The sequence below is a fragment of the Microbacterium sp. lyk4-40-TSB-66 genome (assembly GCF_030209475.1).
Taxonomy (GTDB): domain Bacteria; phylum Actinomycetota; class Actinomycetes; order Actinomycetales; family Microbacteriaceae; genus Microbacterium.
Genome location: NZ_JARVRW010000002.1, coordinates 509,141 through 621,682, shown reverse-complemented (window position 1 = coordinate 621,682; position 112,542 = coordinate 509,141). Strand labels below are relative to the sequence as shown.

Here is a 112,542-nt window from a genome sequence, read left to right as displayed (position 1 = left end):
AAACTCCCGACGAGGGATCGGCGTCGCTGGGCTCCAGTGTCGCGATCGGTGAGATCGACCAGGCACGGTCGCTGCTGGTCGGCGGGCGTCCGCTGGCCGAGACCTTCGAGGGCTTCGTCCCCGAGATGAACGCGGGCGAGGTGCGGACGCTGCTGGCGAAGTTCGGGCTGAAGGCCGACCACGTCACCCGCCCCGTCGATGAGCTGTCGCCCGGGGAGCGCACGCGCGCGGGCCTCGCGCTGCTGCAGGCCCGCGGTGTGAACGTCCTCGTGCTCGACGAGCCGACCAACCACCTCGACCTGCCCGCGATCGAGCAGCTCGAGCAGGCGCTGGAGTCGTACACGGGCACGCTGCTGCTGGTCACGCACGATCGGCGGATGCTCGCCGCGGTGCAGACCGACCGCCGCTGGCGCGTCGAGGCAGGGGTCGTCACCGAGCTCTGAACGTCGCGGTGGACGACCACGCATGAACACGATTCGTGCGTGGAAACACGACGCCGGCGTGTTTATGCGCACCGATCGCGTTCATGCGTAGCGATCGCGTCCACGCGGGCGGCGGGGTTCAGCGGCCCTGGCGCTTCTTGTAGGGCTTCGGCTCGCCCTTCACGATCGGGGCGCGCCCCTTGCCCTTGTTGGCCTTCGCCTTTCCTCCGCCGGGGGCCTTCTGTCGCGGCGCGGCGGGAGGCGCATCGGCGATGCGGAGGTGGGCTTCTTCGAGCAGCAGGCGGCCGGCCGGGGTGAGCTGCGTCGGCGGGGTGCGCGAGATGAGCGGCTGCCCCACCTGCTCCTCGAGCTTGTCGACGGTCGTGTACAGCGAGGCGAGCGGGATGCGCAGCTTCTCGGCCGCGCGCGGGAAGTGCAGCTCCTCGGCGAGGGCGGCGAACCGGACGAGGTGCTCGAGCTTCATGGCATCCATTCTCCCGTGTTCGACGCACGGAGCGGACCGGGTCCGCTGAGCGGGCCACGACGGACGGGACCCAGCGCATGCTGCGGGTCGTCCGGAGCGGATGCTCTCGCGCGGACGCAGGAGCGGGACGCGTGCCACCGTCCCGCCGCACCTGCGCGCGGCGGGACGGACGACGCCACTCAGGCCGCGGCGGAGGCGAGGAACCGATCGGCGGTGCGCAGCGACAGCGCCATGATGGTCAGCGCCGGGTTCGCGGCGATCGCCGAGGGGAACACCGAGTTGTCGCAGATCCACAGGTTCGGGATCTCGTGCGAGCGCCCGTCCGCATCCACCACACCGTCCGACGGGTCGGTCGACATGCGGCACGTGCCGATCGTGTGGGCCGTGCGGGCCAGCACCATCGTCTCGCGGGCACCCGCCGCCTCCATCACCCGCAGCATGAACGCCGTCGCGTGGGCGTCCATCGCCTTCTCATTCGACCCCGCCGAGAACGTCACCCGCGCGCGGGGGATGCCGAACTCGTCGGTCTCGTCGACGAGGGTGAGCCGGTTGTCGTCGGACGGCAGGCACTCGCCGTTGATGCCAATGCCCGCCATGAACCGCGACTGGTCGAGCCGCTGCATCAGATCGGGGCCCCACAGACCTCCGCCGCGCACGAGCGTCGTCGAGAAGGTCAGCGGCATGACGCCGAGGCTCTGCACGAGATAACCGCCGGCGAAATCGGCGTCGGCCGGGCGCATCATGTCTTCGCTGATGAGCGACGACGGATAGCCGCGATGTCCGCGCACCGGCTCGTCGAAGCGGCCCCACACCTGCGTCGCACCGTGCGCGAGGAAGTTGCGCCCCACCTGGCCGTTGTCGTTCGCGAGACCCGTGTGCAGCAGCAGCCGAGGTGTCTCGACCCCGCCGCCGGCGAGCACGAGCGACCGGCACCGCTGGCGCACGTCGACACCGGCCTGGCGGTACACGACCGCGGCGACGTGCCCGCGGGCGTCGAGCTCGATCGCGTGCACCATCGCCTCGGCGCGGATCTCGGCGCCGGCCGCGACCGCCGCGGGAAGGTAGGTGTTCGCCGTGGAGGCCTTGGCATCCACCCGGCACCCCTGGTGGCACTCGCCGCAGTTCACGCACGCGCCGCGCTCGCCGTGGTGGTCCTGCAGGCGGGCACGGGTGAGGACGGCGGCGGGGGCGTCGGCCCAGCGGATGCCGAGGGCGTCGCAGCCCTTCGCGACGAGGTTCGCCGGGGCGTTGCGCTTCGCCGGGGCGTAGGCGTATGTGCGGGTCGGATCCCACGGGTAGGGGGTCGGACCCGAGACGCCGATGTCGCCCTCGACGCGCTCGACGTACGACAGCAGCTCGTCGGGGTCGACGGGCCAATCGCGCCCCTCGCCGGTTTCAGTGCGGAGGGTCAGGTCGCGCCGGTCGGGGCGCGGGGTGAAGGCGCCCCAGTGCAGCATGGATCCGCCGACGCCGCGGCCGCTGTTGTTCGGCCCGAACGCGGTGGGGTCGTCGCCCCCGCTCAGACGCTCGGACATCCAGTTGATCTCGACGGCCTCGGTCTCATCGGGCGTGAGGTCGTCGAGGGCGAAGTGCCGGCCGGCTTCGATCGCGACGACGCTCAGGCCCTTCTTCGCCAGCTCGGACGTGAGGGGAGCGCCTCCCGCGCCCGTCCCGATCACGACGACGTCGACAGTCTCGTCGGTGCCGAATGTGCGCATCTGGTCGAGGTTCACGCCGCGTCTCCCGTCGCTACGGTGCCGCCGACGTCGGCGGGCTCCCAGTCTTCGCGGCGTCCGAGTCGGAGCTCCACGTATCCGCGCATGGGGCTGCCCCCGGTCGCGAAGCCGTCGTACCCGACGCGCGCCATGCTCGCGGGGTGCGCCAACCACTGGCGCACCAGGTCGTTGCGGACGTCTTCGAGCCACAGCTCGACCCGTGCCGCGTCGAGGGGACCGGCGGCATCCGTCGATCCCTCGATCGCGGCGCGGAGCACCTCCTCGCGCGCCGACGGGTCGGTCGGCCAGACGCCGGAGAGGGTGTCGAGTCCGGCGCGATAGGCCTCGGGGTCGGGCGGCAGGTCGGCGTTGCGCCACCCGTCGCCCTCGCCGCGCGCGAGCTGCGCGTCGACGCGAGCGGCCAGGTCGATGGGGGGACCGTCCTGCGGCACGACGAGGTCGGCGATCTCACGGAGCAGCGTGAGCTGCGCGACATCGAGGACCACGGGCGCGTAGCCGCGGTCGTCGGGCACCGCGCGCAGATTCAGGATGCCGCGCACGCGGGCATCGACGCGGTCACCCGCGATGAGCGCCGCCCACTCCGCGGGGACGACGGGGCCCGGCAGTACCTCGTCGCCGACGAAGTGGGCGATGGCCTCCGCGGCCTCGGACGTTCGCTCGAGCGGGATGAGGTGACCGGTGCGGTCGAGGGTGACGAAACGGGCGCGCGGATAGACGGATGCCAGGAGGCCCGGCTGAGCGGCCGCGCCGAGGTCGTCGTCGTCGGTGCCGGCCAGCACGAGGACGGGGAGGTCGAGGGTGCCGACCTCGGCCGAGGCATCGACGCGGCTGCCGGTCTCGAGCCAGGCCCGCCACGCGGAGGGGGCGGTGCGCTGCAGATCCTCGCGGGCGAGGTCGTGAGCTGCGGCGTCGAGCGGCTCGGCGGTGTTCTGGTCGAGGAACGTGTCGGCATCCTGATCGGAAAGGACTCCGTCGGACACCCACGAGAGCATGCGCTCGCGGCGCTCCTCGTCCATCGGCTCGGGACGCGGGGGCGACGGCGCCATCAGCACCATGCCCGCGAGTCCGACCAGCGGCGCGTCTCCGCGGAGGACGCGCGAGGCCACGAGGGCGGCGATCTTGCCGCCCATGCTGTGCCCGCCGAGGGCCCAGCGACCGCGGGCGTGCCGGGCGAGGTGCGTGATCACGTGGTCGACCGTGGCGGCGATCGAGGAGTCGGAGGCCTCGGCGAGCGAACCGAAGCCGGGCAGATCGATGCCTTCGACGCGCACGCGGCCGTCGAGACGCTCGGCGAGGCGGTCGAAGGATCGGGCGCTCGCGCCGAGCGCGTGGAGCAGGTAAAGAGTGGGGGGTGCCTCGTCGAGGATTCCAGCAGTTTCTTCGGGCATGCCCTCACCGTTTCGCACGGTCGGGCTCCACAGGGGTCGCTTGCGGATCGAGGTGATTTGCGCAAGAGCGGGCGTCGGTGGGTCATCGGTGCGGCCGGAAGGTGTGCAGAACTCCGGAGAGAGGGAGCTGCGGGTGGTCTGATCGTCCGCGGCGAGTAGGTTGCCATCGGAAAATCCGGAGTTCGGAACGCGACGGACGCCGGACGATGCGTGACGAGCGCCCCGGGCCGCACGGGGCGGACCGGGGCGCTGCGGACGGGTGCTACGGCGTGACCATGCCGCCGTTGACGTTCAGCGTCTCGCCCGAGACGTAGCTGGACTCCGCCGAGGCGAGGAACACGAACGCCGGGGCGATCTCGGCGGGCTGCCCCGCCCGCTGGTAGGTGCTCTCGTCGTCGAAGTGCTCCATCTGGTCGTCGGACACGCCCTGACTCACCTGCAGCGCCGACCAGGTGGGTCCGGGGGCGACCACGTTGACACGGATGCCGCGCGGGGCGAGCTGCTGCGCGAGCCCCTTCGACAGGTTGTTGATGGCGGCCTTGGTGGCGGCGTAGTCGAGCCGGTCGGGGGCGGGGACGTACGCCTCGAGCGAGGCCGTGTTGATGATGGTGCCGCCCTCGGGAAGGTGCGCGAGCGCTGCCTTCGTGATCCAGAACGGGGCGAAGACGTTGGTGCGGAAGGTCGCCTCGAACTGCTCGTCGTCCAGGTCTTCGACCTTGTCGACCATGACCTGCTTCCCGGCGTTGTTCACGACGATGTCGAGGCCGCCGAGCGCCTCCGCAGCGCGGTCGACGAGTTCCCGGCACGCCGCCGCCTCGGTGATGTCGAGCGCGATCGAGACGCCCGTGCGCCCGGCATCCCGGATCTGCGCGAGCACGTGATCGGCGTCTCGCTGCTCGTCGGGAAGATGCACGATCGCCACGTCGGCGCCCTCGCGCGCGAAAGCGATGGCCACGGCGCCACCGATGCCCGAGTCTCCGCCGGTGATGAGGGCTTTCCGCCCGACCAGGCGGCCGAGGCCGCGGTAGGTCTTCTCGCCGAGGTCGGGGACGGGCGTCATGTCGGCCTGCACGCCGGGCTCGGGCTGGTGCTGCAGGGGCGGCTCGACGCGCGCGTAGCGGGTGACGGGGTTGTCGAAAGTGAACTGGTCGCGATCGGAGGTCATGCCCCGACGCTAGGCATCCGGATGCCGTCGCGCCGGGGCCTTGACGGGGCCGACCGCTGCGACGGGCGGACTCGCGCGGGCGGTGAGCACCTCGTCGATCACGTCGGACACCCGTTGCGCGGAGGCGCGCCACGAGAACCGCGCGGCGTTGGCCAGACCCGCCGTGACGAGGTACGCGCGCAGGGTCGGATCGTCGACGACGCGCGACATCGCGTCGGCCAGATCGGCCTCGTCGTAGGGGTCGACGTACACCGCCGACGAGGCCAGCACCTCGGGCAGCGAGGCCGCGCGCGCGGCGATCACCGGACACCCGCACTGCTGCGCTTCGAGCGGCGGGATGCCGAACCCCTCGTAGAGCGAGGGGAAGACGAAGGCGATCGCGCCGCGATACAGCGCCGTCAGCTCGTCGTCGTCGACGCGACCGAGGAAACGCACCCGGTCGTGGGAGCCGTCGTAGCGCTGCCGCGAGAAGCTGTTCGTCTGGCTGCCGACCACGCGCAACTCGATGTCGGGGTGCGTCGCGGCGAAGCGTTCGAACGCCCCCAGCATTCGCGCGAAGTTCTTGTGCGCGTTGGGCGAGGACACCGCGAGCAGATAGGGGCGACCGGTGGCGCCCTCGCCCGGACTCGCGCCCGGGTGGAAGCGGGCGTCGGCGCCGTTGTGGACCACCGTGAACCGTGCCGGGTCGACACCGAAGTGGTCGGAGATCTCGCCGCGGGAGAACTCGCTCACCGTCAGCAGACCCTCGCTGCGGGCGATCAGGCGCGGCACGACGATGCCGTACACGGCGCGGAAGCGACGGCCGAAGCTTTCGGGATGCCGGATGTAGGTGATGTCGTGGTGCGTGGAGATCTGCGGCCGGTACCACGTCGGCCCCGTGCTCGCGAGGTCGACCAGGAGCTCGCGGCGCCGTCGGGCGAAGAGCGGCAGATCGATCTGTTCCCACGCGTGACCCCGGGAGCGGCCGACAGTGACGATGCGGGTGGGGTCGAGACCGGCCGTGTCGACCTCGCCCGGTGGGACGGCGAGCGTCACGTCGTCGCGGAGCGAGAGGAGCTCGCGCGTGATTTCGGTGGCGAAGCGCTGGATGCCGGTGGTGTGCTGCGTGAGGAAACGGGCGTTGACGAGGGTCATCGTGAGGACCGCTCCCGCGGGGCGAGGGCTGCGGCGTAGAGGGCGAGCGAATCGACGCCGACCCGATCATCGGTGAGCGTGCGTCGTGCCCATTCGAGCGCGGCCGCGGACATGCGCTCGCGGAGTCCGGCGTCGTCGAGGAGGAGGGCGGTCGCGGCGATGAGTCCCTCGTCGGTGCTGCGGACGAACCCGGTGACCCCGTCATCCACCGTGTCGCGGTTACCGACGACGTCGGAGACCACGGCGGGCAGGCCCTGGGCCTGGGCCTGGATCAGCGACAGCGACATGCCCTCCCACAGTGACGGGAACAGCAGGACGTCGAGGCCGTCGATGTGCGCGGCGAGCTCCTGCGGGGAGACCCAGCCGGTCACGCGCACCGGAGCGTCGGCGAACCATCTCGTCTCGTCGTCGGGTGCGCCCGCGCCGATCCAGACGAAGTCGGCGCGATCGTCGAGCGCCCGCGCGGCGGCGGCGAAACGCCAGGGGGCCTTCTGGTGGGTGACCCGGCCCACCATGCCCACCACCGGTCGCCGCATGCGGTCGGGGCGTCGCGGACGCCGCGAGACGGTGTCGCCGGCGACACCGGTCTGCAGCAGGTGCGCGCGCGGGGGAGCCAGGGCCGACTGCGCCAGGTCGAATTCCGACGGCGACGTCAAGATGAGCGTCGAGTGGCGGGTGAGGCGCCTCTCGATGAGACGGAGTGCGGCGCGGACGACGGAGGGCAGGTCGAGACGAAGGAACGCGAAACCGTGCGGCGAGTAGAAGACCGTGGCGGGGTCTCGGCGTCCGCGGAGCGCGTGACGGACGATCGCCCCCGCGAAGCTCGAGTGCGCGTGCACCACGTCGACGTCATCCACGTCGCGCATCGCGTGGCGGAGTGCGCGGAGGTCGCCGAGACGCGAGCCCGTGAACAGCCGGGTCAGCTCGACATCCGGGTGGAACCGCGCGCGCAGCGCCTCGTCGGACGGGGTCTCGGGGCGCGGGAGGAACAGCACGCGCACCTCGGCGCCGGCCTCGGCCTGGCGGCGCGAGATGCTGTCGACGACGCTGAGGACGCCGCTCCCCATCGCTTCGGTCACGTGCAGCACGCGCATCATGCGGTCGTCATCTCCATCCAGGTGCGGGCGATGCCCTCGGTCAGGGACAGGTCGTCGTCGGCGCCGAACTCGTCGACGAAGCGGGTGACGTCGAGCACGACGTGGTCGACGAAGGTCGCGGGCTTGGGCGCCGTGCGCACCGGGAAGTCGCGTCCGACGACGTCTCGCACGGTCGCGAGCACCTCCGCGACGGTCGTGCCCTGACCGCTGCCGAGGTTGTACACGCGATGCCGGGGCTCGGCCTCCACCATGCGCAGGATGCGCCGGATCAGATCGTCGACGTGGATGTAGTCGCGGATCATCGACCCGTCGCCCAGCTGCACGATCGGCTCCGCGCGAAGGATGCGATTGAGGGTGATCGGAATCACGCCCTGCCGTTTCGACGGGTTCGCGTTCGCCCCGTACGGGTTCGAGATGCGCAGCGACACGGCGGCGAGCCCGGCTGTCGCGGCGTAGTAGTCGATGTACCGCTCGACCGCGAGCTTGCCGATGCCGTAGGGCGAGACGGGGGCGGCGGGGGCGTCTTCGACGAACGTCGCGCCCGGCTGCGGACCGTAGATCGCCCCGCCGCTCGAGGCATAGAACAGGCGATGGATGCCGGCGCGCGCGCACAGCGCGAGCAGCTCGACGCTCTGCTGGACGTTCGTGCGCAGGTCGATGGTGGGGTCCGCATCGACGGTGGCCGGCGTGGTGGTGGACAGGAAGTGGAAGACGTACTCCTGGCCGGAGACGACGGCGGCGAGGTCGGCGACGCTGAGGAAGTCGCCGGCGACGACGGTGAGGTCGGTGGACGAGAAGGCGCGCGTGCCGCGGCTGAAGCGATCGAACGCGGTCACCTCGTGGCCGGCGGCGACGAGGGCGTCGGTGAGGCGGGACCCGAGGAAGCCGTTGGCCCCGATGACCAGGCAGCGCGCCATCAGAGGAGACGGCGAGGAGGGGCGGTCGGGGGCATCGGATCCTCTCGGTGGAGGCGACATCGCGCCGGTGGCGTCGCGGATCGCCGGTCGGAGGCGCGCGCCGGGTGCCCGCTCGAGACTCCGAGTGCACGACGATGCCGGTCGACGCGGTCGCGGGCGCGCGGGGGCGGGCGCCAACCTCGGGGGTGAAGGACACCGCCGCTCGAACGCGAACGCACCCCCGCGGGTGGCGTCGCTCGCAGGCTCCCCGTCGCCGGCCGTCGGCTCGCCGCGTGCGTTCACCATCGGCTTCGCCCGCGCGAGCGGAGCGGTCACCCGGGAGGGGCGTCGAGGCGCACGGGATTCAGCGCCGCCGCCTCACCCAGTCCCGGATGCCGCGCCGGAGGCGGATCCACCGCGCTCGCCGCGGGGTGGTGGCGGCGTGGCCCGCGTGACGGGCGGAGGCCAGGGCGACGTCGTCGGGCGGCCACACGAATCGCAGGACCAGTCGAACCCGTACCGGCCAGGACACCGCGCGCATCGCCATCCAATACGCACGGACGTGGTCGGGCTGCTGCCGCCACTCCCAATCGCGCGGGGTACCCGCGGCATCCGCGTCGAGGCTGCCGGGTTCGGCGAGGGGCTCGAGCTCCTCGCGCAGGACCGGGACGGCGCCGAGTTCGCGCGCCCGCGCGACGCTGCCGTCGGCACGGGAGAGGAAACCCCGGGCGGAGGCCGAGGCGCCGGGGGTGCGCGGGCCCGCACCGATCACGGGGCGCACCGCGTGCAGGGCCGCCAGCACGGCGTGCGTGGCGGGAGCGGGGACGAGGACGTCCACGGCGGCGAAGCGCACGGAGACGGCGTCGCGCAGCACGAGCGCGAAGGCCCGCTCGTCGTCGAGCACCAGCCCCGGGAAGCGTCGGTGCACGTCGATCTCGCACCCCCACCGTCGTGGCGTGAGCGTCGCCGTGTGATGGATCGATGTACCGCGCCAGGGGTCGGGCGCCGGATCCCAGCCCCACGGGACGAGTGCGTCGGCGAGCTCGCCGACGCGAGCGGGATCGCACCAGAGGTCGACGTCGCCCGAGTGCTCGCGTTCACGGAGTCCCTGGAGGCGGAGCGCCGGACCCTTGGTGAACACGCACGCGATGCCCCGGTGCGCCGCGACGCGGGCGACGAGGGCGTAGACGAGTTCGTGCAGCGGCGACGAGAGCGTCGGCGGTCGTAGGTCCGTGACCTGCGCGGGGTGCGACGCCGCCATCGCGACGAGGCCGAGGTCGCTCAGATGCGCCAGGACGGCGTTCTCGTCGGATGTGAACGACGCCGGTGCCGCGGGAGCCGAGGTGATGAGTCGTCGCCAGAGCGCGGAGCCCTCGCCTACGAGACACAGGGCTTCACCCGGCCGCGTCGGCAGCACCAGCACCTCGGCTCCGTCCGCGAAGTCGGCGGAGCCGCTGACGTCGAGCGCGCCGTAGGCGATCGGGATCCACCCGTGACCGGGCGGAACGGGACTGCGCATGAAGGACCTCGGGGGGACGGCGGGTGACCTCTCAGTCTTGCCGTCTCGCGGGTTCGGCCGGAGCGAAGGGGCCCGAACGCCCCCTTCAAATCACCCGCGGAGGGGCGGATCTCACCCGCCCGGGACGATCAGCGGATGCCGCCCCGGTCGACCAGACGCGTGGGGACGAGGTGCGTGTGCGAACCCGTCGCCGGCGTCGCGGCACGGGCGAGCAGGGTCTCCGCCGCGCGGGCGCCGAGATCGGCGACGTCGTAGTCGACGATGCGGATGCGTCGGGGCAGCAGACGCGACAGCTCGAAATCGTCGAAGCCCGCGACGGCGACATCGGCGCCGCGCGGCAGGATGGCCTCGAGGGCACCGATCGTGACGCGGTTGTTCGCGCAGAAGACGGCCGTGGGAGCATCGTCGCCGTCGAGCAGTCGTTGCATGGCGTCACGGGCCATGGCCGGGGTATGGAGGCCGTCGATGACCAGCGCCGGATCGGGGGTCCGCCCTGCGGCGACGAACGCCTCTTCGACGCCCGCCCACCGTTGCGACATCGTGAAGATGCTGCGGCGGTCGAGCAGGACGGCGATGCGGCGGTGCCCGGCGGCGAGCATCTCGGCCACGGCGGCCCTCGCGCCTCCGCGGTTGTCGAGCAGGATCGCGTCGGCCGGGATGCCGCTGCCGGGGCGGTCGAGGAAGACCACGGGGGTGCCCAGCTCGACCTCGCGCGCCAGATAGGCGTGGTCGTCGGCGGTCGGGACGACGATGAGGCCCCCTACCTGGCGCTGGCACAGGTCGAGGGCGAGGGAGCGCTCGATGTCGGCATCCTCTTCGCTGGACGCCATGACGAGGTGCATGCGCTCGCGGGCGGCGATCGTGGAGACGGCGGCGGCGACGGCCATGTAGAAGGTGTTCGACAGATCGGCGGCGATGAAGCCGATCGTGTCGCGGCTGCCGGAGCGGAGGCTCGCGGCGAGGGCGTTGCGGTGGTAACCCAGGCGCTGCACGGCGGCGGCGACTCGCTCGGCCATGCCTGGATCGACGTTCGGTTCGCCGTTGATGACGCGCGAGACCGTTTTGAGGCTCACGCCGGCGTCGGCGGCGACGTCGATCATCGTGGGCCGGCCGGTCTTGCGCATGAGTCTCCTCGGATGCCGTCGGGTGCGGCATCTCCGAGCATAGGGAGGGGGTCGGGTGCCGGAGGAATCCGGGAGGGGTGACGGGTGCGCCGAGGAGATCGGCGCACCCGTCGTGGCGCTCAGAGCTCGGGGGCGACGAACGTCCCGTTCTCGTGCGACGCGATGGCGGCGGCGAAGAGGCGGTGCGTCAGCGCGGCCTCCTCGGGACGGACGCAGCCGAAACCGTCGCCGAGCTCGCCCACGTACTCGGCCAGGAAGGCCGCCCACATCTGCAGGATGGCATCCGAGAATCCCGACTCGAAATTGGGGCCCGTCACCGTCGGCCACACCGACTGGCTGCCGGCGTCGACCCTCTGCCAGCTCTGCTCGCGGCCGACCCCGGGGACGTCGATGAAGGCGAAGACCTGCACCTCTTTGGGATTCTTGGTGCTGAAGCGCACGCCGCCCGACATGCCGATGGCCTCGAACTCCCACGTGTTCTTCTGCCCGGGTGCGATGCGCTTGGTCTCGGTCGTGAGCGGGAAGGGCGCGCCGTCGTGGCGGGCCCACGAGTGGATGACGGCGTTGTCCCACGTGTCGCACGGCTGCGGGGTGCCGTCGGGACCGGGGCGCTCGGTGACGACGTCCTGCAGGATGCCGACCACCTTCTCGGGCGTCCATCCCAGGCGCAGCGGCACGTGCCACGTGTGCATGCCGAGGTCGTTGAGCACGCCCGCGTCGCCGCAGAACTGCTTTTGCCGCTTCCAATTGAGCGGCTTGTTCACGTCGATGTCGCTGGCGTGGAGGAACGTGCATTTCGCCTCGACGATGCGGCCGAGCGCGCCAGACTTCACGTAGTCGACGGCCCATTGCGCACCCGGGAAGAACGGCATCTCGCTCGACACGCGAACGAACGACCCCGCCGTCTCGTCGATGGCGGCGACGACCGCGTCGGCGGCCGCGCGGTCGATGCCGAACGGCTTCTCGGCCAGCAGCGCCTTGCCGGCACGGATGGTGTCGACGTACAGCCGCTCGTGCAGGTCGTGGCGCACCGCGATGTAGACGACGTCGACGCGCGGGTCGGCGAGGAGCTCGTGGTGGTCGGTGGTGGTCAGCTGCACGGTGTCGATGCGCTCGAAGAACTCGAGGGCCGCCGGGTTGATGTCGCACACGGCGACGAGCTCGGGCTCGGCCGGGTGGTCGATGAGCGCCGGCCAGCGGCGCAGGGCCGCGGCGATCTCGCGGCCCATGAGGCCGCCGCCGATGATGCCGATTCCGACCTTCTCGCCGGTCATGAGCGGTCTCCTTCCGCCGGGGCGCTGCCGAGGATGGACGCGGATGCCAGGGGGCCGGACGCGCTCACGCGGCACCGCCGATCAGGGCGAGGGCGTCGTCGACCGAGGCGTCGTCGTGGACGACGGCCATCAGGGCGGCGGTGATGCCGGCCGGGTCGTGGTGCTGGATGACGTTGCGGCCGTAGACGATGCCGCGCGCGCCCTGCTCGAGGACGGCCCGGGTGCGCTCGAGGAGCGTGCGGTCGTCGACCCGTCCCCCGCCGCGGACCAGCAGCGGGGTGTCGCCGGCGGCCTGGATGACCCGGTGGTAGTCGGTGATGTCGTCGGTGGGGTCGGCTTTGATGAGGTCGGCGCCGAGTTCGCGCGCCTGGCGCACGAGGGTGACGATCTTTGCGGTGTCGCCGTCGACGCCGTAGCCGCCGGTACCGGGCTTGGTCTGCATGACCAGCGGCTCGATCATGAGGGGCATCCCGTAGCGCTCGGCGTCGGTGCGCAGCGCCAGGATCGAGCGGATGCACTGCTCGCGCACCTGCGGCTCACCGGGCAGGTCGAGCAGGTTCACGCACACGGCGACCGCGTCGAGGCGGACGGCGACCTCGATGGCATCCGGAACGTGGATGCTGTGCAGCGGCGACTCGAGAGGGTCGCCGTAGACGTTGGCGATGTCGGTGCGGAGCACGAGTCCGGGCTTCTGCTTGCCGGGGACCGACTGCAGCAGAGGTGCCTGACCGAGGGTGAGCTGGACGGCGTCGGGCCCGGCGTCGACGAGCGTCGCCACGGTCTTCGCCATGTCTTCGATGCCGGTGAGGAAGTTGTGCTCGTGGAACGCGCCGTGGTCGACGGCGACGTCGAGCGCGCGGCCGGACTTCGCGTTGAAGAGGCGGTGGAGGCGGGGTTTCGACATGGGGTGTGGGTCTCCGAGACGTCGGTGTCGAGGCGCTGCTCTGCGCTCGACGGTCAGTATGCGGGTAGCGAGACAACGTTGTCAATCACTGCTAGCGTGAGCCGCGCAACGGCGAGGAAGGCGGGGCTCATGGGCGAGCTGTACGGATCGGCGATCGACGAGGTGCGGCGGCGCACGGGTTCGCTCGCGCAGGTGGCGAGCGTGGAGGCGTCGGTGCGCACCGACGGACCGGATGCCGGCACCCGGCGTCTGCGGCTGATCGCGGGCGAGCTCGAGGTCGAGATGCTCCCCGACCGCGGGCTCGACATCGGGCAGGTGCGCCACCGCGGGGTGCCGCTGGCCTGGGTGTCGCCGACGGGGTGGCCGCGACCCGGTGCCGGGGGGTTCGGGGCGTCCTTCGGCGGCGGACTCGTCACCACGTGCGGGCTCCTGTCGTTCGGTCCGCCGTCGGTCGACGCCGAGGGGGAGCACCCGCAGCACGGGCGGTACAGCGGGCTCGCGGCATCCGTCACCCGTGCGGAGGTCGTGGGCGACGCCGTGGTGGTGGAGGCGATGATCGTGGAGGCGACCGTGCTCGGCGCCAACCTCGAAGTGCGGCGGCGCGTGCGCCTGCCGTTCGGGGCGGGGCGGATCGAGCTGCGCGACGAGATCGTGAACCGCGGGTCGCGCGCGGTGGAGCCCATGGTGCTCTACCACGTGAACCTCGGCTGGCCGGTGGTCGATGCCGGCTCCGTGCTGCGCTCGCCGGCGGAACGGGTGCGGGCCCGTGACGCGGAGGCGGAGGCGGGGCGGGCGTCGTGGGCGGAGTTCCCGGAGCCGGTCGCCCACTACCCCGAGCAGGTGTTCGTGCACGAGCTGCCCGCGCACCGCCGTGTCGCGGCCGAGGTCGTCTCGCGGTCGGGGCTCGGCATCCGGATCTCTTTCGACACCGCAGTGCTGCCGGGGATGTTCCAGTGGCGGGTGGCGCAGGAGGGCGCGGTCGTGCTCGGCGTCGAGCCGGCGACGGCGGCGACGATCCTCGGGCGCGCCGACGCTCGGGCGGCGGGTCTGCTGCGCGAGCTCGAGCCGGGAGCGGCGTGGGAGCTCGGCCTCGACATCGATGTCATCCGAGATGGATCCGTGACTTGACAACGTTGTCCGACGGGCTCATGCTGACTCCAGCGAAGCCCGCCCGAGGGTTTCCGGTCCGCAAGACAACGATGTCGGAGCAGCGATGACGCACGAGCGAGAGACGGCCGACGAGGCCACGGGGCTTCGGCCGCGCGCCCGGCTCATCGACGTCGCGACGGCCGCGGGCGTGAGCCCCAAGACCGTGTCGCGCGTCATCAATGACGAGACGGGGGTGCTGCCGCCCACCCGGGAGCGGGTCCTGCGCGCCGTGCGCGAGCTCGGGTTCGTGCCCGACCGCAGTGCTCGCGAGCTCAAGCGGCGCGACGCCGACACGATCGGCATCCTGATCGACGCCATCAGCGACCCGTTCTTCGCCGCCTTCGTCAGCGTCGTCGAGGAGCTCGCGGTCGCGGAGGGCCTCAGCGTCATCTTCGCCAGCACCGGCTACGATGCCGCCCGCGAGAGCGCGCAGCTCGAGCGCCTCACCGGGCACCGCCTGGCCGGGCTCATCGTGGCACCCGTCGCGGTCGCGGCCTCGACCCTCGCCGCCCTCCGCACCCGCTTCCCCGTGGCCTGCATCGACCGGGTGCGATCCGGCATCGACGCGGTCGTCATCGACGACTTCGGGGCGGCCGTCGAGGCCACCGCCGCACTCATCGCGCACGGACACCGACGCGTCGCCTTCATGGGCGAGGACGTGCCCTACCCCACGGTCAGCGACCGGCTCGCCGGATACCGCTCGGCCCTCGCGGCGGCAGGACTGCCCTTCGACCCCTCGCTCGTCGTCACCCACGAGCGCTTCGGGCGCGGGGAAGCCGCCGAGGCCTCCCGGTTGCTCGAGCGTGACGACGCCCCCACCGCCCTGCTGTGCGCGACGAGCCTCGCCGCCATCGGCACCGTCCGCGCCATCCGCGCGCGGGGACTGCGGATGCCGGCACTCATCTCCTTCGGCGACTTCACCCTCGCCGAGGTGCTCGATCCCGGCATCACGTTCGTCGACCACGACCCGCGGCTGCTCGCCACGGCCGCGTTCCGACTGCTGCGGCAGCGCGCCGAGCGGCCCGACGACGGACCCGCCCGCATCGTCGTGCCGACCCGCCTCGTGCCGCGCGGATCAGGCGAGGTCGCGGCGCCGGGTGCGGCCGCCGTCGCGGTGTCCGCGATGGGCCCTTCGACAGGCTCAGGGAGCATCACGGGGTCTGCCGACGCGACGATCGGCGGCGCGCTTCCCGCCCTCGTCGAGCCCGCCGCAGCCCTGGTCGCGACCGCGCTCACCCTCGTCCACCCCGAGCCGGGCGGCGATGCCGTCGTTCCGGCCGCTGCCCCCATCGGAGCCCCGTGATGAAGCCCGTCCTGCTGCCCCCCAACCCCGTGCAGCACTTCTACCTCGGCGGCGACCGCATCGCGGCCCTCCGCGGCATCGTGCCCGAGACCGACCGCCAGCCCGAGGAGTGGCTCGGCTCGACCGTGTCGCGCTTCGGGTCCGACGAGATCGGTCTGGCCGTCACCGATGAAGGGGCCTTCCTGCGCGACCTCGTCACGGCCGACCGTGCCGCCTGGGTGGGGCTCCGGGGTGGGCGGGATGCCGCCGATCTCGGCATCCTGGTCAAGCTCCTCGACGCGCGTCAGCGCCTCCCCGTCCACGTGCACCCCGACCGCGGCTTCGCCCGCGCGCACCTCGACTGCCCGTACGGCAAGACCGAGGCCTGGTACGTGCTCGAGACCGAGGAAGACTGCGCGGTGTACGTGGGCTGGAACCAGGCCGTCGATCGCGACGAACTCGATCGCCGTCGCGACGCGCAGGACAGTGACTGGATGCTCGCGCACATGAACCGCGTCGTGGTGCGCCCGGGGATGGGCGTGCTCGTTCCCGCCGGAACCGTGCACGCGATCGACGGCGGCATCTTCGTCGCCGAGGTGCAGGAACCCACCGACTTCTCGATCCTGTTGGAGTGGTCGGTCACGACGTCCACCCGCGAGGAATCGCACCTCGACCTCGGCTTCGAGGCCGTGATGCCCGCCGTCTCGACCGAGAAGCTGGATGCCGACGCGCTCGACGCCCTCGTGAGCTCGGCCGGTACGACGCCCGCCGGCCCCGCCTTCCGTTCGCTCCTGCCCGACGCCGCGGACCCGTACTTCCGCCTCTTCGACGCCGCCGGCGACACGGTCCCGCGCGACGCCGGTTTCGCCGTCGTCCTGGTGCGCGAGGGCGCGGGTGCCCTGGTCTCGGACGCGGGAACCGTCGACGTCGAGCGCGGACAGGTCTACGCCGTGCCGCACGCCTTCGGCGCCTGGCGCCTGACCGGTGGCGCCGAGATCCTCGTCGGCGCCCCCGGCGCCGGCTGGCCCGGAACCCTGAACGGCGGTGACGTGCAGTGACCGACTACGTCGTCGGAATCGACATGGGCTCGACCAGCACCAAGCTGCTGGTTGCCACTCCCGAGGGGCGCCAGGTGCTGGTGGTCAGCCGGCGCTCGCCCTGGACCAACCTCGACCACGGCCGGGCGGAGATGACGGCCCACGAGGCGATCGCCGTCGTGCGCGACCTCGCCGCCGAAGCCGACGTACGTCTCGACGCGGACTACCGCATCGTCGCGCTCGCCGTCTCGGGTATGGCGGAGGCGGGGGTGCTCCTGGATGCCGAGGGCCGGGCGCTCGCGCCGCTGATGGCGTGGTTCGACCCTCGCGGGGCCGCGCAGATCATGGCGACGCCCGCGGAGTTCCGCGCCGAGTTCCTCGGTCGCACCGGGCTGCCGGTGGGGCCCCTGGCATCCATCGCCAAACTGCTCCACCTGCGCGACAGCGGGATCCCGCTGGCGGGCACCACCTTCCTCAACGTGCCGGAGTACGTGGTGCATGCGCTCGGCGGGCCGCGCGTGGCGGAGTACTCGCTCGCCTCCCGCACCGGCCTGCTCGACCAGGACGACAGCACCCCGTGGGGTGCCGCCCTCGACGTGCTCGGCGTCGACGAGAGCATCCTCGGAGCGCGGGTGAGCGCGGGCGAGGCCGTGGGCGTGCTGAGCGATGAGGCGATGCCCGCGGGCTTCCGCGGCGCGGCACTGACCGTCGCGGGTCACGACCACCTCGTCTCGGCCGTCGCCGTGGGCGCGACCCACACCGGCCAGCTGTACGACTCGATGGGAACGGCCGAGGCGTTGGTCCGCGTGCTCGATGACACCCTGCCGTTCGCGGCACGCGAGCGCCTCGCCCTCGCGGGGATCAACTGCGTCCGCCACGTCATCCCGGGCAAGTACGTGCTGCTGGCGGGCACGAAGTCGGGGCTGCTCATGCGGCGCGTCCTGCAGCTCCTCGGCATCACGGATGCCACGGGCCGGGCGCAGATCGACGACGCGGCCATGGCGCTGCCCGTCGACGGTGCCCTCGCCGACGGCGGCCTCGAGGTCTCGGGCGCGCGCAACGACGACGGCGTGCTGAAGATCGTCGCGCAGAGCGACGGGCTGAGCCCCGCCGAGCTGTTCGCGGCGAGCCTGCGCCACGGCAACGACATGCTCGCCGAATGCATGGCGGTGATGGACCGCGAGGTCGCGCCGCCCACCTCGACGGTGCTCACCGGCGGGTGGTCGACGATGGCATCCGTCGTCCGCTCCCGTTCCGCGCTGCTGCCCGACGTGACGGTCTCGACCCACGACGAGGGCACGGCGTACGGCGCGGCGCTCTTCGCCGCGTTCGCGGTGTCGGCCGACTCGTTCGAGGTCGTCGCGGAGTCGTTCCTCACTTCCTCTCTCGTCGCCGACGAGGGATCCCTCCTCTCCCACGAAAGGAGCTGACGATGTCGTCAGTCACCACCGCCGTCCCGGTGCTGCAGGCGCGGGGCTTGTCCCGTCAGTTCGGCCATGTCCGCGCCCTCAACAACGTCGACTTCGAGGTCTACCCCGGCGAAGTCACCGCCCTCATCGGCGACAACGGCGCCGGCAAATCGACCCTCGTCAAAGCCCTCTCCGGCAACCTCGCCGTCGACGAAGGAGAGATCCTCTTCGACGGCAAACCGATCGAGATGACCAACCCCCAGGTCGCCTCCGCCCTCGGCATCGAAACCGTCTACCAAGACCTCGCCCTCGCCCCCCACCTCGACCCCGTGCAGAACATGTACCTCGGCCGAGAAATCCGCCGCCCCGGCCTCGCCGGCGCCCTCGGGTTCATGAAGACCAAAGACATGGCCGTCGCCTCCCGCGCCGCCTTCGACGAACTCGGCGCCACCGTCCGCTCCCTCACCTCCCCCGTGGGAGAGATGTCCGGCGGACAACGCCAAGCCATCGCCATCGCCCGCGCCGTGCACTGGGCCGGACGCCTGGTCTTCCTCGACGAACCCACCGCCGCCCTCGGCGTCCGCCAGACCAAGAACGTCCTGGAAACCATCCGCCGCGTCCGCGACAAAGGCATCGCCGTCGTCCTCATCTCCCACTCCATGCCCCACGTCATGGACGTCTGCGACCGCATCCAAGTCCTGCGCCTCGGCACCCGCGTCGCCAACATCAACGCCAAAGACACCTCCATGGAAGAACTCGTCGGACTCATGACCGGCGCCGTCACGAAGGACGACCGGAAATGAGCGTCAAGACCCCTCCCACCGAGACCGTCGCGATCGGGACGTTCGACGATTCGAAGCCCAACTTCTTCGTGGGGCTGCTGAAGGCGCAGGCGTTCCAGATCCTGCTCATCCTCATCGTCATCGTGCTGGTCTTCAGCGTGCTGGCGCCCGACTCGTTCGCCCAGTGGTCGAACTTCCGCCTCATCATCCAGAACGCCTCGATCCTCGCGGTGCTGGGCGTGGGCATGACCTACATCATCATCACCTCGGGCATCGACCTCTCGATCGGCTCGGTGCTGGTGTTCTCCGGCGTCGTCTCGGCCCTCGTCATGCGGGCGATGGGCGGCGAAGGCTGGGGCGTCGCGACCGTCGGCATCCTCGTGTCCATCCTCAGCGGCGTGTGCTGGGGCCTGTTCAACGGCTTCCTCATCGCGAAGGCCAAGATCCCACCGCTCATCGTCACCCTGGGTTCGCTCGGTATGGCCCTCGGCCTCGCGCAGATCCTCACCGGCGGCGTCGACATCCGCGACGTCCCGACCGTGCTCACCGTCTCGATCGGCTACGGCAACGTGTTCGGGTCGCTCCCGATCATCAGCGTGATCGCGCTCGTGATCGTCGTCATCGGCGCGATCGTGCTGCACTTCACGAAGTTCGGCCTCTACACCTACGCCGTCGGATCGAGCGAGCTCGCCGCCCGCCGCGTCGGCGTCAAGGTCGACCGCCACCTCATCTCCGTCTACACGCTGTCGGGAGCTCTCGCGGGACTCGCCGGCATCCTCGCGCTGTCGCAGTTCTCGACCACCGCGATCGCCGGGCAATCGCAGACGAACCTCAACGTGATCGCGGCCGTCGTGATCGGCGGCACGTCGCTCTTCGGCGGTGTCGGCACCATCTTCGGCACCGTCGTCGGCCTCTTCATCCCGGCCGTGCTGCAGAACGGCTTCGTCATCACGGGCGTGCAGCCCTTCTGGCAGCAGGTCGCCGTCGGCGCGGTGCTCATCACCGCCGTCTACGTCGATCAGGTGCGCCGCACCGCCGCCACGCGCGGCAACACCCAGAGCCTCTGGCGCACCTTCGTCAGAGGTGGCCGCCGCGGCTGAGTCCGTAGCGTCCGTAACCACCAAGAGAGAACAGGCAATCACAATGCAGTGGAACAAGAAGGTTCTCGCGTTCGCCACCCTCGGCGCCGCAGCCACCCTCGTCCTCGCCGGATGCTCCGGCGGCTCCTCGTCGGGTTCCGCCTCGGGCGGATCCGACGGCGGTTACAAGATCGCGTTCGTCCAGGGCGTCGCGGGAGATGAGTTCTACATCTCCATGCAGTGCGGCATCCAGGACGAAGCCGCCAAAGAAGGCGCCACCGTCACCACCCAGGGCCCGGAGAAGTTCGACCCCACCCTCCAGAAGCCCATCGTCGACGCCGTCGTCGCCTCACAGCCCGATGCTCTGCTGATCGCGCCGACCGACGTGTCGGCGATGCAGGCGCCGATCGCGGCGGCCGAGGCTGCGGGCATCAAGGTCGTCCTCGTCGACACGACGCTCGAAGACCCGTCCGGCGCGGTCTCGCAGATCTCCAGCGACAACGAGGGCGGCGGGGCTGCCGCGTTCACGGCGATTCAGGATGCGAACTCCGACGGCGGCAAGGTGCTCGTGGTGTCGGTCGACCCCGGCATCTCCACCACCGACGCCCGCGCGAAGGGCTTCGAGGACGCCGTCGCCAAGGACAGCAAGTTCGAGTCGGTCGGCGTGCAGTACTCGCACAACGAGCCCGCCACGGCCGCGGAGATCGTGACCGCGGCGCTGCAGAAGGACCCCGACATCGTCGGCATCTTCGCCGCCAACCTGTTCGCCGCCGAGGGCTCCGCCACCGGTGTCCAGCAGGCCGGCAAGCAGGGCGCCGTCACCATCGTCGGTTTCGACGCGGGTCCCGCCCAGGTCAAGGCCCTCGAGGCCGGCACCGTCCAGGCCCTCGTCGCGCAGGAGCCCGCCACCATCGGCTCCGACGGCGTCCAGCAGGCCATCGCGGCCCTGAAGGGTGAGGCCACCGAGGCCAAGATCCAGACGGGCTTCACCATCCTGACGAAGGACAACATCGCCACCGACGGCGCCGACGCCGTCTACAAGTCCAGCTGCTGACCCACCCGGATGCCGGGCCCCTCGCACACGCGAGGGTGCCGGCATCCGCCCCCTCCCTCCCTCCCGCAGGGTTCGGGGCGGTTCTCGCCGCTCGGGGCGGAAGCGCCACGCCCCGAGCGGCGGATCGCGCCCCGAATCCCGACGGCACGCCAGACCCCGACACCGCACGGGGATGGGATGCCGCACCCCCGCCGGAGGCTCCGGCATCCACGCCTTCTTCCCCGTTCGGGGCGGAGTCGGCCGATCGGGGCGGAAACGCCACGCCCCGAGCGGCGGATAGCGCCCCGAACCCCGCCCCACCCCGGACAAGAGAGAGACACCGCCGTGCCGCTGGCCGACATGCCCGAACTGCTCGCCGCGCACCGCGCGGTCGGGGCCTTCAACTTCATCACCCTCGAGGTCGCCGAAGCGATCGTCGCCGGCGCGGAGGCCGCCGACAGCGGGGTCATCCTCCAGCTGTCGCAGAACGCCATCGCGTTCCACGGGGGCCTGGCACCCGCCGGCACCGCCGCACTGCGCCTCGCCGAGGGTGCCCGGGTGCCCGTCGTCGTGCACCTGGACCACGCGACCGAGGACGGGCTCGTCGACGAGGCGCTGGACGTCGGCATCCGTTCCGTCATGTTCGACGCGGCGCACCTCGACGACGCCGAGAACCTCCAGCGCACCGCGGCCGTCGCCGCCCGCGTGCACGCCGCAGGCGGCTGGATCGAGGCCGAGCTCGGCGAGATCGGCGGCAAGGGCGCCCACTCACCCGGCGTGCGCACCGACGTCGCCGAGGCCGCGCGTTTCGTCGACGCCACGGGTGTCGACGCCCTGGCCGTCGCGGTCGGCAGCGAGCACGCGATGCGCGAGCGCAGCGCCCGGCTCGACGAGCACCTCATCGCCGAGCTCGCCGCCGCCCTGCCGGTGCCGCTGGTGCTGCACGGCTCGAGCGGCGTCGCCGACGCGGGCATCGACGGGGCCGTCCGCGCGGGCATGCGCAAGGTCAACATCGGCACGCACCTCAACGCCGTGCTGACGGCGGCGGTGCGCGACGAGCTCGCTCGGGACCCGGATGCCATCGACCCCCGCCGCTGGCTCGCCCCGGGGCGCGCCGCCGTCGCGGGCGAAGTGCACCGCCTGCTCGACGTCATCACCGGACGCGGCGCATGACCGGCATCGTCACCTTCACCGCGGCCGGGGCGATCGACGCCACCTACCGCATCGGGACGCTGCGCCGCGGGTCGTTCACCCGCGCCGAGAGCTACACGCGCGAGGTGAGCGGCAAGGGTGTCAACGTCTCGGCGGCCCTCGCCGCGGGCGGCGCCGACACCGCCGCGGTGGTCGTGCTCGGCGCCGACGACGTGCGGTTCGCCCGATGCGGTCTGACCGCACCCCTGCTGCGCATCGTCGAGGTGCCCGGAGCGACCCGCGTCAACACCTCGATCATCGACGCCGACGGCGCCACCACCAAGGTCAACGCGCCCACCCCGCCCCTGTCGCCGGAGGCCTGGGATGCCGCGGTGTCGACGCTGCGCGCCGAGCTCGCCGCCCGCACCGACCCGTGGCTCGTCGTCTCGGGCAGCCTGCCCGAACTCGCCGGCACCGGGACGCTCGTCGACCTGACCGCCGTGCGGGCTGTGGCGCGAGAGCACGGAGCGCGCATCGCCGTCGACACGAGCGGTGGAGCCCTCGAAGCCGTGCTCGCCGACCCCGTCGGCATCGATCTGCTCACCCCCAACGCCGAGGAGCTGTCGTCGGCGGTGGGGCGACCTCTCGCCACCCTCGGCGACGTCGTCACGGCCGCGCGCGAGATCGTCGGCCGGGGAGTGGCGACCGTCCTCGCGAGCCTGGGCGCCGACGGCCTGATCGCCGTCACCGCCGACCGTGCGGTCTTCGCGCGCGCCGACGCCCCGTACGTCGCGAACACCGCCGGGGCGGGGGATGCCGCCCTCGCGGGGTTCCTCCTCGGGCTCACACGGACGCCCGCCGCGGCAGCCGGTGGTGCCGACCCGCTCGCCGTCGCCACCGCGTCGGCCGCCGAGTGGGGGGCCCACGCCGTCGCGCACGCGTCGACGATCGTCGCGGGGCCGCCGGTCGGCATCCGGGCGGTGGTCGAGACCTCTCCCGACCTCTCACGCGCGCTGACCGACGAGGGCGAGGCGTGAGCGCGCTCGTGCTCGGACCCCACCGCGGGCGCATCGCCGCCGCCCGGACATCCGCCCCGGGCGCCGACCGCCCTCGCCGCCCGCACACCTCGAAGGACGACGCATGACCCTCGCAGCGCCCGAGATCGCCCCCGAGATCACCGCGGCCGTCGCCGATGTCGCGCGTATCCGCACCCGCGCGATCGACCGCGTGGCGTATGCCAACGACGCCTCCCACTACCTGCTGACCCCGGATGCCGTGGTCGTCGCCGCCGACGCGGCCGAGGTCGGCGCGATCCTGCGCGGGGCCACGGCATCCGCCACCCCGGTGACCTTCCGTTCGGGCGGAACGAGCCTGTCGGGGCAGTCGTCGGGGGCGGGGCTCCTCGTCGACGTGCGGCAGGGGTTCGGGCGCATCGACGTGCTCGACGGTGGACGCCGCGTTCGCTCGCAGCCCGGGGCCACGGTGCGTCAGGTCAACGCGCGCCTGCGGCGGCACGGGCACCGTCTCGGACCCGACCCCGCGAGCGAGGCCGCGTGCACGATCGGCGGCGTCGTGGCGAACAACTCCAGCGGCATGGCCTGCGGCACGATCGAGAACTCGTACCGCACCCTCGAAGGCCTCGTGCTCGTGCTGGCATCCGGGACCGTCGTCGACACGGCCGCGCCCGACGCCGACGCGGCACTCCGGGCGCGCGAACCCGCCCTCGTCGACGGGCTGATGCGCCTGCGGGAGCGCGTGGTCGGCGATGCCGCGAGCGTCGCGCTGATCGAGCGGCAGTTCGCGATGAAGAACACCATGGGGTACGCCCTCAACGCGTTCCTCGACTTCGACACCCCGGCGGCTCTGCTCGCCCACCTCGCGGTGGGGTCGGAGGGGACGCTCGCGTTCGTCGCCGAGGCGACGTTCCGCACGGTTCCGATCCGCCCGGCCATCGCGACCACGCTCGCGGTGTTCCCCACGCTCGATGCGGCCACCCGCTCGTTGCCCGCCCTGGTGGCGACGGGCGCGGCGACGCTGGAACTGATGGATGCCACCTCCCTCCGCGTCGGTCAGCGTCTGGCCGGCACCCCCGCCGCCATCCACGGTTTCGAGGCGACGACGCAGGCGGCGCTCCTCGTGGAATACCACGCCGATGACGCCTCCCGTCTGAGGGAGCTCGCCGCGGCCGGGGCCCGCGTGCTCGGTGCCGAGGACCTGCGGACACCGGCCGTGTTCTCGAGCGATCCCGCGCAACGCGCCGCCGCCTGGACCTTCCGCAAGGGTCTCTACGCCTCGGTGGCCGGAGCCCGCCCCTCGGGCACGACGGCGCTGCTCGAGGACGTGGTCGTGCCCGTCGCGCGTCTCGCCGACACGTGCGCGGGCCTGCAGGAGCTGTTCGCGCGGTTCGGCTACGACGACAGCGTGATCTTCGGTCACGCCAAAGACGGCAACATCCACTTCATGCTCACCGACCGCTTCGAGGGGGCGCGAGCGCTGGGGCGCTTCGAGGGCTTCACCGATGCGATGGTCGACCTGGTGCTGGCCGCGGGCGGCAACCTCAAGGCCGAGCACGGCACGGGTCGGGCGATGGCGCCGTACGTGCGACGGCAGTACGGCGACGAGCTGTACGAGGTGATGGTGGAGCTCAAGCGTCTGCTCGACCCGAGCGGCATCCTGAATCCGGGGGTGATCATCGACGACGACCCCGGGGCGCACATGCGTCACGTGAAGGCGCCGGTGTCGATCGAACCCGAAGCCGACCGGTGTGTGGAGTGCGGCTACTGCGAGCCGGTGTGCCCGAGTCGTTCGTTGACGCTGACCCCGCGGCAGCGGATCGTCGTGCGGCGGGCCTCACGGGCGGCGCGGGAACGCGGCGACGGAGCCCTGGTCGCCGAGCTCGAGAAGGACTACGACTACGACGGCGTGCAGACGTGCGCGGTCGACGGCATGTGCCAGACGGCGTGCCCCGTGCTCATCAACACCGGGACGCTGATGAAGCGCTTCCGGCGGGAGGACGCCAACCCCGTGCTCGCCGCGGGATGGTCGGCGGCGGCGACCGGGTGGGGCGCCGTGACGCGGGCCGGATCCGCCGCCCTGAGCGTCGCCGCGGCTCTGCCTACGCCGGCCGTGCGCACGGTGACGGATGCCGCTCGCGCGGTGCTCGGCGCCGACACCGTGCCGCGGTACTCGGCGGAGCTGCCCGCGGGTGGCGCGTCGCGGCGGTCGCTGGGGTCTCGGGTGGGGGCCGCGGGCGTCGAGCCGGTCGCCGTCTTCTTGCCGGCCTGCGTGGGCAGCATGTTCGGGCCCGCGGACGGCATCGGTGCGACCGCGGCGTTCGTGCGGCTGCTCGAGCGGGCCGGGGTCTCGGCGGTGGTGCCCGACGGCATCGACGCGCTGTGCTGCGGCACGCCCTGGTCGTCGAAGGGGTATGCGAAGGGACACGCCACGATGTCGACGCGTGTGCGGGCGGCGGTGCGCGCCGCCGGTCGCGACGGCGCGCTGCCGATCGTCTGCGATGCGTCGAGCTGCACCGAGGGGTTCGCCGCGACGCTGCGTGACGAGGGCGTGGAGGTCGTGGATGCCGTGGCGTTCGCGGCATCCACTCTCCTTCCTCGTCTCACACCGACGCCGGTGGCCGACCTGCTGGCGCTTCACCCCACGTGTTCGTCGACGCAGCTGGGCATCGACCCGGCGCTGCGGACTCTCGGTGAGGCGGTCGCGAGCGAGGTGCGCGTCCCCGACGCGTGGGGGTGCTGCGCCTACGCCGGCGACCGCGGCATGCTGCACCCCGAGCTCACGGAGGCGGCGACCGCACCCGAGGCCGCGGAGGTCGCCGACTGGGGTGCCGACGCCTTCGCGTCGTGCAACCGCACGTGCGAGCTGGGCATGTCGAAGGCGACGGGGGAGTCGTACGTGCACGTGTTGGAGCTGTTGGAGAAGGCGACGCGCTAGCGGTGGGCCCGGCGGTCCCGCCCGGCCGGGCGGGTGCCGCGAGGGATATGGCCGGGGCCGGCCGCGGGAGGACACTTACGCCGTAAGCTTATCCCGCGATACCCGAGCACCTCGCCGACTCGCCTCCGCGGCGCTCCCGCGCTCAGCTCGAGGAATGGGTGAGGGACTTCGTTCGTCAGGGGCATCGTGTCGTGGGCACGGTGCGTGTGATCGATCAGGAAGATGTCGACGGCCGCGACACCGGCCTGGTCGTGGTGAGACTGCGTCATGGACACGGCGCGGTCTACATAGAACCTCGCGGGTACGACGACCCGCTCTGGCAGGCCTCGCTCACCGGCAGCGATGTCGATGAGACGTTCACACCACATGCTCTGGCGGGGCTCGCCGCCGAGCTCGTCGTCGCGGGCAACCTCTGCGCCTTCCTGCAGTGGAGATCGCTCGAATGGGACCGCGAGAGCGGTCGCCGCTGACCTCCTCACCGTCAGCCCAGCTCTCCGTACTGAGAGGGGTACCCGTGCGTTCACACAAAGCGGTCGCGGTGATCGTGGTCGACGGCGACGGTGGCCTGTTCGTGAGCACCACCTTGTAGGTGATGCTGTGGCCCGGTGCGACTCGGGCTTCGGTCAGGTGAGCACGGTGGTACGCGGGCTCATCCCAGGAGACGGGGGCGCTGGTCACGAGGCCGTTGATGGTGACCTTCGTGGTGGCGGTGCAAAACCGATCGGTTTTGCACCAACGGCGGGCGGACACGTTGAGCCCTCGCCGGTCGAATGAGACCGTGGAGGCATGGTGGGCCCTGACGAAGAATCGAAAACCACGAACCGGGTCGGTGGAATGGACCCCGATTTCGATCTGGAAGAGCATCGCGGTGAGTCGTTGTTCATTGGTCGAGACCTCGAGGATGCTCGCTTCGTCGGCTACGTCGGTGGCGCGGCCCCTTTGAAGGAGACGCGGATTGATCCGTAGGAGACCGATCAGCTACGCGCCGCTGCGGCATGGTGCACAACCCACGGGTTGCGCGCCGGCGCCTCGGTCGTAGCCACGCTCTAAGGCGCGGGGTGCTCTAGGCGCGCGCGGGCTTCGCGCTCAATGAACAGAGGAACGAAATCCTTGACTTTGGCGCGCGCGAAATGATCACGAGCGTCACCGACGGCGGCCCGGATGGTCTCAATGTGGTGATGGGGGTAGCGCTCTTCGAGGCGTTCCGTGATCTCCGCGATGGCCGCGTCAACGTCACCGGGCTCTGTCGTCATGACCCGATGCTAAGCACGAAACGTCGTTGGCGCAGACTCACCGGCGGACCCTGACCAATCGCGCCCAGATGGGTGTCGGCGCCCTCGACACCGACGAGGCGCACACTGGGTAGGTGAGCGTTACGGACCCGGCAGACGAGTACGAGGCGCTTCTTCACGTCCTTATGCGGGTGTCCTATCAATTCCCGTCTGTAGCTGAGGACACGCTTGTCGACCTCATCGCAGGAGAGGTCAGCCGATTCGGCCAGGTGCAGCTACGTGACTTCGTGCCGGTCCTCGTCGAGGGCAACATCGTCAGGATGTTACGGGCATCAATCCCCGGTGAACGCAACGCGGGTCAGACGAGGACGCTCAGAGCAGCTCGTGAAGAGACCGACGACGGGCCGATACTGCGAAGCCGATCGGTTTGCGCCTTCGAGTAGCTTCGTGGTCATGACACCTCCCCCCTCAGCCTCGGGCTCGCCCGTTGAGCGTGACGGGTCACGTGGTGACGGCTCGACGGGCGGCGCCAGAACCGACCGACGAATCGAGATGCAATCCCTGAGGTGGGTTGCCGTTTCGGTCGGAGGTTTTGTCCTGTTCGTTTCTTGGTTCTGGCTGGGCCTGACGGTCGAAGGCGCCCGACAGGATCGCGGTCAGGCAGGGCAGGACTACGCCGACTCATACGTGAGAGAGCTCGGGGTCATGCCGGTTGTCACGGCACATATCGTCGTGCTCCTGACCGTCGTGTCACTGGGTGCCTGGTCGCGCAAGCACGGCGGAGCTGGCATCACTTCTGCGGTCTTGACCTGCGCCGCCGCATCCGTGGCAGGTCTCCTGCTCTCCATCCCGCTCTTCGCGCCGGTCCCCGCATTGCCCTAGGTGGGCTTGGGTCAGTCGGGTGAAACCCCGGTGTCGTGTCGGACGATGCCGCACGGACCGTCAGGTACCCGTACCGTCCACGCGGTCAAGCCGGAACCACCCGCAACGCCCCCGATGCCACGACCTCCACGCGCACGGCATCCAATCCATCCACCACGAGGTCGGCCGTGAGCTCGTCCTCGGCGGTGGTGCCGGTCAGCGCGATCACGGCGCACCCCGCCGCTCGCGCCGCGGCGATGCCGGCGGGGGCGTCCTCGACGACGAGGCAACGCGAAGGGTCGACACCCAGACGGGTGGCGGCCAGCAGGAACGGCTCGGGGTGGGGCTTGCCCTGCACGACGTCGTCCACGGTGACGAACACGGCGGGGCGGTCGTAGCCGGCGGCGGCGAGACGGGCGGTCGCGATCGGCACCGAGCCCGACGTCACGATGGCCCGGCGTTCAGCGGGCACCGAGGCGAAGAACGCGTCGGCACCGCGGATGGGGAGAAGGCCCACGGCATCCGTCACCTCGAGGTCGGTGACGTGCGCGATCGCCTCGGCGTGCCGCTCGGCGGGCAGCAGGTGCCCCACGAGCGTGCGCGCGGGCTGGCCGTGGTTGGCGTGCAGAGCTTCCATCGACACCTCGAAGTGCTCGGCGAACCGGCGCCAGGAGCGGACGACGGATGCCGTGGAGTCGACCAGCGTGCCGTCGAGGTCGAAGAGCACGGCGTCGAATTCGCGCGCGAAGATCTCGGCGCCCCTGTCGATCGATCGGCGGACCCCGAGCGCCGGGAGCACCCGGGCCAGTTGCTGCGCGGTCGAGAGCTCTGCGTCCACGGCGGTCACCGTGATCACGGGGGCGACCGGGGCGGTGTCGGGGCGGTGCGCGTCTCGCGATGCCCCGCGTGAAGAGCGGCGGGATGCCAGCACGGCGGGGTCTCCGTCGACGTGCACGACGTGCGGCTCGACGGGGGAGAGGGCCTCGCGCAGGGCGTCCCATTCGGCCCCGCCCGCGAGCTCGGCGGTGAAGGGCGCGACGACCACGACGCGGCCCGCGGTCGACAGGGCGTCGGCGGCGGTGGCACGCAGGGCCGCGTAACGACCGGCGCGGATCGCTGCGGCATACGGCGAGGTGAGCCAGTGGTCGCCGAGCACACCGTCGGGGAGGGCGTCGAGGAGCGGCGTGGTCACGCTGTCGAGGTCGACCAGGGGGGCTCCGAGGCTCGTGGCGATCGCGCGCCCGAGCGTGCTCTTGCCGCTGCCGGCGGTTCCGGCGACGACGACGGCGAGGGATTCGGGCATTTGACACGGCGTCGGCATACCCCCACCATAGACGTAGCAAGTCACCGGTGTCATGCTTGGAATTCCGGGACTGAGAGAAGTTCCGGAAAGGACGGCCGCGCATGCAAGACACCGGTGACATGATCCTGGCCGATGCGCGCACCGCACCCGCCGCGTCCTCACGCCTGCACGGCGGGATCGACCTCGGCAGCACCGCGATCAAGATGCTCGTCATCGACGACGCCGAGCGCGAGATCGCCGGTGCCCAGGTGCCCACGCCGTGGCGCGTCGGCGAAGGCGGCACCACCGACATCGACGCTGGCGACCTGCTCGCGTCGGTCCGCAGACTCATCGATCTGGTGGATGCCGAACTGGCACCGCTCACGCCGGCACCGCTGACCTCGCTCGCCGTCGCGGGCATGGGGGAGACCGGCATCCTGATCGACGCCGAGGGCGCGGCCGCCGGCCCCGGCTTCGCGTGGTTCGACCCGCGGGGCCTCGACCAGATCGCCGCCTTCCCCGCAGAGGTGCGCGAGGAGTTCGCCGGTCGTACCGGCCTCCCCCTCGGCGCCCAGGTGAGCGTCGCGAAGCTCGCCTGGCTGCGCGACCAGGGGACCGACCTCGCCGGACTCCGCTGGCTCGACCTCCCCGAGTTCGTCGTCGCGGCCCTCGGGGGAGACGTCGCCCTCGAGTTGTCCCTCGCCTCGCGCACCGGGCTCATCGATCAGGACTCCGGCGCCGCCTGGCCCGCCATGCTCGACGCGCTCGGCGTCGACGACGCCCTTCTCCCGCCGCTGCGCGGGGGCGGACTGCCCTGGGGCGTGGCATCCGGGACCTTCGGACCCCGTGTGGCGGCTGCGGCCCTCACCGTCGCCGGGCACGACCACCTCGTCGCCGCGCAGGCCAACGGAACATTGGATGCCGGGAGCTACCACGTCTCGCTCGGCACCGCCGAGGTGCTGCTGCGCGTGCTCGACGCGCCCCTCGGCTTCGCCGCCCGCCAGCGCCTCGCCGACGCGCTCATCAACGAGGTGCGCCACGTCGTGCCCGGCCAGCACGTGCTCGTCGCCGGCGTCAAGACCGGGCTGCTCTTGCGCCGGGCGCTTCACGCCGCCGGGATCAGCGACCGCGCCGGCCGTGATGCGCTGGATGCCGCGGTGATGGCCCTGCCCTACGAGGGCGAGCTGCCGGCCGGTGCCATCGAGGTCAGCGGCGCCCGCAACGACGACGGGGTGCTGCGCCTGACGCTGCACACCGAAGCCTCGCCGGCCGAGATCTTCGGCGCGGTGCTGCGGCACAGCAACGACGAGATCTCCGCCCTCATCGCCGCGATGGACCGCGAGGTCGCACCCGCGACCCGTTCCACCCTCACCGGCGGATGGGCGGGGATGGCCAGCGTCCGCCGCGCCCGCGCCGAGGTGCTGCCCGATGCGTCCCTGTCCACCCGCGAGCAGGACGTCGCGTTCGGAGCCGCCGACATGGCGCGGCGGCTCGTCTCGGCATCCGTCCCCTCCTGATCCCCAGCCCCCGCTCGCACCCGCCGAGCGCACACACCCCAGACCCCGCTCGCACCCGCCGAGCGCACACACCCCAGAGAAGAGAGATCATGAACGAACTCACCACGCTCGAGCGCCGCGCGCTCCAGTCGATCAGCACCCCCGACGGGCACATGCTCATCGTCGCCGCCGACCAGCGCAACGGCATGAAGGCCGCCATCAAGGACGCCCCCAACGGCTCCGACGCCATCTCGCGCGAGGAGCTCGCCGAGGTGAAGGCCGACCTCGTGCGTCACCTCGCCAACCACGCGCCCGCGATCCTGCTCGACCCGGAGGTCGCCCTGCCGCAGATCGTCGACGACGGCGTGCTCGACCGCGAGACGGGCCTCGTCGTGGGGCTCGACGCCTCGGGCTTCGAGACCGTCGACGGCCTGAAGTACACGCGCTTCGTGCCGGGCGTCACCCCGCGCACCGTGCGCGACATGGGCGGCAGCGTCGCCAAGATGCTCTACTACACGCGCCCCGACAAGCAGGACGCCGACTCCCGCGTCGCGCAGGAGATCCGCGACCTCGTGCAGGCGTGTGAGACCGAGGGGCTGCTGCTCATCGTCGAACTGCTCACCTACCAGCTCGAAGACGAGAGCGACGAGGACTACAAGGCGAAGTTCGCCGACCTCGTCGTCGACGGTGCCGCGCTCGCGGTGGCGTGCGGCTCGAAGATCCTCAAGCTGCAGTACCCCGGCTCCGCCGAGGCGAGCGCCCGCGTCACCGAGGTCGCCCAGGGCGTGCCGTGGGCCGTGCTGTCGGCCGGCGTCGACCATGAGACCTTCATCGAGCAGGTGCGCACCGCCGTCGCGAACGGCGCCTCGGGCGCGATGGCCGGCCGGTCGCTGTGGAAGGACAGCCTCTCGATCGATGCTGGACGCCGCGAAGAGCTGCTCTCCGGTCGCGCGCTGCCGCGCCTGCGCGAGCTCGCCGACGCCGTCGACGGTCGCTGACATGCGCCCGACCGCCCGGCACCGGGAACGTCCATGACCGCGCCCGACTCCCGTCGGTCGAGGATCCCGCGCGTGCAGGCGGGGGTTGGATGCCACGGTGCCGGGCGGACGGGCACGTCGATCCGCGGGCGGCACGCGGCGGCGGCCGTCGGTCGCAGGCGGATAGGGTTGCACGTCGAAGCCGCCACTCGCCCACGTTCCGGAGGTGCCTCGTGACCACGATGCGCGACGTCGCCCAGCGCGCCGGTGTGAGCACCAAGACCGTCTCGCGGGTCTTCAACGAAGACCCCCACGTGCTGCCCGACACCCGGGCGCTCGTCGAGGCCGCGATGCGCGAGCTCAACTACGTGCCCAACGCCCTGGCCACCACCTTCCGCGCGGGACGCGCCTCGGTCATCGGTGTGGCCGTCCCCGACGTCGTCGACCCCTTCTTCGCCGCCATCGCACGCGCCGTCGAAGACACCGCCCGCCGGCATGGGCTCTCCACCCTCGTCACCAGCCTCGGCGAAGACCCGGCGGATGAGCGCCCCGCCCTCGAATCGCTGCTGGGGCGTCAACTCACCGGACTCGTCATCGCCCCCGTCGGCACCGACCACTCGTGGCTCGAGAGATGGCGCGGGCATACCCCGATCGTCTTCGTCGACCGCGCCCCCGCGGGTCTGACCACCGACACCTTCACCGAGAACGACGAGGCCGGAGCCCACCTCGCCACCGCCCACCTGCTGTCGCACGGGCACCGTCGCATCGCCTACGTCGGCGACCGGGTCCACCTCTCCACCGAGACCAAGCGCGTCGAAGGATGGCGAAGGGCTCAGCGCGAGGCCGGAGTCGAGATCGACGAGCGCCTGGTGGTCCCCCAGGTGTCCGACCGTGAGTCGGCGGCATCCGCTCTCGGACGACTCCGCGCGCTCGACGAGCCGCCCACCGCGATCTTCTCCGCCAACGCCCGCTCGTCGATGGCGCTCGCCCACGTGTTGCGCGGAAACCCCCTGCCATTCGTCGGCTTCGGTGATTTCCCCATGGCCGACACCCTCAGCCCCGCCGTCACGGTGATCGACCAGGACCCCCGCCGCATCGGCGCGCTCGCCGCCGAGCGGGTCTTCGCGCGTCTCGAGCCCGACGCGGGTCTGGGCCTCGACGAGGTCACGGTGATCGACGTGTCGCTGGTCGAGCGGGAGTCCTGCCGCGTCTGACGCTGCCGCGGCCGCCCGCCCCGGACGACGCACATCGCCCCGTCCGAGGCAAGAGCCCGCCGGCGGTCAGCTGCGATGGGTACAACGGAGGGGACCAGCCGCCACCGCTCCCGAGAAGAGGGCTCCGATGACGACCTTCCCGCATGCTCCGTGCCGTACCGACGCCCGGACGGGGGTGACGGCATGAGGCTCACCGACACGAGCGATCTGTGGTGGAAGACCGCGGTCTTCTACAACCTCGACGTCAAGACGTACCTGGATGCCGACGGCGACGGCGTGGGCGACCTGCGCGGTCTCGCGCAGCGCCTCGACCACCTCGCCGAGCTCGGCGTGACCTGCCTGTGGCTCGCCCCGTTCTACCCCTCGCCGCAGCGAGACAACGGCTACGACATCGAGGACTACTACGGCGTCGACCCCCGCTACGGTTCGCTGGGCGACATGGTGGAGGTGCTGCGCACCGCGCACGACCGCGGCATGCGCGTGATCGTCGACCTCGTCGTCAACCACACCTCCGACCGGCATCCGTGGTTCCAGGAGGCCCGCACGAGCCCTGACAGCCGGTACCGCCACTTCTATCAGTGGCGCGACGACGTTCCGGCCGACGCCCCCGAGAGCATGTTCCCCGACGTCGAAGACGGTGTCTGGTTCTTCGACGAGACGGCGGGTCAGTACTACAAGCATTCGTTCTACCGGCACCAGCCCGACCTCGCCACCGACCACCCCGAGGTGCGCGAAGAGATCGCCAAGGCCATCGGCTTCTGGCTGGAGCTCGGCATCGACGGGTTCCGAGTGGATGCCGTGCCGTTCGTCATCGACGGCGACGACGGCCCCGAGCACGAGTTCCTGCGGGAGCTGCGGGGTTACGTCTCGCGCCGCCGCGGCCACGCGATGATGCTCGGCGAGGTCAACCTGCCGTACGACGAGCAGATGCGCTTCTTCGGCGATGCCGACGGCGACGAGTTGACCATGCAATTCGACTTCGTCGCCAACCAGCGTCTGTACCTGGCCCTCGCGAGACAGGATGCCGCACCCCTGCGCGAGGCGATCGCGTCGCGGCCCGCGATCGCCCGCGGCAACCAGTGGGGCAATTTCGTGCGCAATCACGACGAGCTGACCCTGGACCAGCTCAGCCCGGCCGAACGTGACGAGGTCTTCGCCGCGTTCGCCCCCGAGGAGGGTCAGCGCATCCACGGGCGAGGCATCACGCGACGCCTGCCGTCGATGCTCGAGGGCGATCCGCGCCGCATCCGCATGGTCTACAGCCTCATGTTCTCGTTGCCCGGGGCGCCCGTGCTGTACTACGGCGAAGAGATCGGCATGGGTGAGAACCCCGCCATCGAGGGCAGCCGGGCGGCGGTGCGCACCCCCATGCAGTGGACCGGAGCCGACGACGCCGGCTTCTCGCCCGCCGAGGAACTCATCGCCGACATCGTGCCCGGCGGCTTCGGCCCGCAGCACGTCAACGTGGCCCAGCAGCGCCGCGATCCCGACTCGATGCTGCGGTTCGTCCAGACCCTCGTCCGGCACTACCGCGCCTCACCCGAGATCGGGTGGGGGGAGCTCGGCATCCTGGATCAGCCGCACGCGTGCGTGCTGGCGCACTCGGTGACGAGCGAGCTCGGCATGTTCGTGGCGGCGCACAACTTCGCTCCCGACGGTCGCACGTTCCGCCTCGAGATCGAGGGAGCGGATGCCGAAGGGTGGAGCGTCGTGAATCTCCTCGACGACTCCGGTGCCGAGACGCTCGACCGCGGCGGTTTCGATGTGTCGCTCGACGGGTACGGGCACCGGTGGTGGCGGGTCATCCGGCCGGGAGAGCGACGGATCGCCTGAGCCTCGGCCGCGGGCGCGGCGGGTGGGCGAGCGAGCGCGACGCCCCCCGATGACGCCGCGCCCGCCGCGGAGATGGGCCGGTCCGCTATGCGTCCGGCCCGCGCGAGCGGCGGGTCCCCCCGACCCTCTCGCTCGCGGTCTCGCTCCATACAAGCACAGCAATCCGTAAATAGCACCCGTCCATTGCCTGTAATTACAATCATCCGGCGGGTGCGTTTCCTCTACGATCGACACGTGGGTCGCGGCGCTGTCGGACCACCCTCCCGGTACTCCCGTCGAGTGGTGGCGAATGTGGACCGCCTGCGGAGAGCCAACGGGCTCACCGTCGGCGAGCTGCTCAGTCGCGCCGGAATGACGAAGAGCTACTACCAGTCGCGCGCCGGATTCTCGCTGCCGTACAACACGAACGACATCGAAGCCCTCGCCGCCGCCCTCGGTGTCACGCCCGAGGAGGTCGCGAGCCCCGAGACGATGACGCGCATAGAGATGCGCGTGCCCGCGGATCCGCTCGTCGCCCGCGTCCGACGTCTGATCGACAGCCAGGCGTCCACCGAAGACGAGCTGTTGCGCCATCTCGAAGAGATCGATCCGCTGCTGGCCGACAACGCTCGCACGTTGCTCGCCGCCGCCTCCCACACCGTGGTGCTCGACGAAGAGGTGCTGCGCCTCATCACGCACTGGGCGGACGTCCCCACCGAGTACTTGACCGACCACACCGACGAGACCGTGGCCGACCGCACCGAGGCGGAGCTCGAGCTGCGCGAGGCCATGCGGGCCGCGGGTGCCAGCAGCATCCAGTTCCGGGCCCTCGGGCAGATGTCTCCCGATGCCCTGCGGGCCATCGCCCAGTCGTTGCGCAGCGGGCCGTCAACGCGATGAGTGACCGCCGGGGGGAGGCCATGATGCAGCGCGTGCGCGCGCGCTCGGATCGCGCGGTCGAGCGTGCCGGCATCACGGGTGGCATGGGCTTCGACGACATCGTCCGCGCGGTCGAGGGTGCCGTGGACATCCGTCTTCGCGTGGTCGAAGAGACCGACACCCGGGAGTGGGGCACGCTCACCGGTTTCCTCACCGTCTTCGCCGATCGGCGCGAGGGCAGTATCCATGTCCGGGCCTCGGACCCGCCGCTGTACCGCCAGTTCGCCGCGTCCCACGAGCTCGGTCATCTGCTCGACGACGAGCACTGCAACGGCGCGCTGCACGAGCGGTCCTCGGTGTCGCCCTACGACGACCCCACCCTGACGACCCCCGAGTTCGAAGCCGAACTGGTCGCCGAGCACGTCGCGCACGTCATCGCCCGCGTGCTCTACGCCACCCCGCGCATCGCCGAGTCGTCGTGGTGACCGTCGTCCTCATCGACGCAGCGCTCGCCGGGCTCCTGGCGGTCGTCGTCGGTCGGGCACGCGCGGCCTGGCGGTTCCCGCGGGCACGCATCGGCTGGCTGGGGGCACTGGTCGGCGTGATCGCGCTGCTCACGCAGGGCACGATCATCCCGCTCCCCGTGCTCGACGCGCTGCTCGGCGGGACGAACGTGCTGAAGCTCGTGCAGAACATCCTCACGATGGTGTCGCTGTGGCTCGGCATCCAGGCGGGTACCGCCCCCGTCACCGCGCGGGTGCACACGCTGCGGTGGAGCTTCCCCGCGTCCCTCGGCATCCTTTTCGCGATCGTCTTCTTCGTCGCGATGCCCGAGCGCGGGTCGTCGTCGTTCCATTTCATCGAGGATGCGGCGGTCACCTCGACGGGCGCCTGGCTCTACGGCGTCGTGCACATGGCGGGGATCGCGTTGGTGGGGGCACTCCTCTTCCGGTCGGCGCAGGCGTCGCTCCCCGGTGTGCGGCCGTTCTTCCGCGCGGGCGCCGTCGGTATCGTCCTCGGCTGCCTCACGGAGATCGTCGATCTCACGATGACCCGGTTCTTCGAGCCGAACGGCGTGGTGAGCGCCCTCTTCGACCCCCTGTTCTACCTCGGTGTCGTCGCCTTCGTCGTGGGGATGTTGCGGGCGTCGCGCGCGGCGACGTGCATCCGTCGCCGGGGCGAGACGCTGCTGCGACGCCTCGGCGACCTGGCGCGCCAGCGCGGCGTGCAGCGGCTGGCCGCCGTGTCGTCCGACGCACCCGTCGACAGCAGGCTCCACGCGCTGCGGGTCGCCGTCGAAGACGCCGCGATCGCCACGTCATCGCCGTTGACCGCCGATCAGCGCGCCCTGCTCGACGACGTCGACGCCCACCTCACCCGACAGTCCACGGGAGTTCGCGCATGATCCGATCCATCGCCGTCGGCACCGCGGTCGTCGCGGGCACGGTGCTCGCCGCCCACACAGCCCTCGCCGGGTACGTCGCCCGCCGGCTCGTCGCGCCGCGCGCGCCGAAGGTCTTCGCGCCGGTCACGGTCGAGGGCGACACGGTGTCGGTGCCCGCGACCGTCGACAGTCGCGAACCGGGCACCTACGGGTTGCGTCTCGACGACGGTTCGCACGTGATGGTGGGCGACATCGTGCGGGTCGATCGCGACCGGGTCGTCCGCACGATCCTCACCCGGCCGGCGGGGCTCGGCGACGGCGAGGTCGTGGCGGCGTGGACGTCGCAGAACATCGGCGCCCCCGAAGACGTCGGTCCCACCCGCCACGTGTCCATTCCGCTTCGCCGCGGCGGCATCGCCGAGGCGTGGGAGATCGGCGATCGCGAGGCGGCCGACGGGCGGTGGACGATCCACGTGCACGGTCTGCGGTCCAGCCGTAACGGCGCCCTGCGTTCGGCGCCGGCGACCACGGATGCCGGATGGATGTCGCTCGTCGTGTCGTACGCGGGCGACGAGGAGTGCGCGCCCGCCGACGCCCTTCCCTCGAGCCTCGGCACGCGCGAGTGGCGCGACGTCGACGACGCGATCACCTACGCCATCTCGCGCGGTGCCCGTGAGATCGTGCTGGTGGCGTGGTCGATGGGCGGGACGATCGCGATGCTCGCGCTCGAGGAGTCCCCGCACCGCGGCACGGTCACCGCACTCGTGCTGGTCGCCCCGGCGCTGGACTGGACGCGGGTCGTCGAGAACGCCGTGGCGGGGGCCCATCTCCCGCGCACGATCGCCGCAGCGGCGATGCGCGTGCTCGGCAGCCCGCTCGGTGCCCGCGCGCTCGGCCTCATCGAGACGGTCGACGCCCGCGCGCTCACCTGGGTGGGTGGGCATCGGCCCGGCCCGCGCATCCCGACGCTGATCCTGCACAGCCGAGTCGACCCCGTGGTGCCGTTCTCGGGATCGGTGGCCTACGTCGAACGGCATCCGGATGCCGAGCTCGTCGCCTTCGACGCGAGCGGTCACTGCAACGAGGCCAATCAGGAGCCCGAGCGCTTCCATGACGCCATCGCGGGTTTCCTGCGTGGGCTGTCGCCCCGGCCCGACGGGCGCGGTCGCCGAGCCGTCGCCTCGGGCTGACCGGATTCACCGGGTGCGGTCGCTCCCACCGGGGGCGGGTGCTCCAGACGGCCGCGAGCGAGGTCGATCGAGCCCGCGCGGAGAGCGGCTCGACCACCCCCGATCCGTCAGGCGCCGACGACCTCGGTGATCGCGCCGCGCGCCCCGCGCTCGGAGAGCGACGCGCGCGCGGCGAGGAACGCTTCGCGCAGGCGCGCATTGCGTCCGAGGTCGCCGAACACGGGCGAATAGTCGAGCAGTGACGCGGGGTCCGCGGCCACGATGGCGCGCAGCTCGTCGAGACGGCTGTCGACCGCGGGTGTCGGCTCGCCCGACTCGGTGCGTCCCTCGAGGAAGACGCTCCACCCCGCGAGGACGAGGGCGGCGTGGTCGATGCGGCCGCCGGCGGCGAGCTGCTCCCGCACGACCGGCAGGAGGAACTTCGGCAGCCGGTCGGAGCCGTCGACGACCTGTCGTGCGAGCGTGTCGCGGATGGCTTCGCTGCCGAACCGCTCGATGAGCTGGTCGCAGTAGGCGTCGAGGTCGATGCCCGGCACCGGACGCAGGGTGGGGATGGCCTCGTGGTGCATGTATCCCTGCAGGAACGACACGAACAGCGGATCCGTGCACACCTCGTGCACGTACTCGGCGCCCGAGAGGATACCGAGGTAGCTCATCGCCTGGTGGGAGGCGTTGAGCAGACGGAGTTTCATCAGCTCGTACGGCTCGACGTCGGAGACGAGTTGCACGCCGACCTCGTCGAACGGGGGCCGACCCGCGGGGAAGGCGTCTTCGAGCACCCATTGCTCGAACGATTCGGAGCGCACGGGCCAGCGGTCCCGGATGCCGAACTCCTCGGCGATCGCGGCACGCGTCTCGTCGGTGGTGACCGGGGTGATGCGGTCGACCATGGAGTTCGGGAACGACACGTTCTCGGCGATCCAGGCGGCGAGTTCCGTGTCGCGGCGCTCGGCGAACCCGAGGAGTGCGGCGCGGGCGACGTGACCGTTGCCCTGGATGTTGTCGCACGACATGACGGTGAAGGCGGGGATGCCGGCATCCCGGCGCCGACGGAGGGCCTCGCTCAGCAGACCCATGACGCTGCGCGGGGGAGCCGAGCCGTCGAGGTCGGCGAGGGTCAGCTCGTCGCGGGGTGCGTAGGTGCCCGTCGCGTCGTCGATGCCGTAGCCGCCCTCGGTGATGGTGAGCGAGACGATGGCCGTGTCGGGATCGGCGAGTTTGCGGACGACGGCGTCGGGGTCGTCGGGGGCGAAGAGGTACTGCACGATCGAGCCGACCACGCGGGCTGTCGACGAGCCGTCGGGAGCGGTGGTCACGAGCGTGTAGAGGTCGTCCTGCGCGGCGAGGGCGTCGCGCATCGGGGCGTCGAACGAGAGCACGCCGACGCCGCACAGGCCCCACTCGGTGTGTCCGGCTTCGAGCAGGCGGTCGAGGTACATCGCCTCGTGCGCGCGGTGGAACCCCCCGACACCGAAGTGCACGATCCGCGCCCGCACGGCGGAACGGTCGTAGGTCGGTACGGAGACGTTCGCCGCGAGCGAGGGGAGGGCGTCGGCGGTGAGATCGGTCATGCGGGGCTCCGTGGTTTCGCGGGTCGGGTCGTGTTCTCGGGTGTTCGGGGCGGTTTCAGCCGTTCGGGGCGTGGGTATTCCGCCCCGAGTGGCGGTTTCCGCCCCGAGTGCTTGGGGTCCGGTGTGCCGGATGCCGGGACCTCACGCGATCGCGAGGTCCCGGCATCCGGGATCGGATGTCAGCAGCTGGACTTGTAGACGGCGTCGGCGCCGTCGGTGGTGATGTTGTCCTTCGTGAGGATGGTGAAGCCGGTCTGGATCTTGGCTTCGGTGGCTTCGCCCTTCAGGGCCGCGATGGCCTGCTTGACGCCGTCTTCGCCGATGGTGGCGGGTTCCTGGGCGACGAGGGCCTGGACGGTGCCGGCCTCGAGGGCCTTGACCTGGGCGGGACCGGCGTCGAAGCCGACGATGGTGACGGCGCCCTGCTTGCCGGCCTGCTGGACACCGGTGGCGGAGCCTTCGGCGGCGAACAGGTTGGCGGCGAAGATGCCGACGATGTCGGGGTCCTTCTGCAGCGCGGCGGTGACGATCTCCGCGGCCGTCGACGGCTCGTTGTGGGAGTACTGCACGCCGACGGACTCGAACTTGCTGTCCTTGGCGACGGCGTCCTCGAAGCCCTGGGCGCGGGCGTCGGTGGTGGACACGCCGGGGTCGGTGGACACGACGAGGACCTTGCCGCCGTTCGGGTTCGCCTTCTGGATGGCCTCGAAGGCTGCGGCGCCGCCGCCTTCGTTGTCGGAGGAGATCTGCGAGACCGCGCCCGAGGGGTCTTCCAGGGTGGTGTCGACGAGGACGACCTTGATTCCGGCGGCTTCGGCCGCGGCGATCGGGGCCTGCATGGCGGAGACGTCGGTGGGGGCGATGAGGAGCGCGTCGGGCTGCGAGGCGACGACGGCGTCGACGATGGGCTTCTGGAGGGTGGGGTCGAACTTCTCGGGGCCCTGGGTGGTGACGGTGGCGCCCTCCTTCTCGGCCTCGGCCTGGATGCCGCACTGCATGGAGATGTAGAACTCATCTCCCGCGACGCCCTGGACGAACGCGATCTTGTAGCCGCCGTCGGATCCGCCCGACGCGCCGCCGGAGGCCGCGCCGCCGGAGCAGCCCGCGAGGGTCAGGGTCGCCGCCATGCCGAAGACCGTCAGTGCGGTCGCCTTCTTGTTCCACTTCATTGTGATCACCGTTCTTGTGTGTCGGGTTCTGGGTAAGGGGTGGAGGAATGGATGCCGCCGCGGCTCAGCCGCGCCGACCTCCGCTGAGGAATTTGCGCCAGAGGCCCTGGCTGCTGCCGCGGGTCGCCGCGGTGCGACGCACCTGGTCGACGTAGACGGCGGTGATGAGGACGGCACCCACGGCGACCTGCTGCCAGAAGGGCTGCACGCCGGTGATGACGAAGCCGTTCTGCAGCACCGCGGGGATGAACAGGCCCACCACGGTGCCCATGATCGTGCCGACGCCGCCGAAGAGCGAGGTGCCGCCGATGACGACCGCGGCGATGACGTTCAGGTTCGTCTGGGTCTGACCCGCGATGGCGGTCGTGGAGAACTGCGAGAGCGACAGGATGCCGCCGAGCCCGGCCAGTGCGCCCGAGATCGTGTAGATCTTGATCAGCTGCGCATCGACCTTGACGCCGACGCGGCGGGCCGCGATCTCGCTCGAACCGACCGCGAGCGTGTACAGGCCGAAGCGCGTGTAATGCAGCACGATCGCGCCGATGACGACGACGACCAGGGCGATGACGCTGATGATCGGGAGCGAGCCGAACACGTTGCCGTAGCCGATCGACACCGTCAGCACGGTGGGCACGTCGCGGACGTCGACGCCGCCGGTGAGGATCTGCGCGAGGCCGAGGGCCATACCGAGCGAACCCAACGTCACGATGAGCGGCGGGATCTTCGCCTTCGCGATGAGGAAACCATTGAGCAGCCCCCAACAGACCCCGCTCAAGATCGAGACCAGGATGCCGACGGTCGCGACGCCCCAGCCCTCGCCGCCCATCGCCCGCATGACGAGCGCCGAGACGACACCGGAGAACACGAGCACAGAGCCGACGGAGAGGTCGATGCCGGCGGTGATGATGACGTAGGTCATGCCGACCGCGAGGACGGCGAGGATCGAGGCGTTCTGGATGATGAGGCGGAAGTTCGACCACTGGGCGAACGACTCGGGGGCCAGGATGCTGAAGACGATGATGATCGCCAGCAGCACCAGGAGGATCTGGAACGCCTGGGTGCGCAGCACGGCGACGACCGGGTTGACCTTCTTGTTGTCGTCGAAGGTGCCGATGGCGACGGTTTCGGTGGGAGGGGTGGTGGTGCTCACTGGGAGTCGTCCTTCGTGACGGCGCCGGTCATGAGTCCGACGAGTTCTTCCATGGAGGTGTCTTTGGCGTTGATGTTGGCGACGCGGGTGCCCAGGCGCAGGACTTGGATGCGGTCGCAGACGTCCATGACGTGGGGCATGGAGTGGGAGATGAGGACGACGGCGATGCCTTTGTCGCGGACGCGGCGGATGGTTTCCAGGACGTTCTTGGTCTGGCGGACGCCGAGGGCGGCGGTGGGTTCGTCGAGGAAGACCAGGCGTCCGGCCCAGTGCACGGCGCGGGCGATGGCGATGGCTTGGCGTTGTCCGCCGGACATCTCTCCCACGGGGGAGGTGAGGGAGCGGACGGTGGCGCCGAGTTCGTCGAAGGCGGCGCGGGAGGCGACGGCCATGTCTTTGGTCTTCATGAACCCGAGGGCACCGGCGAGGCCGGGGCGGCGGATTTCTCGGCCGAGGTACATGTTCTGCACGGGGTCGAGGTGGGGGGCGAGGGCGAGGTCTTGGTAGACGGTTTCGATGCCGAGGGCGGAGGCGACCTGGGGGTTGGTCATCTCGATCGGTTTGCCGTCGAAGAGGATCTCTCCTTCGTCGACGGCGAGGTTGCCGGAGAGGGCTTTGACGAGGGTCGATTTGCCGGCGCCGTTGTCGCCGATGAGGGCGGTGACTTCGCCGGGGTAGACCTCGAAGTCGACATTGTTGAGGGCGCGGACATGGCCGAACTGACGGGACAAGCCCCGCGCCTGCAGCACGGGCACGGTCGTGGTGGTGCTCATGAAGCAGCTCCTTCGTGGTGGCCGAGGCCCCCGGCGGGGGCCTCGGAGACGGTGATGACGAGGTGGGCGCGGTGACGTCCGCGCTCGACGACGGTGGCGTTCGCCTCGTCGACATCGCGAACCCATGCGACGGCCTCGTCGTGGGGGTGGTCGTGGGAGAGGCGGCGCGTGACGAGCCGCTCGCGGCGCTCGGCGGCGTCGACATCGAGGAACCAGACCTCGTCGAGACGGGATGCCACGGCATCCCACCCGAATTGGTCGTGCAGCAGGTAGTTGCCCTCGGTGATGACGAGGGGCACGTCGGCGGGCACGAGCACCGCCGAACCGATGGACTCCTCGAGGCTGCGGTCGAAGCGCGGGGCGTAGACCGCGTGACCGGCCCGGATGCGGTCGAGGAGCGCGATGTAGCCCTCGACGTCGAACGTGTCGGGGGCGCCTTTGCGTTCGCGTCGGCCGAGGCGCACGAGCTCCTCGTTCGCGAGGTGGAAGCCGTCCATGCCGACGAGGATCGCGTCGTCGCCGAGGGCCGCGAGAAGGGCGTCGCTGACGGTGGACTTGCCCGCCCCGGGGGTGCCGGCGATGCCCAGCACGCGACGCTCGCCGGTCGCGACGAGCGTGCGGGCACGGTCGACGAGGTCGTCGATGCGCACGGTCGCGGCGGCCGGGGTCGCGGCGGTCTCCGAGGTGTGGGTCACGGCTCTGTGGGTCCTTCCGGGCGGCGTCGCACATCGGGAGTGCTGCGTCGGCGAAGCGGTTTCCGGTGGGGTTCACCGGTCGAACTCCGGTTACGGTACGGCCACCATGTCACCGGTGTCAACACCCGTGATGAATTCGTCATGACACCGAAGTCATCCGCGTGATTCTGTGGTTATCATGGGCCGCGACGACACCGCCGTCGTCCTCGCCTCCAGGACCCGCGAAAGAGCCCACCCATGACCGAATTCACCGACCGCACCATCCTCGTCACCGGCGCCGGTGGCGGCATCGGCGGCGCGACCGTCCGCCACCTCATCGCGGCGGGAGCGACCGTGCTCGCCGCCGGCCGTGACGCCGAGGGCCTCGCCGCGATCTGCGCCGAGACCGGAGCCGAGCCCGTCGTCTTCGACCTCGAGTCCGAGGAGGATATCCGCGCCGCGATCGAGGGCCGTGACCTCTACGGCGTCGTCAACTGCGGCGGGTGGGGCGGCGAGATCGCGACCCCGATGGACACCGACATCGACGTCTTCGACAAGGTCATGAGCATCAACGCCCGCGGCTCGCTCCTCGTCACGAAGTACGCGTCACGCGAGATGATCCGCGTCGGCAAGGGCGGCGCGATCGTCAACGTCTCCAGCCAGGCCAGCCTCGTCGCCCTCTCCGGCCACATCTCGTACGGCTCGTCGAAGGCGGCGCTCGACAACATCACGCGCGTCTCGGCCCTCGAGCTCGGCGGCTACGGCATCCGCGTCAACAGCGTGAACCCGACCGTGGTGATGACGCCGATGTCGGCGTGGTACTGGGGTCGACCCGACATCGAGGGCCCCTTCCTCGAGGCGATGCCCCTGCACAAGTGGGCGACCGAGGACGACATCGCCGCCCCCATCGTGTTCCTCCTCAGCGACGGCGCCGGCATGATCTCGGGCGTCTCGCTCCCCATCGACGGCGGCTACTCCAGCCGCTGATCCCGGATGCCGCGGAGCGGCGTCGCGGTGGGCGGCGCCGTTTCGCGGTGAGTACTGGTGCCGGTGCCGGTACGGTGCTGGCGTCGCCGGCCGCTGCCGCCGTCGCCGGCGCCGCTGCCGTGACGCCGTCGCCGGCGTTGCTGTTGCTACGGCCGTCGCCGGCGTTGCTGTTGCTACCGCCGTGCCGGTGCTGGTGCTGGTGCTGCTGCCGTGCCGGTGCTAGTGCTGCTGCCGCCACGCCGTCGCTGCTGCTGTTGTTGTTGTTGTTGCTACCGCCGTCCCCGGCGCAGCTGCTGCTGCTTTCGCCGTCGCCATGGCTGTCGGTGCCGCTACCGCTGACCCGCCTGCGTCGTTGCGGCGCACCGCCCACCTGGCCGAACCGGGCTGCCGTCGTCCCGCCACGCGTCGCTGCGGTGCCGCCCCCCGCAGGAACCTGGCCGAACCGGGCCGCCGCCGACCCGCCTGCGTCGCTGGGGTACCGGCCACCCGGCCGAACCGGTCTGCCGCCGTCCCGCCTGCGTCGCTGGGGCGCCGGTCACCCGGCCGAACCGGTCTACAGGCCGAGCGTGCGCCGCAGGAAGTCGTTGCGGAAGACGCCGCGGGGATCGGCCGCACGCGCTGCCTCCACGAAGTCGTCGACGCGGGTGAGCGTTGCGCGCACGGCCTCGCCGGGCATGGTGAACGCCTTGCCCCAGTGCGGTCGCACGTCGAAGGGCGCGAGCGCCGCCTCGATGTGCGGCAACACCGCCAACACCTCGGCGGTGTGATTGCGCCAGGTGAAGTGGATCGCCAGCGCGTCGCGCCGGTACGCGGGACTCACCCAGAGTTCGTCGGCGGCGACCGTGCGGAGCTCGGAGACCAACAGTTCTGCGGCGAACAGCGGTGCAATCTCGCGCACCGCGGCGAGGGCCTCGCGCGCAGCAGAGAACGGCACGAAGTACTCGGACTGGATCTCGTCGCCGTCGCTCGGCAGGGCGTCGGCGCGGAAGTGCGGCAGGCGCGTGTGCCACGGCCCGGGCGTGCCCCGCGGGGTCGTGTTGTCGACGGTGCGGATGCTCCCCAGGTGGATGTCGTCGCCGACGGGACGACCGCCCAGCTGCTCGACCCAGTCGGGCGCGCCGTCGTCGCTCTTGGCCCAGACGAGGTCGTGGGCCGGGTCGCCCCACGTGGTGAACACGCTCACACTGCGCGAGCTGCCGAACACCCTCTCCGGGTCGCCCGCGATGTCGTCCCACGCGACACCGGTGTAGGCCTGTTGCGTCACCTCGTAGGTCGGTTCGGTCTGCAGCTCGACCGCGGTGACGACGCCGAACGCCCCGATCCCGACCGCTGCGGCCGGGAACCAGGCGTGGGCCTGATCGACGCGATGCGTGCGTCCGTCGGCATCCATGATGTCGAGCGCCCGGACCGCGCTCGACAGGTTGCCGTTTCGCACGCCCGAGCCGTGGGTGCCCGTGGCGGCGGCGCCGGCGACCGAGATGTGCGGGAGCGATCCGAGGTTGTGCAGCGCGCGCCCTCGGGCCTCGATGACGGGAGCGAGGTGGGCGAAGGTCACGAGACCCTCGACGCGCACACGATCGTCGACCATCTCGACGCGCGTGGGCAGGCGCTCGAGCGAGACCAGCGACGCATCGGAGTCGGCGACGTCATTGAACGTGTGCCGGGTGGCTTGCACGCGCAGAGTGGGAGCGGATGCGACGACCTCGGCGAGCTCGTCGAGGTCGCCCGGCAGGAGCACCTCGGTGGCGTGGTAGCGGTGGTTGCCCGACCAGGTGGCTCCGGCGTCGCGTCTGTGGATCACGTCCCCATCCTGCCTCCAACCCCCGACATCGGGGCCGCGCGGTAGGTCTGCGCCGTCGTCGCCGTGCCGACGGAGCCGCCGGCGGGAGGAGATTCCCGGAGGGGAGGATGCCAGGCTCCTGGGTGCTCCTCCGCTCCCGGATGCTCCTCCCGGATGCTCCTCCCGGGCCCGGGCCCGGGCGCGGGCGCGGGCGCGGGCGCGGGCGCGGGAGCGAGCGTGAGCGGGGGCGCGGGTGCGGACGCTGCGCGGTGCGGTTGCGAGTGCGGGAGCGGGTGTGGCGCGAGCGCGGGCGCCGGCGCGGGCGGGGCGTCGCGGCGCAGCCCGCCACCGCGTGTGCCGCCGCCGAGTCGACCGCGGGTCGGTCGACCCGACTCAGCGCCCCGGGAAGAGCTGCGCCTCGAACGCCGCCTCGGCCGCGCCGACGAGCAGGCGGTCCTCGCCCAGTTCGGCGACGGCCAGGCGCAGACCGTCGGCGCAGGCCGGGACCGTCTGCGCGCGGACGGCGGCGTCGAGGCCGTCGAGGTCGCGGGCGGCGAGCACGGCGAGGAAGCCGCCCAGCACGATGACCGCCGGATTCAGCACGTTCGCCGCGTTGGCCAGCGCCGTGGCGAGGATCCTCCGCTGACGCTCGACCTCGGCGTGCGCCGCGGGGGCGGAGGTGGATGCCAGAGCGTCGGCCAGAAGGGCGTCGTCGCCGCCGTCGAGGCCCACCGCCGACAGCAGCAGCGCCCGGCTCACCTCGTCCTCGAGCACACCGCCGCTCGCGCGTCGGTCGGCGGCGTCGACGATGCCGGGCCGGTTCTGCCCGAACTCCCCGGCGTAGCCGCCGGCGCCACCGAGAGGGACCCCGCCGACGATCACGGCACCGCCGATGCCGCTCGCGCCACCGTTGAGGTACACGACGTCGTGCGCGCCGCGCGCCGCGCCGAAGAGATGCTCGGCCAGGGCGCCGAGTGCTGCGTCGTTGCCGACGTGGGCGGTGAGGGTCGTGGCATCCGTGATCAGATCCGAGAGCGGGGCGTCACGCCATTCCAGGTGCGGTGCCTCGCGGACGAGTCCGTCGGACGCGCGCACGGGGCCCGGTACGGCCACGCCCACGCCGACGATCCGGCTGTCGGCGAGCGGTCCGCGCCGCCAGCCGGCGAGGGTCGCCTCGACGAGCTCAGCCGTGCGCGCGGGGGTCAGCAGCGCGGTCTGCTCGAGGCGCTCGCGTGCGATGATCGTGCCCTCGAGCGTCACCGCGCCGATGTCGAGCGCATCGACTTCGGGGTTGACCGCCACCGCGACCACCCGGGGGTCGGGCACGACGATGGGGGAGGGTCGACCGACGCGTCCCAGGGCCTCGGATGCCCGCTCGACTACGAGGCCGGCGCGCTGCAGCTCGCCCACGAGGTCGGCGATCGTCGAGCGGTTCAACCCCGTCGCCTCGGTCAGGGCGGCGCGTGAGCGCGGACCCTCGCGGTGCACAGTGCGCAGCACGAGCGCGAGATTGGCGCGGCGCATGCCGTCGCCCCGACTCCCCGCGGTGCTCATGCGACAACTGTGCCATTGTCCGGCGGTCGGGTGCGTCCGGTCGGGGACCGCACGGCCCATCCCCGCTGCATCCGCCGAGCCCCGCCGCGTCCCACGCCGCGCCGCGTCGGCCACATCCTCGCGGCGCGCCGCCCGCACCCCCCGCCCTGCGTCCCACGCCTACGCACAAACACGATTCGTGCGCGTAAACACGCTGTCGTCGTGTTTCCGCGCACGAACGCTGTTTATGCGTGGGTGGCGGCACTGCGCGCCGCGCCGGCTGCACTCCGCGCCGCGCCGGCCGCACCCCCGCGCCGGCCGGCCGAACCCGCGCCATCGCCCCGCGTGCCACGCCCGCGCATAAACACGATCCCTGCGCGTAAACACGCTGCCGTCGTGTTTCCGCGCACGAACGCTGTTTATGCAAGGGCGGCGGGGGACTTTGTGCCGCGCCGGCCGAACAGCGCGCCGCGCCGGCCGCGTCCCGCCCCGCGCCGGCCTGCCACACCCTCGCGCCGCCCCGCGCTCCCACACCCACGCATAAACACGATCCCTGCGCGTAAACACTCTGTCGTCCTGTTTATGCGCACGAACGCTGTTTATGCGTGGCGGCCGCGGACTCCACACCGCGCCGGCCGCACGCTCGCGCCGGCCAGCCGAACGCGCGCACCGCGCCGGCCGCACAGCGCGCCGCGCCGGCCGCGTCCCGCCTCGCGCCGGCCCCCCGCCCCCCGCCCACGCATAAACACGATTCCTGCGCGTAAACACGCTGCCGTCGTGTTTCCGCGCACGAACGCCGTTTATGCGTGGGCGGCGGGGGACTCGACGCCGCGGCCCGCGCGACCACGCCGTCTCCGCGACCCGCGCGACCACGCCGTCGCCGCGTCCCCGCACGGAAGGCGCGCACGCGCGATGGACGCACGCGCCACCCCCACCCCGCACGGCGCCGACGGTGCCAGGATTGCACCATGGACCTTTCCGGCATCCCCGTCACCACCCTCCAGGGCGAAGAGACCACCTTCGGCGCGCTGACCGAGGGCAAAGCCGCACTCGTGGTGAACGTCGCCTCGCGCTGCGGGCTATCGGGGCAGTACGAGACCCTCGAAGAGCTGCACAAGCGCTACGCCGACCGCGGATTCACCGTGATCGGCTTCCCGAGCAACCAGTTCCTGCAGGAGCTCAGCGACAGCGAGAAGATCGCCGAGTACTGCTCGTCGACGTGGGGCGTGACGTTCCCGATGACCGAGAAGGTCAAGGTCAACGGGCGGAACGCCCACCCGCTCTACAGGGAGCTCACGCAGACCCCGGATGCCGAGGGCAAGACAGGCCGCATCTCGTGGAACTTCGAGAAGTTCGTCGTGGCTCCCGACGGTCGCGTGACGCGGTTCAGCCCCCGCACGCAGCCCGACGCCCCCGAGGTCGTCGCCGCGATCGAAGACGCGCTGCCGGCCTGAGCCTCCCCCGCGCGGGGGAGGTGCGCGCGGAAGTGCGTGCCTACGGTGAAGGCATGTCACCCCAGGATTCCGACCCCTCGCCCGCGGTGAACCCGATCGCAATCGGCATCGTCCTCGGGTTGCCGACGGGTGCCGCCATCGGGGTGTTCGGCTTCGACAATCTCGCCCTGGGTCTGCTCCTGGGTGCCGCCGCGGGTCTGACCGTCGGCGTCGCCGTCGACGCGCTCTTGCGGAGAGGTTCGGACCGGTGACGCGTCCGTGGTCGCGATGTCGCTGGCCTGCCCTATCCTGACCGGGATCCGACCCGCGAAGGAGTCCCCGTGGCAGATGCCGTCGTCCTCGTCTCCGGCGGTGCTGCCGTCACGCCGTACACCGATCCCGATCGCGCCGCCGCATCGGGTCTCGCGGCGGGCAACACCCTTACCGCGCTCCGCGCGCACCTCCTCGAAAGCGGTGCGCGCGTCTTCACGGCCCCCGCCCGCCTCGGTGCGGGTGCGGTGGCGCAGGATGCCGGGTGGCAGGGCTTCGACGACGTCCCCGTCGTGCTGCCCGCTGAGGTGACGGTCAACTCGGTGGGCGCGATCGACGACGCCGGCACGGCTCTGGCGGCCTTCCTGCGCTGGCTCGCTGAGGAGCACTCGCTGACCCGGGTCGACCTGGTCGGTCATTCCATGGGCGGACTCTTCTCACGGGCGGCGATCCGCGAGCTGTGCGTCGGTGCATCCCGCTCCGTCGGGCCGCTCATCGGCGGGCTCGTCACGCTCGGCACGCCGTGGGACGGAGCCGTCCTCGGCGATGCGGTCGCCGGCGACATCACGGATGCCGACGCCCACGGCGACCCGGCCACCTCGACGATCCTCGAGCAGGCGAGGGCGTTCGCCGCGGCGAACTCGCAGGGCGCGGCAGAGCAGGTGTCGCAACGGTACCTGCGAGGGTGGAACGCCGCCCATGCCGGCGTGCTCGACGGCATCCCGGTCACGGCGATCGGTGCGGGGTATTTCGCCGCGGCCGCCGAACCCGTGCAGCTCTGGCCGCACGACGGGCTCGTCTCGCTGCGCAGCGGCCGCGCAGACGATGTGCCCTCCGCCGTCGTGCCGCGGATCGAGCGGCATTCGTTCCCCGACGACGTGCACAGCATCTTCTTCGCCGACGCCTTCGGCCTGCCGTGGGAACGTGCGCTCACCTGGGATCCGGAGGTCTTCGCCGTCGTCGACGCGGCTCTGGGTATCTGATCCGGAGGCTGGACGCCGTGGCATCCACGGTATATGTTGTGAACACCAACAAACCCGTCGTGCGTCACCGCGCACCCGTGCGTCTCCATGCGAAGGAGCAGGAATGCCCACCCCCACCCGCGATGACAAGTTCTCGTTCGGCCTCTGGACCGTCGGCTACAACGGCACCGATCCCTTTGGCGGTCCCACGCGTGAGCCCCTCGACGTCGTGCATGCCGTCGAGAAACTCGCCGAGCTCGGCGCGTACGGCCTGACCTTCCACGATGACGACCTCTTCGCGTTCGGTTCGACCGACGCCGAGCGTCAGACGCAGATCGACCGCCTCAAGGGGGCGATGAAGGACACCGGCATCATCACGCCGATGGTCACGACCAACCTCTTCTCGGCTCCCGTCTTCAAAGACGGCGGGTTCACCTCCAACGACCGCCAGGTTCGTCGTTTCGCGCTGCGCAAGGTGCTGCGCAACCTCGACCTCGCCGCCGAGCTGGGCGCCAAGACGTTCGTCATGTGGGGTGGCCGCGAGGGCGCGGAGTACGACTCCGCGAAAGACATCCGCCAGGCGCTGGAGCGCTACCGCGAGGCGGTCAACCTGCTCGGCGACTACGTCACCGACAAGGGCTACGACATCCGCTTCGCCATCGAGCCGAAGCCCAACGAGCCGCGCGGCGACATCCTGCTGCCGACGCTCGGCCACGCGATCGCCTTCATCGACTCGCTCGAGCGTCCCGAGCTCGTCGGCTTGAACCCCGAGGTCGGCCACGAGCAGATGGCGGGCCTCAACTTCGCCGCGGGCATCGCCCAGGCGCTTTACCACGGCAAGCTCTTCCACATCGACCTGAACGGCCAGCGCGGCATCAAGTACGACCAGGACCTGGTCTTCGGCCACGGCGACCTGCACAACGCCTTCGCCCTCGTCGACCTGCTCGAGAACGGCGGCCCGGGTGGCGTGCCCGCCTACGACGGCCCGCGTCACTTCGACTACAAGCCGTCGCGCACCGAGGACGAGCGGGGCGTCTGGGACTCGGTCTCGGCCAACATGAACACCTACCTGCTGCTCAAGGAGCGCGCCGCGGCCTTCCGCGCCGACCCCGAGGTGCAGGAGGCGCTCGAGGCGGCGAAGGTCGCCGAGCTCGCGCAGCCGACGCTGAACGAGGGCGAGACCTACGACGACTTCCTCGCCGACCGCACGGCCTACGAGGACTTCGACACCGACGCCTACCTCGGCGGCAAGGGCTTCGGCTTCGTGCGTCTGCAGCAGCTCGCCACCGAGCACCTGCTGGGCGCGCGCTGACTTCGGGAGGGCCCGGATGCCACGGCATCCGGGCACTCATCCGGCCGGCCCCGCGGGCGGGGCAGGTGGGCCGGCCTCGGGCGCCGATTCGGCGCCGCCCCCTGGGTTGAGCGTCCGGAACACCCGGACGTTCGCGAGATCCGTCCGGGTTTCCCGGACACTCGGCGGACTCGCGACGCGAGCTCGGGGCACCACCGACCGAGTGTCCGAAACACCCGGACGTTCGCGAGGCTCGTCCGGATTTTTGGACACTCGCGGGAGATCGCGACGCGAACCCGCGACACCCCCGATCGAGTGTCCAGAACATGCCGCACCGCCGCCGCGGGAACGGCGTGTCGTGGACACTCGACACGCAGCCCCGCGCAGCGGGCGCTCACGGCAGGATCGAAGAGCAAGGACCGCGCCGACGTGGGCGCGGCGGACAGAAGGGCAGAGCATGGCGCTGGTCATGGGAGTCGACTCGTCGACGCAGTCGTGCAAGGTCGTCGTCGTCGACGCCGAGACCGGGCGCGTGGTGCGCGAGGGTCGCGCGTCGCATCCCTCCGGCACCGCGGTCGATCCCGAGGCGTGGTGGCGCGCGCTGCAGGATGCCATCACGCAGGCGGGCGGTCTCGACGACGTTGCGGCGGTCTCGATCGCCGGTCAGCAGCACGGCATGGTCGTGCTGGATGCCGCGGGTGGCGTCATCCGCGACGCCCTGCTGTGGAATGACACCCGTTCGGCGCAGGCGGCGCGCGACCTGATCGACGAGGTCGGCGCCGACGCCTACGCGGAGCGCACCGGTGCCGTGCCGGTTGCCTCGTTCACGGGCACGAAACTCCGCTGGCTGCGGGACGCCGAGCCCGACAATGCCGCGCGCGTGGCGGCCGTCGCCCTGCCGCACGACTGGCTCACCTGGCGCCTCCGCAGCTTCGGGCCGGGTAACGCCGTGCTCGAGGAACTCATCACCGACCGCTCCGACGCGTCGGGAACCGCCTACTGGGGTGCCGACGGCTACGACCTCGACCTGTTCCGCCGCGCACTGGGACACGACGCGGTGCTGCCCCGCGTGATCGGACCGTGGGAGAGTGCCGGCACCCTCCCCGGTGGGGCCCTCGTCGGCCCCGGCGCGGGAGACAACGCCGGAGCCGCCCTGGGGCTCGGCGCCGGCGTGGGCGACGTCGTCGTCTCGCTCGGCACCTCGGGCACGGTCTTCGCGGTCGCCGATACGCCCACGCGCGACGTCACCGGCACGGTCGCGGGGTTCGCCGACGCGACGGGCAGGTTCCTGCCGCTGGTCGCCACGCTCAACGCCGCCCGCGTGCTCGACGCGGTCGCGGGACTGCTCGGGGTCTCGCACGAAGAGCTCGGTGCGCTCGCCCTCGAAGCCGATCCCGGGGCCGGCGGCATCGTGCTGGTGCCGTGGTTCGAGGGCGAGCGCACGCCCAACCTCCCGGATGCCCAGGCGTCGCTGACGGGACTGACCTTGGCATCCACGAACCGTCCGAATCTCGCGCGCGCCGCGATCGAGGGGATGCTGAGCGGCTTGGCCGTCGGACTCGACGCGATCCGGGCGCAGGGTGTCGCGGTTCGGCGCATCCTGCTGATCGGGGGTGCCGCCGCCAACGAGGGCGTCGCGCGTATCGCCGCGCAGGTCTTCGACGCCGAGATCGTCGTGCCCGCCGCGGGCGAGTACGTCGCCCTCGGGGCGGCGAGGCAGGCGGCGGGCGTGCTGGCGGGCGGCTCCGTCGACTGGACGGTCGCGACCACCCGCGACGTCGAGCCCGACCACCGCCCCATCATCCGGGAGCGCTACGACGTCGTCGCGGCTTTGCGTGCGGCAGAGTAGACCTGGGCCGTCGGCATCTTGTAAGGGGGATGCCGACGGCTCCAGTTCCGTGGTCTGCGCCGTCCTCGTCGCGCCACGGCATCCCGATCGAACCGTGCGGCGCACGGCGAGATCACGCCGGGTTGCCGAGATCGCACGACAATCGCGCGCATTGCGCGTCATCTCGTGAAGTGGGTGTCATCTCGGCGCCGGGAAAGACGCGGGTGGGGCGCCGACGCGTCAGCGCGACGCGAACGAGGCCGAGGCCTCTCGGTATGATGCGTCGTCGTCGCGGTCGCCCTTCGTGACGAGCAGCCCGGTCGACCCGACCGAGCGGACGAACGTGCCCTCGCAGGCGAGGACGACGACCTTCTTCAGCCCCCGCCGCCAGGCGTTCGCGAGGCTCTCCACGGCGCGCCGCTCCGGCTGGGCTTCCCAATTCGGAGGCAGCGCTGAACGAATGGATGCGAAAGAGCGTTCGTCCCACGCCCGATACGACGGTTCGTCGAACACCTCGTCGCCGAACTCGTCGCGCCACGAGGGCCCGGCTAGGAGCGCGAGCAGGGCCGGCCGATCCTCAGCCGGCGTGTCCTGTCGCATGAGGCGCTCAATCGCCTCGGCGTCGTGCGGTCGTACCGCGTGCTCGACGACAGCCATCCAGACCTCGGGCCACGCGGCGGTCCACCGGGCGCGTTCGCTCTCGGTTAGCGACCGGGACGCGGGGAGGGGCGAGTCGAGCAGCGGAGGCGGCGCATCGCCCTCCACCGCAAGACCGAACGCCTCTCGCACCCAGAGCAGCTCGTTGACCGTGGTCGGGCGGTCGTCCGTCTCCATAGTCATGCCGTGCGGCCAGGGGTCACCGGGGCTCGGACGCGAAGACCTCACAACACCGCGATTCTGTGCGAATCATCGACGGTCGCGGACACAGAGCGACATCGAGCGGGGGGCTGTCTCATCCGCCCACGCTAGGTCGGGGTCGACACGGTGGCAAGGTTCGTCGCCTCGGCTGACGCTTGAGCGCGCCCAACCGCGCCGCATACCCCGCCCGCCGTCAGAGCCGCTGCCCCAGCGCCCACAACCGATCCGCGCGGCCCGAGATCGCCTCCGACAGGGCGAACGCCTGGGCGTCGGTGAGGGATGCCACGTAGTCCACGATCCCGCGGGAGCGCGCGAGCGTCTCGGCCTCGGCATCCGTGGGTCGGCGTCCGGCGGGCAGTGCGGCGTACTGCTCGCGGGCGAGCGCGATGAGTTCGCGCAGGCGCCGCGGGGTGCGCGCGCGATCGAGGTCGTCGTCGAGCCATTCACCGAGCGCGCGCACGGAGCGGGCGAGGATGCGGCTCATCCCGCGCTGCTGGATGGCCAGGTCGGGGCGGCTGAGGACGAAGCGCTTGTGCACGAACTTCAGCACCTCGACGTGGTGCCACGCCCAGGGCGACAGCACGACGGGACCGGCCCGCGGCGTGTCGAGCGGGCGCAGCTGCGCCGACTCCTGGAAACGGCGGATCCATCGATCGGTGAAGGCCGCGAGTCGGCGCTCGGCCGTCAGCGAGCCGTCGAACGGGCGGGCGAGCAGATCGGTCACCATCTCGGCATCCACGTCGCTGACGGCCGCCAGGAAGGCCTCGTCGTCGGCGATCCACGGGTCATCGCGGCGCATCTTGCGGCGCAGGCGCTCGAGTCCCGCGCCCGGCATCAGCTCTGCGCGCACCTCGGCGTCGTCGCGCGAGCGCCACTCGAGCACGTCATCGAGCCACCCGCGGAACTCCGCCGCGATGGGCGCGTGATCGAGGATGCCCGCGCGATAGAAGTCGTCGACATCGTGCACCGAGTAGGCGATGTCGTCGGCGAGGTCCATCACGGCGCCCTCGATGCTCTGGCGCAGGGGCTCGGCATCCACCCCCTGTCGAGCGGCGGTCAGGTCGTCGACGTCGAGATCGTACGCCGAGTACTTGTGCACGCGGTACGCGCCGTCGGGGGAGCGGCGGATGCCACGGGGAGCGCCGATCCGTTCGACCTCCCGCGCCTCGACCGACGGCGCCCATGGGTACTTCGCCGATGCCGCGCGGACGGCCGAGGTGAGGTTGAGCCCGCGGGGGGCGTTCTCGACGACGTCGAGAGCGGTGAGGATGCGATACGTCTGCGCGTTGCCCTCGAACCCGTCGGCGAGGCCGAGCTCGGTGCGAGCCAGACGGTCGAGGGTCGACTCCCCGAGGTGGCCGAACGGCGGGTGGCCGAGGTCGTGGGCGTAGGCGGCGGCCTCGACCACGGTGGCGTTGCACACGTCGCCCTCTCCCGCGCGATGCGACCGGGTGTTGAGCTGCAGGGCGACGACCCGCGCGATCGCGCTGACCTTGAGGGTGTGGGTGAGGCGGTTGTGCACGGGCGCCCCGCCCATCGACGGCGACACCACCTGCGTCACGGCCGAGAGCCGTGAGAAGTACGGAGAGAACTGGATGCGCTCGAGGTCGATCGACCAGGGATCTGCCCGGGCGTCGTCACGGTCGGGGAAGACACGGGATGCCGGGTTCTCGATGACGCCGTGGGCGCCGGAGCCTCGGCCGGCCGGTGCGGAGGCGTCGGCGTCGGCGGCCGGGGGAGCGGTCTCGTCGTGCAGGGTCATCGGTTCCTTCCGCGGCGTCGAGGGCGTGGACCCACGCTAACCCGTCCCCGCGGCACGGCGCCGGGCCGAACTCCGGAGAATCCGGCGCCGCGCGGGCTGCTGCGTTCGTGGCGGGCCGTGGTGGCCGATTTCTCCGGAGTTGCGCTCACGAACATCAGCGCCCCGCAACGCCTCGCGTGCTGCGCCCTCGCACCCCGCGGCTCCGGTACCGTCGAAGAATGCCTACCGCGAGCAGCAAAGACGACGAGGTCGACCTCCTCATCGACGCGTGGTCGCAGCTGCTGCCCGAAGTCGACCTGACGCCCCTCGACGTGATGTCGCGCCTGCGCCGCGCGGCGTTCCACCTGTCGAAGCTGCGCGCGAAGGCCTTCGCGAGCGCCGGCATCGCCGTGTGGGAGTTCGACGTGCTCGCCGTGCTCCGCCGCGCGGGCACCGAGCTCAGCGCCACGCGTCTGATCTCGGCCACGATGATCGGCAGCGCGGCCATGACCAACCGCCTCGACAAGCTCGCCGAGCGCGGTCTCGTGCACCGCCGTCCGAACCCGTCGGACGGTCGGGCGATCCTCGTCGCCATAACGCCCGAGGGCATCGAACGGGTGGATGCCGCGATGACCGAGCTCGTCCGCCTCGAGGCCGAGGCCCTGCGCGACGTCAGCCGCGGCGATCAGGCGTTGCTGGCCAGCGCCCTGCGCGTGCTCGCGGCCGGCGAGACCCACGAGGCGTGATCGACCTCGCCGACACCCTCGCGCGCCGCCCGGTCATCCTCGACGGTGGACTCGGCACGCTGTTGGAGGCCCGCGGCAACGACGTGACCTCGGAGTTGTGGTCGGCGCGGGTGCTGCGCGATGACCCCGACGAGGTGCGCGCCGCCCACGCCGAGTTCGTCGAGGCCGGCGCCGAGGTCGTCATCACCGCCTCCTACCAGCTGGGGTTCGACGGACGGATCCCGGATGCCGACGTCGAGGCGCTGCTGGTCCGCTCGGTGTCGCTCGCGCGAGAGGCCGCGGACGTGGTGGTCGCGGCATCCATCGGCCCGATCGGCGCGCTGCGCGCGGACGGCAGCGAGTACACCGGCGACTACGGCCTGACCGTCGCGCAGCTCCGCGACGCGCATCGGCGCCGGCTGGAGGTCCTCGCCGGCGCCGGCGCCGACCTCCTCGCGGTCGAGACGATCCCCTCGGCGCTCGAGGTCGAAGCCCTGGCGCTCGAGCTCGCCGACCTCGGCGTCCCCGCTTTCGTCAGCCTCTCCGCCGACAGCACGGGCTATGCCGCTCCCGGCTCCCGCGCGGCGGCCCTGTGCGTCGCGGCATCCGTCCCCCGGGTGATCGCGGTGGGTGTCAACTGCTGCGCGCCCTCGACGGTGCCGTCCGCGCTCGCCGAGGTGCGTGGCATCCCCGCGCTCGCCTACCCCAACACGGGCGAGCGATGGGACGCCGTCACGCGCACCTGGCTCGGCGCCCCCGCGCCGCTGGCCGACGCGGTTCCGGCGTGGGTCGCGGCGGGCGCACGACTGGTCGGAGGGTGCTGCCGCTCCACCCCTGACGACATCGCCGCGATCGCGGCCGCGCTGCGCTGAGCGGCCCCTTCACTCTGGCTGTCCGGAGCGCCTGTCAGTCGAAGTCCGCCGCGACCGCGTTGCGGTGGTACTCGAAGATGATGCTCGTGCGCGTGGATGCCACGCTGTGCCGCGCGGAGAGATGGTCGACGACGAAGCGGCGCACGGCGGAGGAGTCGTCGACGGCGATGTGCACGAGGAAGTCGTCGGCCCCGCCGAGGAAGAACAGTTGGATGACGTCGGGATGCCGGCGCACCTCGTGCGCGAAGGCGCGGATGCTCTCCTGCCGCTGCCCCGGACGCAGGGTCACCCCGACGATCGCCTGCAGTCCGCGTCCGAGGCGGCTCTGGTCGACGGCGGCGTGGAAGCCGGTGATGAGGCCGCGGTCGACGAGGGCGCGCACGCGCGCGTGAGCGGTGGATGCCGCGACCCCCAGGGCCTCGGCCAGCGCGGCGTTCGTCATGCGCGCGTCGGCGGACAGCAGTTCGATGATGCGCGCGTCGAGCGGGTGCAGGTCGTCGTCGATCATCGTAGATCCTTCGTTCCGTCGGGCGCCGAAGACGCGGGATACCTGACGATAGCGCCGAAGCGCACGCGAGAGCCGAAGGATCTACGGGGAAACACCACGGAAACACGATTTTCTGCGATTCTCTCCGCAACGCTCATCCGCTCGAGGAGGAACCCATGCGCGTCTCCGTGCCGACAGAGATCAAGAACAACGAGAACCGTGTCGCGATGACGCCCGCCGGGGTCGATTCGCTCGTCCACCGCGGCCACGAGGTGCTCGTGCAGGCCGGCGCGGGTGAGGGCAGCGGGTTCAGCGACGAGCAGTACCGCGCCGCCGGCGCCGAGATCGTCGCCACCGCCGACGAGACCTGGGCACGCGCCGAGCTGCTGGTCAAGGTGAAAGAGCCGATCACGCCCGAGTACGGCTTCCTCCGCCGCGACCTGACGCTGTTCACGTACCTGCACCTCGCCGCCGACCGGCCGCTGACCGATGCGCTCATGGCTGCGGGTACCACGGCGGTGGCGTACGAGACCGTGCAGACGGCGGACCGCGCGCTCCCGCTCCTCGCCCCGATGAGCGAGGTCGCCGGACGCCTGTCGATCATCGAAGGCGCCCACCATCTGCTGCGCGCGTCGGGCGGGCGGGGTCTTCTTCCCGGGGGCGTGCCCGGCACGCCGCGCGCGAAGGTCGTCGTGATCGGCGGAGGTGTCGCGGGCGAGCACGCCGCGGCCAACGCCCTGGGACTCGGAGCCCGCGTGACGGTCGTCGACATCTCGCTCCCCAAGCTCCGCCAGCTCGAGGAACGCTTCGGCGGGGCGATCGAGACGCGCGCATCGACCCGTCTCGAGATCGCGGAGCAACTCGCCGACGCCGACCTCGTCATCGGATCGGTCCTGATCCCGGGTGCCGCAGCCCCCAAGCTCGTCACCGACGACATGGTCCGCGCGATGAAGCCGGGCGCCGTGCTCGTCGACATCGCGATCGACCAGGGCGGCTGCTTCGAGGGCTCGCGCCCCACCACCCACGACGCGCCGACCTTCCGAGTGCACGAGGCGCTGTACTACTGCGTCGCGAACATGCCGGGCGCGGTGCCGCACACCTCCACGCGCGCGCTCTCGAACGCGACGCTGCCCTTCATCACGCGCATCGCCGACGCCGGCTGGGAGGCAGCGGCATCCGCCGATCCCGCCCTCGCCAAGGGCCTCAACGTGCGCGCCGGCGTCGTGGTGAACGAGGGCGTCCGCGCCGCCTTCGACCTCTGACGCGGCGCCGGACCGCGATCCTCGCGGCCTCGAGCGATGCTCGCAGATCGGCGCCGAAATGCTGCGAGCAAGATCGCTTTCTGCGAGCGCCGCGGCGGTGACCTCGCTCTGCGCCGGCCCGCACGATTCCGGATGCCGTGGGCTCAGCCGCGCACCCAGGCGTACGTGATCTCGGGGCGACCGGGCCCGCCGTAGCGCGGTTCGCGGCGCACCCGGCCGACGTCGGCGAGGTGCTCCAGGTACCGCCGGGCGGTCACCCGCGACATCCCCTCGCTCTCACCGACCTCGGTCGAGGAGACGGCCCCGGACGCCGTTCGCACGTGCTCCGCCACGGATTGCAGCGTCTCGTCGCTCAGTCCCTTCGGCATGGCCGGCGGCGCGACCGTCCGCAGCGATCCGAGCAGCGCGTCGACCTCGGACTGCGTCGCTTCGCCGGCGGCGCGGTCGAGGCCCTCGACGTAGGCGCGGTACGCCTCCAGACGTTCGCGGAAGGCCCCGAAGGCGAACGGCTTGATGAGGTACTGCACGACGCCGATCGAGACCGCCGCGCGCACGGTCGCGGCATCCCGCACCGCCGTGACGGCGATGATGTCGACGCGCGAGCCCATCGCCCGTACGCGCCGGGCGACGTCGAGGCCGGTGCCGTCGGGCATCGTCATGTCCAGCAGCACCAGATCGATGCGGCGCTCAGGATCTGCCAGCGCGGTCAGTGCCGCGCGCGCGCCCGACGCCTGTCCCACGACCTCGAAGCCGGGCACGCGCGCGACGTACGCGGAGTGCAGTTCGAGCGCGAGGGCGTCGTCGTCGACGACCAGGACGCGGATCACGCCGGCACCTGCTCGGTCACGACGGGCAGGAAGACCCGCACCGTCGTCGGTTCGGCCGCCAGCTGCAGCGTCCCCCCACGTGCGGCGACGATGTCGCGCACGAGAGCGAGGCCGACGCCCCGCCCGCCCGGCGCGTGCGCGGGCTTGGTCGAGGCGCCGTAGGCGAAGGGGTCCCGCAGAGACGGGTCGAAGCCCGCACCGCTGTCGGCGACCTCCAGCACCGCGTCGCCCTCGCGTGCCGTGAGGGACACGCGCACCCAACGGGGTTCGGCGCCCGCGGAGGCGGCATCCAGGGCGTTGTCGACGAGGTTGCCGACCACGGTCACCGCCTCGGGCGCCGCCAGCGGCACGCGGGGAGCGGGCTCGACCACATCGAGGTCGAGACGCACGCCCCGTTCGGCGGCCTCGTCGAGCTTGCCCAGCAGCAGGGCCACGATGACGGCGTCGTCGTCGTCCGAGACGAGGCGGTCCGCGAGCTCCTGCCGGTCTTCGGTGGATGCCACGATGAGGCGCCGCGCCTCGTCGATGCGCCCGAGTTCGAGCAGTGCCAGCAGCGCGTGCAGGCGATTGCCGTGCTCGTGCGTCTGCGAGCGCAGGGTGTCGCTGAGCGTGCGCACGCCCTCCAGCTCACCCAGGAGCGCCTGCAGTTCGGAGCGGTCGCGCAGGGTCATCACGCGTCCGCGCTCGGGTGCGCGCCGGCCCGCGAGATCCCGCGCCTCCTCCTGGTTGACCAGCAGCACGCGCTCACCGTTCACGACGGTCTCCTCGACCATGCGGCGACCGCTCGCGATGGCATCCGCCAGATCGGTGTCCATGTCGACGTCGTGGGGGTCGAGCGAGACCTGGCCGGTGATGGCTGGCGGCAGGCCCAGCAGGTCGGCGGCCTCGTCGTTGTAGAGCACGATGCGTCCGTCGCGGTCGGTGACCACGAGTCCCTCGCGCAGCGAGTGCAGCACGGTCTCATAGCTCTCGACGAGGCGCGAGAGCTCGCGAGGCGTGTACGAACCGGTCACCCGCCGTGCGCTGCGGCGGACGAATAGCGCGCCCAGCACCCCGAAGCCGACGATGGCCGCGGATGCCGCGACGATCAGCGGAACGCGGGCGGCGAGGTCCTGCTGCACGGCGCCGAGCGTCACACCCACGGCGACGAGGCCGACGATGGGCCCGTCCTCGTCACCGCCGTCGCGGATGGGCACGATGGTGCGCACCGAGGGTCCGAGCGTCCCCACGTACACCTCGGTGAAGCTCTCGCCCGCGAGGGCCTCGGCCCGGGAACCCTGGTACTGCAGGCCGATCTCGGAGCGGTTGCGGTGGGTGAGCCGGATGCCGTCGGGCGTCATGATCGTGACGAACGAGAGGTCGGCGTCGGGGAGGATCTGCTCCACCATCGGCTGCAGGCGGTCGGAGTCGCGCGCGACGACGAGGGTCGCGATCTCCGCCTCGTGCGCGAACGTCTCAGCCACCGATCGGGTCACCTGCTCGGCCTCGCGCTGCCCGGAGTCGCTCAACTGCACCGACAGGAGCGCGGCGAGCACGCCGGCGACGAGCACGACGACGCCGAGCGACACGAGGGCCAGTCGCCCACCCACGCTCAGTCGCATCCCTCGCCCTTTCGCGTCCATGCCGTGAACAATACGACCACAAATCGTCGTGGGGCTCGCGGTCGACCACAGTCATGACATCTACCGGCGGCCCCGCCGGAGACGAAAGACATCTCACCCACCCGGTGCTCCCGCCGGTAGTGACGAGACGTCTCACCCACCCGGCGCTCCCGCCGGACGCAACAAGACATCTCACCCACCCGGCGCTCCCGCCGGAATTAACAATGACGTTAGGAAGAGGGGATAGGCGCTGATGGCTCTTTCACTCCGCACCACTCGCGACGGTCGGCCTCGCAAGAAGATCGACCCGAACCACTGGCTCTACATCTCGGTGATCATCGCCGTCGTCGGCGGCATCGTGGTGGGCCTCGTGGCCCCCGCCTTCGCGACGACGCTCGAACCGATCGGCAAGGGCTTCGTCAGCCTGATCAAGATGATGATCGCCCCGGTGATCTTCTGCACGATCGTCGTCGGCATCGGATCGATCGCCAAGGCCTCCACGGTCGGCAAGATCGGTGGCCTGGCGATGGTCTACTTCCTGATCATGTCGTCGTTCGCCCTGATCATCGGCCTCATCGTCGGCAACATCATCCACCCCGGTGAGGGCCTCAACATCGCCGGCGCCACTTACGAGGCGGCGGCCGAGCCCACCACCACGCAGGACTTCATCCTGGGCATCATCCCGACGACGTTCTTCTCGGCCTTCACCGGCGGCAGCATCCTCCAGGTGCTCTTCATCGCCCTGCTCGTCGGCTTCGCCCTGCAGCGCATGGGCGAGCGCGGCGCCAAGATGGTCGACGCCATCCGCAACTTCCAGGTGCTCGTCTTCCGCATCCTGGGCATGATCCTCTGGCTCGCCCCCCTCGGTGCGTTCGGTGCGATCGCCGCGGTGGTCGGCAAGACCGGCTTCGCCGCCGTGATCAGCCTCGGCATCCTGATGGGTGCGTTCTACCTCACGTGCTTCGTCTTCATCGTCGGCGTCCTGGGTGGTCTGCTCTACGCCGTGACCCGCGTCAACATCTTCACGCTCATGAAGTACCTGGGCCGCGAGTACCTCCTCATCGTCGGCACCTCGTCGTCCGAGGCCGCACTTCCCCGCCTCATCGCCAAGATGGAGCACCTCGGTGTGTCGAAGCCCGTCGTGGGCATCACCGTCCCGACCGGGTACTCCTTCAACCTCGACGGCACCGCGATCTACCTGACCATGGCGTCGCTGTTCATCGCTTCGGCCATGGGCGCCCCGATGTCGATCCCCGAGCAGATCGGCCTCATGGTCTTCATGATCATCGCCTCCAAGGGTGCCGCCGGCGTGACCGGTGCGGGCCTGGCGACGCTCGCCGGTGGTCTTTCGGCCTACCGCCCCGACCTGGTCAACGGCGTCGGCGTCATCGTCGGCATCGACCGGTTCATGTCCGAGGCCCGCGCGGTCACCAACTTCACCGGCAACGCGGTGGCCACCATGCTGATCGGTTCCTGGACCAAGCAGTACGACAGCCAGCGTGTCCGCGAGGTGCTCGCCGGGAACATCCCCTTCGACGAGAGCCTGCTGACCGGTGACGACCACGGCTCGGTCAACAAGGCGGCGGATGCCAAGAAGCTGGCCTCTGCGGAGGTCGGCGTCGGCCCCGCCCGGGTCGACACCGACACGCTCAACACCTTCCGCGCCAAGGCGGAGGCGGAGGCGGCGGCTCGGAGCCGTTCGTGACCATTGCGCACACCCCGGCGGGGGCGGCTTCGGCCGCCCCCGCCCCCGCGCGTGTGGACCTCGCCCGCACGTGGATGCTGCGCTCGCCGCTCGCGGGCGGCCTCGACACGACGGCCGACGTCCTCGTGATCGACCTCGAAGACGGGCTCCCCGCCGGCCGCAAGGCGGAGGGCCGGGAGCGGGCGGAGCGCGCCGCCGTCGAGGCCCCGGTCTGGCTGCGGATCAGTGCCGCCGGCACCCGCGACGGCGACGACGACCTGGCCCTGTGCCGCGATCTCGAGGGTCGCCTCGCCGGTGTCGTCCTGGCGATGTGCGGCGGTCCCGACGACGTCGCGCACGTGGCGGACTCCCTCCCCGCCGGAACCCCGATCGTGGCCATGGTCGAATCGGCCGCCGCCCTCCTGGCGGCCCCGGCGATCGCCGCGCACCCCGCCACTCGTCGCCTCGCGTTCGGGACGGGCGACTTCCGTCGCGACACCGGCATGGCGGCCGATCGCATCGCGCTGTCGTGGCCGCGGGCGCAGCTCGTGGTGGCCTCGGCCGCCGCGGGGATCGCGGGACCCATCGACGGCCCCTGCGGTCCCATCGAGCACGCGCGGGATGCCGCCCTCCACGCGGTCGCCATGGGCTTCACCGGCACGCTGGCGCTTCAGGATGCCGCCGTCGCCGGCGCGCACACCGGTTTCACGCCGTCGCCCGCCGAGGTCGAGGCCGCGAGGTCACTCTTGTCGGCGACCCCCGACGGGCCGGTCGACGGTTCCTACGCCCCGACCCTCGCCCGGGCTCGTGCGCTGGTGGAGCGCGCGGAGGCTCTGGCCGCGCTCTGACGCCCTCCCGGTCGCATGCAGGACCCGGCGCGCGTCAGCGGTCCGGGCTCCCGGTGGCTTCGACAGGCTCAGCCCCCTCGGTGGGGGTTCCCGTGTGGCTCCCGGTGGCTTCGACAGGCTCAGCCACGTCACTGCAGCCCCATGACACCTCTGCATCCGAGGTCCCTGAGCCTGTCGAAGGGACCGGGCCTCACCGCCGGCCGAACCACCGCCGCCGTCGGCGCACCGGGGCCTCCACCGCCGCCGCAGCCTCTCGCGCCCGGCGTCTCTCGACCCACGCTGCGACCTCGTCGTCCACGTCCACCGTCGGTGTGACCACCGGCGGTCCGCCCTGCAGCTGCCGTCGCGCCTCGATCACGCGCCGGTTGAAGTCGCCGACCGCCTCGCGCACCTCGGCCTCGTGAGTGATGGCATCCAATCGCTCCGGCAGTTCGGCGTGCTCGACGCGCAGCGTCAATGCCGGCGGACCCAGCCCCGTCAGCTGCTCGGTCTCGATCTTGCGACGGATCCACCAGTCGGGATCGTGCGACGTGCCGAGGTCGGGGAGGGGCTTTCCCGCGCCGGGGAGGTTCTCGAAATCGCCGCGGCGGATGGCCTGCTGGATCGAGGTCTCCACGAACGCGGCGCGTTCGGCCGCGGTCGACCCGCGGGCGGGTGCCTCCGCCTGAGCGCCCTCGGGCTCGAGGCCGTCCTCGCGCAGACGGCGGTCGAGGCGGTACCGCTCGGCGGCCTGTCGGGCGTCGTCGCTCACGCGGCCTCCCGCTCCAGCCTCCGCAGACGCAGGTAGGCCATGTCCTGCGCGCGCGGTCCTGACCCGAGGGCGCGCTCCGTGATGCGCAGGATGACGCGCGTCACCGTCAGCACGGGCAGCGGCCACCGCCGCACGCCCAGCATCTTGCGGTACCGGCGGGGGATGGTCGCCACCGCCGCGGCGAACAGCACGCGATAGGCCACGCCCATGGCGCCGGGGAACGGCGGCTTGCGCAAGAACCGCACGACGTCGTCGACGCGCTCTCCACCGCGCAGTTCCCCGCGCTCGTAGAAGTCGTCGATCTCGCCGCGCAGCGCCGCCCGGGTGAGGGGCGGATCGACGACGCGCATGAGACGGCCGGCCGTCGCCCAGTCCGCGACGTAGGCGTCGGGTCCGCCGGGGAGGGGCTTCTTCGATGCCTCGTGGCCGGCGAGGAAGGCGTCGGTGAAGGCGAGGTGCACCCACCGGACCAGGTCCGTCGCCTCCGCCGTGTAGGCGCGTTCGGTGCCGTCGCCAGCGCTGTACTCGCCCTTCACGCGCTGGTGGAAGCGTCCGACGCGGCGGGTTTCGGCATCCGCCTGCGCCTTCGAGCCGTACGTCAGGGTGATCACCCACCGCACGGTGCCGGTGAGGCGGCCGATGGGGTCTTCGCGATAGCGCGACCAGTCGTGCACTCCCGCGAGGGCGCCCGGATGCAGCGCCTGCAGCAGGAGGGCCCGGATGCCGGCCACGAGCGTGCCCATTCCGGCGTGCACCGTCCAGGCGGGGCCGTTCTCGATGAAGTACCCCGTGTCGTCGCCCTCGGCGATGTCGCGCACGTACGGGGCCATACCGGTCGGGTCGCCCGCGAGGGCGACGAGGATCTTCCCGCGGAGCGACTGGATCCAGTCAGGGGTGGGGGAGGAGGGGACGTCTGTCACCCTTCCAGCGTGCCACCGTCTGAGCGGGCGGGCGCCGGAGGTACCCCACTCGTGGAGGTCTTCCGGGCGCACCGCCCTCGGCTCAGTGGCCCTCGTGCGTGATGACCGGAACGGTGCCGTCGTCACGCAGCAGCACGGCGTTCTGCGTCGCCCCGAGGGCGGGTGTGACGACGACCGCGATGACGGCGGCGGCCACGAGCAGGCCGATGACGCTCATCGGCTGCGCCGTCCGGTCGGGGGCGCCATCGGTGCGGCGGGCCCGGCGGAGGTGCCCCGCCGCGGTCGCGCCGACGACGACGAGAAGCACGGATGCCGCGGCGGCACCCATGATGCTGGTGTGCGCCGGGTCGGCGACGACCAGGGCGGCGGTGAGCACCAGTGCGGCGAGGGATCCGCCGAGGGCGGCGCGCGGCACCAGGGTGCGACCGGTGGCCAGGACGGCACCGCCCCACGCGAGGGCGGCGAGACCGAGGACGACCGCCCCGGCTCCGAGGGCGACGGAGGCGGCCTCGGAACCGGGGCGGACGATCGCGCCCGCACCGAGGGCGGCGACGATGAGGCCGGCCCCCCATGCGGACACGGAGGGCCACGACCGCGTGAAGGTCGCGGCGGTCATCTCACACCGCCGCGGTGCGGGGGATGCTGCGTTCGGTGCCGAGGCCGACACCCAGCAGCACGACGGCGCTGGCGAGGTGCAGGAAGTGGTCGGGCACGTTCAGCGCGAGGATGTTCACCGCGGTTCCGGTGAGGAAGAAGCCGACGATGCCGAGCAGCAGGTAGACGGCGCCGACCGTGGTGTTGACGCCCTTGGCCGCACGGGCGTTCGCGAGGCCGGCGACCAGCAGAGCGCCACCGATCAGGAGGTGGGCGATGTTGTGCAGCGGGTTGACCTCGAAGATGCCGAGAAGCAGGCCGCCCTCGGTGGCGATGAAACCGACGCCGCCGGTGACGGCGAAGCCGAGCAGTCCGACGAGCAGGTAGACAGCGCCGAAGACGGTGGCCACGAGTCGATTGGGTGATGAGCTCATGATGAACCTCCCAGAGTGTTGGCAGCGACCGTCCGGTCGCCTCACCACATCTTCGGAGGAACACCGTGCTTCGGATTGCCCCTTGCGGGTGACATCGGTGTGTGGGCGACACCCGAGAAACGACAGAAGGCCCCCGAGTACTCTCCGAGGCCCTCCGCAACGGACCCGAAATTACGGGTTCCTCCCCGGTGATCCGGGGGGATTGCACTTCGCGCGACGTTCGCCTAGGCCGCTCGGGCCCGTTCCGCGCGCCGCCGGAGGGCGGCGGCGCTGCGCTCGGCGCGCACGGCGTGCTCCCTGATGAGGCGCGCGGCATCGGGGGAAGCGGCCGCCGCGCTGATCGCTCGGGCCTCCGCGTCGAGGTGACGACGGAACTCCTGCGGGTCCGCGCCGCGGAACAGGGCGCGCGATGCGGCCATGTGCGTCTGCGGGCGCGCTGCGAGGCGGGTGGCCATCGCCCACACGGTGTCGTCGAGGTCGGCCGACGGCGTGATGGCATGGACCAGGCCGATGTCGCGGGCTGCCACGGCCTCCAGTCGAAGACCGACAGCGCTCATGGCGCGCGCGCGGGATGCACCGATGACCCGCGGGAGGAGGTACGACGCCCCGCTGTCGGGGCTCAGACCGATGGCCTCGTACGCGGTGAAGAAGAGCGCGCGGTCCGAGGCGAGGACCACATCGGCGCAGAGCGCGAGCCCGAGCCCGCCGCCCGCCGCGACGCCGTCGACCGCCGCGATGATGACCGCGTCGAGGTCGGCGAGGCTCGCGAGCGCGCCGTGGAACGTCGTCGCGAGTTCGTGAACGAAGTCGCCGAGATCGTCTGCCGCGGCCATCTCGACCACGTCGCCCCCGGAGCAGAAGGTGCCCCCGTCGCCGGTGAGCACCACGACCCGCGGTGCGAGCTCGGCGACACGATCCACGACGCGATGCAGAGCCCGCGCGAGATCGAGGCTGATCGCGTTGCCGTCATCGGGTCGGTTCAGGGTGACCCGGGCCACGCCGTCGGAAATGTGCAGTCGTACGGGTTCTGTCATGATCTCAGCCAGTCGTCGGTGCGCCCCCACCGGCGGCTCGTGCCGTCAGCACCGCCGCTACATCGTCTTCGGAGCCCGTCGGGCGGCGGATTGCCCGGCGCGGGTGTGCCGACACCCGCGCGGTCGACCCGGACCTCTGGCACACTGTGCGGCATGCGCTTCGAAACGACCCTCTCCCAGATGGGGAACAACACCGGCATCGAGGTGCCGCCCGCCGTCGTCGACGAGCTCGGTGGCGGCAAGCGCGCCGCCGTCGTGGTCGACGTCAACGGCTTCGGCTACACCAGCACGATCGGCGTGATGGGCGGGCGCTTCCTCATCCCGTTCTCCTCCGACAAGCGTGCCGCCACGGGACTGTCCGGGGGGGATGCCATCACCGTCACGCTCACGCTCGACACGACCCCGCGCACCGTCGAGGTCCCCGACGACCTCGCCGCGGCGCTGGCCGAGTCCGGGGCGCGCGCGTCGTTCGACGCGCTGTCGACGAGCGCACGGAAGGCGCACGTCACCAACGTCGAATCCGCGAAGGCGGCGGACACCCGCGCGCGACGCATCGCAGCCGTGGTCGAGAAGCTGACCTGAGTGCGGCGCCCCCGCGGACGATAGCCTGGGACGGGAGGTTCCGTGGGGCGCACGAATGAGGCCATCGCCGAGGGGCTGTCGATTGCGACGGCCGCGGCGCGACTCGCCGTGCGCAATCGCATCCTCGTCGAGACGATCGCCCGGGGCGGACAGTTCGACGGCGACGTCTTCGCCGAGTTCGCCCGCGCGATCCTCAGCGCGCTCGCCGACGAGCAGGATCAGGCCGCCGAGCGGGTCACGCACCAGCGCAAGCGCGCGTGGGGGCGGTTCTCGGACTCCTCGGGCACCCACGACTATCGCGACCGGGACACCCGGAATCTGCGCCGCCGCGCAAAGCAGTCGCGCGGAGTGGCGAAAGAGCTGCGCACGTTCGCGGCTGATCCGGCGCGGGTGGCCGGCCTCGTCGCCGACGCGCGGATCGCAGCCTGGGGCGATGTCGAGGCGAACCTCAGCCAGCGACTCGACGTCGAGGGCATGACCGCGCACGACGATCCCGAGTACGCCCAGATGCGCAAGGCCCGAATGGACGCGCTGCGCATGGTGGATCTCGCCCGCCTCGCTTCCCAGGCGAAGCGACGGGCGAAAGACAGGGCCGTCTCAGACGAGGCGACGTCGGAGTCGACCCCTCCGGCCACGACGGGCGGCGGAAAGACCGGCAAGAAGAAGAAGTCCGCCGCGCGCTGACCGGCGTCACGCCGCGGCCGCGGTAATCTCGGCCGCGACGGAAGGTGGATGCCATGGCGGAGCGACGGTTCGGACGGAAGGCGCGGGTACCGCGCCCCGGTTATGCGCTGGTGTCGGTGAGCGCGCGGGACGCCAACGGTTTCGTGCACCACTACGACGACATCGAGGCACCGCTCGGCTCGCTCCGCGAGTCGTTGGCGATCCTGCACCTGCACTCGGAGGAGATGGATGCCGCCCATCGCGGCGAGGCGTCCGCCTCGGGCTGAGCCGCCTCCCGCGCGGGCCGCGGAGCACCGGAGCCGATGCGCGTGCGAGCCGCCGGTCATCGTCGCTCCGACGGCCGTCGATGCGAAGATTCCCGGCACGTCACGTGCGGGCGCCGGGGACGAAAAAAGCCCCGGCCGGAGTTTCCTCACGGCCGGGGCTGATCACTGTCTCAACACAGTGTGCGCCCGAAGGGACTCGAACCCCTAACCTTCTGATCCGTAGTCAGATGCTCTATCCATTGAGCTACGGGCGCAGGGCCTCCGCGCGAAACGGCGCGCAGGCCGTGGTCCAGCATAGCCGGGACCGTGTGGGACGTCTAATCGGCTCCGAACGTCACGCATCCCGGGCGTGGCGCGGGGGTGACCGGCTGGTGTCGGGACGGAGACGTACGCTGGCGGCATGAGCGCTTACACCTCCGCGTTCGAGCTGTTCTCCATCGGGATCGGACCCTCGAGCTCCCACACCGTCGGCCCCATGAAGGCCGCTGTCGATTTCGTCACCCGGCTGCGGGGCGATGGCGCCCTCGAGAGGGTGGCATCCGTCTCCTGTGCCCTCTACGGCTCGCTCGGCGCGACCGGTATCGGTCATGGCACCCCCGACGCGGTCGTCGCGGGTCTGCAGGGTCTCGACCCCGAGACCGTCGATCCGGATGCCGTGCGACGGGCGTGGTCGGACTGGTCCGACGGGCGCCTCCTCGCGCTGGCCGGCACGCACGAGATCCCGTTCGCGACGTCCGACATCTCGCTCGAACCCCGCACGCGTCTTCCCGGTCACCCCAACGCGATGACCCTCGTCGCGCGCGACGCCGTGGGCGCGGTGATCGCCGACGACACGTACTACTCCATCGGCGGGGGCTTCATCCGACGCGACGGCGAGCCGCCGCGGGTGTCGGCGGCGCCGATGCCCCTCGCGTTCGACGACGCGGCCACTCTCATCGCGCTGTGCGACGAGCGCGGCATCACGATCGCCGAGGCGGCGCGACTCAACGAAGAGGCGCTCCGTTCCGACGAAGAGATCGCCGCCGGCCTCGACCGGATCTGGGATGCGATGGCGGCCTGCGTCAACGCCGGTCTGCAGCACGACGGCGTGCTCCCCGGCATCCTGAAGGTCAAGCGTCGGGCCGCCGTCATCCGCGGTCAGCTCGACGCCATCGAGGCCGAGGGCCACCGTGAGCTCCCGGGGGAGTGGCTCGGTGCGTTCGCCCTCGCCGTGAACGAAGAGAACGCGGCGGGCGGGCGCGTCGTCACCGCTCCGACGAACGGGGCGGCGGGGATCCTTCCGGCCGTGGCCATGTACTGGTGGCGTTTCCTCGCCGACTCCGGCCTCGGCATCGGCAACGCCGTGACGCCGCACGGCGAGCTCGTCGGCAGCGCCCTGCTCGGCTACGACGGACACGCGGTCACGCGCACCGAGGTGTCGGGGTGGGACGACGGCGACGTCGCCGAGGCGAACCGTCGCCGCGGCATCCGCCGTTTCCTGCTGACGGCGACCGCGCTGGGGTCGCTCTTCAAGGCCAACGCGTCGATCTCGGGGGCGGAGGGCGGATGCCAGGCCGAGGTCGGCTCCGCCTGCGCGATGGCGGCAGGCGGCCTCACCGCCGTCATGGGCGGCACGAACCGGCAGATCGAGAACGCGGCCGAGATCGCGATGGAGCATCACCTGGGCCTCACGTGCGACCCGGTCGGAGGCCTCGTGCAGATCCCGTGCATCGAGCGCAACGCGATCGCCGCGTCCACGGCCGTGACCGCCGCACGCCTCGCTCTGCGCGGCGACGGCAGTCACTACGTCTCGCTCGACGCGGTCGTCGAGACGATGCGTCAGACGGGCATCGACATGTCGACGAAGTACAAGGAGACCAGCGAGGGCGGACTCGCAGTCAACGTCATCGAGTGCTGACGCGCGGTATCCGACCCGATGCCGCGAAACCGCAGGCGTTTCGCGAGACCGCATCGAATCGCGGTCGAACGCGTGCGGGTTCGGCGAACGGATGCGGTTTCGCTGCCGTCGCGGCCGGGCGGAATGCGGGCACGCGCAGCCCGGTCGCGCACGTCGGATGCCGATGAATCAGGCGTCGTCGCGCAGCTTCGCGGTGAGGGCGTGCAGCTGCGCCAGCTCGTCGTTGTCGAGGCGGGCCATGCGCTCGGCGATCGACCGGCCGTGCGCGGCGGCCAGGCGTCGGAAGACCACCGCGCCGTTCTCGGTGGCGGAGACGAGCGAGCCGCGACCGTCCTCGGGGTCGGCGCACTTGGTCAACAGCCCGCGCGTCACCATCCGCTCGACCAGGCGCGAGACGCTCGGCTGACTGATGAGCATGTTGCCGGTGACGTCGCGTAGTCTCGCCGTCATCTGCGGGGCCCGGGTGACGGTGAGCAGCACGTCGTACTCCGCCTGTGTCAGGTCGGTGCTGTCGAAGTCGCCGCGGATGTCCTCGAACACCTCGTGCTGCGCGCGGAAGAGGCTCTCCCAGGCCTGCACGGCGAGGCGTCGATCGGTCATTCCCTCAGCGTAGAGCCGACGACGCCCGTTCCGACCCGACGTTTCGCCCCGGCGTCGGTTGCGATATGGCGGGGGACCGAGCCGGACAGAGTAAGGGCCGGTCGGAGAGGCTTCCGACCGGCCCTTGTCCCTGCACCAAGAGTGTCCTGCAATCACATGTCGGTAGCTGCCACAGCAAAACAACTACCGTGCGAGCACTCTATAACGGTGGGGTAACGGAAGGGAAGAGGTCGTCGTTACATTTCCGTGACCAGTTTTCGCAGGCCCGTATCGGGGCTCGACGGAGTCGGATCCTCACCGCCCGCGCACGTGGTTCCACTGCGTGATGACCTCGGTTCCGTGTTCGAACCCCAGCTCGCTTACCGCGGACGTACCCAGGACGAAGTAACGGCCGCCGGCGGCGGTGAGGCCCAGCCACGTGCCGGCGAGCGCGCGGAGGAAGTGCCCGTGCGAGAACAACAGGACCTGCTGTCCGGCCCTCACCCGTGGTCGCAATTCCTCGAGCAGCGACTCCGCCCGAGCCGTCACCTGCGCGACCGTCTCGCCGGGTGTCTCGCCCGGGGGCGTTCCGTCCCACGCCGTCCACGCGTGCCCGAGACGTTCGACGATCTCGGGCGTCGTGAGGCCCTCGTACGCGCCGTAGTCCCACTCCACCAGGCGCGGCTCCGGCCGTGCGTCGGGGTAGCCGGCGCGGGCGGCCGTCTCGACGGCGCGACGGAGTGGGCTCGCGAGTACGAGGTCGTAGCGTCGCATCGCGAGGAGCGTTCCGGCGAGCTCTGCTTTGTAGGCGCCCGTTTCGGTCAGGGGGATGTCGGTGAGCCCGGTGTGGCGCCCGCTGCGGCTCCATTCCGTCTCCCCGTGCCGCACGAGCACGATGCGGCCGTCGGGTTCGGTGAGCTCTGCGTCCTTCACGTGTCCATCCTCGCGCCGGGAGGCGACCTCGTACAGACGAAGACGGGCCGGTCGGGGATCCCGACCGGCCCGGTCCTGCACCAGAGTGTCCTGCAATCACATGTCGGTAGCTGCCACAGCAAAACAACTACCGTGCATGCACTCTATAACGGTGAGATAACGGAGCGGAAGAGGTGTCCGTGATCCTTTCGTTATTCATAGATTTCCCCCCGCGCGAGCGGCGCGCACGCGGGGCCGTGCCACACCCCGGGGCGCGGGAACGCGGTGCCGGCAGACTCGTTCGTGCGTCCGGGCGACTGCCGGATCCGGGGGCTCCGCGCGACCCTCGCCTTCAGGCGTGGCCGGGTACCCTCGCTCGACCCGGCGCCGCTTCCGCGTCGCCCCCCGCATGGGCGGACGACCGGGGGGCCCGCGCGATGTCGTGGTCGTCGATCAGGTGCTCGCGTTGCAGCCAGTCGCCGAGGCCGGGGATCGCGAGGTACGCCTCCAGGTCGCGGCGGACGACCTCGTCGTGCGCGCCGTAGGCGGCGAAGACCGAGAGCTTGCGGGCGACCGCCTCGTCATCGAGGTTGGCCGGCCAGGTGCGGCCCGGGTACCCGACGGCATACCGGACGCTCGCGCCGTCGAGGAGTCCCGCATCGACGGCGGCGGCGACGAGTCGGCCCGCACCGCCGTGATCGGGGTGATCGCCCTCGCTCGCCGGCGCGAAATCGGGCAGCGTCGTGAGCACCTCGCCCGCTCCCGCATCGGTGACGAAGGCGGCGACGGTGGTGATGAGCCGCGCGACGGTGAGGTCTTGGCCGGTGTCGAGCGTCGTCAGCGAGGACACCTCCCCGTCGAAGAGCTTCGTGATCGTCCGGTACTCGGTCGCGTACCAGCCGCGACCCGTGAGCCCGCCGTCCGGCAGGCGCAGGAACGAGAGGGAGATCCGCGGGTCGTCGTCCGGTGAGGTCGTCGTGACGGCGACGCCGTTCGACAGCACCGTCCGTCGATCCGACCAGGGCGTGGACGACCCGCGCATCACGTCGTACGCGGCGCGGATCCCCGTCTCGCGACCGTCGACGTACGACGACATGCCGCTCCCGGCGTCGGAGGCGGTCAGGAAGAGCTGTCGAATACCGTGACCGGCGAGGATCGCCCGATCGATGGTCGGGACGCCGAAGAGCAGATCGTCGTCGTAGTGGGCCCAGATCCCGGCGATCATCGGCGTCGACGCGCTCACCGGCGGGTGAAGAAGTCGTATCGGTGGGCGTAGGGCGTCGACGTCACCACGTGGTCGGCACGAGCCGCGGGAAGCACGGCGCGCTCGAAGCGAAGGGCCGCGAGCGTATCGAGGTCGGGGATGCGCCGCCCCTCCATGTCGTTCCACCCGACAACGAGCCACCCACCCGGCCGCAGCACGTTCGCGCAGGCCTCGAGGCCGCGCGCCACGTCGTCGGCGGTGTCGAGCCCCCACCCGAACACGCCGTTGCACACGACCAGATCGAAGGTGTCGGCGGGGTAGACCGTCGCGAGGTCGGTCATCGAGAGGGTGTGGTGATTGCGCCCGGCGATCCGCTGCATCGCCGGGTCGACGTCGATCGTGTGGTACTCGATGCCTCGGTAGAGCCGCGGATAGGTGCGGGTGTACCACGCGACTCCGACGTCGAGCATCCGGCGGATGTCGTCCTTGCCCAGGAACTCGGGCACGATGACGTCCTCGAGCAGCACGCGGTCGGGCGTCGCGAGACGCCAGCGACCGTTCTTCAGTCGCAAACGGCTGCGCAGACGCACGCTGCGGGGAACGAGTCGTCTCCAGATGGGGGGCATCCGCTCTCCATTGGTCGGCGCGATCGGGCGATCGTCTTTCTCATAATCGCATGCACTCCTGCGCATCCCGGGGACCTCCCAGGGGTTGGGAAGTTTTCGGGCCGCGATCCCTGCCTGGAAGGATGGATGCCGTGACCCACGACATCCGCTTGGTCGCCGTCGACATGGACGGCACGCTGCTCGACGGCGACGGGAACGTCCCCGAACCGCTGTGGGCGCTCCTCCCGCGACTCGCGGACCGCGGAGTCGCCTTCGTCCCGGCATCCGGAAGGCAGCTCGCGACCCTGCGCGCCACGTTCGGCGAGGCGGCGGATGCGATGACCTTCATCGCCGAGAACGGAGCGTACGTCGTGCGCGCCGGGGTCGAGGTGGCGTCCGATGCGCTCGACCGACGAGTCGTGGAACGCGCGGTGGGTCGACTGCGGTCCCTCGCGGCCGAGGGGTACGACCTCGGTGTCGTCGTCTGCGGCAAGCGCTCCGCCTACATCGAGCGCACCGACGACGCCTTCCGGGCTCAGGCGTCGACCTACTACGCCGCGCTCGAGGAGGTCGACGACGTGCTCGCCGTCGACGACGACGTCCTCAAGATCGCCGTCTACGACTTCGCCGTGGCCGCACACAGCGTGGGACGCGCACTCGACGAGATCGCGGCGACGCATCGCGTGGTGGTCTCGTCGCCGCACTGGGTCGACATCATGAACCCGGGCGTCGACAAGGGCACGGCCCTCCGCCGGTTGCAGGCCGCCCTCGCGGTCACTCCCGCGCAGACGGCGGCGTTCGGCGACTACCTCAACGATCTCGAGATGATGGATGCCGCCGACTGGTCGTACGCCATGGCCAACGCCCACCCGGAGGTCGTCGCCCGCGCACGTCATCGCGCCCCCTCGAACACCGACCATGGCGTCCCGACCACCCTCGCGGAGCTGTTCCCCGAGGCCTGAGCCTCACATCGCGCCGCCGCCGCCGATCCTCGTCCACGCCGTGAATCCCGTCGCCCGCTGCGACGCATCGGCGGGCGAGGTGCCGCCTGTTCGGCCGGCGCGTCGCAGGTCGTCGTGCAAGGGGCGTTCCCGGCGCAGGCCGATTCTCCGCAGCAGGGCGTCCCACCCTCGACGTGCGCGTTCGTCCGTCCCCATGAGCCGGAGCCTATCGATCGGTTCCGCTGCCGGGAAGGTCGGAACGCGGGCCGGGGCCGGCTGAGGCTGTACGCGGCGTCCACCCGGGCAGCGACCGTTCTCCGTAGCGGCGGATGCCGCCACCCCCGCGACCGCAGTACCGTCGCGGGAACCGAGAGCCCGGAGGACACATGGAGACGGTCGACACCATCGTCGTGGGCGCGGGGGTGGCGGGTCTCGCCGCCGCTCGATTGCTCGCTGGGGCGGGACGCCGTGTCGTCGTGCTGGAAGCGCGCGACCGCGTGGGCGGCCGCGTCTTCACCGACCGCACCGACGGGCACATCACCGACCGCGGAGCCTCGTGGATCCACGGCATAACCGACAGCCCGGTCGCCGAGGCGGCACGGGCCTTCGGCATGCCGATGGTGGAGTTCACGGTCGGCGGGTACCAACCCGACAGTCGTCCGTTGACCTATTTCGATGCGGAGGGCCGTCGGCTCGACGCCGTCGCCGTGCGGCAGTACGCCGACGACGTGCGCGCGCTCAACGCGACGCTGGTCGAGGTGATCGCCGACGCCCCGGCCGACGCGACGTACGCCGATGTCGTGGGGGCGGCTCTGGCGATGCAGGACTGGGATGCGGAGCGCGAGGAGCGCGTGCGCGAGTACAACGACCGGCGCGCCCAGGAGCAGTACGGGGTCGGAATGGAGGGACTCGGCGCTCACGGCCTGGACGACGACACCGTGAACGGCGACGAGGTGGTCTTTCCACAGGGATACGACGAGCTCGCGCAGCATCTCGCCGAGGGACTCGACCTCCGCCTCGAACACGTCGCGACGCACGTGCGGTGGTCGACGACCGGGGTGGAGGTCGACACCGACCGCGGCACCTTCGCCGCCGCCGACGCGGTGGTGACCGTGCCGGTCGGCGTCCTGAACGCCGGAGACGTCGTCATCGAGCCCGCGCTGCCCGAACGGCACCGCCGCGCGCTCGGCCTCCTACGGATGAACGCGTTCGAGAAGGTCGTGCTGCGATTCGCCGAACGCTTCTGGGACGCCGGGGTGTACGGCATCCGTCAACTCGGTGACGAGGGGCAGTGGTGGCACTCCTGGTACGACCTGGGGCGCCTGCATGACGAACCCGCGCTGCTGACCTTCGCCGCCGGACCCGCGGCGCTCGCCACGCGGGCCTGGAGCGACGACGAGATCGTGGCCTCCACCCTCGCGCAGCTGCGCCGGCTCTACGGTGACGCGGTGCCCGAGCCCACCAGCGCGGTCGTCACCCGCTGGCAGGACGACCCGTTCTCGCGCGGCTCCTATGCGTACATGCTGCCGGGTTCGGTCGGTGCCGACCACGACGATCTCGCCGAGCCGGTCGGGGGTGTCCTGCATTTGGCGGGGGAGGCGACGTGGGGCGACGATCCTGCGACCGTGCCCGGCGCGATGCTCTCGGGGCACCGCGCCGCGCAGAACGTCCTGGGAAGGGCGGTCCCGGTCAGCGACCTCTGGGCCTAGCGGGGCTCCGGCCCGGTGGCCACGGGCAGCTCCGGGTGATTCGACCATTGGCTCCACGACCCGGGGAACACGCGAGGTTCGTAGCCCGCGAGGGTGAGCGCCACCGCCTGGTGCATTGCCGTGACGCCGGAACCGCAGTAGACGCCGACCGCCACGCCGTCCTCGGCCCCCAGCATCCGGAACCTCGACCGCAGCTCCTCGGGGGAATGGAACCGCCCGTCGGCGCCGACGTTCTCGGTCGTCGGGGCGCTCACGGCGCCCGGCACGTGTCCGGCGCGCGGGTCGATCGGCTCGACCTCGCCCCGGTAGCGCTCGCCCGCGCGGGCGTCCAGGAGCAGATCCTCCTCCGCGAAGCCGCCCACGGCGTCGAGATCGAGCACCGGCAGGGCCCCGTACGACAGCGAGACCGAGCCCGGCGCAGGCGTCTCGGCATCCCCGACCTCGAGGTCGTAGCCGGCGTCGGTCCATGCCCGCAGCGATCCGTCGAGCAGACGCACATCGTCGACGCCGGCATGGCGGAGCAGCCACCACGCCCTCGCGCTCGACATGTTCTTCAGATCGTCGTACACGACGACCGTGTCGCCCGCGTCGATGCCCCATCGCCGTGCGGCGGACTGCAGGGTCGCGATCGCAGGGATCGGATGCCGCCCGTCGGCCGGGTCGCCGTGGGCGGCGAGGTCGTGGTCGAGATCGACGTACTGCGCGCCGGGGATGTGGCCCTCGCGGTATGCGGGGAGTCCGTCCGGCCGGTCGAGTCGCCAGCGGACGTCGAGGACGCGCACGGACCTGCCATCGGGGTACGCCCCCGCGGTGAGGGCGGCGTGCAGCTCGGGAGCGGTGGTGAGGATCGAGGCCATAGGCCCAGTCTGGCCCTCAGCCACGTGTCGCGTCGCCGTGCGTCCGGCCGTCGGCCACGCGCGCCCGCGCCCGGTCGTGGCGCGATGCGATCGGCACCGTCTCGGTCGCCTTGGGCAGGCCCATCGGCGGCGTCGCGACGTAGATGGTCTCGGCCCGTTCGACCACGTGCGTCTCGTGCCAGATCCCGACTGCACCGGGGGTCTTCCGCGCGCGCTTGTTGAAGCGCGTCCACGCCGGTCGGTGCTCCTGCTGCGGCGCCGAGGCGTACGCGTAGAGCTTCTCGAGCGACGACCAGTACTGCACGAGGTAGGGTCCTCGCGCGCCGAGCAGCATCGAGAACCCGAGCAGGCCCGAATCGGGGTCCATGCTCAGCTCGCGCAGCATGCGCGGCATGTCGCCCATGAGTGGCATCCACTGATCCGCCCGCCACCACTTGTTGACGGTCATCCCGATGTGGAAGACGACGAGCTCGCCGTCGTAACGATGGGTCATGCGACCCGGATTGATGGATGCCATGGCACGTCCTCACTCGATAGTGTTGCTATCCAGTGTTGGATAGTAGAGCTATCGAGTCAAGGGGGTACGGGTGCGGATCTCGGAACTGTCGACGCGAGCCGGCGTGCCGGTCGCCACGATCAAGTACTACCTGCGCGAGAGACTCTTGCCCGAGGGGGAGCGCACCTCGCCCACCCAGGCGTCGTACGGTGTCGCGCACGTGCAGCGTCTGGGCGTCATCCGTGCTCTCGTCGATGCGGGCGTCGGCATCGCGGGTGTGCGAAAGGTGGTCGGCGTGCTGGAGGAGCCCCCCGCGAACCCCTACGACCTCCTCGGCGCCGCCAATGCGGCGGTCACCCCGGCCGTCGCCGCCGACATCGACCTCTCGGCGGCGACCGCACTGCTCGAGCGCATGGGCGGCGACGCGGAGAAGTGCTTCCCCGACCAGGTCGCCGCGGTGGCCCAGGCGCTCGCCGCCTTGGACCGGGCGGGATTCACCGTTCCGGAGCGGGTCATGGACGCGTACCTCGCCCACCTCTCCGCCATCGCCGAGGCGGAACTCGCCGCCACGCCCGACACGTCGATCGAGGATGCCGTGCGGTACGTCGTCCTCGGCACCGCGCTCGTGGAGCCGCTGATCCTGGCCCTGCGGCGCGTGGCGGAGCAGGTCGCCGCCGCGCGCCTCTTCGGAACGCGCTGAGCCGGACCGCGTCGCCTCTCGGCGAACGGACCCCGCCCGCGTCACGTCAGCGATCGGGGTTGCTGGCCGCTCCGTCGAGCCACAGCGTGTCGCTCTTGTCGCCGTGGGGGCCTGCCCGACCGACGTGCTCGTCGCTGATCTGCGGGCCCTTGGTGATGACGTGCACGAGAGCCATGCCGTGGCCACGACCGAGGTCGTAGTCGTCTTTCAACCACTGCAGGATGGGGGTCGCCTTCGTGCCGGCGCCGAATCCGCGCTCTTCCGCGAGCGCCAGGAACTGGCGCGGGGTCAGGCCCGTCTTGGCTTCGATGTTGTCGAGGTACGACTGGAATGACATGTCCGGAGGGTAGCGCGCCCCTCCGACAGCGGTCCATCGATCCGTCGCGGGCCGGCGTGAAGCGGGAGGGATCATCCCCGCTCGGGCGGATCTCCCGCGGGGCCTCGAGATGAGATGTCGGACCCGCGGTATACGGTCGGACGATGGTCGTCACCCTGCACCGGGCGCCCGTCGAGGCGATCGACTCCGGCACCCTGTACCGCCTGCTGTGGCTTCGGGTCACCGTGTTCGTCGTCGAGCAGCGGGCCGCCTACCCCGAGATCGACGGCCGCGACATCGAGCCCGGTGCCGAGCTCATGTGGGCGACGGAGGGCGACGAGATACTGGCCACGTTGCGCATCCTCCGCGAGGCGCAGAACACGCGCATCGGGCGCGTCGCGACCGCCCCCGACGCGCGGGGCAGGGGCATCGCGGCCGATCTCATGCGCGCGGCCGTCGAGGTCCTCGATGCCGAGGCCCCCGGCATCCCGATCCTGCTCGACGCGCAGGCGCACCTCGCCGGCTGGTACGGGCGGTTCGGCTTCGTCGTCTCGGGCCCGCCCTTCGCCGAAGACGGCATCCCGCACGTCCCGATGCGGCGCACGCGCCTCGTGACGGATCGTCTCGTGCTGCGCGAATGGACGCGCGACGACGACGACCGCGCGTTCCTGTTCGACATGTACCGCCGTCCCGAGGTGCGTCGCTTCATCGGTACCGGCGCCGTGATGGCTGATCCGAGCGAGGTGGATGCCCTCCTCGAGCGCTGGGCCGGGCTGGGTGAGGGTCTGCTCGGCGCGCGGGCGGTCGAGACCGCCGACGGCCGTCTGCTCGGCGCGGTGCTGCTGAAGCGCATCCCGTGGTCGGCGGGGGTCGGAGGCGGGCGTCCCGACGACGTCGAGATCGGTTGGCATTTCCATCCTGACGCGTGGGGCGAGGGGTACGCGACCGAGGCGGCCGCGGCGCTGCTCGATCTTGCCCGCGGTCACGGCGTCCATCGGGTCATCGCCGTCACGAATCCGGCCAACGCGGTGTCCGGGGCCGTCGCCGAGCGGATCGGCCTGCGTTCCGCCGGCGAGACGCGCGATTACTACGACACGACGTGCGCGCTGTACGTCTCGGAGGAGGCGAGCGGCGACTCCTCCGCGCGCGCCTGAGCGGTGCCGGCCGACCACGGGTTGCGCCACACGCGCGCGGTCGCACACGCCATCCCGCCCGCGATCTGCGGCACGCCGAAGAGACCGCCGGCCCGTCTCGAAGGGCTGCCGGCGGCAGTTCGACATTCATACGAAGGCAAGGCTACCCTAACTCTCCGTCGGCTGACTCGGTCCGTGTCACCGACCCGCACACAGCACTGGAGAGATTCGTATGAGTACCCGCCTGTTCCGTCCCCTCGTCGCCGCGACCGTGGTGACCGCCCTGGCCCTCACCGGCTGCGCCTCGGGGGCCGCCGCGCCGACCGAGGAAACCGGTGCGACCACCGTGACCGTCGAAGACAACCACGGCTCGATCGAGGTGCCCGTGGCCCCCGAACGCGTCGTCGCCCTCGACAACACGACCTTCGAGACGCTCAGCGAATGGGAAGTGACCCTCGCCGCCGCCCCGAAGCCCCTGATGTACGACCTCTGGCCGACACTCTCCGGCGGGGACGAGGTGCTCGACGCGGGCCTGCATCGCGAGCCGAACATCGAGAACATCCTCGCGGCCGAGCCCGATCTGATCGTGGGCGGCTACCGCTTCCGCGACATCTACGACCAGTTGAAGGAGATCCAGCCGGCGACGATCGAGACGAGCCCTCGAGAGGGCGAAGACCACGCATCCGAGCTCAAGCGTCAGACCGAGATCCTGGGCCAGGTCTTCGGCAAGGGCGACGAGGCGGCGAAGCTGTCGGCAGATCTCGACGCGGCGATCTCCGACGCGAAAGCGGCGTACGACCCGTCGGAGACCGTGATGGGGCTGATCACCTCGGGCGGCAAGATCGCCTACGCCGCCCCCGGCGAGGGCCGTGGCGTCGGCGTGCTCTTCCCGACACTGGGGCTCACCCCCGCGCTCGAGCGATCGGCCGAAGACGCTTCGCACGGAGACGACATCAGCGTCGAGGCCATCGCCGCAGCGAACCCCGAGTGGCTGTTCGTGCTCGACCGCGACGCGATGTTCGGTGAAGACGGCTACGTCTCGGCGAAGGAGCTCGTCGAGAACGCCGAGGCGTTGAAGAACGTCCCCGCCGTGCAGAAGGGGCAGATCGTCTACCTCGACGGCACCTTCTACCTCGACGAGGGCATCCAGGCGTACACGACGCTGTACCGCTCCGCCGCCGAGGCGTTCGCCTCCTGACCATTCCCGGTCGTCCTCCGCGTGAGGTGTCGGGAATCGTCGCGTCCGCCCACCGGCGCGTGACGACGTCCGGCACCTCACGCGGGAGGACGGGGCGAGAGGGAGGATGCCAGTGAACTCGACAACTTCGCGCCGGACGGCGCTGCCCGCCGCAGTCGCCGGCGTCTCGGCGCTCGTCGTCCTTTCGCTTTTCGTCGGCGCCTACGACCTGACCGTCGACGACTTCGGGGGCGAGATGTTCTTCATCTCGCGCGTCCCGCGCACCGCCGCCCTCGTCCTGGCCGGCTGCGCCATGGCGGTCTCGGGCCTCATCATGCAGCTGCTCACGCAGAACCGTTTCGTCGAGCCCTCCACCACGGGGACGTCGGAGTGGGCCGCGCTCGGTCTCCTCGTCACGGTGCTCATCGCCCCGACCGCGCCCCTGTTCGTCCGCATGACCGTGGCATCCGTCGCCGCCTTCGTCGGCACGATGGTGTTCATCGCCATCCTGCAGCGCATCTCGCTGCGCTCCTCCCTCGTCGTGCCGCTCATCGGCATCATGCTCGGGGCGGTGGTCTCAGCGTTCACGACCTATCTGGCCGTGTCGACCAACTCGCTGCAGATGCTCGGCACATGGTTCATGGGGAGCTTCACCTCCATCGTGCGCGGACGCTACGAGGTGCTCTGGGTGGTCGCGATCGTCGTCCTGCTCGTGTTCCTGTACGCCGACCGCCTCACCGTCGCCGGTCTCGGGCGGGACGTCGCTACCTCCGTCGGCCTCGACCACACGCGCGTCCTGCTGATCGGTACCGGGCTCGTCGCGGTCGCCACCGGTGTCACGACCGTCGTCGTCGGCTTCCTGCCGTTCCTGGGACTGGTCGTTCCGAACCTCGTGTCGATGTGGCGCGGTGACAACGCCCGCGCGAACCTCCCCTGGGTGTGCGTCGGGGGCGTGGCGATCGTCGTCGTCTGCGACATCGTCGGACGCGTCATCCGGATGCCGTTCGAAGTCCCCGTCTCGATGATCCTCGGTGTCGTCGGCTCCGCGGTGTTCATCACCCTGTTGTTGAGGATGCGCGCCCGTGGCTGACACCCTGACCCGGACGACCCCGGCGGTCACGCCCCGTCGTCCGCGGATCGCCCTGCGCTTCGGCCTCCTGATCCTGATCGTCGCGGTCGCGGCCGTCGGCGTGCTGACCTGGAACGTCCCGGGCGAACCCGGTTCGCGGGCCTTCTGGTTGGCCGTGAACCTTCGCGTGGTGAGCCTGGCCACGATCGCTCTGGTGGCGTGCTGTCAGGCGGTCGCGACGGTGCTGTTCCACACGGCGACCGCGAATCGCATCCTGACCCCCTCGATCATGGGTTTCGACGCCCTCTACGTCGTGATGCAGACGGCCCTGGTGTTCTTCTTCGGAAGCGCCGCGCTCTCGGCCACCGACGGCCTGGTCAAGGTGGTCGTGCAGAGCGTGCTGATGGTGGGCTTCGCGACGCTGCTGTACGGCTGGCTGTTCGCCGGGCGCCGCGGCAACCTCCACATCATGCTGTTGGTGGGCGTCGTGCTGGGCGTCGGGTTCGGCTCGCTCTCCACCGTCATGCAGCGCCTCCTCACCCCGAGCGATTTCGACATCCTCTCGGCCCGCCTCTTCGGGAACCTCTCCAACTCGGATGCCGAGTACCTCCCGTGGGGAACGCTCGTAGTCGCGGTGGTGCTCGTCGTCGTCTGGCGCGCGCGGCACCGCCTCGACGTGCTGGCGTTGGGCCGAGAGGCGTCGGTCAACCTGGGCCTCGCCTACCGGCGCGAGGTCATCGTGATGCTCGTTCTCGTGGCCGTGCTGATCTCGGTGTCGACCACGATGGTCGGGCCGATGACGTTCTTCGGCTTCCTCGTCGCGACCCTGGCGTACCAACTGGCGGGCTCCGCGCAGCACCGCGTCGTGCTGCCCTTCGCGGTGCTGCTCGGGATGGCCACGCTGCTGGGCGGGTACTTCGTCCTGCGGCACGTGTTCTACGCGGCCGGCATGCTCTCGATCATCATCGAGTTCGTCGGCGGCGTGTTCTTCCTCGTCTACCTGCTCCGGAAGGGGAGTCTCTGATGCCCACCCGCTCACCGGGGCGGTGCGTCGCGTGATCTCGCTCACCGACGTCACCATGACCTACGGCGACCGCACCGTGCTCGGCCCCGTCACCCTCGACATCCCCGCCGGCGGCGTCACCGCGCTGGTCGGTCCGAACGGTGCGGGCAAGTCGACGCTGCTCACCATCGTGGGGCGCCTCGCGGCGGCCACCCGCGGACGCGTCACCATCGCCGGCCTCGACGTATCGTCCACGCCCGGACGCGCGCTCGCCAAGACCGTGTCGATCCTGCGGCAGGAGAACCACTTCGTCACACGACTGACCGTCCGCGAGCTCGTCGGCTTCGGGCGCTTCCCGCACTCGCGGGGTCGCCTCACCGACGACGACCACGCCAAGATCGACGAGGCGATCGCGTTCCTGGATCTCGCCGACCTCTCCGGCCGCTACCTCGACCAGCTGTCGGGCGGCCAGCGTCAACGCGCGTACGTCGCGATGGTCCTCGCACAGGACACCGATTACATCCTGCTCGACGAGCCGTTGAACAATCTCGACATCAAGCACGCGGTCGCCATGATGGGCCGGCTCCGGCGCGCGGCCGACGAACTCGGAAAGACGATCGTGATCGTCGTCCACGACGTCAACTTCGCCGCGGCCTACGCCGACCGGATCATCGCACTGTCCGAGGGGCGGGTCGTGCACGTCGGCACCCCCGACGAGCTCATGACCTCGTCCACGCTCCAGGAGGTCTTCGGTACGCCCGTCCAGGTGCGCCGCGACGGACCGTATCCGCTGGCGGTGTACTACCGATGAGACCTCAGAGTTGGATGCCGTTGTCCTCGTCGTTGACACCGACGTTGCGGCCGCGGCTGGATTCGTAGGCGATGAGCCACCCGACCGACACCGCCGCGGCGATGACGACTCCCAGCCACACGTTCTGCCACACCAGGCCGAACAGGACCCCGAGTCCGAACAGGAGCAGGCTGCCCAGCACCCAATACGTGCGGCCGCGCGGCCAGCCGGTTCCCGTCTGCGTCATGTCGCACAGCCTACGGTGCGGTGTCGGGCGAGCCGGGACGCGCTGCGCGCCGTCCCTTTCGAGAAGAAGGAGGGCCTGATGGCCCGGACCACCGGGGCGCAGAAGCGTCTTGCGCCCGAGAAGAGCGAACTGCTGACCCTGTACGTGCGGCGCCGCCGGCGTCTGTCGCCGACCTTCGAGCGCGTGACGCTGGGCGGACCCGACCTGGCGCGCTTCACGCCCATGGGCGCCGACCAGTGGTTCCGCCTGTTCCTGCCCGTCGCCGGGGGGACGCTCACGCGCCTGCCGAACCGTCTCGACACCTTCGCGTATCTGCGTTACCTCGCGATCGCCAAGACGCAGCGCCCGGTGCTGCGCAACTACACCGTCGCCGGCTTCCGCGCCGACGGGGCGCAGGGTCCCGAACTCGACGTCGACTTCGTGCGGCACGGCTCCGCCGCCGCCGGTACGGCGGGGCCCGCGGCGTCCTGGGCCGAGACCTGCGCGCCCGGCGACGCCGTCGCCATCCTCGACGAGGGCGTGCTGTTCGCGCCGCCCGCCGATCTGCGCGGCCCGCTCGCTTTCGTCGGCGACGAGACCGCCCTCCCCGCGCTCGCCGGCATCCTGGCCTCCCTCCCCGCCGAGGCGACGGGGCGCGCCTTCATCGAGGTGCCGGATGCCGGCGACGTGCGCACTCTGGCCGCACCGGCCCGCGTCGAGGTGGCGTGGATCGTGCGCGACGACCCTCACGCGACCCCGGGCTATGCCGTGCTGACCGCGGCGGTCGAGGCGAGCGAGGCGGAAGCGGTCGTGCCCGCCTACGCCTGGGTGGCGGGGGAGCAGTCCCTGGTCGCGGCGATGCGCCGGCACTGGGTGCGGGTCGGCGTCGACAAACGGATGATCTCGTTCACCGGGTACTGGCGTGCGTCTCGCCCTCACCTGCCGTCGTGAGGGGGAACGCGGGGCGCCCGTGGTGGCGCCGTCCTCGGGGGCGGCCTCGCGACGCCGGCGCCGTCCTCGGCGGCGGGCTCGCAACGCGCGGGGTCGCGACCCGGCGGGTCAGCGGTCGCGGTGGTCTTCCGGGCTGAGGCGCGGTCCGCGGCGCGGCTCGAGCGACGACCCGGCGTAGATCAGTCGGATCACCCGCTGACGATGACCGGCGAACGGTTCGAGCAACTCGAGCATGCCGTCGTCGTCGGTGCGGTGGCCCGTCAGGGCGAAACCCACCTGGTGGGCGAGGTGGTAGTCGCCCGTGCTCACGGCATCCGGGTCTCCGAAGGCGCGGATGCGTGTCTCGGCGCTCGTCCAGATGCCCACGCCGCGGAGGCTGATGAAGACGCGGTCGCGACCCTCGCCGTCGTGGGCCGCCGTCGCGGCGTGAACGATCGACGCGCCGCGACGGGCGCTCTCGACGATGGTGCGCGACTGCGGCGGCTCGAGCCCGGCTCGGTGCCACGCCCACGACGGCACGTGGCGCCACCCCTCGATGTCGGGCGGGGCGAACATGGGGCGGGGAGTGGGTCCCGGTGCGCGCTCGCCGAACCAGGTCACGATGCTGCGCCAGGCCGAGAACGCCTGCATGCTCGTGACCTTCTGCTCCATGATCGCGCTGACGAGGGCGTCGAAGACGAGGTCGGTACGCCCGATGCGGAGGTCGGGGTGGCGACGGTGCCACTCGGCGACCGACGGATGCCGCGACGCGTCGAAGCCGTCGGGATCGTCGTGCGCGCCGCACAGCGCGGGCAGCTGATCGAGGGCCCACGGTGCGCCGGGGCCCCAGGCGGCTGCCCGGACGCTCCCCCCGATCCGCTGGCGGAGCGCGAGGGTGGCGACGCCCAGCGGTGTGCGTGTCACGCGCCAGACGACGCCACCCGCCCCGAGGGGGGAGGTCGCGAAGTACGTGGGGTCGTTACTGCCGTGCCGTTGAGCTGACACGGCGCGCCCGATGTCGACGGGGTGGACGGGTCGGTAGTCCGACTCGATCGGCCGTTCGACCGGCGCCTCGAGATCGCGCGGCGCGTGGCGCGAGCGGACCCCGGTCGATCTCATGGCGACACCTTACGTCGGACCGCCGACATCGCGGCATCCGGGCTCGGCCGGGCAGGAACCCGCGGCACCGTCGAGCGGTCCTCCGCCCGGCGTGCCGACGACCGTGTGTGCGTCGCGATCAGAAACGGTCGGGCGACGGGGTTCCGTGGCCGTAACGGATCGAGACGTCGGCGTGACGGTCGAAGCGGTAGCCGACGCCGCGCACCGTGCGCACGATGTCCTCGTAGGCACCGAGTTTCGCGCGGAGACGTCGGACGTGCACGTCGATGGTGCGCTCGCCGGGGGCGTCGTCGTCGGTGGAGCCCTCCCACAACGACGACACGAGCTCGGTGCGTTCGATCGTGCGCCCCTCGCGCAGCACGAGGTACTGCAGCAGCTCGAACTCCTTGAAGGTGAAGGCGGCCGACTCGCCGTCGATGAGCACGCGCTTGCGCGAGATGTCGACGACCACGCCGCCGGGGGCGCGGTCCTCGTCGACGGGTTCGTCCTTGGTACGGGCGACGGCCGACGGCTCGTGCAGCGCCAGACGGACGACGTCGACGTCGCGGCCACCGGCACCGGCCGGGGCGAGGGCCACCGTGGCGTAGGTCTCTGCGGCGGGGGCGAGCTCGCCGAGCGTGCGACGAAGTGCCTCCACGAGCGTCCCCAGGCTCACGCCGGCCGCGGCGGCCTTCTCTTCATCGATGCCGACGTACAGCGCGAAGCCGCGGGGGGCGGTCGAGGCGGCGGCGCGTGCGGGCGCCGGGACGGAGGCGTCCGGAGCGGCGGGCTGGGGGGAGGATGCCGTGCCGGCGGTGGCGGGGCGGGCGGAGGCGGTCACGGGACGGTCGAGGACTGCGGAGAGCGACATGAGGAGAAATCCTTGGGTGTGTGAACCCGGGCGTCATCGTGAGCGGGGTTCGACGGGAGGTGAGGGCCGAGGGGCCGGAGCGCGGTGCCGGCGGACGCGTGATCGACGCGGATGCCAGGCGACCGGAAGACGACGTCGGCGTTCAGAAGCACGAGGTCGTCGGGGCGAGGGTCGCGGTCAGCGGCACATTCGACAACGCATGACGACGCGGCCGGGCATCATCATGCCGGCAGTCCCGTTCGCCTCCCGGGCGGACAGAGGACGCGCGAAGTCAGTCATGGCGGCATTATTACCCACTGCGTCCGACCAGGTCAAATCATGACATCGGACGGAGTCCCGCGCATTCTGCTCAATCCGCGCCCGTGAACCTGCGGTGCCGCCGTGCATTCTGCGGCATCCCGTCTTCGGAGTCGACGACCGGCGTAGCCTCTCCGCATGTCCGATCTGCATTTCGCCGACGACAAGACGGCGTCCCGGTTCACCCTTCACCGCGGCGACGACCTCGTCTCCGTCCTCGACTACCGCGACGACGGGCGCACGATCGCCCTCACCCGCGCCTTCACCATCCCCACCTTCCGAGGGCACGGCTACGCCGCCATCGTCACCGAGCGCGCCGTCGACACGATCGAGGAGGCCGGCGAGCGCGAGGTCATCCCGGTGTGCTGGTACGTGGGGGAGTGGTTCGACGCCCATCCCGAGCGCGCCGGCATCCTGCATCAGCGCCCGGCGTCCAGCGTCTGAAACGCATACGGGCGCGTGCGGCAAGGTCAACCCCTGCCCGAGGTCCGTCCGACGCGACGAAGCTGAAGACCTCGAAAGGGGAAAGTCATGAACGACGATCGCGATCTGCCCGAGGGCGTCATCGACGCCGACCCGCCCGGTGGCTGGGAGAGTGGCGCTGTGGCCGACGGTGAGACCGCCGAGCGCAACGATCACGCCAAGGGATCTCCGCGTCTGAACGACGCCGCGCCCTCGGACCCCATCGAAGGCGATGCCGCCAGCCAGGGCATCGACCCCGACCTGAGTACGGAGGACTGACATGTCGGATGCAACCCGGGCCCCCGAGCCCAGCTCCGGTCCCGACGGAGGTGCTGACGCGGCCGACTCGGTCGGCGGTGCCGTTCACCGCGACCGCAAGACCCCGCGACCGGACGAGCAGTCCGAACCGGCGATGGACACCCACCCCACCGACGACGAGGCACGCATCCGCGGCGTCATCGTCCAGACGCGGGCCGACGTCGGCGACAAGAGCGAGAGCCGTATCGCCGACGTGCTGCGTCAGCGCTTCACCGACGTCGGGCTCGACCTCGGCGACGACCGGATCCGCGCCCTCGCGGCCGAGGTCGCCGAAGGCTGATCACCCCGCAGACGCCCCGTACCGCCGTCGAGGCGGGGCGGGGCGTCCGTGCGTCCGGGGTCGGTGCGTCCGCGTCGCGTGTGTTCGGCTGCGGTGCGTGCGGGGTTCGCACGGGCCGGCGGGTGCCGTGTGCGCGTTTGCTGCGAGCCGATGTCGGAGGTGCGTCGTACCGTGGCTGCATGCGCATCCTGCACACCTCCGACTGGCACATCGGGCGCTCGTTCCACGGGCACTCCACCCTCGACGCGCTCACCGGCGTGCTCGACGTGCTGGTCGAGCAGGTGCGCGAGAACGCGGTCGACCTCGTCATCGTGGCGGGCGACGTCTTCGATTCCGCGGCACCGTCGGCGGCCTGCTATCCCGTGCTGTCCCGCACCCTCGCCGCCCTCGCCGACGCGGGTGCCCGAGTGCTCGTCACCAGCGGCAACCACGACTCCGCAGCCCGTCTCGGTTTCCAGTCTGCGCTGCTGCGGGCCGACATCGCCGTCCTGACGGACCCCTCGACGGTCGGCACACCGGTGACCTTCGTCGACGAGCACGGTCCCGTACACGTCTACGGCATCCCCTACCTCGAGCCAGCCATCGTGCGGCACCTGTGGGCGGGCGTCGAGTTGCGCAGCCAGGCGCAGACGATGACGCACGCCCTCGATCTCGTTCGCGCCGACGCGGCCGCGCGCGGGGGGCGCTCCGTCGTCGCGGCGCACTGCTTCGCCGCCGGTGTCGAGTCGACTCCCGGCGTCGAGCGCGAGATCCGGCAGGGGGGACTCGACGTCGTCCCCCTGTCCGCGTTCGACGGGCCCGACTACGTCGCCCTCGGACACATCCACGGCCGTCAACAGCTCTCCGAGCGCGTGCGGTACGCGGGGGCTCCGCTGCACTACAGCTTCGGTGAGGCGGGCAAACCCCGCGGGTCGTGGCTCGTCGACCTCGACGCGGCCGGACTGTCGTCGGTGCGGTGGCTCGACCTCCCGGTGCCCCGTCCCCTCGTCACCCTGAGGGGGCCGCTCGACGACCTGCTGACCGACGAACGATTCGCGGACCACAGCGAGCAGTGGGTGCGCGCGGAGTACACCGACGCCACCCCTCAGCCCGACCCGATGCGTCGTCTGCAAGAGCGCTTCCCGTGGTGCGCGACCGTGGTGCACCTGCCGGCGGCGTCATCGTCCGATGACGGTCTCGGTTATGCGCGGCGCGTGCGCGCGGCCCGAGACGACGCCGAGGTGATCGACGCCTTCCTCTCGCACGTGCGTGAAGGAGAGGGCGCATCGGTGATCGAACGCGAACTCATCCACGACGTGCTCGCCGCCCGCACAATGGCCGAGGCGCGCGCATGAAGCTGCACCGCCTCGAACTCGAGGGTTTCGGACCGTTCCTCGACGCGCAGGAGGTCGACTTCGACGCCTTCGCCGACGACGGCATCTTCCTCATCACCGGCCGCACCGGCGCGGGCAAATCCAGCGTGCTCGACGGTGTCTGCTACGCCCTGTACGGGGGTGTTCCGCGCTACGACGGAGCGGAGCGGCGCCTGCGGAGCGACCATTGCGGTCCCGACGACCCGACCCGCGTCACGCTGGAGTTCAGTGCCGAGGGCGAACGCTGGCGCGTCACGCGATCGCCGGAGTTCGAGCGGCCGAAGCGTCGCGGCGGCGGGACGACCAGAGAACCGCACCGAGCTCTGCTGGAGATACTCGCGCCCGAGGGCTGGACGGGGGTCGCGGCGCGGCCGGTGGACGTGGGGGCTCGCCTCGACGAGATCCTCGGTCTCACCCAGCAGCAGTTCCTGCAGGTCATCCTGCTGGCGCAGAACCGTTTCGCCCGCTTCCTCCTGGCGAAGAACGACGAGCGACTGACTCTGCTGCGCACCCTGTTCGGCACGCGGTCCTTCGAGCAGTACGCCGCCGATCTCGATGAGCGCCGAAAGCGCGCGAGCGAGCGTCTGGCCGCCGAGGGCGTCGAGGTGGCGACCCTCCTCGACGAGGCCGAGCGCCTGGTCGGCGAGCTCGACCAGCGCGAGCACGACGGCTCGACCCGGAGCGACGAGGGAGTCGTCCGCGGCGTCTCCGAGCGGCTCGCGCTGGTCGTCCGGGCGGTCGAGCGCGCCGATTACCGGGTCGACACACTCGCTCGCGAGAACCAGGCCGTCGACGCCCGGCTCGACGCCGCCCTGGTCGCCGAGCGCGAAGCGCGTTCGCTGGCCGAGCGACAGCGCGAACGACTTCGAGAGCGCGAGAGGCTCGCGGTCCTCGAGGCCGAGGCCGAGGCGGTCGCCGCCATCCGCCGTGAAGCCGAAGCCGCTGCCGGCGCCGAAGACCTCCGCCCCGCGATCGAGGCCGCTGAGGCCGCCCGCCGTGCGAGCGCCCTCGCCGACGAGAGGCTCGCCGACGCCGAAGATCGGGTGCGAGCCCGTGATGAGGTGCTCGCGGACGAGGCCGGCCTGGCTGAGCGCGACGATGCGCTGACCGCTCTCCTGTCGCGCGGAGAAGCCGCGCTGACGATCGAGCGTGAACTCGCCGCTCTCGACCGTGAGGTGGGCCGCCTTCGGGCGCGTGTCGACACCGTCGACGCCGAGCGGCAGAAGCTCGCGGTCGAACGCCTCGAGCTCCCCGACATGCTTCGCGCCCTCGACGACCGCATCGCCGAGCTGGCCGGTGCCGACGCACGACGCGACGCCGCCCTCGCGCTTCGCAACGAGACGGCGCGGCGTCTCGACGCCGCGCGAGAGGCGGCCCGCCTGCTCGATCAGCGCGATCAGGCCGACCTCGCCTCGCTGGTGCGAGCCGACGACCTGCACCGGGCGATCGACGCGTGGACGACGCTCCTGCGCCGCCGCCTATCAGGCGCCGCGGTCGAACTGGCGAACGATCTGGTCGACGGCGAGCCCTGCGCGGTGTGCGGTGCGCACGAGCATCCGCACCCCGCTCGCGGTTCCGACGCTCCCGTGAGCGACGCCGACCTCGTCGCCGCAGAGGACCGTAAGAACGCCGCCGTCGAGGCCGACCGGCTCGCTTCCGACGCCGCCCGGGTGGCCCGTGACGCGCACGCCCTGGCCGCTGCCCTCGCCGGCGGTGAAAGCGTCGAGGTCTTGGAGGCGCGTCTCGCGACGGCCGATGATTCCCTCGTCGCCGCGTCGGCCGACGTCGACGAGTACGACCGGGTCCGGGATGATCGCAACCGCGCGGCCGACCTCGACGCCACCATCGCCCGTCGCCTCGACACGCTGGGGACGGAGCTCGCCGTCGCTCGGCAAGACCTCGCCCTCGCCCAGCAGCGTGCCGAGGCGCTCGGCGGCGAGGTCGACGCCGCCCGTGGTGGCTTCGACACGGTCGCCGCCCGACAGGACGATCTCCGCACGCGACGCGACGCCGTACGACACCTCACGTCGGCGCGGGCAGCGGTCGCCTCGGCGCGCGATGCTCGCCGCGACGCCGACGGCGTCCTCGCCGCTCTCGTCGCCGACAGCTCCTTCGCCGATGTGGCGGCGGTCACCGCGGCGCTGCGATCCGCCGCGCATCGCCGGAGCCTCGATACGACAGCCGCCGAGCATGACGCGGCGCTCGCCGCGACGCGGAGGCGACTGCTCGACCTCGAACTCCTGCTCGTCGATGCCGGGGACGAACCGATCGATCTGGCACCCGTCGTCGCCGAGGTGGCATCGGCTCGCGAAGCCGTGCAGATGATCGCCGCCGCCCACGCCGGAGCTCACGCGCTCGCCGAACGGCTGCGATCCCTCGCCCAGCGCGCCGACGCCGGACACGCGGCTGTCGCGAGCCTGGCGGATGAGCACGCCGTCGTCGCCCGCCTCGCCGACACGGTCGCCGGTCGTGCTCCGAACACACGCCGCATGACGCTCGAGACCTTCGTGCTCGCGGCAGAGCTCGAAGAGATCGTGACCGCGGCGAATCTGCGTCTCGAACACATGTCGGCCGGACGCTATCGTCTGCAGCACACCGACGCGCTCGCCGCGCGAGGCGCCGCCAGCGGCCTCGGCCTCGAGATCATGGACGCCTTCACCGGACAGTGTCGCCCGCCGCAGTCGCTGTCCGGCGGCGAGACCTTCCTCACCTCCCTCGCCCTCGCCCTCGGGCTCGCCGAGGTCGTCACCGCTCGCGCCGGAGGACTCCGTCTCGACACGCTGTTCATCGACGAAGGTTTCGGTTCGCTCGACGACGACACCCTCGACCTCGCCATGCGCACGCTCGACGAGTTGCGACAGGGTGGCCGCACAGTGGGCGTCATCAGCCACGTGGCCTCGATGAAAGATCAGCTGCCGGCGCAGCTGCAGGTCACCGCGACGCCGCGGGGCCCGAGCGTGATCCGTCACGGCGTGGTGCTCGCCCGCGGCTGACCCTGGGCCGGGCATCGCGTTTAGGCTTGTCGCATGCGCAAGAGCACACTGTGGACCATCGTCGGCGTCGTCGTCGCCGTGATCATCGCCTGGGTGCTGGTGAACATCCTGTTCTCGCTGATCGCCTTCGCCTTCCGGCTGATCGCGGTGGCCGTGGTCGCGCTGATCGTCTTCTTCGTGCTGCGTGCGGTGTTCGCCCGTCGCGAGGTCGACTGACCCCGGGCAACACGCGCGCGGCGCGACGAGGCGCCGCCGACCGTCGAGCGCAAGCCCGAGGGTGATGTCGGGGGCCCGGAGTAGCGTCCCTCACGATGCCTGATCAGTCCCCCACCCCCTCGAAAACATCCGCGCCCATCACCCGCGACATCGATCTCTCGCCGCGGCACCGGTGGCGGGCGTACTGGGTGGCGGTCGCCGTGGCGGCGTTGACCATCCTCGACCTGACGAAGGTGAACGTCGCGCTGCCCTCGATCGAGGCTGCGCTGAACGCGGGGCCCACCGAGTTGCAGCTGGTCGTATCGGGCTACATCCTGACGTTCGGCCTGGTCCTGGTGCCGGCTGGGCGTCTCGGAGACCTCCGGTCGCGCCGCGTGCTGTTCCTCGTCGGGCTTTCGCTTTTCCTCGTGACGAGCCTGGCCTGCGCCCTCGCCCCGAACACCACCGTGCTGCTGGTCGCGCGTCTCCTGCAGGGCGTGGCCGCCGGCATCCAGATGCCTCAGGTGCTGGGGTTGGTACAGCAGCTGTTCCAGGGCAAAGAGCGCGGTCGCGCCTTCGGGCTGTTCGGCGCGACGATCGGCATCGCCACCGCCTTCGGACCGACCCTCGGCGGCCTCCTGATCGCCCTGGGAGGAGAAACCGACGGGTGGCGTCTGATCTTCTGGATCAACATCCCCCTCGTCGCCATCGTCATCGTCCTGGCCGCCTGGCTCCTCCCCGACACCCGCACGAAATCGCATCGCCGTCTCGATCTCGATCCGGTGGGCATCGTGCTGTTCGCGGCCACGATCCTCGCGCTGATGTGGCCCTTCCTGTTCACCACCGGCAGCCCCGGTGACAATCCGAACCGCTGGTGGTTGCTGGTGGCATCCGTGGTCTTCGCCGCGGCCTTCGTGTTCTGGGAGCGACGCTACGCGGAGCGCGGACGGATGCCGCTCATGCCGTTCTCGATCTTCTCGCTGGCGTCGTATCGGAACGGCGTGTTGATATCGACGGCGTACTTCTCGGCGATACCGGCGATGTTCCTGCTGGGGACGCTGTTCCTCCAGGGTGGGCTCGGTCTCGAGCCGGTGTTCGCGGGCATGGTGACGATCGGGTTCGCCGTCGCCTCGGCGTGGAGCTCGTGGATCGGGGGCAACCTCGTCACCCGCCTGGGGCGCCCGCTCGTGGTGTGGGGCATCCTCGGCATGGTCGCCACGGCCGGGGGCTTGGTCCTCGTGGCGTTGTTCACGCCTTCCGAATGGACCCCGTGGGCCATGGCCGCCGTCATGACGTTCGGCGGCTTCGCGGGAGGCCTCGTGATCTCGCCGAACCAGACCCTCACGCTCGCAGACATCCCGGTGCGAAGCGGCGGTGTCGCAGGATCCGTCGGTCAGCTCGGTCAGCGCATCGGCACCGCCGTCGGCACGGCGATCGCCCTGGCGCTGTTCTACGCCACGGTCTACCGCGAGCAGGACACGGTGGATGACACGGTAGTGCTCTATCACGACGCCTATGCGTCGGGCATGATCACCGTCGGTGTCTTCCTGGGCCTCGCGCTCATCGTGGGCGTGGCCGACCTGGCCAAGCGCGCGAAGACGGGGTCGCAGACCCCCTGACCGCGCGCAGAACAGCGATCTCCGCGGCGTCGTGGGGCGGGTGGATCGCGCGTGCCATCAGACGCCGTAGCGGGTGCGCAGTTCGTCGCGCAGCTGGTGGCTGCACCGCTCGACCACGACGTCCCAGAGTTCGGTCGCGCCGTCCTGCGCACGGTCCGAGACGGCGCGCAGAACACGGATGGGTACGCCGAACTGCTGAGCGACCCAGATGAGCGCGTACGACTCCATGTCGACCAGGCGCGCGCCGAGCCCGCGGATCAGGGCGACAGTCTCGGCATCGTCGACGAAGTGGTCGCCGGTCGCGATGATGAGACCGTCGTGGCCGGTGTCGACACGCGGCGGCAGGGAGACGTGCTCACCGAAGGTCCCGTCGAGCCCCTTCACATCGTGCTGGATGGCAGCGGCGATGTCGTAGATGCCGCCTTCGACCGCGTCGTCGATCGCGCCCGCGGTACCGACGACGACGATCTCCTCGTACTCGCCCTGACAGAGGGCACGGGTGAGGGCGGAGGCGGCCGGGATCTTGCCCACCCCGGTGAGTAGGACGTCGAAACCGGGGATGTCCGCCTCGAAGGCGGTGAGTTCGGACGCGTGGGCGGCGACGAGGAGCTTCACGCCTCCATTCTCACCCGTCCGCGCCGCCCATCCGCACCGGGTCGAGCCGGATGGGCGGGTCGGACCCCGGAGCGGGGTCCGATCCCGTCACGCCTGGGCGGGCTCCGATGCCTGCGACAGGCGGGCTATCTCGTCCGACGACAGGTCAAGGGAGGCGCTGGCGAGCAGGTCAGCGACCTGCTCGACCCTTGAGGCGCTCGCGATGGGTGCCGCGACGGTCGGCTGGGTTCGCAGCCACGCCAGAGCGGTCGTGGCGACGGATGCGCCGTGCGCGGAGCCGACGTCTTCGAGTGCATCGATGAGGGCGAGGCCCGCGGGAGTGGCGAGCTTGGCCGCTCCGCCGGCCCGCGGCGAGGCGCCGGTGGCATCCGACGAACGATACTTGCCGGTCAGGAACCCACTCGCCAACGCGGAGTACGGCACGAGCGACATGCCGAACTCTTCGGCGACGGGCACGATATCCCGCTCGATCTCGGTGCGGTGCACGAGGTTGTAATGCGGCTGCACGGCGACGGGGAGGTCGGCACCCGCGGCCTTCGCGAGCGACACCCACTCGCGGATGCGCTCGGCGGTGTAGTTCGAGACGGCCACGTAGCGTACGAGCCCGTCGCGGACGAGATCGGCGAAAGCGGTGACGGTCTCCTCGAGGGGAGTGTCGGCGTCGTCGAAGTGGGCGTAGTACAGGTCGATCGTCTCGACGCCGAGACGCTTCAGCGACGCCTCGGCGGCGGCCCGCACGTTCGCGGCGGACAGACCGCGGAAGTCGGGGTGCGTGCTGACCTTCGTCGCGATGACGACGTCGGAGGGCTTGCGCGACGCGAGCCACTCTCCGATGAGGGTCTCGCTCTCACCGCCGGAGTTGCCGGGGACCCACGCACTGTAGCCGTCGGCGGTGTCGATGAAATCGCCGCCCCCGTCGCGGAAGGCGTCGAGGACCGCGAACGACGTATCGCGATCAGCCGTCCAGCCGAAGACGTTGCCGCCGAGCGAGAGGGGGAAGATGTCGAGGTCGCTGCGACCGATGCGCGTCATGATGTCCTTTCGAAGGGGGATTCGCTGACCCTGGTGACAACGACCCTCGCCCGTGGGCATTCCCGTGACGCGCCGGATCAGCTCCCGCCGGACAGGATGCCGATGAGCCCGCTGACCAGGAGCCAGAGACCGATGCCGGCGCCCGCGATCCAGATGACGACCGTGCCGGGCGGGTACTTCTTCTTGCCGCCGTCCTCACCCGGGGCGCTCACGAGCGCACCATCATCACGATCGAGACGATCAGCACGGCGAGACCTCCGATGACGGCGATGGCGGCGATGATGGGGCCGCCGCCGGAGAGGAAGGCAGCGACGCCGAGGGCCAGGAACAGGACGGCCACCACGATGCCGACGATCTGATAGACGCGGTACCGACGACCGTCGGTCGTCATTCTCTGCTCGCTCACGCTGCCCCCTTCGCCCCAGGTTATCGAAAACCCGTGGGGACCCTGTGCGGCCGTCCCCCGTCGGTGCGCCCGTCGTCAAGGAGCGGGCGACCCCCGGGGTGCCGACCCGGCGTAGCGTAGACGCATGGCGCGCCCTGTTCCCGACCCCATTCGTCCCGGCCAGGAATCGGTGTGGGACTACCCCCGCCCGCCGCGCGTGGAGCGCGAGCGACGGCGCGTGCAGATCGACTTCGGGGGTACGCGAATCGTCGACACCGACGACGTCGTCCGCGTCCTCGAGACGAGCCACCCCCCGGTGTATTACGTGCCGATCGCGGCGTTCACCGTCCCGTTGACGCTCGGGCAGGGCGCATCGTTCTGCGAATTCAAGGGGGCGGCGCGGTACTTCGACGTGCACGGCGGCGGGGGAGCGGTTGCCGAGCGGGCCGCGTGGAACTACCCCCGCCCCATGCCCGGCTACGAGGTCCTGGACGACCGCGTCGCCGTGTACGCGGGTCCGATGGATGCCGTCATCCTCGGGGGAGAGACCGTCGAACCCCAGCCCGGTGGCTTCTACGGCGGGTGGGTGACAGCCGACCTCGCGGGGCCCTTCAAGGGCGTGCCGGGCTCGATGGGCTGGTAGGGCGGGGACGGAGGGCCGGCCGCGACCGGCTCAGTCCGCGAACGCTTCCGGCACCGCTGCGTGCAGATCGGCCAGCCACACGCGCGCGTTGCCGTCGGAGGGCGCGCGCCAATCGCCGCGCGGTGAGAGCGACCCCGCGGGCGACACCTTCGGTCCGTTGGGGATCGCCGTGCGCTTGAACTGCGCGAAGCCGAAGAAGCGCTGCAGGAACACCTCCAGCCACGTGGCCACGGTGACGAGGTCGTACGACGGCCGTTCACCCTCGGGATAGCCCGGGGGCCAGGTCCCGGCATCCGGATCCGACCAGGCGTGGGCGGCGAGGAAGGCGATCTTCGACGGACGGAAGCCGAAGCGCAGGACGTGGTAGAGCGTGAAATCGTGCAGGTTGTAGGGACCGATGCGGTCCTCCGTCGACTGCATGCGTCCGTCTTGCCCGGCGGGCACCAGTTCGGGGCTGATCTCGGTGTCGAGCACGGCCTGAAGTACTTCGACGGTCGCCGCACTCAGCTCGCCCGCCGAGATGACCCACCGGATGACGTGCTGGATGAGGGTTTTGGGCACGCCGGGGTTCACCGAGTAGTGGCTCATCTGGTCGCCGACGCCGTAGGTCGACCAGCCGAGGGCGATCTCGGACAGGTCTCCCGTGCCGACGACGATGCCGCCGTTCTTGTTGGCGAGGCGGAAGAGGTAATCGGTGCGCAGTCCCGCCTGCACGTTCTCGAACGTGACGTCGTGCACCGGCTCACCCGACGCGAAGGGGTGCCCCATGCGTGCGAGCATCTCGGATGCCGCCGGGCGGATGTCGATCTCCTCGATCGAGGCCCCGACGGCCTCGGCCAGGGCGATCGCGTTGCGCTTGGTCTTCTCGCTGGTTGCGAACCCGGGGAGCGTGTAGGTGAGGATGTCGCTGCGCGGGCGCCCCATGCGATCCATGGCCCGGGCGATCACCAGCAGCGCATGGGTGGAGTCGAGGCCGCCGCTGACGCCGAGGACGGGCTTCGGGTCGCCGATGGCGCGGAGGCGCTGCACGAGCCCTGACACCTGGATGTTGAACGCTTCGTAGCAGTCCTGCGCGAGCCGTGCGGGATCGTCGGGGACGAAGGGGAAGCGGTCGAGCGTCCGGCGCAGACCGATGTCACCCGCGGGGGGTGCGAGCTCGAACGACACGGTGCGGAAGGCGGGTGCCGTCGTACGGCGGTTGTCGTCGAAGGTGCCCTGGCGGATGCGGTCCTGCCGGAGCCGGTCGAGGTCGACGTCGGCCACGCTGCGGCGCGGACCGTCGGGGAACCGCTCGGTCGTGGCGAGGAGCTGCCCGCCCTCGTGGATCATGGTCTGGCCGTCCCACGAGACGTCGTTCGTCGACTCGCCCTGACCGGCGGCGGCGTAGACGTACGCGGCGAGGCAGCGCAGGGACTGCGATTGCGAGAGCAGGGTGCGATCGTCGGCGCGACCGATGGTGATGGGGCTTCCCGACAGGTTCGCGAGCACCGTCGCGCCCGCGAGCGCGGCGCCGGAAGACGGAGGGATCGGCACCCAGACGTCTTCGCACACCTCGGCATGCAGGGTCAGTCCGGGGACGTCCACGGCGTCGAAGAGCAGATCGGGCCCGAACGGCACCGTCTCGCCGGCGACGAGGATGTGCTGCCCCGCCTGATCGTCGCCGCGGGCGTACCAGCGCTGTTCGTAGAACTCGCGGTACGTCGGGAGATACGCCTTGGGCGCGACGCCGAGGATGCGGCCGCGATGGATGACCACGGCGCAGTTGAAGAGCCTGTTGCCGTGCCGGAGCGGCGCCCCGACCAGCAGCACCGGAAGCAGATCAGCGGATGCCGCGACCAGGCGCGAAAGGGCCCCCTCGACGGCGTCGAGAAGAGCGTCCTGCATGACGAGGTCGTCGATCGCGTAGCCCGTGAGACAGAGCTCGGGGAACACCGCGACCGCGACGCCCTCGGCATCGCACGCACGGGCGGAGTCGAGCACGGCCTCGGCGTTGGTGGCGGGGTCGGCGACCGCGACGGGGATCGTGCACGCGGCCACGCGCGCGAACCCGTGCCGGTAGACGCTCTCGAACGGCAGATCGGTGATCACGGCTCCAGTCTGGCAGGCCCCTCCGTCCCGGCGGTGGTCGGATCGCGCGGGGGAGGTCTGTGGAGGCGGGGTCTGGGGACGCCCGACGGGCGATGTCGGGGGTCGCGATTAGCGTGGAGGGCATGCGGTACATCGAGCGCGACGCGCGCATCGTCTGGAGCGCCAGCGACCTCAAGGCTGCGGCCGAGTGCGAATTCGCGTGGCTGCGCGCCATCGACGCCAAGCTCGGGCGCATCGACGCGGTCGACGATCCGGTGGATGCCACGCTCGAACGCGCCGCGCGTCTGGGCACGGCGCACGAACTGCGGGTCCTCGACGAGTACCGGGTGCGCCTCGGCCCAGCGGTGCACGAGATCCCCGCCGCGCGGTCGTCCGACGCCGACGCCCTCGGCGAGTCCGTTCGCCTGACCGACGCCGCGCTCGCCGACCCCGCCGCCGAGGTCGTCTACCAGGCGGCCTTCGCGACCGACGAGTTCGTCGGTTTCGCCGACTTCCTCGTGCGCGAGCCCGAGCCCGAGCCCGGAACCCACGGCACCCGCGCCGACGGCACCCGGCCGTGGATCGTGCAGGACACCAAGCTCGCCCGCCGCGCTCGCGTCACGGCCCTGATGCAGCTCGCCGCCTACGTCGACCAGCTCGACCGCCTCGGAGTACCGCGGTCCGACGAGGTGCAGCTGCTGCTCGGCGACGGCTCCACGAGCACGCACCGCGTCGACGACCTGCTCCCTGTCTTCCGCCTCCGGCGCGAGCGCCTCCGCGCCCTCATCGCCGACAGGGCGGTCGGGCTCGGCGCCGCAGGCCCCGTCATCGGGTGGGGCGACGCGCGCGGTGATCTCGGGGTCATCGCCTGCGGACGATGCGCGACCTGCGAGATCGAGGTCGTCGCGCACCGTGACCTCCTGCTCGTCGCGGGCATGCGGCCCGTGCAGCGCGATCGCCTGCGGGCGGGCGGCATTCTGACGATCGACGCCCTCGCCGTCGCCGTCGACGCCCCGGCCGCCATGAGCGCCGACACGTTCGCATCGCTGCGCACGCAGGCGCGACTGCAGCTCGACAGCCCCGCGGGAGTGCCGTCGGAAGGCGACCCGGCGCACGCGATCCCCACCTTCGAGGTCGTGGCTCCGAAGTCGCTCGGGGTGCTCCCGCGACCCGACCACGGCGACCTGTTCTTCGACTTCGAGGGCGACCCCCTCTACACGGAAGGCGTCGGCGAGCACTGGGGGATCGACTACCTGTTCGGCTGGGTCGACACGCGCGAGACCTACGGCGCGCTGTGGGCCCACACCTTCGACGAGGAGCGAGCCGCGCTCGAGAGGTTCCTCGACATGGTGGCGCTGCGCCGCAGTCAGTACCCCGACATGCACATCTACCACTACGCCCCGTATGAGCCGACCCACCTGCTGACGATGGCCGCACGCTACGGCGTTCGCGAGGCCGACGTCGATCGTCTGCTGCGCGACGGCGTCTTCGTCGACCTCTACCCGGTCGTAAGGCGAGCGCTCCGGGTCGGGTCGCGGTCGTACTCGATCAAGAAACTCGAGCCGCTGTACATGGGCGACGAGGTGCGCACGAGCGACGTCCAGCGCGGCGACGACTCGATCGTCAAGTACGTCGAAGCGCGCGCGCTCGCCGCCGACGGCGACACCGCGGCCGCCCAGACCGTGCTCGACGACCTCGCCGATTACAACCGGTACGACTGCGTCTCCACCCGCCGCCTGCGCGATTGGCTCGTCGACCGCGCACGAGAGTCCGGCGCCGTGCCCGCGCGCAGCGCCGAACCCGACGAGCAGGCCTACGAGCCCTCTCCCCGGGCGACCGCCCTGCAACGGTGGGCCTCCGACGCAGCGGAACCCGGTCTCGACACTCCCGATGCCCAGGCGCTGCGCCTCGCGGCCGCGGCGATCGACTACTACCCGCGCGAAGAGAAGACCTATTGGGCGACCCATTTCCTCCGGCTGCGGGAGCCCGTGTCGGTCTGGGAAGAGACGCGCGATGTCGTTGTCGTGGACGGCGGCCGGTCCCGGGTCGTGACCGATTGGCACATCGCCGAGTCTGGCCGTGGATCCGAGCGTCGACTGGTCGAACTGCGGGGCGAACTCGCGCCCGGTACGCGTCTCAGCGTGGATGCCGACCCCTTCGCGGTCTACGACCTGCCCGCCCCGTTCCCGATCGAGACGCGTCCGCGATGGATCCACGGCGCGCGTCGCGTCAGCGTGCGCGAGGTACTCGACGACGGCGCGATCATCGAGGAGATCGCGGCCGACGGTGTCACGTGGAACGACCTGCCGCTGGCGCTGACCCCCGCGGCACCGCCTCGCGCGGGCAACCAGCAGAAGGCGATCGATGCGTGGGCCGACGCGGTGCTGACCGCCGCGCCGACCATCCCGCACGGACCTGCCGCCGACATCCTCCGCCGCATCCCTCCGCGCACCCTCTCCGGTGCCCTCGCACCCGTGACCGCCCTCGCGGCCGCCCGTGTCGCCGACACCCCGGTGTCCGACGCGGCGGCTGACACCGGGGTGGCCGACACCGGGGTGGGCGACCCCGTCGGGGGCGAGCCCTCCGGCGACGACGAGGTCACCGCGATCGCCCGCAGCGTGGCCGATCTCGATCACAGCTACCTGGCCGTCCAGGGTCCCCCCGGAACCGGCAAGACGTACGTCGGCTCGCACGTCATCGCGCGCCTCGTGGCCGAGCGTGGCTACCGCATCGGCGTGGTCGCCCAGTCGCACGCGACGATCGAGCACATGCTCGACCAGGTCATCGCGGCGGGGGTCCCGGCATCCCGAGTGGGCAAGGCGCCCAAAGACCCGGGCATCGAGCACGCCTTCACCGTGCTCCCCAAGAACGGCGTCGCCGCCTTCACCGCGGAGAACGCCGCGAGCGGGTTCGTCGTGGGCGGCACCGCGTGGGATTTCAGCCATGAGGCGCGCATCCCCCGGGGCAGCCTCGACCTTCTCGTCATCGACGAGGCGGGGCAGTTCTCACTGGCCTCGACCATCGCCGTCTCGCTCGCCGCTCAGCGTCTGCTGCTGCTCGGCGACCCGCAGCAACTCCCGCAGGTGAGCCAGGGCACGCATCCCGAGCCGGTCGACACCTCGGCGCTGGGGTGGATCATCGACGGCGCAGAGGTGGTCCCGCCCGAGCTCGGCTACTTCCTCGCCCGCACTCGCCGCATGCATCCCGCCGTCGCGGGGCCGGTGTCGCAGCTGTCCTACGAGGGCCGTCTCGCCGCGCACCCGTCGACCGCTCTCCGCCGGCTCGAGGGCATAGAACCCGGCGTCCACGTCGTCCCCGTACGTCACACGGGCAATTCCACCTGCTCGGTCGAGGAGGCCGCCGAGGTCGCGCGTCTGGTCGCCCAGCTGGTGGGGCGCGAGTGGACCGGCGCCGAGGGGGGCGCGGGCGACAGAGCCACCGTTCAGCAGCCTCGCGCGCTTCGCGCCGAAGACATCATCGTCATCACGCCGTACAACGCCCAGCAGGTGTCCGTCGAGGAGGCGCTCGCCGCCCGGGGCTTCGCCGATGTCCCGGTGGGCACGGTCGACCGGTTCCAGGGCAAGGAGGCGGTGGTGGCCATCCTCACGCTGGCCGCGTCGTCGGGACGGGAGGCGCCGCGCGGGTTGGAATTCCTCCTGCTGCGCAACCGCATCAACGTCGCGATCTCACGCGCGATGCAGGCGGCGTACGTCGTGTATTCGACCGCCCTCCTCGACGACCTGCCGCGCACGCCCGAGGGCGTCGCGCGGCTGAGCGCCTTCGCGCGCCTGGTCGCGGGCGGGGATTGACCGCTCGCGCCGACGCTGACATGGAGCAGCGCACCGCTTCGGGGCGTGTTCCGCGGTCGGGGCGGCGGAATCGCGCCGAGCCCGCGCCGCGGGACGGAGTCGAGACTCAACGACGGGCGACGCGGCGTCCGACGGGCTCGTGGGGCGGCGGACCGCGCCGAGCCCGCGACATCGGACGGAGTCGAGGGGTGAGCCTCGGTCGACGAGGCGTCCGACGGGCTCGGTCGGGGCGGCGGACCGCGCCGAACTCGCGACGCCGGACGGGGTCGAGGGGGAACCTCGGGCGACGCGGCGTCCGACGGAAATGTCAGGCGGTGCCGTACAGGCGGTCTCCGGCGTCGCCGAGACCGGGCACGATGTAGCCCTTCTCGTTCAGACGCTCGTCGACGGCGCCGAGCACGAGGGTGACGTCGTGGCCCTCGACCTGCTTCTCGATCGCGGCGACGCCCTCGGGCGCGCCGAGCAGACAGATCGCCGTGACGTCCTGCGCCCCGCGGGCGAACAGGAAGTTGATGGCCGCGCCGAGCGAGCCACCGGTGGCGAGCATCGGGTCGAGCACGAAGCACTGGCGGTCGCTGAGGTCGTCGGGCAGTCGCTCGGCGTAGGTGGTGGGCTCGAACGTCTGCTCGTCGCGAACCATGCCGAGGAAGCCGACCTCCGCAGTGGGGAGGAGCTTCACCATGCCCTCGAGCATGCCGAGACCGGCGCGCAGGATCGGCACGACGATGGGGCGGGGCTCGCTGATCTTCACACCCTCGGTGGTGGTCACCGGGGTCTGGATCTCGATCGGCTCGACGCGCACGTTGCGGGTCGCTTCGTACGCGAGCAGCGTCACGAGCTCCTCGGTGAGCTGGCGGAACACCGGCGACGACGTCTGCACGTCGCGCAGCACCGTCAGCTTGTGGGTGATGAGAGGGTGGTCGGCGACGTGGACACGCATAGGCTCAAGGCTAACGGCTTCCCCCGTGCGACCCCGTCCCTTTTTCCGGAGACCCGTGACCCCCACCGCCCGTGACCTCGCCGCGATGCACCGGGCGTTCGCGCTCGCCGCGGAGGCGGCACGCGACGGAGACGTACCCGTCGGTGCCGTCATCCTGGACGCCGACGGATCGATCGTGGGGGAGGGCAGGAACCTCCGCGAACGCACGAACGACCCCACCGCGCACGCCGAGGTCGTCGCGCTGCGCGAGGCGGCATCCCGGATCGGATCATGGCACCTCGCCGACTGCACGCTCGTGGTGACGCTGGAGCCGTGCGTCATGTGCGCCGGCGCGATCCTGCAGGCGAGGGTCGCGCGCGTGGTGTTCGGATCGTGGGATGCCAAGGCGGGCGCCGCCGGATCGATGTACGACGTCCTGCGCGACCGCCGTCTGCCGCACCGGGTCGAGGTCGTCGGCGGAGTCGAGGAGCGCACGGCCGCCGCTCAGCTGCAGGCGTTCTTCGAAGACCGCCGCTGAGACGGATCGACGGGGCTCAGCGCGGCAGCAGCGGCAGCACCTCCGCGCCGATCTGATCGGCGTGATCGATGTCGCGCAGGTCGAGCAGCTGGAAATAGACCCTCTCGGCACCGAGAGCCTGCAACCGGTGCACCTTCTCGGCGACCTGCTCGGGCGTGCCGATGATGTTCGCGCCGTTGTCGAACTGCACGCGGGACTGTCCCACCGCTTCCGCTCGGCGCGACATCTCATCGTCGTCGTGGCCCACGATCGTGGGCAGGGCCACCGAGAGCTTCAGCGTCGCCGGGTCACGGCCGATCGCCTCGCACGCGGCTCGCACGATGGCGAACTTCTCCGCCACCGTGTCTTCGGAGACGAAGCCGATGTTGAACTCGGTGGCGTAGCGCGCGGCGAGCGCGGGCGTGCGCTTCGGGCCGCCGCCACCCACGATCACGGGTACGCGCGACTGCACCGGGTGGGGCAGGGCCGGCGCCTCGTGCAGGCGGTAGTGCTCACCGTCGAACGAGAAGGTCTCGGCATCCGGGGTCGACCAGAGTCCCGTCACGACCTGCAACTGCTCTTCGAGCAGGTCGAACCTCTTGGCGGGGAACGGGATGCCGTACGCGAGGTGCTCGCGCTCGAACCAGCCGGTGCCGAGTCCGAGCTCGACGCGGCCGCCCGACATCGCGTCGACCTGGGCGACCTGGATCGCGAGGATCCCGGGCACACGGTAGGTCACCGACGACACCAGGGTGCCGAGGCGGATGCGCGACGTCTCCCGAGCGAGACCGGCCAGCGTCGTCCAGGCGTCGGTCGGGCCGGGCAGCGGGTCGCCTTCGCCCATGCGCAGGTAGTGGTCCGAGCGGAAGAATCCGTCGAGACCGTGCCGCTCGGCGGACCGCGCGAAGGCGAGCTGATCGTCGTACGAGAACCCCTGTTGGGGCTCGGTGAACAGGCAGTACTCCACAGGAGACCTCCGGGGGGACGGGTCGGCGGTGCGTCAGTCGGCGGAGCGCAGGATGATCGCCTCGGTCGGCGGGGCGGGGTCGGCGGGGCGTCCGACGTAGCCGATGTGGGTGAGCAGCGCCCGGCGGAACTGCGCGGGCCGCTCGAGGTGGACCGAGTGTCCGGCGCCGTCGACGGGCACCTCCGTCACCTCGCCGCCCGCGGCCGCGTACGCCGCCAGGACGTCGCGCGTCTGCGACACCATCGGCTGCGCCGGGGCGATCTCGGCTCCGGGCCAGCCCGGTACGACACCGAGGGAGCCGAGGTGGTTGAGGTCGGAGAACGACGTGTCGGAGACGATCGCGTCCGCGGTGCCGTGGATCCAGAGGATCGGCGGCTTGGACGGGAGGTCGACGATCCCGGACACGTCGAAGTACTTGGGGGACAGGGTGTTGAGCACCCCCGTCGTCCCGGGCGCGAAGCCGGGCCAGGTCGCCGTCGCGACGGCGTCGCCGGGGTAATTACCGCCCGCCGTCGAGGTCGACAGCATCGACTCGACCCAGACGTCCTCGTGCTCGCTGGTGTACCCCGGCGCGACGTACGCGGACCGGAAGACCGAGCGCGGCGAGGTCGGGGCGTCCGCCGTGGTGTCGTGATCGATGAGGCGCTGAACGAAGTCCTCGTTTGCGACGCCGGCACCGGTGCCGGCGTGCTCCTCGGAGAGCGGCGATCCGTCGCGGCGGGTGCCGCCGAAGCCGTACGGCGACACCGGCGCCTGCAGCGTGAGCGAGAGCACCGGGTGCTCGAGTGCGTACTGCAGGACGACACCGCCGCCCATGGACCAGCCGACGAGGTGCGCCTCGGCGACCCCCAGCGCCTGCAGCGTCGCGTGGAGGTCGTCGCTGAAGTCACGGACACCGCGGGTGGCGTCGATCGGTGTGTGCTCGGTGCGTCCGAAGCCGCGCAGATCGACCGCGATCACACGCAGCTCACTCGGCAGGTCCTGCATGATCTCCTGCCAGAACAGAGACGAAGAGACATTGCCGTGCACGAAGACGACGGTCTGGTCGGCCGTCGTGCCGGGGTCGTCGCCGGCGCGTTCGAGAACGTTGACACCGAGCCGGTCCGTCTCGACCAGACGTGCGGTGATGCCGTCGAAGAGTGTCATGGCAGGTCCTCCGTGTCGCTCGACAGTGCTCCCGTACACCGGTTCCGACTCTAACGCGCGCCCCTATCGGCCGCACTCAGGCTTGCGCCCTCGCGCCACCCCCATGGCCGACACCCTCGCACGGCCCTCCGCTCCCGCTCCGGCCCGCCGAACGCGCTGCGTGGGACGGCGCCCGGGCGGATGTCGGGGGCCCTTCGTAGACTGGGGGCATGACGGATGCCACGACCTCGCTGCCCCCGATCGCGATCATCGGCGCGGGGTCGATGGGGGGAGCGATCCTCCGCGGCCTCGTCGCCGCGGGGCTCACCGGCGGTGGCGTCACCGCGACCAACCGCTCGATCGCGAAGGCCGCGGAGCTCGCCGATCTGGAGGGCGTCACGAGCGTCGCCCTCGAGGCGCAGCCGGCGGGGAACGCCCACGCCGTGGCATCCGCCGACATCGTGCTCGTCGGCGTCAAGCCCGCGATGGTGCCCGACCTGCTGACCGAGATCGCCCCGCACCTCCGACCCGGCGCGGTGGTGGTGAGCCTCGCGGCCGGCGTGACGCTCGAGACCTTCGCCCGCCACCTCGGCGACGACGTCGCCACGCTGCGGTCGATGCCCAACACCCCCTCGCTCGTCGGCCGGGGGGTCACCGGTCTCGCGGCGGGTCCCGCGGCATCCGACGACGATGTCGCCGTCGTGCGCGCCCTGTTCGAAACGGTGGGGGCGGTCGTCGAGGTGCCCGAGGCGCAGATCGACGCACTGTCCACCATCTCGGGCTCCGGTCCTGCCTACGTCTTCCTCCTGGTCGAGGAGTTCACCAAGGCCGCCGTTCGCATGGGCTTCGACCACGACCAGGCGCGACTGCTCGCCGAGCAGACCTTCATCGGGGCGACGAGCCTGCTGGCCGCCTCCGATGTCGACCCCGCAGAACTGCGCCGACGCGTCACGAGCCCGAAGGGCACGACCGAGCGGGCGGTCGCCGTCCTGCAGCAGGCGCGCCTCGACGACACCTTCACCGTCGCCGCCGAGGCCGCTCTCGCCCGCGCCAAAGAGCTGGCCGCCGGGGGCTGAGCGTGCGACTGCGGTTCTCGGGTCCGATCTGGTTCTGGCGCGGTCCCGCGCCGTTCCACTTCGTCACCGTCCCCGAGGCCGCGATGATCGCCGAGATCGCGCCGGTCGTGACGTACGGCTGGGGCATGATCCCGGCATCCGTCACCATCGGGGCGACGACCGTGACGACCGCCCTCTGGCCGAAGGACGGCGGATACATCGTGCCGGTCAAGAAAGCGCTGCAGGATGCCGAAGACCTCGCGGTCGACGATGAGGTCGAGGTCGTGCTCGACATCGACGCGTGACGGGGGTCGCCTCGCGAGCCGTGCGGGTGAGCTCCGACGGGGTCAGCGGTCGAGCGCCGCGAAACGCTCGATGTCGGAGTTCGTGCCGGAGACGATGATGAGGTCGTGGTTGGTCACGACGGTGTTGGCCTCGGCGTAGCGGAACGGGCGGCCGGGGCTCTTCACGCCCACGACGGTGACGTTGTACTTCGAGCGCACGCCCGACTCGTTCAGTCCCACGCCGCGCACGAGCTTCGGCGGGTACATCTTCGCGAGCACGAAGTCGTCGTCGAAGCGGATGAAGTCCAGCATCCGCCCGCTGACGAGGTGCGCGACGCGCTCGCCGGCCTCGGCCTCGGGATAGATGACGTGGTTGGCCCCCACGCGGGCGAGGATCTTGCCGTGCGACTGCGAAACCGCCTTCGCCCAGATCTGCGGCACCTTGAGGTCGACGAGGTTCGCCGTGATGAGCACCGACGCCTCGATGAGGGAGCCGACGGCGACGACGGCGACCTGGAAGTCCTGCGCACCGATCTGGCGCAGCGCGTCGATGTTACGGGCGTCGGCTTGGACGGCGTGCGTGACGCGCTCCGACCACTTCTGCACGAGTTCGAGGTTGCCGTCCACGGCGAGCACGTCGCGATCGAGTCGGTCGAGCTCTCCCGCGCACGCGGCGCCGAACCGGCCGAGACCGATCACCAGGACGGGCGCATCGCTGCGAATGCGTTCAACCAACGATCGGCCTTTCCACGGGCAGCGCGTACAGCTGCGATCGAGACGCCGCGGCGACCGCCGCGGCGAGAGTCACAGTACCAATGCGCCCCATGAACATCGTCGCCGCCATGACGTAGACCGCGGGGTCGGGCAGCTCGGCCGTGAGTCCGGTCGACAGCCCCACCGTGGCGAAGCCCGAGATGACGTCGAACAGCACGTACTCTATGGGGGCGTCGGTGATGCGACTGATGGTGACCGTCGAGATCGCGACGATCGTGGCACCCCACGCCACGACCGAGAGGGCCACCCGCTGCACATCGCTCGGGATGCGACGGCCGAACGCCTGGACGGACGGGCGCCCCTTCGCCTCGGAGAACACCGCGAGGGCCAACACGGCGAGGGTGGTGACCTTGATGCCGCCGGCCGTGGACGCAGAACCTCCGCCGACGAACATCAGCATCGAGCCGACGATGAGCGTCGCACCGTTCAGGTCGCCGATGTCGACGACGCTGAATCCGCCCGACCGTGTCATGGCCGAGAGGAAGAATGCCTGGAACGTGGTGTCCCATGCATCCATGCTGCCGAATGTGAGCGGGTTGTCGTATTCCAGCAGCAGGATGAATCCTGCGCCCAGCACGAACAGGATGACCGTGGTGATCAGGGTGAGCTTCGTGTGCAGCGACCACAGCCGGAATCGCCAGTGATGCCGCCAGAGCGTGAAGATGACCGGGAATCCGATGGAGCCGAGGAACACGCCCAGCATGAGCACCGTGAGCAGGAAGTAGTCCTGTGCGAACGGCGTGAGCCCGTCGGCGTTGGGGATGAACCCGGTGTTCGTGAAGGCCATCGCGGCGTAGTACGGCGCCTCCCAGAGCGCCACGAGCGGGTCGATCCCCCCGACCACGAGCGAGGGGTAGATCAACACGGTCAGTCCCGCCTCGATGACGAGCGTCGACAGCGCGACCGTGCGCAGCAGCTGGCCGACCTCGCCGAGACGCACGGTCTGGCCCTCATTGACCGGCCCGCCGTGGGCGCGCAGGGGATTGCTGTCACCGGCCGCGATGAGTTTGGCGCGCAGGCCCAGCCGCTTCGAGATCACGAGCCCGAGGATGGATGCCAGGGTGAGCACGCCGAGGGCGCCGACGTTGACGCCGATGTAGGTGATCGCGTGTCCGAGAGGGGACCAGTGCGAGTACATGTCGACCGTCGAGAGCCCTGTCACGCAGATCGTCGACACCGCGGTGAAGAGCGCGTCGGCCAGCGGAGTGACCCGCCCGTCGGCGGATGCGGCCGGAAGGGAGAACAGGGCCGTGAACAGCAGGATGAGCGTCACGAACACCAACACCGCGAAACGCGCGGGTGAGGCGGTCGTCAGATTTCGCAGACGATCCCATGCCGTGAAAGCGATGCGACGTAATCGCACCGGCAATCGCACCTCGTTCGGCGTCGCCGCCATGCGCCGCTCCCTTCGGTGCCCGAACCCGAATCATGGTACTCGGGCCAGGGCTTGGCTAATCTGATGCCATGGCGGACATCTTCGACGTGATCGCTGACGGCACGCGTCGCGACATCCTTCAGCTGCTCCTGGACCGGGCGACCGGTGGCGAGCGCGGCACCAGCGTGTCGCAGATCGTCGCATCGCTCGGGGTCAGTCAACCCACCGTCTCCAAGCACCTGAAGGTGCTTCGGGAGGCCGAGCTGGTCTCGGTGCGAGAGATGGGCCAGCATCGCTACTACAGCCTCGCGGTCGCGCCCCTCGACGAGGTCGACGATTGGCTGGTGCCGTTCTTCTCCATCGACGAAGAGAACGAACCGGCCCTCCCCGAGTCCGCCGTTCACGCCGCCGAGGTCGTCGGCCGCGCGGCGGCCTCGGTCAAGCACTCGTTCTCGACGGCGCTGCGCAAGCTCCCCGGGCGCTGATCGTCTCCGAAGGACGACGGTGGATGCCGCCGTGTGCGGCATCCGGAATGCACACCCGCCACAGGCAGCCCAGCGGTTTACAGCCGTCACGGCCAGACCCTAGAGTGTGCTCAGCATCAGAGGGTGAGTCCACCCGGAACGAGGGGTGAGCCATGGCCGAGCTGCCGGACGTGCGGTTCCTGACGGTCGCCGAGGTCGCCGATCTCATGCGCGTGTCGAAGATGACCGTCTACCGGCTCGTGCACGCGGGAGAACTGCCCGCTGTGCGCTTCGGACGCAGCTACCGGGTGCCCGAATCGGCCGTCGCCGAGGTCGTGCAGCGACCGGTGTCCGACGTCGGCTAGACTGATCCGAGGCTTTTTTCCATCGCCTGCTGTTCCCGGGGGCCGAAATCGGCACCCAGACCCCGACTTAGTGAGGTTTTCCGTGGGTTCTGTCATCAAGAAGCGCCGTAAGCGCATGGCGAAGAAGAAGCACCGCAAGCTGCTTCGCAAGACTCGTCACCAGCGCCGCAACAAGAAGTAACGCGGCCACCACACCGAGCGCC

General features: G+C 71.2%; 111 protein-coding genes and 1 tRNA gene (1 of these 112 running past the window's edge). 61 read left to right on the top strand and 51 right to left on the bottom strand.

Annotated features, from left to right (window positions below):
• A protein-coding gene (locus QRO03_RS05070; RefSeq protein WP_285136424.1) for an ABC-F family ATP-binding cassette domain-containing protein crosses the window boundary here: on the top strand, positions 1–443 show its 3' portion. Its footprint begins 1,198 nt before the window's first position; the window shows 443 of its 1,641 coding nt (coding positions 1,199–1,641); its start codon lies beyond the left edge, outside the window; its stop codon occupies positions 441–443.
• Between the two features lie 118 nt (positions 444–561).
• Here QRO03_RS05070 and QRO03_RS05065 read toward each other — a convergent pair whose 3' ends face one another.
• From QRO03_RS05065 to QRO03_RS05015, 11 genes are all read right to left on the bottom strand, one after another.
• A complete protein-coding gene (locus tag QRO03_RS05065) occupies positions 562–906 on the bottom strand; it encodes a LysR family transcriptional regulator (protein WP_144785893.1) in 345 nt (114 codons plus the stop codon).
• Between the two features lie 179 nt (positions 907–1,085).
• Complete coding sequence (locus tag QRO03_RS05060) at positions 1,086–2,624, bottom strand: GMC family oxidoreductase (RefSeq protein ID WP_285136423.1); 1,539 nt, start codon at positions 2,622–2,624, stop codon at positions 1,086–1,088.
• Positions 2,625–2,635: 11 nt separating this feature from the next.
• A complete protein-coding gene (locus tag QRO03_RS05055; protein ID WP_285136422.1) occupies positions 2,636–4,030 on the bottom strand; it encodes an alpha/beta fold hydrolase in 1,395 nt (464 codons plus the stop codon).
• A 262-nt stretch (positions 4,031–4,292) separates the two neighbouring features.
• Positions 4,293–5,195, bottom strand: a complete 903-nt coding sequence (locus QRO03_RS05050; protein ID WP_285136421.1) for an SDR family oxidoreductase — start codon at positions 5,193–5,195, stop codon at positions 4,293–4,295.
• Between the two features lie 9 nt (positions 5,196–5,204).
• A complete protein-coding gene (locus tag QRO03_RS05045) occupies positions 5,205–6,329 on the bottom strand; it encodes a glycosyltransferase family 4 protein (protein ID WP_285136420.1) in 1,125 nt (374 codons plus the stop codon).
• Complete coding sequence (locus QRO03_RS05040) at positions 6,326–7,426, bottom strand: glycosyltransferase (protein WP_285136419.1); 1,101 nt, start codon at positions 7,424–7,426, stop codon at positions 6,326–6,328. Before QRO03_RS05040 ends, QRO03_RS05045 begins: the two co-directional genes overlap by 4 nt.
• Positions 7,423–8,343, bottom strand: coding sequence for an NAD-dependent epimerase/dehydratase family protein (locus QRO03_RS05035; protein WP_285136418.1), 921 nt, complete (start codon positions 8,341–8,343; stop codon positions 7,423–7,425). The genes QRO03_RS05040 and QRO03_RS05035 overlap by 4 nt, the downstream gene beginning before the upstream one ends.
• 343 nt (positions 8,344–8,686) lie before the next feature.
• Positions 8,687–9,841 (bottom strand): nucleotidyltransferase family protein, encoded by a 1,155-nt coding sequence (locus QRO03_RS05030; RefSeq protein WP_285136417.1) that lies wholly within the window; start codon positions 9,839–9,841, stop codon positions 8,687–8,689.
• Positions 9,842–9,969: 128 nt separating this feature from the next.
• Positions 9,970–10,965 (bottom strand): LacI family DNA-binding transcriptional regulator, encoded by a 996-nt coding sequence (locus QRO03_RS05025; protein ID WP_285136416.1) that lies wholly within the window; start codon positions 10,963–10,965, stop codon positions 9,970–9,972.
• Between the two features lie 119 nt (positions 10,966–11,084).
• Positions 11,085–12,239 (bottom strand): Gfo/Idh/MocA family protein, encoded by a 1,155-nt coding sequence (locus tag QRO03_RS05020; protein WP_285136415.1) that lies wholly within the window; start codon positions 12,237–12,239, stop codon positions 11,085–11,087.
• A gap of 64 nt (positions 12,240–12,303) precedes the next feature.
• Positions 12,304–13,143 carry a class I fructose-bisphosphate aldolase gene (locus QRO03_RS05015; RefSeq protein ID WP_285136414.1) on the bottom strand — a complete coding sequence of 280 codons (840 nt, stop codon included), beginning with the start codon at positions 13,141–13,143 and terminating at the stop codon, positions 12,304–12,306.
• Positions 13,144–13,272: 129 nt separating this feature from the next.
• Here QRO03_RS05015 and QRO03_RS05010 point away from each other — a divergent pair, with 129 nt between their 5' ends.
• From QRO03_RS05010 to QRO03_RS04955, 12 genes are all read left to right on the top strand, one after another.
• The gene (locus QRO03_RS05010; protein WP_285136413.1) at positions 13,273–14,271 is read left to right on the top strand and encodes an aldose 1-epimerase family protein; all 999 of its coding nucleotides are present in this window, start codon (positions 13,273–13,275) and stop codon (positions 14,269–14,271) included.
• 85 nt (positions 14,272–14,356) lie between these two features.
• Positions 14,357–15,595 carry a LacI family DNA-binding transcriptional regulator gene (locus QRO03_RS05005; RefSeq protein WP_285136412.1) on the top strand — a complete coding sequence of 413 codons (1,239 nt, stop codon included), beginning with the start codon at positions 14,357–14,359 and terminating at the stop codon, positions 15,593–15,595.
• Positions 15,592–16,632, top strand: a complete 1,041-nt coding sequence (locus tag QRO03_RS05000; protein ID WP_285136411.1) for a class I mannose-6-phosphate isomerase — start codon at positions 15,592–15,594, stop codon at positions 16,630–16,632. Before QRO03_RS05005 ends, QRO03_RS05000 begins: the two co-directional genes overlap by 4 nt.
• On the top strand, positions 16,629–18,041 hold the full coding sequence (locus QRO03_RS04995) for an FGGY-family carbohydrate kinase (RefSeq protein WP_285136409.1): 1,413 nt from the start codon (positions 16,629–16,631) through the stop codon (positions 18,039–18,041). Before QRO03_RS05000 ends, QRO03_RS04995 begins: the two co-directional genes overlap by 4 nt.
• A 2-nt stretch (positions 18,042–18,043) precedes the next feature.
• Complete coding sequence (locus QRO03_RS04990) at positions 18,044–18,823, top strand: ATP-binding cassette domain-containing protein (protein WP_285136408.1); 780 nt, start codon at positions 18,044–18,046, stop codon at positions 18,821–18,823.
• Positions 18,820–19,902, top strand: a complete 1,083-nt coding sequence (locus QRO03_RS04985) for an ABC transporter permease (protein WP_285136407.1) — start codon at positions 18,820–18,822, stop codon at positions 19,900–19,902. The genes QRO03_RS04990 and QRO03_RS04985 overlap by 4 nt, the downstream gene beginning before the upstream one ends.
• Before the next feature lie 43 nt (positions 19,903–19,945).
• Complete coding sequence (locus tag QRO03_RS04980; protein WP_285136406.1) at positions 19,946–20,935, top strand: ABC transporter substrate-binding protein; 990 nt, start codon at positions 19,946–19,948, stop codon at positions 20,933–20,935.
• Positions 20,936–21,259: 324 nt separating this feature from the next.
• A complete protein-coding gene (locus QRO03_RS04975) occupies positions 21,260–22,087 on the top strand; it encodes a class II fructose-bisphosphate aldolase (RefSeq protein ID WP_350224119.1) in 828 nt (275 codons plus the stop codon).
• Entirely contained in the window at positions 22,084–23,082 is a 999-nt protein-coding gene (locus tag QRO03_RS04970; RefSeq protein WP_285136405.1) for a 1-phosphofructokinase family hexose kinase, read from the top strand. The genes QRO03_RS04975 and QRO03_RS04970 overlap by 4 nt, the downstream gene beginning before the upstream one ends.
• Before the next feature lie 103 nt (positions 23,083–23,185).
• Positions 23,186–25,996 carry an FAD-binding and (Fe-S)-binding domain-containing protein gene (locus QRO03_RS04965; protein WP_285136404.1) on the top strand — a complete coding sequence of 937 codons (2,811 nt, stop codon included), beginning with the start codon at positions 23,186–23,188 and terminating at the stop codon, positions 25,994–25,996.
• Between the two features lie 158 nt (positions 25,997–26,154).
• Positions 26,155–26,466 (top strand): hypothetical protein, encoded by a 312-nt coding sequence (locus QRO03_RS04960; RefSeq protein ID WP_285136403.1) that lies wholly within the window; start codon positions 26,155–26,157, stop codon positions 26,464–26,466.
• 316 nt (positions 26,467–26,782) lie between these two features.
• A complete protein-coding gene (locus QRO03_RS04955) occupies positions 26,783–26,962 on the top strand; it encodes a hypothetical protein (RefSeq protein WP_285136402.1) in 180 nt (59 codons plus the stop codon).
• Positions 26,963–27,042: 80 nt separating this feature from the next.
• Here the strand turns inward: QRO03_RS04955 and QRO03_RS04950 are convergent, their stop codons facing one another.
• On the bottom strand, positions 27,043–27,249 hold the full coding sequence (locus QRO03_RS04950) for a three-helix bundle dimerization domain-containing protein (RefSeq protein WP_285136401.1): 207 nt from the start codon (positions 27,247–27,249) through the stop codon (positions 27,043–27,045).
• Positions 27,250–27,362: 113 nt separating this feature from the next.
• On the opposite strand from QRO03_RS04950, the gene QRO03_RS16395 reads away from it, so the two are divergent.
• A complete protein-coding gene (locus QRO03_RS16395; RefSeq protein ID WP_502883003.1) occupies positions 27,363–27,671 on the top strand; it encodes a three-helix bundle dimerization domain-containing protein in 309 nt (102 codons plus the stop codon).
• Positions 27,672–28,195: 524 nt separating this feature from the next.
• Here QRO03_RS16395 and QRO03_RS04945 read toward each other — a convergent pair.
• Positions 28,196–29,392, bottom strand: coding sequence for an HAD-IA family hydrolase (locus QRO03_RS04945; RefSeq protein WP_285136400.1), 1,197 nt, complete (start codon positions 29,390–29,392; stop codon positions 28,196–28,198).
• A 101-nt stretch (positions 29,393–29,493) separates the two neighbouring features.
• Between QRO03_RS04945 and QRO03_RS04940 the strand changes: the two genes are divergently transcribed.
• The 8 genes from QRO03_RS04940 to QRO03_RS04905 all read left to right on the top strand — a co-directional run bounded on the left by QRO03_RS04940 (position 29,494) and on the right by QRO03_RS04905 (position 38,323).
• The gene (locus tag QRO03_RS04940) at positions 29,494–30,888 is read left to right on the top strand and encodes an FGGY family carbohydrate kinase (protein WP_285136399.1); all 1,395 of its coding nucleotides are present in this window, start codon (positions 29,494–29,496) and stop codon (positions 30,886–30,888) included.
• An 89-nt stretch (positions 30,889–30,977) separates the two neighbouring features.
• Positions 30,978–31,865: a hypothetical protein gene (locus QRO03_RS04935; RefSeq protein ID WP_285136398.1), complete on the top strand. Its 888-nt coding sequence runs from the start codon at positions 30,978–30,980 to the stop codon at positions 31,863–31,865.
• A 221-nt stretch (positions 31,866–32,086) separates the two neighbouring features.
• A complete protein-coding gene (locus tag QRO03_RS04930; RefSeq protein ID WP_285136451.1) occupies positions 32,087–33,058 on the top strand; it encodes a LacI family DNA-binding transcriptional regulator in 972 nt (323 codons plus the stop codon).
• Positions 33,059–33,241: 183 nt separating this feature from the next.
• The gene (locus QRO03_RS04925; protein WP_285136397.1) at positions 33,242–34,891 is read left to right on the top strand and encodes an alpha-amylase family protein; all 1,650 of its coding nucleotides are present in this window, start codon (positions 33,242–33,244) and stop codon (positions 34,889–34,891) included.
• A 282-nt stretch (positions 34,892–35,173) separates the two neighbouring features.
• On the top strand, positions 35,174–35,770 hold the full coding sequence (locus QRO03_RS04920; protein ID WP_285136396.1) for a helix-turn-helix domain-containing protein: 597 nt from the start codon (positions 35,174–35,176) through the stop codon (positions 35,768–35,770).
• Positions 35,771–35,802: 32 nt separating this feature from the next.
• Positions 35,803–36,234, top strand: coding sequence for a hypothetical protein (locus QRO03_RS04915; RefSeq protein ID WP_285136395.1), 432 nt, complete (start codon positions 35,803–35,805; stop codon positions 36,232–36,234).
• Positions 36,231–37,154 carry a hypothetical protein gene (locus tag QRO03_RS04910; RefSeq protein WP_285136394.1) on the top strand — a complete coding sequence of 308 codons (924 nt, stop codon included), beginning with the start codon at positions 36,231–36,233 and terminating at the stop codon, positions 37,152–37,154. The genes QRO03_RS04915 and QRO03_RS04910 overlap by 4 nt, the downstream gene beginning before the upstream one ends.
• Complete coding sequence (locus QRO03_RS04905) at positions 37,151–38,323, top strand: alpha/beta hydrolase family protein (protein ID WP_285136393.1); 1,173 nt, start codon at positions 37,151–37,153, stop codon at positions 38,321–38,323. Before QRO03_RS04910 ends, QRO03_RS04905 begins: the two co-directional genes overlap by 4 nt.
• A 107-nt stretch (positions 38,324–38,430) precedes the next feature.
• Here the strand turns inward: QRO03_RS04905 and QRO03_RS04900 are convergent, their stop codons facing one another.
• The 5 genes from QRO03_RS04900 to QRO03_RS04880 form a co-directional block, all read right to left on the bottom strand.
• Positions 38,431–39,894, bottom strand: coding sequence for a mannitol dehydrogenase family protein (locus tag QRO03_RS04900; protein WP_285136392.1), 1,464 nt, complete (start codon positions 39,892–39,894; stop codon positions 38,431–38,433).
• A gap of 179 nt (positions 39,895–40,073) precedes the next feature.
• Positions 40,074–41,063 carry an ABC transporter substrate-binding protein gene (locus QRO03_RS04895; RefSeq protein ID WP_285136450.1) on the bottom strand — a complete coding sequence of 330 codons (990 nt, stop codon included), beginning with the start codon at positions 41,061–41,063 and terminating at the stop codon, positions 40,074–40,076.
• Positions 41,064–41,127: 64 nt separating this feature from the next.
• On the bottom strand, positions 41,128–42,213 hold the full coding sequence (locus QRO03_RS04890) for an ABC transporter permease (protein WP_285136391.1): 1,086 nt from the start codon (positions 42,211–42,213) through the stop codon (positions 41,128–41,130).
• Positions 42,210–42,986, bottom strand: coding sequence for an ATP-binding cassette domain-containing protein (locus QRO03_RS04885; RefSeq protein ID WP_285136390.1), 777 nt, complete (start codon positions 42,984–42,986; stop codon positions 42,210–42,212). Before QRO03_RS04885 ends, QRO03_RS04890 begins: the two co-directional genes overlap by 4 nt.
• Positions 42,983–43,681, bottom strand: coding sequence for a nucleoside/nucleotide kinase family protein (locus tag QRO03_RS04880; protein WP_285136389.1), 699 nt, complete (start codon positions 43,679–43,681; stop codon positions 42,983–42,985). Before QRO03_RS04880 ends, QRO03_RS04885 begins: the two co-directional genes overlap by 4 nt.
• A gap of 237 nt (positions 43,682–43,918) precedes the next feature.
• On the opposite strand from QRO03_RS04880, the gene QRO03_RS04875 reads away from it, so the two are divergent.
• Positions 43,919–44,647 carry an SDR family oxidoreductase gene (locus QRO03_RS04875; RefSeq protein WP_285136388.1) on the top strand — a complete coding sequence of 243 codons (729 nt, stop codon included), beginning with the start codon at positions 43,919–43,921 and terminating at the stop codon, positions 44,645–44,647.
• 553 nt (positions 44,648–45,200) lie between these two features.
• Here the strand turns inward: QRO03_RS04875 and QRO03_RS04870 are convergent.
• Positions 45,201–46,448, bottom strand: a complete 1,248-nt coding sequence (locus QRO03_RS04870) for a D-arabinono-1,4-lactone oxidase (RefSeq protein WP_285136387.1) — start codon at positions 46,446–46,448, stop codon at positions 45,201–45,203.
• A gap of 372 nt (positions 46,449–46,820) precedes the next feature.
• Entirely contained in the window at positions 46,821–47,981 is a 1,161-nt protein-coding gene (locus tag QRO03_RS04865; protein ID WP_285136386.1) for an ROK family transcriptional regulator, read from the bottom strand.
• Positions 47,982–48,928: 947 nt separating this feature from the next.
• Here QRO03_RS04865 and QRO03_RS04860 point away from each other — a divergent pair.
• The 5 genes from QRO03_RS04860 (at position 48,929) to xylB (ending at position 53,765) form a co-directional block, all read left to right on the top strand.
• Positions 48,929–49,414, top strand: coding sequence for a glutathione peroxidase (locus tag QRO03_RS04860; RefSeq protein ID WP_285136385.1), 486 nt, complete (start codon positions 48,929–48,931; stop codon positions 49,412–49,414).
• Positions 49,415–49,467: 53 nt separating this feature from the next.
• The gene (locus QRO03_RS04855) at positions 49,468–49,665 is read left to right on the top strand and encodes a hypothetical protein (protein ID WP_285136384.1); all 198 of its coding nucleotides are present in this window, start codon (positions 49,468–49,470) and stop codon (positions 49,663–49,665) included.
• 69 nt (positions 49,666–49,734) lie between these two features.
• On the top strand, positions 49,735–50,646 hold the full coding sequence (locus QRO03_RS04850; RefSeq protein WP_285136383.1) for a lipase family alpha/beta hydrolase: 912 nt from the start codon (positions 49,735–49,737) through the stop codon (positions 50,644–50,646).
• Positions 50,647–50,749: 103 nt separating this feature from the next.
• Positions 50,750–51,937, top strand: coding sequence for a xylose isomerase (xylA, locus tag QRO03_RS04845; RefSeq protein ID WP_285136382.1), 1,188 nt, complete (start codon positions 50,750–50,752; stop codon positions 51,935–51,937).
• Positions 51,938–52,373: 436 nt separating this feature from the next.
• The gene (xylB, locus tag QRO03_RS04840; protein ID WP_285136381.1) at positions 52,374–53,765 is read left to right on the top strand and encodes a xylulokinase; all 1,392 of its coding nucleotides are present in this window, start codon (positions 52,374–52,376) and stop codon (positions 53,763–53,765) included.
• A gap of 219 nt (positions 53,766–53,984) precedes the next feature.
• On the opposite strand, the gene QRO03_RS04835 is transcribed toward xylB, so the two are convergent.
• Positions 53,985–54,584, bottom strand: coding sequence for a hypothetical protein (locus QRO03_RS04835; protein WP_285136380.1), 600 nt, complete (start codon positions 54,582–54,584; stop codon positions 53,985–53,987).
• A 211-nt stretch (positions 54,585–54,795) separates the two neighbouring features.
• Complete coding sequence (locus tag QRO03_RS04830) at positions 54,796–56,364, bottom strand: deoxyguanosinetriphosphate triphosphohydrolase family protein (RefSeq protein ID WP_285136379.1); 1,569 nt, start codon at positions 56,362–56,364, stop codon at positions 54,796–54,798.
• A 218-nt stretch (positions 56,365–56,582) separates the two neighbouring features.
• Between QRO03_RS04830 and QRO03_RS04825 the strand changes: the two genes are divergently transcribed.
• A complete protein-coding gene (locus tag QRO03_RS04825) occupies positions 56,583–57,089 on the top strand; it encodes a MarR family winged helix-turn-helix transcriptional regulator (RefSeq protein WP_285136378.1) in 507 nt (168 codons plus the stop codon).
• Entirely contained in the window at positions 57,086–57,940 is an 855-nt protein-coding gene (mmuM, locus tag QRO03_RS04820) for a homocysteine S-methyltransferase (protein WP_285136377.1), read from the top strand. Before QRO03_RS04825 ends, mmuM begins: the two co-directional genes overlap by 4 nt.
• 34 nt (positions 57,941–57,974) lie before the next feature.
• Here mmuM and QRO03_RS04815 read toward each other — a convergent pair whose 3' ends face one another.
• Entirely contained in the window at positions 57,975–58,448 is a 474-nt protein-coding gene (locus QRO03_RS04815) for an Lrp/AsnC family transcriptional regulator (protein WP_285136376.1), read from the bottom strand.
• 155 nt (positions 58,449–58,603) lie between these two features.
• Between QRO03_RS04815 and ald the strand changes: the two genes are divergently transcribed.
• The gene (gene ald / locus QRO03_RS04810) at positions 58,604–59,689 is read left to right on the top strand and encodes an alanine dehydrogenase (protein WP_285136375.1); all 1,086 of its coding nucleotides are present in this window, start codon (positions 58,604–58,606) and stop codon (positions 59,687–59,689) included.
• Positions 59,690–59,832: 143 nt separating this feature from the next.
• On the opposite strand, the gene QRO03_RS04805 is transcribed toward ald, so the two are convergent.
• Together QRO03_RS04805 and QRO03_RS04800 are read right to left on the bottom strand one after the other, a co-directional pair.
• Positions 59,833–60,516: a response regulator gene (locus tag QRO03_RS04805; RefSeq protein ID WP_285136374.1), complete on the bottom strand. Its 684-nt coding sequence runs from the start codon at positions 60,514–60,516 to the stop codon at positions 59,833–59,835.
• A complete protein-coding gene (locus tag QRO03_RS04800) occupies positions 60,513–62,117 on the bottom strand; it encodes a sensor histidine kinase (RefSeq protein WP_285136373.1) in 1,605 nt (534 codons plus the stop codon). Before QRO03_RS04800 ends, QRO03_RS04805 begins: the two co-directional genes overlap by 4 nt.
• 253 nt (positions 62,118–62,370) lie before the next feature.
• Between QRO03_RS04800 and QRO03_RS04795 the strand changes: the two genes are divergently transcribed.
• Complete coding sequence (locus QRO03_RS04795) at positions 62,371–63,822, top strand: cation:dicarboxylate symporter family transporter (RefSeq protein WP_285136372.1); 1,452 nt, start codon at positions 62,371–62,373, stop codon at positions 63,820–63,822.
• Positions 63,819–64,649 carry an HpcH/HpaI aldolase/citrate lyase family protein gene (locus tag QRO03_RS04790; RefSeq protein WP_285136371.1) on the top strand — a complete coding sequence of 277 codons (831 nt, stop codon included), beginning with the start codon at positions 63,819–63,821 and terminating at the stop codon, positions 64,647–64,649. Before QRO03_RS04795 ends, QRO03_RS04790 begins: the two co-directional genes overlap by 4 nt.
• Before the next feature lie 190 nt (positions 64,650–64,839).
• Here the strand turns inward: QRO03_RS04790 and QRO03_RS04785 are convergent, their stop codons facing one another.
• The 5 genes from QRO03_RS04785 to QRO03_RS04765 form a co-directional block, all read right to left on the bottom strand.
• A complete protein-coding gene (locus QRO03_RS04785) occupies positions 64,840–65,400 on the bottom strand; it encodes a DnaJ family domain-containing protein (RefSeq protein ID WP_285136370.1) in 561 nt (186 codons plus the stop codon).
• Positions 65,397–66,320 (bottom strand): oxygenase MpaB family protein, encoded by a 924-nt coding sequence (locus QRO03_RS04780; protein WP_285136369.1) that lies wholly within the window; start codon positions 66,318–66,320, stop codon positions 65,397–65,399. The genes QRO03_RS04785 and QRO03_RS04780 overlap by 4 nt, the downstream gene beginning before the upstream one ends.
• Positions 66,321–66,402: 82 nt before the next feature.
• Positions 66,403–66,936, bottom strand: coding sequence for a hypothetical protein (locus tag QRO03_RS04775; protein ID WP_285136368.1), 534 nt, complete (start codon positions 66,934–66,936; stop codon positions 66,403–66,405).
• Position 66,937: 1 nt separating this feature from the next.
• Positions 66,938–67,348: a DUF4383 domain-containing protein gene (locus tag QRO03_RS04770; protein ID WP_285136367.1), complete on the bottom strand. Its 411-nt coding sequence runs from the start codon at positions 67,346–67,348 to the stop codon at positions 66,938–66,940.
• Between the two features lie 224 nt (positions 67,349–67,572).
• Entirely contained in the window at positions 67,573–68,382 is an 810-nt protein-coding gene (locus QRO03_RS04765) for an enoyl-CoA hydratase/isomerase family protein (RefSeq protein ID WP_285136366.1), read from the bottom strand.
• Between the two features lie 153 nt (positions 68,383–68,535).
• Here QRO03_RS04765 and QRO03_RS04760 point away from each other — a divergent pair, with 153 nt between their 5' ends.
• The 3 genes from QRO03_RS04760 to QRO03_RS04750 are packed head-to-tail and all read left to right on the top strand — an operon-like array spanning position 68,536 to position 69,914.
• A complete protein-coding gene (locus QRO03_RS04760) occupies positions 68,536–68,964 on the top strand; it encodes a YdeI/OmpD-associated family protein (protein ID WP_285136365.1) in 429 nt (142 codons plus the stop codon).
• A gap of 42 nt (positions 68,965–69,006) precedes the next feature.
• Complete coding sequence (locus QRO03_RS04755) at positions 69,007–69,648, top strand: asparagine synthase (RefSeq protein ID WP_285136364.1); 642 nt, start codon at positions 69,007–69,009, stop codon at positions 69,646–69,648.
• A 53-nt stretch (positions 69,649–69,701) separates the two neighbouring features.
• Entirely contained in the window at positions 69,702–69,914 is a 213-nt protein-coding gene (locus QRO03_RS04750) for a hypothetical protein (protein ID WP_243223733.1), read from the top strand.
• A 181-nt stretch (positions 69,915–70,095) separates the two neighbouring features.
• Here the strand turns inward: QRO03_RS04750 and QRO03_RS04745 are convergent.
• Positions 70,096–70,168 (bottom strand) — tRNA-Arg (locus QRO03_RS04745).
• 146 nt (positions 70,169–70,314) lie between these two features.
• Between QRO03_RS04745 and QRO03_RS04740 the strand changes: the two genes are divergently transcribed.
• Complete coding sequence (locus QRO03_RS04740; protein WP_285136363.1) at positions 70,315–71,811, top strand: L-serine ammonia-lyase, iron-sulfur-dependent, subunit alpha; 1,497 nt, start codon at positions 70,315–70,317, stop codon at positions 71,809–71,811.
• Between the two features lie 168 nt (positions 71,812–71,979).
• Here the strand turns inward: QRO03_RS04740 and QRO03_RS04735 are convergent, their stop codons facing one another.
• The 4 genes from QRO03_RS04735 to QRO03_RS04720 all read right to left on the bottom strand — a co-directional run bounded on the left by QRO03_RS04735 (position 71,980) and on the right by QRO03_RS04720 (position 75,132).
• Positions 71,980–72,411, bottom strand: coding sequence for a MarR family winged helix-turn-helix transcriptional regulator (locus QRO03_RS04735; RefSeq protein WP_285136362.1), 432 nt, complete (start codon positions 72,409–72,411; stop codon positions 71,980–71,982).
• Between the two features lie 294 nt (positions 72,412–72,705).
• The gene (locus QRO03_RS04730) at positions 72,706–73,323 is read right to left on the bottom strand and encodes a histidine phosphatase family protein (RefSeq protein ID WP_285136361.1); all 618 of its coding nucleotides are present in this window, start codon (positions 73,321–73,323) and stop codon (positions 72,706–72,708) included.
• Positions 73,324–73,654: 331 nt separating this feature from the next.
• Positions 73,655–74,545 carry a hypothetical protein gene (locus QRO03_RS04725; RefSeq protein WP_285136360.1) on the bottom strand — a complete coding sequence of 297 codons (891 nt, stop codon included), beginning with the start codon at positions 74,543–74,545 and terminating at the stop codon, positions 73,655–73,657.
• Complete coding sequence (locus QRO03_RS04720) at positions 74,542–75,132, bottom strand: class I SAM-dependent methyltransferase (protein WP_285136359.1); 591 nt, start codon at positions 75,130–75,132, stop codon at positions 74,542–74,544. Before QRO03_RS04720 ends, QRO03_RS04725 begins: the two co-directional genes overlap by 4 nt.
• A gap of 122 nt (positions 75,133–75,254) precedes the next feature.
• On the opposite strand from QRO03_RS04720, the gene QRO03_RS04715 reads away from it, so the two are divergent.
• Together QRO03_RS04715 and QRO03_RS04710 are read left to right on the top strand one after the other, a co-directional pair.
• Complete coding sequence (locus QRO03_RS04715; RefSeq protein WP_285136358.1) at positions 75,255–76,073, top strand: Cof-type HAD-IIB family hydrolase; 819 nt, start codon at positions 75,255–75,257, stop codon at positions 76,071–76,073.
• A 365-nt stretch (positions 76,074–76,438) separates the two neighbouring features.
• A complete protein-coding gene (locus QRO03_RS04710) occupies positions 76,439–77,761 on the top strand; it encodes a flavin monoamine oxidase family protein (protein ID WP_285136356.1) in 1,323 nt (440 codons plus the stop codon).
• Here QRO03_RS04710 and QRO03_RS04705 read toward each other — a convergent pair.
• A complete protein-coding gene (locus QRO03_RS04705; RefSeq protein ID WP_285136355.1) occupies positions 77,758–78,618 on the bottom strand; it encodes a sulfurtransferase in 861 nt (286 codons plus the stop codon). The genes QRO03_RS04710 and QRO03_RS04705 overlap by 4 nt on opposite strands.
• Positions 78,619–78,634: 16 nt before the next feature.
• Positions 78,635–79,135 carry a DUF4188 domain-containing protein gene (locus tag QRO03_RS04700; RefSeq protein WP_285136354.1) on the bottom strand — a complete coding sequence of 167 codons (501 nt, stop codon included), beginning with the start codon at positions 79,133–79,135 and terminating at the stop codon, positions 78,635–78,637.
• Positions 79,136–79,205: 70 nt separating this feature from the next.
• Between QRO03_RS04700 and QRO03_RS04695 the strand changes: the two genes are divergently transcribed.
• A complete protein-coding gene (locus QRO03_RS04695) occupies positions 79,206–79,814 on the top strand; it encodes a MerR family transcriptional regulator (protein ID WP_285136353.1) in 609 nt (202 codons plus the stop codon).
• 46 nt (positions 79,815–79,860) lie between these two features.
• Here the strand turns inward: QRO03_RS04695 and QRO03_RS04690 are convergent, their stop codons facing one another.
• The gene (locus QRO03_RS04690; RefSeq protein ID WP_285136352.1) at positions 79,861–80,151 is read right to left on the bottom strand and encodes a DUF4287 domain-containing protein; all 291 of its coding nucleotides are present in this window, start codon (positions 80,149–80,151) and stop codon (positions 79,861–79,863) included.
• Between the two features lie 143 nt (positions 80,152–80,294).
• Here QRO03_RS04690 and QRO03_RS16365 point away from each other — a divergent pair, with 143 nt between their 5' ends.
• The 5 genes from QRO03_RS16365 (at position 80,295) to QRO03_RS04660 (ending at position 85,323) form a co-directional block, all read left to right on the top strand.
• Positions 80,295–81,284 carry a GNAT family N-acetyltransferase gene (locus QRO03_RS16365; protein ID WP_350224118.1) on the top strand — a complete coding sequence of 330 codons (990 nt, stop codon included), beginning with the start codon at positions 80,295–80,297 and terminating at the stop codon, positions 81,282–81,284.
• 211 nt (positions 81,285–81,495) lie between these two features.
• The gene (locus QRO03_RS04675; RefSeq protein ID WP_285136351.1) at positions 81,496–82,461 is read left to right on the top strand and encodes a siderophore ABC transporter substrate-binding protein; all 966 of its coding nucleotides are present in this window, start codon (positions 81,496–81,498) and stop codon (positions 82,459–82,461) included.
• A gap of 106 nt (positions 82,462–82,567) precedes the next feature.
• Positions 82,568–83,530 (top strand): ABC transporter permease, encoded by a 963-nt coding sequence (locus tag QRO03_RS04670; protein ID WP_502883002.1) that lies wholly within the window; start codon positions 82,568–82,570, stop codon positions 83,528–83,530.
• Positions 83,523–84,533 (top strand): iron chelate uptake ABC transporter family permease subunit, encoded by a 1,011-nt coding sequence (locus QRO03_RS04665; protein WP_285136349.1) that lies wholly within the window; start codon positions 83,523–83,525, stop codon positions 84,531–84,533. The genes QRO03_RS04670 and QRO03_RS04665 overlap by 8 nt, the downstream gene beginning before the upstream one ends.
• Positions 84,534–84,564: 31 nt before the next feature.
• Positions 84,565–85,323, top strand: coding sequence for an iron ABC transporter ATP-binding protein (locus QRO03_RS04660; protein WP_285136347.1), 759 nt, complete (start codon positions 84,565–84,567; stop codon positions 85,321–85,323).
• Between the two features lie 4 nt (positions 85,324–85,327).
• On the opposite strand, the gene QRO03_RS04655 is transcribed toward QRO03_RS04660, so the two are convergent.
• A complete protein-coding gene (locus tag QRO03_RS04655; protein ID WP_055955651.1) occupies positions 85,328–85,549 on the bottom strand; it encodes a hypothetical protein in 222 nt (73 codons plus the stop codon).
• 78 nt (positions 85,550–85,627) lie between these two features.
• Here QRO03_RS04655 and QRO03_RS04650 point away from each other — a divergent pair, with 78 nt between their 5' ends.
• Positions 85,628–86,479: a siderophore-interacting protein gene (locus QRO03_RS04650; protein WP_285136346.1), complete on the top strand. Its 852-nt coding sequence runs from the start codon at positions 85,628–85,630 to the stop codon at positions 86,477–86,479.
• Between the two features lie 108 nt (positions 86,480–86,587).
• Here QRO03_RS04650 and QRO03_RS04645 read toward each other — a convergent pair whose 3' ends face one another.
• Both QRO03_RS04645 and QRO03_RS04640 read right to left on the bottom strand, forming a co-directional pair.
• Positions 86,588–87,577 (bottom strand): DNA-3-methyladenine glycosylase family protein, encoded by a 990-nt coding sequence (locus QRO03_RS04645; RefSeq protein WP_285136345.1) that lies wholly within the window; start codon positions 87,575–87,577, stop codon positions 86,588–86,590.
• Positions 87,578–87,695: 118 nt separating this feature from the next.
• Complete coding sequence (locus tag QRO03_RS04640) at positions 87,696–88,427, bottom strand: winged helix-turn-helix domain-containing protein (RefSeq protein WP_285136344.1); 732 nt, start codon at positions 88,425–88,427, stop codon at positions 87,696–87,698.
• A 435-nt stretch (positions 88,428–88,862) separates the two neighbouring features.
• On the opposite strand from QRO03_RS04640, the gene QRO03_RS04635 reads away from it, so the two are divergent.
• The 7 genes from QRO03_RS04635 to QRO03_RS04605 all read left to right on the top strand — a co-directional run bounded on the left by QRO03_RS04635 (position 88,863) and on the right by QRO03_RS04605 (position 95,943).
• Entirely contained in the window at positions 88,863–89,168 is a 306-nt protein-coding gene (locus tag QRO03_RS04635) for a GNAT family N-acetyltransferase (RefSeq protein ID WP_285136343.1), read from the top strand.
• An 87-nt stretch (positions 89,169–89,255) separates the two neighbouring features.
• On the top strand, positions 89,256–89,465 hold the full coding sequence (locus QRO03_RS04630) for a hypothetical protein (RefSeq protein WP_285136342.1): 210 nt from the start codon (positions 89,256–89,258) through the stop codon (positions 89,463–89,465).
• A 1-nt stretch (position 89,466) separates the two neighbouring features.
• Positions 89,467–89,784: a hypothetical protein gene (locus tag QRO03_RS04625; protein WP_285136341.1), complete on the top strand. Its 318-nt coding sequence runs from the start codon at positions 89,467–89,469 to the stop codon at positions 89,782–89,784.
• A 179-nt stretch (positions 89,785–89,963) separates the two neighbouring features.
• Positions 89,964–91,118 carry an exonuclease SbcCD subunit D gene (locus QRO03_RS04620; RefSeq protein WP_285136340.1) on the top strand — a complete coding sequence of 385 codons (1,155 nt, stop codon included), beginning with the start codon at positions 89,964–89,966 and terminating at the stop codon, positions 91,116–91,118.
• Positions 91,115–94,129 carry an AAA family ATPase gene (locus tag QRO03_RS04615; RefSeq protein ID WP_285136339.1) on the top strand — a complete coding sequence of 1,005 codons (3,015 nt, stop codon included), beginning with the start codon at positions 91,115–91,117 and terminating at the stop codon, positions 94,127–94,129. The genes QRO03_RS04620 and QRO03_RS04615 overlap by 4 nt, the downstream gene beginning before the upstream one ends.
• A 33-nt stretch (positions 94,130–94,162) precedes the next feature.
• Positions 94,163–94,345 carry a hypothetical protein gene (locus QRO03_RS04610; RefSeq protein ID WP_285136338.1) on the top strand — a complete coding sequence of 61 codons (183 nt, stop codon included), beginning with the start codon at positions 94,163–94,165 and terminating at the stop codon, positions 94,343–94,345.
• A gap of 95 nt (positions 94,346–94,440) precedes the next feature.
• On the top strand, positions 94,441–95,943 hold the full coding sequence (locus QRO03_RS04605; RefSeq protein WP_285136337.1) for an MFS transporter: 1,503 nt from the start codon (positions 94,441–94,443) through the stop codon (positions 95,941–95,943).
• 57 nt (positions 95,944–96,000) lie between these two features.
• On the opposite strand, the gene QRO03_RS04600 is transcribed toward QRO03_RS04605, so the two are convergent.
• The 4 genes from QRO03_RS04600 to QRO03_RS04585 all read right to left on the bottom strand — a co-directional run bounded on the left by QRO03_RS04600 (position 96,001) and on the right by QRO03_RS04585 (position 97,996).
• Entirely contained in the window at positions 96,001–96,558 is a 558-nt protein-coding gene (locus QRO03_RS04600; protein ID WP_285136336.1) for a phosphorylase family protein, read from the bottom strand.
• Positions 96,559–96,645: 87 nt separating this feature from the next.
• Positions 96,646–97,590, bottom strand: a complete 945-nt coding sequence (locus tag QRO03_RS04595; RefSeq protein ID WP_285136335.1) for an aldo/keto reductase — start codon at positions 97,588–97,590, stop codon at positions 96,646–96,648.
• A 77-nt stretch (positions 97,591–97,667) separates the two neighbouring features.
• Complete coding sequence (locus QRO03_RS04590) at positions 97,668–97,802, bottom strand: hypothetical protein (RefSeq protein ID WP_268774326.1); 135 nt, start codon at positions 97,800–97,802, stop codon at positions 97,668–97,670.
• Positions 97,799–97,996 (bottom strand): hypothetical protein, encoded by a 198-nt coding sequence (locus QRO03_RS04585; protein ID WP_285136334.1) that lies wholly within the window; start codon positions 97,994–97,996, stop codon positions 97,799–97,801. Before QRO03_RS04585 ends, QRO03_RS04590 begins: the two co-directional genes overlap by 4 nt.
• A gap of 124 nt (positions 97,997–98,120) precedes the next feature.
• Between QRO03_RS04585 and QRO03_RS04580 the strand changes: the two genes are divergently transcribed.
• The gene (locus QRO03_RS04580) at positions 98,121–98,618 is read left to right on the top strand and encodes a DUF427 domain-containing protein (protein ID WP_285136333.1); all 498 of its coding nucleotides are present in this window, start codon (positions 98,121–98,123) and stop codon (positions 98,616–98,618) included.
• 30 nt (positions 98,619–98,648) lie between these two features.
• On the opposite strand, the gene QRO03_RS04575 is transcribed toward QRO03_RS04580, so the two are convergent.
• On the bottom strand, positions 98,649–100,706 hold the full coding sequence (locus QRO03_RS04575; protein WP_285136332.1) for an NAD(+) synthase: 2,058 nt from the start codon (positions 100,704–100,706) through the stop codon (positions 98,649–98,651).
• A gap of 122 nt (positions 100,707–100,828) precedes the next feature.
• Between QRO03_RS04575 and QRO03_RS04570 the strand changes: the two genes are divergently transcribed.
• A complete protein-coding gene (locus QRO03_RS04570) occupies positions 100,829–104,494 on the top strand; it encodes a TM0106 family RecB-like putative nuclease (RefSeq protein ID WP_285136331.1) in 3,666 nt (1,221 codons plus the stop codon).
• A 307-nt stretch (positions 104,495–104,801) separates the two neighbouring features.
• Here the strand turns inward: QRO03_RS04570 and upp are convergent, their stop codons facing one another.
• Complete coding sequence (upp, locus tag QRO03_RS04565) at positions 104,802–105,434, bottom strand: uracil phosphoribosyltransferase (RefSeq protein WP_183420661.1); 633 nt, start codon at positions 105,432–105,434, stop codon at positions 104,802–104,804.
• Between the two features lie 85 nt (positions 105,435–105,519).
• On the opposite strand from upp, the gene tadA reads away from it, so the two are divergent.
• Positions 105,520–105,951 (top strand): tRNA adenosine(34) deaminase TadA, encoded by a 432-nt coding sequence (gene tadA / locus QRO03_RS04560; RefSeq protein ID WP_285136447.1) that lies wholly within the window; start codon positions 105,520–105,522, stop codon positions 105,949–105,951.
• Between the two features lie 16 nt (positions 105,952–105,967).
• Here the strand turns inward: tadA and QRO03_RS04555 are convergent, their stop codons facing one another.
• Positions 105,968–106,897 carry an LLM class F420-dependent oxidoreductase gene (locus QRO03_RS04555; protein WP_285136330.1) on the bottom strand — a complete coding sequence of 310 codons (930 nt, stop codon included), beginning with the start codon at positions 106,895–106,897 and terminating at the stop codon, positions 105,968–105,970.
• Positions 106,898–106,930: 33 nt separating this feature from the next.
• Positions 106,931–108,043 (bottom strand): alpha/beta fold hydrolase, encoded by a 1,113-nt coding sequence (locus QRO03_RS04550; protein WP_285136328.1) that lies wholly within the window; start codon positions 108,041–108,043, stop codon positions 106,931–106,933.
• 209 nt (positions 108,044–108,252) lie between these two features.
• Here QRO03_RS04550 and proC point away from each other — a divergent pair, with 209 nt between their 5' ends.
• Positions 108,253–109,098 carry a pyrroline-5-carboxylate reductase gene (gene proC / locus QRO03_RS04545; protein ID WP_285136327.1) on the top strand — a complete coding sequence of 282 codons (846 nt, stop codon included), beginning with the start codon at positions 108,253–108,255 and terminating at the stop codon, positions 109,096–109,098.
• Between the two features lie 2 nt (positions 109,099–109,100).
• Complete coding sequence (locus QRO03_RS04540) at positions 109,101–109,382, top strand: DUF1905 domain-containing protein (RefSeq protein ID WP_285136326.1); 282 nt, start codon at positions 109,101–109,103, stop codon at positions 109,380–109,382.
• A 42-nt stretch (positions 109,383–109,424) separates the two neighbouring features.
• Here the strand turns inward: QRO03_RS04540 and QRO03_RS04535 are convergent, their stop codons facing one another.
• Positions 109,425–110,096: a potassium channel family protein gene (locus QRO03_RS04535; protein WP_055955708.1), complete on the bottom strand. Its 672-nt coding sequence runs from the start codon at positions 110,094–110,096 to the stop codon at positions 109,425–109,427.
• Positions 110,089–111,531, bottom strand: coding sequence for a TrkH family potassium uptake protein (locus QRO03_RS04530; RefSeq protein ID WP_285136325.1), 1,443 nt, complete (start codon positions 111,529–111,531; stop codon positions 110,089–110,091). The genes QRO03_RS04535 and QRO03_RS04530 overlap by 8 nt, the downstream gene beginning before the upstream one ends.
• A 68-nt stretch (positions 111,532–111,599) precedes the next feature.
• Here QRO03_RS04530 and QRO03_RS04525 point away from each other — a divergent pair, with 68 nt between their 5' ends.
• The 3 genes from QRO03_RS04525 (at position 111,600) to QRO03_RS04515 (ending at position 112,520) form a co-directional block, all read left to right on the top strand.
• Positions 111,600–111,995: an ArsR/SmtB family transcription factor gene (locus tag QRO03_RS04525; protein WP_285136324.1), complete on the top strand. Its 396-nt coding sequence runs from the start codon at positions 111,600–111,602 to the stop codon at positions 111,993–111,995.
• 152 nt (positions 111,996–112,147) lie between these two features.
• Positions 112,148–112,339 (top strand): helix-turn-helix domain-containing protein, encoded by a 192-nt coding sequence (locus QRO03_RS04520; protein WP_183420654.1) that lies wholly within the window; start codon positions 112,148–112,150, stop codon positions 112,337–112,339.
• A gap of 82 nt (positions 112,340–112,421) precedes the next feature.
• Positions 112,422–112,520: a 30S ribosomal protein bS22 gene (locus tag QRO03_RS04515; RefSeq protein ID WP_003792170.1), complete on the top strand. Its 99-nt coding sequence runs from the start codon at positions 112,422–112,424 to the stop codon at positions 112,518–112,520.
• The last annotated feature ends 22 nt before the right edge of the window (positions 112,521–112,542 follow it).

What these genes read in the sequence shown, in the direction of transcription:
- QRO03_RS05065 (WP_144785893.1), bottom strand. Translation starts at nt 906, where the DNA reads ATGAAGCTCGAGCACCTCGTCCGGTTCGCCGCCCTCGCCGAGGAGCTG.
- QRO03_RS05020 (WP_285136415.1), bottom strand. Translation starts at nt 12,239, where the DNA reads ATGACCGGCGAGAAGGTCGGAATCGGCATCATCGGCGGCGGCCTCATG.
- QRO03_RS04860 (WP_285136385.1), top strand. Translation starts at nt 48,929, where the DNA reads ATGGACCTTTCCGGCATCCCCGTCACCACCCTCCAGGGCGAAGAGACC.
- QRO03_RS04900 (WP_285136392.1), bottom strand. Translation starts at nt 39,894, where the DNA reads ATGACCGATCTCACCGCCGACGCCCTCCCCTCGCTCGCGGCGAACGTC.
- QRO03_RS05015 (WP_285136414.1), bottom strand. Translation starts at nt 13,143, where the DNA reads ATGTCGAAACCCCGCCTCCACCGCCTCTTCAACGCGAAGTCCGGCCGC.
- QRO03_RS04610 (WP_285136338.1), top strand. Translation starts at nt 94,163, where the DNA reads ATGCGCAAGAGCACACTGTGGACCATCGTCGGCGTCGTCGTCGCCGTG.
- QRO03_RS04520 (WP_183420654.1), top strand. Translation starts at nt 112,148, where the DNA reads ATGGCCGAGCTGCCGGACGTGCGGTTCCTGACGGTCGCCGAGGTCGCC.
- QRO03_RS05050 (WP_285136421.1), bottom strand. Translation starts at nt 5,195, where the DNA reads ATGACCTCCGATCGCGACCAGTTCACTTTCGACAACCCCGTCACCCGC.
- QRO03_RS04615 (WP_285136339.1), top strand. Translation starts at nt 91,115, where the DNA reads ATGAAGCTGCACCGCCTCGAACTCGAGGGTTTCGGACCGTTCCTCGAC.
- QRO03_RS04750 (WP_243223733.1), top strand. Translation starts at nt 69,702, where the DNA reads ATGGCGGAGCGACGGTTCGGACGGAAGGCGCGGGTACCGCGCCCCGGT.
- QRO03_RS04965 (WP_285136404.1), top strand. Translation starts at nt 23,186, where the DNA reads ATGACCCTCGCAGCGCCCGAGATCGCCCCCGAGATCACCGCGGCCGTC.
- QRO03_RS04700 (WP_285136354.1), bottom strand. Translation starts at nt 79,135, where the DNA reads ATGGCATCCATCAATCCGGGTCGCATGACCCATCGTTACGACGGCGAG.
- QRO03_RS04720 (WP_285136359.1), bottom strand. Translation starts at nt 75,132, where the DNA reads ATGCCCCCCATCTGGAGACGACTCGTTCCCCGCAGCGTGCGTCTGCGC.
- QRO03_RS04580 (WP_285136333.1), top strand. Translation starts at nt 98,121, where the DNA reads ATGGCGCGCCCTGTTCCCGACCCCATTCGTCCCGGCCAGGAATCGGTG.
- QRO03_RS04990 (WP_285136408.1), top strand. Translation starts at nt 18,044, where the DNA reads ATGTCGTCAGTCACCACCGCCGTCCCGGTGCTGCAGGCGCGGGGCTTG.
- QRO03_RS04885 (WP_285136390.1), bottom strand. Translation starts at nt 42,986, where the DNA reads ATGAGCACCACCACGACCGTGCCCGTGCTGCAGGCGCGGGGCTTGTCC.
- xylB (WP_285136381.1), top strand. Translation starts at nt 52,374, where the DNA reads ATGGCGCTGGTCATGGGAGTCGACTCGTCGACGCAGTCGTGCAAGGTC.
- QRO03_RS04715 (WP_285136358.1), top strand. Translation starts at nt 75,255, where the DNA reads ATGGATGCCGTGACCCACGACATCCGCTTGGTCGCCGTCGACATGGAC.
- QRO03_RS04635 (WP_285136343.1), top strand. Translation starts at nt 88,863, where the DNA reads ATGTCCGATCTGCATTTCGCCGACGACAAGACGGCGTCCCGGTTCACC.
- QRO03_RS04620 (WP_285136340.1), top strand. Translation starts at nt 89,964, where the DNA reads ATGCGCATCCTGCACACCTCCGACTGGCACATCGGGCGCTCGTTCCAC.
- QRO03_RS04830 (WP_285136379.1), bottom strand. Translation starts at nt 56,364, where the DNA reads ATGACCCTGCACGACGAGACCGCTCCCCCGGCCGCCGACGCCGACGCC.
- QRO03_RS04795 (WP_285136372.1), top strand. Translation starts at nt 62,371, where the DNA reads ATGGCTCTTTCACTCCGCACCACTCGCGACGGTCGGCCTCGCAAGAAG.
- QRO03_RS04640 (WP_285136344.1), bottom strand. Translation starts at nt 88,427, where the DNA reads ATGTCGCTCTCCGCAGTCCTCGACCGTCCCGTGACCGCCTCCGCCCGC.
- QRO03_RS05010 (WP_285136413.1), top strand. Translation starts at nt 13,273, where the DNA reads ATGGGCGAGCTGTACGGATCGGCGATCGACGAGGTGCGGCGGCGCACG.
- QRO03_RS04980 (WP_285136406.1), top strand. Translation starts at nt 19,946, where the DNA reads ATGCAGTGGAACAAGAAGGTTCTCGCGTTCGCCACCCTCGGCGCCGCA.
- QRO03_RS05005 (WP_285136412.1), top strand. Translation starts at nt 14,357, where the DNA reads ATGACGCACGAGCGAGAGACGGCCGACGAGGCCACGGGGCTTCGGCCG.
- QRO03_RS04650 (WP_285136346.1), top strand. Translation starts at nt 85,628, where the DNA reads ATGGCCCGGACCACCGGGGCGCAGAAGCGTCTTGCGCCCGAGAAGAGC.
- QRO03_RS04935 (WP_285136398.1), top strand. Translation starts at nt 30,978, where the DNA reads ATGAACGAACTCACCACGCTCGAGCGCCGCGCGCTCCAGTCGATCAGC.
- QRO03_RS04760 (WP_285136365.1), top strand. Translation starts at nt 68,536, where the DNA reads ATGCGCTTCGAAACGACCCTCTCCCAGATGGGGAACAACACCGGCATC.
- upp (WP_183420661.1), bottom strand. Translation starts at nt 105,434, where the DNA reads ATGCGTGTCCACGTCGCCGACCACCCTCTCATCACCCACAAGCTGACG.
- QRO03_RS04775 (WP_285136368.1), bottom strand. Translation starts at nt 66,936, where the DNA reads ATGACCGCCGCGACCTTCACGCGGTCGTGGCCCTCCGTGTCCGCATGG.
- QRO03_RS04645 (WP_285136345.1), bottom strand. Translation starts at nt 87,577, where the DNA reads ATGAGATCGACCGGGGTCCGCTCGCGCCACGCGCCGCGCGATCTCGAG.
- QRO03_RS04825 (WP_285136378.1), top strand. Translation starts at nt 56,583, where the DNA reads ATGCCTACCGCGAGCAGCAAAGACGACGAGGTCGACCTCCTCATCGAC.
- QRO03_RS04690 (WP_285136352.1), bottom strand. Translation starts at nt 80,151, where the DNA reads ATGTCATTCCAGTCGTACCTCGACAACATCGAAGCCAAGACGGGCCTG.
- QRO03_RS04950 (WP_285136401.1), bottom strand. Translation starts at nt 27,249, where the DNA reads ATGACGACAGAGCCCGGTGACGTTGACGCGGCCATCGCGGAGATCACG.
- QRO03_RS05060 (WP_285136423.1), bottom strand. Translation starts at nt 2,624, where the DNA reads ATGCGCACATTCGGCACCGACGAGACTGTCGACGTCGTCGTGATCGGG.
- QRO03_RS04655 (WP_055955651.1), bottom strand. Translation starts at nt 85,549, where the DNA reads ATGACGCAGACGGGAACCGGCTGGCCGCGCGGCCGCACGTATTGGGTG.
- QRO03_RS05055 (WP_285136422.1), bottom strand. Translation starts at nt 4,030, where the DNA reads ATGCCCGAAGAAACTGCTGGAATCCTCGACGAGGCACCCCCCACTCTT.
- QRO03_RS04670 (WP_502883002.1), top strand. Translation starts at nt 82,568, where the DNA reads ATGCCAGTGAACTCGACAACTTCGCGCCGGACGGCGCTGCCCGCCGCA.
- QRO03_RS04855 (WP_285136384.1), top strand. Translation starts at nt 49,468, where the DNA reads ATGTCACCCCAGGATTCCGACCCCTCGCCCGCGGTGAACCCGATCGCA.
- QRO03_RS04525 (WP_285136324.1), top strand. Translation starts at nt 111,600, where the DNA reads ATGGCGGACATCTTCGACGTGATCGCTGACGGCACGCGTCGCGACATC.
- QRO03_RS04765 (WP_285136366.1), bottom strand. Translation starts at nt 68,382, where the DNA reads ATGACAGAACCCGTACGACTGCACATTTCCGACGGCGTGGCCCGGGTC.
- proC (WP_285136327.1), top strand. Translation starts at nt 108,253, where the DNA reads ATGACGGATGCCACGACCTCGCTGCCCCCGATCGCGATCATCGGCGCG.
- QRO03_RS04570 (WP_285136331.1), top strand. Translation starts at nt 100,829, where the DNA reads ATGCGGTACATCGAGCGCGACGCGCGCATCGTCTGGAGCGCCAGCGAC.
- QRO03_RS04530 (WP_285136325.1), bottom strand. Translation starts at nt 111,531, where the DNA reads ATGGCGGCGACGCCGAACGAGGTGCGATTGCCGGTGCGATTACGTCGC.
- QRO03_RS04865 (WP_285136386.1), bottom strand. Translation starts at nt 47,981, where the DNA reads ATGAGCACCGCGGGGAGTCGGGGCGACGGCATGCGCCGCGCCAATCTC.
- QRO03_RS05040 (WP_285136419.1), bottom strand. Translation starts at nt 7,426, where the DNA reads ATGATGCGCGTGCTGCACGTGACCGAAGCGATGGGGAGCGGCGTCCTC.
- QRO03_RS04550 (WP_285136328.1), bottom strand. Translation starts at nt 108,043, where the DNA reads ATGACACTCTTCGACGGCATCACCGCACGTCTGGTCGAGACGGACCGG.
- QRO03_RS04740 (WP_285136363.1), top strand. Translation starts at nt 70,315, where the DNA reads ATGAGCGCTTACACCTCCGCGTTCGAGCTGTTCTCCATCGGGATCGGA.
- QRO03_RS04875 (WP_285136388.1), top strand. Translation starts at nt 43,919, where the DNA reads ATGACCGAATTCACCGACCGCACCATCCTCGTCACCGGCGCCGGTGGC.
- QRO03_RS04675 (WP_285136351.1), top strand. Translation starts at nt 81,496, where the DNA reads ATGAGTACCCGCCTGTTCCGTCCCCTCGTCGCCGCGACCGTGGTGACC.
- QRO03_RS05035 (WP_285136418.1), bottom strand. Translation starts at nt 8,343, where the DNA reads ATGGCGCGCTGCCTGGTCATCGGGGCCAACGGCTTCCTCGGGTCCCGC.
- QRO03_RS04735 (WP_285136362.1), bottom strand. Translation starts at nt 72,411, where the DNA reads ATGACCGATCGACGCCTCGCCGTGCAGGCCTGGGAGAGCCTCTTCCGC.
- QRO03_RS05030 (WP_285136417.1), bottom strand. Translation starts at nt 9,841, where the DNA reads ATGCGCAGTCCCGTTCCGCCCGGTCACGGGTGGATCCCGATCGCCTAC.
- QRO03_RS04770 (WP_285136367.1), bottom strand. Translation starts at nt 67,348, where the DNA reads ATGAGCTCATCACCCAATCGACTCGTGGCCACCGTCTTCGGCGCTGTC.
- QRO03_RS05045 (WP_285136420.1), bottom strand. Translation starts at nt 6,329, where the DNA reads ATGACCCTCGTCAACGCCCGTTTCCTCACGCAGCACACCACCGGCATC.
- xylA (WP_285136382.1), top strand. Translation starts at nt 50,750, where the DNA reads ATGCCCACCCCCACCCGCGATGACAAGTTCTCGTTCGGCCTCTGGACC.
- QRO03_RS04940 (WP_285136399.1), top strand. Translation starts at nt 29,494, where the DNA reads ATGCAAGACACCGGTGACATGATCCTGGCCGATGCGCGCACCGCACCC.
- QRO03_RS05025 (WP_285136416.1), bottom strand. Translation starts at nt 10,965, where the DNA reads ATGCGCAAGACCGGCCGGCCCACGATGATCGACGTCGCCGCCGACGCC.
- tadA (WP_285136447.1), top strand. Translation starts at nt 105,520, where the DNA reads ATGCACCGGGCGTTCGCGCTCGCCGCGGAGGCGGCACGCGACGGAGAC.
- QRO03_RS04895 (WP_285136450.1), bottom strand. Translation starts at nt 41,063, where the DNA reads ATGAAGTGGAACAAGAAGGCGACCGCACTGACGGTCTTCGGCATGGCG.
- QRO03_RS04800 (WP_285136373.1), bottom strand. Translation starts at nt 62,117, where the DNA reads ATGCGACTGAGCGTGGGTGGGCGACTGGCCCTCGTGTCGCTCGGCGTC.
- QRO03_RS04815 (WP_285136376.1), bottom strand. Translation starts at nt 58,448, where the DNA reads ATGATCGACGACGACCTGCACCCGCTCGACGCGCGCATCATCGAACTG.
- QRO03_RS04835 (WP_285136380.1), bottom strand. Translation starts at nt 54,584, where the DNA reads ATGACTATGGAGACGGACGACCGCCCGACCACGGTCAACGAGCTGCTC.
- QRO03_RS16365 (WP_350224118.1), top strand. Translation starts at nt 80,295, where the DNA reads ATGGTCGTCACCCTGCACCGGGCGCCCGTCGAGGCGATCGACTCCGGC.
- QRO03_RS04945 (WP_285136400.1), bottom strand. Translation starts at nt 29,392, where the DNA reads ATGCCCGAATCCCTCGCCGTCGTCGTCGCCGGAACCGCCGGCAGCGGC.
- QRO03_RS04605 (WP_285136337.1), top strand. Translation starts at nt 94,441, where the DNA reads ATGCCTGATCAGTCCCCCACCCCCTCGAAAACATCCGCGCCCATCACC.
- QRO03_RS04985 (WP_285136407.1), top strand. Translation starts at nt 18,820, where the DNA reads ATGAGCGTCAAGACCCCTCCCACCGAGACCGTCGCGATCGGGACGTTC.
- QRO03_RS04595 (WP_285136335.1), bottom strand. Translation starts at nt 97,590, where the DNA reads ATGACGCGCATCGGTCGCAGCGACCTCGACATCTTCCCCCTCTCGCTC.
- QRO03_RS04955 (WP_285136402.1), top strand. Translation starts at nt 26,783, where the DNA reads ATGGTGGGCCCTGACGAAGAATCGAAAACCACGAACCGGGTCGGTGGA.
- QRO03_RS04925 (WP_285136397.1), top strand. Translation starts at nt 33,242, where the DNA reads ATGAGGCTCACCGACACGAGCGATCTGTGGTGGAAGACCGCGGTCTTC.
- QRO03_RS04710 (WP_285136356.1), top strand. Translation starts at nt 76,439, where the DNA reads ATGGAGACGGTCGACACCATCGTCGTGGGCGCGGGGGTGGCGGGTCTC.
- QRO03_RS04930 (WP_285136451.1), top strand. Translation starts at nt 32,087, where the DNA reads ATGCGCGACGTCGCCCAGCGCGCCGGTGTGAGCACCAAGACCGTCTCG.
- QRO03_RS04625 (WP_285136341.1), top strand. Translation starts at nt 89,467, where the DNA reads ATGTCGGATGCAACCCGGGCCCCCGAGCCCAGCTCCGGTCCCGACGGA.
- QRO03_RS04630 (WP_285136342.1), top strand. Translation starts at nt 89,256, where the DNA reads ATGAACGACGATCGCGATCTGCCCGAGGGCGTCATCGACGCCGACCCG.
- QRO03_RS04970 (WP_285136405.1), top strand. Translation starts at nt 22,084, where the DNA reads ATGACCGGCATCGTCACCTTCACCGCGGCCGGGGCGATCGACGCCACC.
- QRO03_RS04905 (WP_285136393.1), top strand. Translation starts at nt 37,151, where the DNA reads ATGATCCGATCCATCGCCGTCGGCACCGCGGTCGTCGCGGGCACGGTG.
- ald (WP_285136375.1), top strand. Translation starts at nt 58,604, where the DNA reads ATGCGCGTCTCCGTGCCGACAGAGATCAAGAACAACGAGAACCGTGTC.
- QRO03_RS04705 (WP_285136355.1), bottom strand. Translation starts at nt 78,618, where the DNA reads ATGGCCTCGATCCTCACCACCGCTCCCGAGCTGCACGCCGCCCTCACC.